The organism is Acidiphilium iwatense, from assembly GCF_021556475.1.
In the GTDB taxonomy this organism is placed as follows: domain Bacteria; phylum Pseudomonadota; class Alphaproteobacteria; order Acetobacterales; family Acetobacteraceae; genus Acidiphilium; species Acidiphilium iwatense.
This window is the reverse complement of sequence record NZ_JAKGBZ010000004.1, coordinates 57,672-143,328: the sequence shown is the minus strand read 5'-3', so window position 1 is coordinate 143,328 and position 85,657 is coordinate 57,672. Positions and strand designations below refer to the sequence as shown.

Annotated in this window: 76 protein-coding genes, 1 tRNA gene and 1 pseudogene (1 of these 78 running past the window's edge); 29 read left to right on the top strand and 49 right to left on the bottom strand. The window is 63.0% G+C overall.

Annotation, left to right across the window (positions count from 1 at the left end):
* Nucleotides 1-217 precede the first annotated feature (217 nt).
* Nucleotides 218-664, bottom strand: a complete 447-nt coding sequence (locus L2A60_RS03835; protein ID WP_235703047.1) for a DUF29 domain-containing protein — start codon at nucleotides 662-664, stop codon at nucleotides 218-220.
* Nucleotides 665-886: 222 nt separating this feature from the next.
* Between L2A60_RS03835 and rho the strand changes: the two genes are divergently transcribed.
* The 3 genes from rho (at nucleotide 887) to L2A60_RS03820 (ending at nucleotide 4,035) form a co-directional block, all read left to right on the top strand.
* Nucleotides 887-2,161, top strand: coding sequence for a transcription termination factor Rho (gene rho, locus L2A60_RS03830; RefSeq protein ID WP_235703046.1), 1,275 nt, complete (start codon nucleotides 887-889; stop codon nucleotides 2,159-2,161).
* Nucleotides 2,162-2,302: 141 nt separating this feature from the next.
* Nucleotides 2,303-3,625: an adenosylhomocysteinase gene (gene ahcY / locus L2A60_RS03825; RefSeq protein ID WP_235703045.1), complete on the top strand. Its 1,323-nt coding sequence runs from the start codon at nucleotides 2,303-2,305 to the stop codon at nucleotides 3,623-3,625.
* 11 nt (nucleotides 3,626-3,636) lie between these two features.
* Nucleotides 3,637-4,035 (top strand): DUF4149 domain-containing protein, encoded by a 399-nt coding sequence (locus L2A60_RS03820; protein WP_235703044.1) that lies wholly within the window; start codon nucleotides 3,637-3,639, stop codon nucleotides 4,033-4,035.
* A gap of 1 nt (nucleotide 4,036) precedes the next feature.
* Here L2A60_RS03820 and L2A60_RS03815 read toward each other — a convergent pair whose 3' ends face one another.
* The 6 genes from L2A60_RS03815 to L2A60_RS03790 are packed head-to-tail and all read right to left on the bottom strand — an operon-like array spanning nucleotide 4,037 to nucleotide 11,579.
* Nucleotides 4,037-5,242: a molybdopterin molybdotransferase MoeA gene (locus tag L2A60_RS03815; RefSeq protein WP_235703043.1), complete on the bottom strand. Its 1,206-nt coding sequence runs from the start codon at nucleotides 5,240-5,242 to the stop codon at nucleotides 4,037-4,039.
* 12 nt (nucleotides 5,243-5,254) lie between these two features.
* Nucleotides 5,255-5,728: a cyclic pyranopterin monophosphate synthase MoaC gene (moaC, locus tag L2A60_RS03810; RefSeq protein ID WP_235703042.1), complete on the bottom strand. Its 474-nt coding sequence runs from the start codon at nucleotides 5,726-5,728 to the stop codon at nucleotides 5,255-5,257.
* A complete protein-coding gene (gene trpC, locus L2A60_RS03805) occupies nucleotides 5,725-6,540 on the bottom strand; it encodes an indole-3-glycerol phosphate synthase TrpC (RefSeq protein ID WP_235703041.1) in 816 nt (271 codons plus the stop codon). The genes moaC and trpC overlap by 4 nt, the downstream gene beginning before the upstream one ends.
* Nucleotides 6,540-8,165 (bottom strand): bifunctional anthranilate synthase component II/anthranilate phosphoribosyltransferase, encoded by a 1,626-nt coding sequence (locus L2A60_RS03800; protein ID WP_235703040.1) that lies wholly within the window; start codon nucleotides 8,163-8,165, stop codon nucleotides 6,540-6,542. The genes trpC and L2A60_RS03800 overlap by 1 nt, the downstream gene beginning before the upstream one ends.
* Nucleotides 8,162-9,682, bottom strand: a complete 1,521-nt coding sequence (gene trpE / locus L2A60_RS03795; protein ID WP_235703039.1) for an anthranilate synthase component I — start codon at nucleotides 9,680-9,682, stop codon at nucleotides 8,162-8,164. Before trpE ends, L2A60_RS03800 begins: the two co-directional genes overlap by 4 nt.
* A gap of 10 nt (nucleotides 9,683-9,692) precedes the next feature.
* On the bottom strand, nucleotides 9,693-11,579 hold the full coding sequence (locus tag L2A60_RS03790) for a peptidylprolyl isomerase (protein ID WP_235703038.1): 1,887 nt from the start codon (nucleotides 11,577-11,579) through the stop codon (nucleotides 9,693-9,695).
* A 105-nt stretch (nucleotides 11,580-11,684) separates the two neighbouring features.
* On the opposite strand from L2A60_RS03790, the gene tpiA reads away from it, so the two are divergent.
* The 6 genes from tpiA (at nucleotide 11,685) to L2A60_RS03760 (ending at nucleotide 16,661) form a co-directional block, all read left to right on the top strand.
* Nucleotides 11,685-12,416 carry a triose-phosphate isomerase gene (tpiA, locus tag L2A60_RS03785; RefSeq protein ID WP_235703037.1) on the top strand — a complete coding sequence of 244 codons (732 nt, stop codon included), beginning with the start codon at nucleotides 11,685-11,687 and terminating at the stop codon, nucleotides 12,414-12,416.
* 27 nt (nucleotides 12,417-12,443) lie between these two features.
* Nucleotides 12,444-12,872, top strand: a complete 429-nt coding sequence (gene secG, locus L2A60_RS03780) for a preprotein translocase subunit SecG (RefSeq protein WP_235703036.1) — start codon at nucleotides 12,444-12,446, stop codon at nucleotides 12,870-12,872.
* Between the two features lie 67 nt (nucleotides 12,873-12,939).
* On the top strand, nucleotides 12,940-14,571 hold the full coding sequence (locus L2A60_RS03775; RefSeq protein WP_235703035.1) for a CTP synthase: 1,632 nt from the start codon (nucleotides 12,940-12,942) through the stop codon (nucleotides 14,569-14,571).
* A 78-nt stretch (nucleotides 14,572-14,649) separates the two neighbouring features.
* Entirely contained in the window at nucleotides 14,650-15,144 is a 495-nt protein-coding gene (locus L2A60_RS03770) for a hypothetical protein (RefSeq protein WP_235703034.1), read from the top strand.
* A 41-nt stretch (nucleotides 15,145-15,185) separates the two neighbouring features.
* Nucleotides 15,186-16,013: a 3-deoxy-8-phosphooctulonate synthase gene (gene kdsA, locus L2A60_RS03765; RefSeq protein ID WP_235703033.1), complete on the top strand. Its 828-nt coding sequence runs from the start codon at nucleotides 15,186-15,188 to the stop codon at nucleotides 16,011-16,013.
* A 246-nt stretch (nucleotides 16,014-16,259) separates the two neighbouring features.
* Entirely contained in the window at nucleotides 16,260-16,661 is a 402-nt protein-coding gene (locus L2A60_RS03760) for an OmpA family protein (protein WP_235703032.1), read from the top strand.
* On the opposite strand, the gene ilvN is transcribed toward L2A60_RS03760, so the two are convergent.
* From ilvN to miaA, 3 genes are read right to left on the bottom strand one after another with little or no spacing between them, the layout of a single operon-like run.
* Nucleotides 16,662-17,180, bottom strand: coding sequence for an acetolactate synthase small subunit (gene ilvN, locus L2A60_RS03755; protein ID WP_235703031.1), 519 nt, complete (start codon nucleotides 17,178-17,180; stop codon nucleotides 16,662-16,664).
* On the bottom strand, nucleotides 17,180-18,961 hold the full coding sequence (locus L2A60_RS03750; RefSeq protein ID WP_235703030.1) for an acetolactate synthase 3 large subunit: 1,782 nt from the start codon (nucleotides 18,959-18,961) through the stop codon (nucleotides 17,180-17,182). Before L2A60_RS03750 ends, ilvN begins: the two co-directional genes overlap by 1 nt.
* Nucleotides 18,962-19,014: 53 nt before the next feature.
* Nucleotides 19,015-19,992, bottom strand: a complete 978-nt coding sequence (gene miaA / locus L2A60_RS03745) for a tRNA (adenosine(37)-N6)-dimethylallyltransferase MiaA (RefSeq protein ID WP_235703029.1) — start codon at nucleotides 19,990-19,992, stop codon at nucleotides 19,015-19,017.
* Here miaA and serB point away from each other — a divergent pair.
* Entirely contained in the window at nucleotides 19,991-20,863 is an 873-nt protein-coding gene (gene serB, locus L2A60_RS03740) for a phosphoserine phosphatase SerB (protein ID WP_235703028.1), read from the top strand. The genes miaA and serB overlap by 2 nt on opposite strands.
* Here the strand turns inward: serB and L2A60_RS03735 are convergent, their stop codons facing one another.
* Both L2A60_RS03735 and L2A60_RS03730 read right to left on the bottom strand, forming a co-directional pair.
* Nucleotides 20,864-21,895, bottom strand: coding sequence for an SPFH domain-containing protein (locus L2A60_RS03735; RefSeq protein WP_235703027.1), 1,032 nt, complete (start codon nucleotides 21,893-21,895; stop codon nucleotides 20,864-20,866).
* Between the two features lie 76 nt (nucleotides 21,896-21,971).
* Complete coding sequence (locus L2A60_RS03730; RefSeq protein ID WP_235703026.1) at nucleotides 21,972-22,394, bottom strand: CoA-binding protein; 423 nt, start codon at nucleotides 22,392-22,394, stop codon at nucleotides 21,972-21,974.
* A gap of 47 nt (nucleotides 22,395-22,441) precedes the next feature.
* On the opposite strand from L2A60_RS03730, the gene L2A60_RS03725 reads away from it, so the two are divergent.
* Complete coding sequence (locus tag L2A60_RS03725) at nucleotides 22,442-24,085, top strand: glycoside hydrolase family 17 protein (protein WP_235703025.1); 1,644 nt, start codon at nucleotides 22,442-22,444, stop codon at nucleotides 24,083-24,085.
* Nucleotides 24,086-24,157: 72 nt separating this feature from the next.
* Nucleotides 24,158-24,550, top strand: coding sequence for a VOC family protein (locus tag L2A60_RS03720; protein ID WP_235703024.1), 393 nt, complete (start codon nucleotides 24,158-24,160; stop codon nucleotides 24,548-24,550).
* A 27-nt stretch (nucleotides 24,551-24,577) separates the two neighbouring features.
* Here L2A60_RS03720 and L2A60_RS03715 read toward each other — a convergent pair whose 3' ends face one another.
* Nucleotides 24,578-25,879 (bottom strand): D-alanyl-D-alanine carboxypeptidase family protein, encoded by a 1,302-nt coding sequence (locus L2A60_RS03715; protein ID WP_235703023.1) that lies wholly within the window; start codon nucleotides 25,877-25,879, stop codon nucleotides 24,578-24,580.
* A gap of 297 nt (nucleotides 25,880-26,176) precedes the next feature.
* Here L2A60_RS03715 and scpB point away from each other — a divergent pair, with 297 nt between their 5' ends.
* The 3 genes from scpB (at nucleotide 26,177) to L2A60_RS03700 (ending at nucleotide 28,705) form a co-directional block, all read left to right on the top strand.
* Nucleotides 26,177-26,776 (top strand): SMC-Scp complex subunit ScpB, encoded by a 600-nt coding sequence (gene scpB / locus L2A60_RS03710; protein ID WP_235703022.1) that lies wholly within the window; start codon nucleotides 26,177-26,179, stop codon nucleotides 26,774-26,776.
* 123 nt (nucleotides 26,777-26,899) lie between these two features.
* Entirely contained in the window at nucleotides 26,900-27,937 is a 1,038-nt protein-coding gene (locus tag L2A60_RS03705; protein ID WP_235703021.1) for a tyrosine-type recombinase/integrase, read from the top strand.
* Between the two features lie 3 nt (nucleotides 27,938-27,940).
* A complete protein-coding gene (locus L2A60_RS03700; protein ID WP_235703020.1) occupies nucleotides 27,941-28,705 on the top strand; it encodes a hypothetical protein in 765 nt (254 codons plus the stop codon).
* Here the strand turns inward: L2A60_RS03700 and L2A60_RS03695 are convergent.
* From L2A60_RS03695 to gspG, 7 genes are all read right to left on the bottom strand, one after another.
* Entirely contained in the window at nucleotides 28,668-29,984 is a 1,317-nt protein-coding gene (locus tag L2A60_RS03695; protein WP_235703019.1) for a TniQ family protein, read from the bottom strand. The genes L2A60_RS03700 and L2A60_RS03695 overlap by 38 nt on opposite strands.
* Nucleotides 29,908-30,810: a TniB family NTP-binding protein gene (locus tag L2A60_RS03690; protein ID WP_235703018.1), complete on the bottom strand. Its 903-nt coding sequence runs from the start codon at nucleotides 30,808-30,810 to the stop codon at nucleotides 29,908-29,910. Before L2A60_RS03690 ends, L2A60_RS03695 begins: the two co-directional genes overlap by 77 nt.
* A complete protein-coding gene (locus tag L2A60_RS03685) occupies nucleotides 30,811-32,667 on the bottom strand; it encodes a transposase family protein (protein ID WP_235703017.1) in 1,857 nt (618 codons plus the stop codon).
* Nucleotides 32,668-32,778: 111 nt separating this feature from the next.
* A complete protein-coding gene (locus L2A60_RS03680; RefSeq protein ID WP_235703016.1) occupies nucleotides 32,779-33,567 on the bottom strand; it encodes a segregation and condensation protein A in 789 nt (262 codons plus the stop codon).
* 41 nt (nucleotides 33,568-33,608) lie between these two features.
* Entirely contained in the window at nucleotides 33,609-33,980 is a 372-nt protein-coding gene (locus L2A60_RS03675) for a DUF3363 domain-containing protein (protein WP_329603550.1), read from the bottom strand.
* Entirely contained in the window at nucleotides 33,973-34,137 is a 165-nt protein-coding gene (locus L2A60_RS20855) for a DUF3363 domain-containing protein (protein ID WP_407932511.1), read from the bottom strand. Before L2A60_RS20855 ends, L2A60_RS03675 begins: the two co-directional genes overlap by 8 nt.
* Nucleotides 34,138-34,299: 162 nt before the next feature.
* Nucleotides 34,300-34,707 carry a type II secretion system major pseudopilin GspG gene (gene gspG, locus L2A60_RS03670; RefSeq protein ID WP_235703015.1) on the bottom strand — a complete coding sequence of 136 codons (408 nt, stop codon included), beginning with the start codon at nucleotides 34,705-34,707 and terminating at the stop codon, nucleotides 34,300-34,302.
* A 112-nt stretch (nucleotides 34,708-34,819) separates the two neighbouring features.
* Between gspG and L2A60_RS03665 the strand changes: the two genes are divergently transcribed.
* Nucleotides 34,820-35,587: a prepilin peptidase gene (locus tag L2A60_RS03665; RefSeq protein ID WP_268920116.1), complete on the top strand. Its 768-nt coding sequence runs from the start codon at nucleotides 34,820-34,822 to the stop codon at nucleotides 35,585-35,587.
* 20 nt (nucleotides 35,588-35,607) lie between these two features.
* Here L2A60_RS03665 and L2A60_RS03660 read toward each other — a convergent pair whose 3' ends face one another.
* The 10 genes from L2A60_RS03660 to L2A60_RS03615 all read right to left on the bottom strand — a co-directional run bounded on the left by L2A60_RS03660 (nucleotide 35,608) and on the right by L2A60_RS03615 (nucleotide 47,287).
* Nucleotides 35,608-36,444 carry a type II secretion system protein GspK gene (locus tag L2A60_RS03660; RefSeq protein ID WP_235703013.1) on the bottom strand — a complete coding sequence of 279 codons (837 nt, stop codon included), beginning with the start codon at nucleotides 36,442-36,444 and terminating at the stop codon, nucleotides 35,608-35,610.
* On the bottom strand, nucleotides 36,444-38,615 hold the full coding sequence (gene gspD, locus L2A60_RS03655) for a type II secretion system secretin GspD (protein WP_235703012.1): 2,172 nt from the start codon (nucleotides 38,613-38,615) through the stop codon (nucleotides 36,444-36,446). Before gspD ends, L2A60_RS03660 begins: the two co-directional genes overlap by 1 nt.
* On the bottom strand, nucleotides 38,612-39,172 hold the full coding sequence (locus tag L2A60_RS03650; RefSeq protein ID WP_235703011.1) for a hypothetical protein: 561 nt from the start codon (nucleotides 39,170-39,172) through the stop codon (nucleotides 38,612-38,614). Before L2A60_RS03650 ends, gspD begins: the two co-directional genes overlap by 4 nt.
* Nucleotides 39,169-39,717 carry a type II secretion system protein GspM gene (gene gspM / locus L2A60_RS03645; RefSeq protein WP_235703010.1) on the bottom strand — a complete coding sequence of 183 codons (549 nt, stop codon included), beginning with the start codon at nucleotides 39,715-39,717 and terminating at the stop codon, nucleotides 39,169-39,171. Before gspM ends, L2A60_RS03650 begins: the two co-directional genes overlap by 4 nt.
* A gap of 8 nt (nucleotides 39,718-39,725) precedes the next feature.
* Nucleotides 39,726-40,703, bottom strand: coding sequence for a PilN domain-containing protein (locus L2A60_RS03640; protein WP_235703009.1), 978 nt, complete (start codon nucleotides 40,701-40,703; stop codon nucleotides 39,726-39,728).
* 7 nt (nucleotides 40,704-40,710) lie between these two features.
* Nucleotides 40,711-41,370, bottom strand: a complete 660-nt coding sequence (locus L2A60_RS03635) for a prepilin-type N-terminal cleavage/methylation domain-containing protein (RefSeq protein ID WP_235703008.1) — start codon at nucleotides 41,368-41,370, stop codon at nucleotides 40,711-40,713.
* Nucleotides 41,367-41,735, bottom strand: coding sequence for a prepilin-type N-terminal cleavage/methylation domain-containing protein (locus tag L2A60_RS03630; protein ID WP_235703007.1), 369 nt, complete (start codon nucleotides 41,733-41,735; stop codon nucleotides 41,367-41,369). The genes L2A60_RS03635 and L2A60_RS03630 overlap by 4 nt, the downstream gene beginning before the upstream one ends.
* Nucleotides 41,736-42,467: 732 nt before the next feature.
* Entirely contained in the window at nucleotides 42,468-42,887 is a 420-nt protein-coding gene (locus L2A60_RS03625) for a hypothetical protein (protein WP_235703006.1), read from the bottom strand.
* A gap of 310 nt (nucleotides 42,888-43,197) precedes the next feature.
* Nucleotides 43,198-44,193: a site-specific tyrosine recombinase XerC gene (xerC, locus tag L2A60_RS03620; RefSeq protein ID WP_235703004.1), complete on the bottom strand. Its 996-nt coding sequence runs from the start codon at nucleotides 44,191-44,193 to the stop codon at nucleotides 43,198-43,200.
* A 4-nt stretch (nucleotides 44,194-44,197) separates the two neighbouring features.
* Nucleotides 44,198-47,287 carry a CHC2 zinc finger domain-containing protein gene (locus L2A60_RS03615; protein WP_235703003.1) on the bottom strand — a complete coding sequence of 1,030 codons (3,090 nt, stop codon included), beginning with the start codon at nucleotides 47,285-47,287 and terminating at the stop codon, nucleotides 44,198-44,200.
* A 100-nt stretch (nucleotides 47,288-47,387) separates the two neighbouring features.
* On the opposite strand from L2A60_RS03615, the gene L2A60_RS03610 reads away from it, so the two are divergent.
* Genes L2A60_RS03610 through L2A60_RS03600 form a run of 3 tightly spaced genes read left to right on the top strand, consistent with a single transcriptional unit; the run spans nucleotide 47,388 to nucleotide 48,323 of the window.
* On the top strand, nucleotides 47,388-47,774 hold the full coding sequence (locus L2A60_RS03610; RefSeq protein ID WP_235703002.1) for a helix-turn-helix domain-containing protein: 387 nt from the start codon (nucleotides 47,388-47,390) through the stop codon (nucleotides 47,772-47,774).
* A 26-nt stretch (nucleotides 47,775-47,800) separates the two neighbouring features.
* The gene (locus tag L2A60_RS03605; RefSeq protein ID WP_235703001.1) at nucleotides 47,801-47,998 is read left to right on the top strand and encodes a DUF2281 domain-containing protein; all 198 of its coding nucleotides are present in this window, start codon (nucleotides 47,801-47,803) and stop codon (nucleotides 47,996-47,998) included.
* On the top strand, nucleotides 47,988-48,323 hold the full coding sequence (locus L2A60_RS03600) for a type II toxin-antitoxin system PemK/MazF family toxin (RefSeq protein ID WP_235703000.1): 336 nt from the start codon (nucleotides 47,988-47,990) through the stop codon (nucleotides 48,321-48,323). The genes L2A60_RS03605 and L2A60_RS03600 overlap by 11 nt, the downstream gene beginning before the upstream one ends.
* Before the next feature lie 482 nt (nucleotides 48,324-48,805).
* Here the strand turns inward: L2A60_RS03600 and L2A60_RS03595 are convergent, their stop codons facing one another.
* From L2A60_RS03595 to L2A60_RS03580, 4 genes are all read right to left on the bottom strand, one after another.
* A complete protein-coding gene (locus tag L2A60_RS03595) occupies nucleotides 48,806-49,300 on the bottom strand; it encodes a hypothetical protein (RefSeq protein ID WP_235702999.1) in 495 nt (164 codons plus the stop codon).
* 351 nt (nucleotides 49,301-49,651) lie between these two features.
* Nucleotides 49,652-50,026: a hypothetical protein gene (locus L2A60_RS03590; protein WP_235703005.1), complete on the bottom strand. Its 375-nt coding sequence runs from the start codon at nucleotides 50,024-50,026 to the stop codon at nucleotides 49,652-49,654.
* A gap of 731 nt (nucleotides 50,027-50,757) precedes the next feature.
* Nucleotides 50,758-51,753, bottom strand: a complete 996-nt coding sequence (xerC, locus tag L2A60_RS03585; protein WP_235703004.1) for a site-specific tyrosine recombinase XerC — start codon at nucleotides 51,751-51,753, stop codon at nucleotides 50,758-50,760.
* Between the two features lie 4 nt (nucleotides 51,754-51,757).
* A complete protein-coding gene (locus L2A60_RS03580) occupies nucleotides 51,758-54,847 on the bottom strand; it encodes a CHC2 zinc finger domain-containing protein (RefSeq protein WP_235703003.1) in 3,090 nt (1,029 codons plus the stop codon).
* A gap of 100 nt (nucleotides 54,848-54,947) precedes the next feature.
* On the opposite strand from L2A60_RS03580, the gene L2A60_RS03575 reads away from it, so the two are divergent.
* Genes L2A60_RS03575 through L2A60_RS03565 form a run of 3 tightly spaced genes read left to right on the top strand, consistent with a single transcriptional unit; the run spans nucleotide 54,948 to nucleotide 55,883 of the window.
* Nucleotides 54,948-55,334: a helix-turn-helix domain-containing protein gene (locus L2A60_RS03575; protein WP_235703002.1), complete on the top strand. Its 387-nt coding sequence runs from the start codon at nucleotides 54,948-54,950 to the stop codon at nucleotides 55,332-55,334.
* 26 nt (nucleotides 55,335-55,360) lie between these two features.
* Nucleotides 55,361-55,558 carry a DUF2281 domain-containing protein gene (locus tag L2A60_RS03570; protein WP_235703001.1) on the top strand — a complete coding sequence of 66 codons (198 nt, stop codon included), beginning with the start codon at nucleotides 55,361-55,363 and terminating at the stop codon, nucleotides 55,556-55,558.
* Nucleotides 55,548-55,883 (top strand): type II toxin-antitoxin system PemK/MazF family toxin, encoded by a 336-nt coding sequence (locus tag L2A60_RS03565; RefSeq protein ID WP_235703000.1) that lies wholly within the window; start codon nucleotides 55,548-55,550, stop codon nucleotides 55,881-55,883. The genes L2A60_RS03570 and L2A60_RS03565 overlap by 11 nt, the downstream gene beginning before the upstream one ends.
* A gap of 482 nt (nucleotides 55,884-56,365) precedes the next feature.
* On the opposite strand, the gene L2A60_RS03560 is transcribed toward L2A60_RS03565, so the two are convergent.
* From L2A60_RS03560 to L2A60_RS03550, 3 genes are all read right to left on the bottom strand, one after another.
* Nucleotides 56,366-56,860, bottom strand: a complete 495-nt coding sequence (locus L2A60_RS03560) for a hypothetical protein (protein ID WP_235702999.1) — start codon at nucleotides 56,858-56,860, stop codon at nucleotides 56,366-56,368.
* Between the two features lie 574 nt (nucleotides 56,861-57,434).
* Nucleotides 57,435-61,112 (bottom strand): RHS repeat-associated core domain-containing protein, encoded by a 3,678-nt coding sequence (locus L2A60_RS03555; protein ID WP_235702998.1) that lies wholly within the window; start codon nucleotides 61,110-61,112, stop codon nucleotides 57,435-57,437.
* Nucleotides 61,109-64,009, bottom strand: coding sequence for an FG-GAP-like repeat-containing protein (locus tag L2A60_RS03550; RefSeq protein WP_235702997.1), 2,901 nt, complete (start codon nucleotides 64,007-64,009; stop codon nucleotides 61,109-61,111). Before L2A60_RS03550 ends, L2A60_RS03555 begins: the two co-directional genes overlap by 4 nt.
* 240 nt (nucleotides 64,010-64,249) lie before the next feature.
* Here L2A60_RS03550 and L2A60_RS03545 point away from each other — a divergent pair, with 240 nt between their 5' ends.
* Entirely contained in the window at nucleotides 64,250-64,657 is a 408-nt protein-coding gene (locus L2A60_RS03545; protein ID WP_235702996.1) for a lytic transglycosylase domain-containing protein, read from the top strand.
* A 13-nt stretch (nucleotides 64,658-64,670) separates the two neighbouring features.
* Here the strand turns inward: L2A60_RS03545 and L2A60_RS03540 are convergent, their stop codons facing one another.
* From L2A60_RS03540 to L2A60_RS03530, 3 genes are read right to left on the bottom strand one after another with little or no spacing between them, the layout of a single operon-like run.
* The gene (locus L2A60_RS03540) at nucleotides 64,671-65,048 is read right to left on the bottom strand and encodes a pilus assembly FimT family protein (RefSeq protein WP_235702995.1); all 378 of its coding nucleotides are present in this window, start codon (nucleotides 65,046-65,048) and stop codon (nucleotides 64,671-64,673) included.
* The gene (locus L2A60_RS03535) at nucleotides 65,045-66,250 is read right to left on the bottom strand and encodes a type II secretion system F family protein (RefSeq protein ID WP_235702994.1); all 1,206 of its coding nucleotides are present in this window, start codon (nucleotides 66,248-66,250) and stop codon (nucleotides 65,045-65,047) included. Before L2A60_RS03535 ends, L2A60_RS03540 begins: the two co-directional genes overlap by 4 nt.
* Before the next feature lie 4 nt (nucleotides 66,251-66,254).
* Nucleotides 66,255-67,856, bottom strand: a complete 1,602-nt coding sequence (locus L2A60_RS03530; RefSeq protein ID WP_235702993.1) for a GspE/PulE family protein — start codon at nucleotides 67,854-67,856, stop codon at nucleotides 66,255-66,257.
* Between the two features lie 293 nt (nucleotides 67,857-68,149).
* Between L2A60_RS03530 and L2A60_RS03525 the strand changes: the two are divergent.
* The 4 genes and pseudogenes from L2A60_RS03525 to L2A60_RS03510 form a co-directional block, all read left to right on the top strand.
* Nucleotides 68,150-68,323 (top strand): annotated as a pseudogene (locus tag L2A60_RS03525) (integrase core domain-containing protein); the annotation flags it as partial.
* A 446-nt stretch (nucleotides 68,324-68,769) separates the two neighbouring features.
* Complete coding sequence (locus L2A60_RS03520; protein WP_235702992.1) at nucleotides 68,770-69,303, top strand: phasin family protein; 534 nt, start codon at nucleotides 68,770-68,772, stop codon at nucleotides 69,301-69,303.
* Between the two features lie 116 nt (nucleotides 69,304-69,419).
* Nucleotides 69,420-69,902, top strand: a complete 483-nt coding sequence (locus L2A60_RS03515; protein WP_235702991.1) for a GNAT family N-acetyltransferase — start codon at nucleotides 69,420-69,422, stop codon at nucleotides 69,900-69,902.
* Nucleotides 69,903-70,060: 158 nt separating this feature from the next.
* On the top strand, nucleotides 70,061-70,267 hold the full coding sequence (locus L2A60_RS03510; protein WP_235702990.1) for a cold-shock protein: 207 nt from the start codon (nucleotides 70,061-70,063) through the stop codon (nucleotides 70,265-70,267).
* Nucleotides 70,268-70,344: 77 nt separating this feature from the next.
* Here the strand turns inward: L2A60_RS03510 and L2A60_RS03505 are convergent, their stop codons facing one another.
* The 4 genes from L2A60_RS03505 to L2A60_RS03490 all read right to left on the bottom strand — a co-directional run bounded on the left by L2A60_RS03505 (nucleotide 70,345) and on the right by L2A60_RS03490 (nucleotide 77,868).
* Nucleotides 70,345-73,494, bottom strand: a complete 3,150-nt coding sequence (locus L2A60_RS03505) for an efflux RND transporter permease subunit (RefSeq protein ID WP_235702989.1) — start codon at nucleotides 73,492-73,494, stop codon at nucleotides 70,345-70,347.
* A gap of 4 nt (nucleotides 73,495-73,498) precedes the next feature.
* Nucleotides 73,499-74,635, bottom strand: coding sequence for an efflux RND transporter periplasmic adaptor subunit (locus L2A60_RS03500; protein WP_235702988.1), 1,137 nt, complete (start codon nucleotides 74,633-74,635; stop codon nucleotides 73,499-73,501).
* A 449-nt stretch (nucleotides 74,636-75,084) separates the two neighbouring features.
* Nucleotides 75,085-76,671 (bottom strand): phosphoglycerate dehydrogenase, encoded by a 1,587-nt coding sequence (serA, locus tag L2A60_RS03495; RefSeq protein WP_235702987.1) that lies wholly within the window; start codon nucleotides 76,669-76,671, stop codon nucleotides 75,085-75,087.
* 6 nt (nucleotides 76,672-76,677) lie between these two features.
* A complete protein-coding gene (locus L2A60_RS03490; protein WP_235702986.1) occupies nucleotides 76,678-77,868 on the bottom strand; it encodes a phosphoserine transaminase in 1,191 nt (396 codons plus the stop codon).
* A 444-nt stretch (nucleotides 77,869-78,312) separates the two neighbouring features.
* Here L2A60_RS03490 and L2A60_RS03485 point away from each other — a divergent pair, with 444 nt between their 5' ends.
* Nucleotides 78,313-78,837: a LysM peptidoglycan-binding domain-containing protein gene (locus L2A60_RS03485; RefSeq protein ID WP_235702985.1), complete on the top strand. Its 525-nt coding sequence runs from the start codon at nucleotides 78,313-78,315 to the stop codon at nucleotides 78,835-78,837.
* Between the two features lie 583 nt (nucleotides 78,838-79,420).
* On the opposite strand, the gene L2A60_RS03480 is transcribed toward L2A60_RS03485, so the two are convergent.
* On the bottom strand, nucleotides 79,421-82,144 hold the full coding sequence (locus L2A60_RS03480; RefSeq protein WP_235702984.1) for a glycosyltransferase family 2 protein: 2,724 nt from the start codon (nucleotides 82,142-82,144) through the stop codon (nucleotides 79,421-79,423).
* Between the two features lie 208 nt (nucleotides 82,145-82,352).
* Between L2A60_RS03480 and L2A60_RS03475 the strand changes: the two genes are divergently transcribed.
* Entirely contained in the window at nucleotides 82,353-83,645 is a 1,293-nt protein-coding gene (locus tag L2A60_RS03475) for a hemolysin family protein (protein ID WP_235702983.1), read from the top strand.
* Nucleotides 83,646-83,678: 33 nt separating this feature from the next.
* Here L2A60_RS03475 and L2A60_RS03470 read toward each other — a convergent pair whose 3' ends face one another.
* From L2A60_RS03470 to shc, 4 genes are all read right to left on the bottom strand, one after another.
* Nucleotides 83,679-84,362: a TMEM175 family protein gene (locus tag L2A60_RS03470; RefSeq protein ID WP_235702982.1), complete on the bottom strand. Its 684-nt coding sequence runs from the start codon at nucleotides 84,360-84,362 to the stop codon at nucleotides 83,679-83,681.
* Between the two features lie 18 nt (nucleotides 84,363-84,380).
* Nucleotides 84,381-85,316: a DUF5996 family protein gene (locus tag L2A60_RS03465; RefSeq protein ID WP_235702981.1), complete on the bottom strand. Its 936-nt coding sequence runs from the start codon at nucleotides 85,314-85,316 to the stop codon at nucleotides 84,381-84,383.
* A 197-nt stretch (nucleotides 85,317-85,513) separates the two neighbouring features.
* Nucleotides 85,514-85,600: transfer RNA gene (locus L2A60_RS03460), tRNA-Leu, on the bottom strand.
* Between the two features lie 49 nt (nucleotides 85,601-85,649).
* Nucleotides 85,650-85,657, bottom strand: partial view of a squalene--hopene cyclase gene (gene shc, locus L2A60_RS03455; protein ID WP_235703049.1) — the end only. Its footprint extends 1,942 nt past the window's final position; 8 of the gene's 1,950 nt are visible here — the last part of the coding sequence; its start codon lies off the right edge, out of view; its stop codon occupies nucleotides 85,650-85,652.

Sequence of the window (85,657 nt, the reverse complement as noted above, 5' to 3'; positions counted from 1 at the left end):
CTGCTGAGGTTGGGATGGCAACCCAAACTTCTCAGACAGGAGACCGTCGCGTGAAGTGCGCCATCAACGGCGCCGCAAAATCAGCCGGAAATCACTACCGCAGAGCGGTTTTGTTCAATCCCCTTCGAGCCGCAAACCATCAAGCTTGGTATTCGAGCCGCAAACCATCAAGCTTGGTATAAGTCCACTACAAGCGAGTTGTGCAGGAGGGTTGCGGTCATGACGCCGCGCCGGGCCAGAAATCATCCGCCGTCATCTGATCGAACGACCACGGGCACGCGGTGGGGAAGGTCTCACGATCCAGTCCGGTCTCGCGCGTGGCTCCGATCCGCGCCAAACGGTACCCGGAAGCGATGGACTCGGTGAGAGTGGCCTTCAGGCTTGGATTGTCGGAGAGATGATCGCTCAGGCGTTCACGTTGCTCCTCGATGGAGAGGCGCCAACTATTGCCGCGTAATCCGGGCTGAAACTGCCATTTCAGCAGATGCGTGAGCAGAACCGCGAGACGGTTGACCAGCTCGCGCTTCTCGGATTTCCCCATGCTCTCGATCTCCTCGGCGATGTGCGCGATGTCAGCCTCGGAGAGCTTGCCGGCGCGGAGAAGCTCGGCCTGCTCGTTGGCCCAGGCGTAGAAATCCTGTTCGTAGAGAGTCGAATTGCTCATGGTCCGCTCCATCTGACGTATCATATAGGGCAGAACCATGCCCTGGAAGCGATTTCCCGCCTGCCATTGACCTTGCGGCGCCGATGCGCCATGTGAGGCAGGCGCGGGACACACACGCCCGCCGACCCGCCCGCATCGTTTCGCCGGGCGCAACTCCCCGATGTCCTGTCTCACACGCCCGGCCGCATTTCTCCACGCCGCGCCCCGAATCCCGGATTTTTCATGAATCTCGCCGAACTCAAGGCCAAAACCCCCACCGACCTGCTCAACCTCGCCGAGGAATTGCAGGTCGAGAACGCGTCCTCGCTGCGCAAGCAGGACATGATGTTTGCCATCCTCAAAGCCTATGCCGAGAACGATCAGGCGATCCATGGCGACGGCACGCTGGAAATGCTGCCCGACGGATTCGGCTTCCTGCGCAGCCCGGAGAGCAACTATCTTCCCGGCCCGGACGACATCTATGTCTCGCCCGCGCAGATGCGCCGTTTCGGCCTGCGCACCGGCGATACCGTGGCCGGCGAGATTCGCGCGCCGAAGGACGGCGAGCGCTATTTTTCGCTGCTCAAGGTGGAGACGATCAATTTCGAGGACCCGGAAGCGGTGCGCCATCGCATCAATTTCGACAACCTCACCCCGCTCTACCCGACAGACCGGCTGAAAATGGAGGTCGAGGTCGCCGAACTGCCCGTCAAAGGGGCGCAGAAAGACTATACGCCACGGGTGATCGACCTGATCGCGCCGATCGGCAAAGGTCAGCGCGCGCTGATCGTCGCACCGCCGCGCACCGGCAAGACCGTGATGCTGCAAAGCATCGCCACCTCGATTTCCAACAACCACCCGGAAGCCTTCCTGATCGTTCTGCTGATCGACGAACGGCCCGAGGAAGTGACCGACATGGCCCGCACCGTGAAGGGCGAGGTTGTCGCTTCCACCTTCGACGAACCGGCGACCCGCCATGTCCAGGTGACCGAAATGGTGCTGGAAAAGGCCAAGCGGCTGGTCGAGCACAAGCGCGACGTGGTTATTCTGCTCGACAGCATCACCCGCCTCGCGCGCGCCTACAACACCGTGGTGCCGTCGTCGGGCAAGGTGCTGACCGGCGGTGTCGATGCCAATGCGCTGCAGAAGCCCAAGCGCTTCTTTGGTGCGGCGCGCAACATCGAGGAGGGCGGTTCGCTCACCATCATCGCGACCGCGCTGATCGACACCGGATCGCGCATGGACGAAGTGATTTTCGAGGAGTTCAAGGGCACCGGCAACTCCGAGATCATTCTCGACCGCAAACTGTCCGACAAGCGCACCTTCCCCTCGATCGACATCACCAAATCGGGCACCCGCAAGGAGGAATTGCTGGTCGAGAAGGGCACCCTGTCGAAAATGTGGGTGCTGCGCCGCATTTTGAACCCGATGGGACCGTCCGAGGCAATGGACTTCCTGCTCGACAAGCTGAAATACAGCAAGACCAATAACGATTTCTTCGAGGCAATGAACACCTGAGCGGGTAAACTCTACTCCGGAGGCCATTCGACGCGGGTGTCTCCGCTTCCGGTGCTCACGCGTGGCGATTCGAGGGTTTGCGGTTTTGCAATCGCCTCGCCATCCCCTATACCGGCCCCGAATCAGACGGAGAGACATTCGATGCCCGACGCCAGCCATCCTGTCGATTACAAGGTGCGCGACATTGCGCTCGCCGAATGGGGCCGCAAGGAAATCGCGATGGCCGAGGACGAAATGCCCGGCCTGATGGCGCTGCGCATGGAATATGGCACCGCCCAGCCGCTGAAGGGTGCCCGCATCGCCGGCTGCCTGCACATGACGATCCAGACCGCCGTGCTGATCGAGACCCTGCTGGCGCTCGGCGCGTCGGTGCGCTGGTCTTCGTGCAACATCTTCTCGACCCAGGATCACGCGGCCGCCGGCGTGGCCGCCGCCGGCGTGGCCGCCGCCGGCGTTCCGGTGTTCGCCTGGAAGGGCATGACCGAGGACGAATTCTGGTGGTGTATCGAGCAGACGGTGCGCGGACCTGACGGCTGGACGCCCAATATGATCCTCGACGACGGCGGCGATCTGACCAAGCTGATGCACGACAAGTATCCCGACATGCTCGCCGATGTGCGCGGGATTTCCGAGGAAACCACCACCGGCGTGCATCGCCTGCGCGACATGGCCCGCGCCGGCACGCTGCTGACGCCCGCGATCAACGTGAACGACAGCGTGACCAAGTCGAAATTCGACAACCTCTATGGCTGCCGCGAATCGCTGGTCGATGGCATCCGTCGCGGCACCGACGTGATGATGGCCGGCAAGGTCGCCGTCGTCGCCGGCTTCGGCGATGTCGGCAAGGGCTCGGCGGCCAGCCTGCGCAATGCCGGCTGCCGGGTTCTGGTGACCGAGATCGACCCGATCTGCGCGCTGCAGGCGGCGATGGAAGGCTACGAGGTCGTCACCATGGATAACGCGGCACCGCGCGGCGACATTTTCGTCACCGCGACCGGCAATATCGATGTCATCACCGCCGACCATATGCGGGCGATGAAGCACCGTGCGATCGTCTGCAATATCGGTCATTTCGACAGCGAAATCCAGATCGAGGCGCTGCGCAACTATCGCTGGGAAAACGTCAAACCGCAGGTCGACGAGGTGGTGTTCCCGGACGGCAAGCGGCTGATCGTGCTGTCCGAAGGGCGGCTGGTCAATCTCGGCAATGCCACCGGCCATCCGAGCTTCGTGATGTCGGCAAGCTTCACCAATCAGGTGCTGGCCCAGATCGAGTTGTGGAAAGCCCCCGAAGGCAAATACGAAAACCAGGTCTATGTGCTGCCCAAGCATCTCGACGAAAAGGTCGCGGCGCTGCACTTGGCCAAGGTCGGCGCCGCGCTGACGGTGCTGACGCCCGAGCAGGCGGAGTATATCGGCGTCGGGCGCACCGGCCCGTTCAAGCACGACGACTACCGTTATTGAGAACGCCGCAGATGGGCAACATCCTCGCCGTCATGGGCCTCGCCGCCCTGGCCGGCGGGATGCTGTTCTTCGGCGCGGTGATGGCGCCGCTGATGTTCGGCAAGCTGACGCCGGATGTCGCCGGTCCGTTCATCCGCGCCGCGTTCCCGCGTTATTATCTCTATATGATCGTCACCTCCGTGGTCGCCGCGATCGGCCTCGGGCTGCGCGGCAAGCCGTGGTACGCGCTGGTCGCCTGCTTGATCGCGGCGGTGACCGTCTGGCTCTGGCTCGGCTGGATTCCGCATCTGAACGCGCTGCGCGAGGCCGGAAACAAGATTCAATTCAACCGAGATCACCGGCTTTCGGTATTCGTGAACGCCGCCCAGTTCATCGTGGCTGTGCTGCTTCTCGCGGGGCTTGCGGGTTAGCCTATAACCCGTTTTCCGCAAGGCGGATGACCTGGACCATCGCACCTTCTGCTTCGGCCGGCGCGTTCGGGGCACGAAGCAGAAGCGCATCGGCCAAGGCGAGGCGTTGCAGCATCGAGGAATCCTGAACCGGAAACGGGGTCACGTCCCAAACACCATCTGCGCTGCGCGCGAGGGTCGCGCGCAGATGATCGGCGCGATGATCGTTGGCGGGAAGTGCGGCGGTGCAGCGCGCCGGTTCGCTTGGCGGCGCGTCGCCCGGCAGGCCGGACAGGCGTTCGATCGCCGGTTTCAGGAACAACAGCCCGCACACCAGGGATGAGACCGGATTGCCGGGCACGCCCAAAACCGGCAGCGCGCCGAGATGGCCGAACATCAGGGGCTTGCCCGGCCGCATCGCGATTTTCCAGAAATCGACTTCAAGGCCGCGTTCGCCCAGCCCCGTCTGCACCAGATCATGCGTACCCACGCTCGCTCCGCCGGTGGTGACCAGCAGGTCGGCGCGCGACGCCGCCTCGGCGGTGGCGGCGATGACAGCCCGGTCATCGGCGGCGATCGGCAGAATGATCGGCACGCCGCCGCGGGCACGGATGAAGGCGGCGAGCGCGTGGGAATTGGAACTGACGATGCCGCCCGGCGGGATTGTTTCTCCGGGCATGGCGATTTCGTCACCGGTCGCCAGCACCGCAATCACCGGGCGACGATGCACCGCAAGCCAGGGATGGTTGGCGGCGGCTGCGAGGCCGATATCGCGGGCGGTGAGGCGCCGTCCGATTTCGAGCAGGGTTTCGCCTTCGTGAAAATCCTGGCCCTTGCGGCGAATATGCCGTCCCGCGCGCACTGCTTCGTGCAACGTGATCGATGTGTCGTCGGACACGGCATCTTCCTGTGCGGTCACCGCATCGGCGCCCTCGGGCATCACGCTGCCGGTGAAAACATGAACCGCCTCGCCGGGGCCGATTGCGCCGCCGAACGGATGTCCCGCCGGTGCCGCGCCGATCACGCGCAACCGTGCTCCCACCGCACCATCGGCGGCGCGAAGCGCAAACCCGTCCATCGCCGAAACGTCATGCGGCGGCTGGGCAAGCCGGGCGACGACAGGTGCGGCGAGAACCCGGCCCGAGGCTTCGGCCAGCGCGACGATTTCCGCACCGGTCGGTTGCAGGCTCCCGACGATCCGCGCACGGGCTTCGGCGACGCTGAGCATCAGGGTGTGTCCCTAATCCTGCTCGAAATCGCCGGATTTGCCGCCGGATTTGCGGATCACCCGGAGATTGTCGATCCGCATGGACCGGTCGGCGGCTTTCAGCATGTCGTAGATGGTCAGTGCCGCGACCGAGGCGGCGGTCAGCGCTTCCATCTCGACACCCGTTGGCCCGGTGGTCCGCACCGTCGCGACAATCCGAATACCGGGCAGCGCCGGGTCGGGCGCGAGATCGACCGCGACCGCCGAAATCGCCAGAGGATGGCAGAGCGGAATGAGATCAGCGGTGCGCTTCGCCGCCATGATGCCGGCGATCCGCGCCGTGGCCAGCACGTCGCCCTTCCTGGCGGTTCCCGCGACGACCAGCGCCAGGGTTTCCGCCCGCATCGCGACATGGCAGGCGGCTTTGGCCTCCCGCACGGTCGCGTCCTTGGCCGAAACATCGACCATGCGCGCAGCACCTGTCTCGTCGAGATGGGTCAGGCTCATGCGCCGAGGCCGAGCAGCGCGCGGGTCGCCGCGGTGATATCCGCCTGCCGCATCAGGCTTTCGCCGACCAGGATGCCCTGCACGCCGGCGGCTTTCAGCCGCTCGATATCGGCGAAATCGCGAATCCCGCTTTCGGCAACGACGAAACGCTCCGGCGGAATCTGCGGCGCCATGCGCTCGGAAACGCCGATATCGGTGACCATGGTTTTCAGGTTGCGATTGTTGATGCCGATGAGCCGCGCCCGCAGCCCGAGCGCGCGCTCGAGTTCGGCCTCGTCATGCACCTCGACCAGAACGTCCATGTCGAGCGCATTGGCCAATTCCTCGAAGGCGCGGGCTTTTTCGTCGCCGAGGGCTGCCATGATGAGCAGGATGCAATCGGCCCCCATCACCCGGCTTTCGTAAATCTGCCAGGAATCGAGAATGAAGTCCTTGCGCAGCACCGGCAGGTCCACCGCGTCCCGCGCGGCGGCGAGATGCGCGGACGAGCCCTGGAAATGCGGCGCGTCGGTCAGCACCGACAGGCACACCGCGCCGCCCTCGGCATAGGCGCGGGCGATCGTCGCCGGGTCGAAATCGGGCCGGATCAGCCCCGCCGAGGGCGATGCCTTCTTGATCTCGGCGATCAGCCCGGTCCGGCCCGAGGCTGCGGCATCCATCAGCGCGCGGGCGAAGCCGCGGGGCGGCGGGGCGTCGGCGGCGCGCGCGCGAATCTCCTCCAGGCTTTCCGCCGCTTTGCGGCGGCCGACCTCCCTGAGCGTGTCGGCGCAGATGCCCTGCAGGATATCGGAGCGGTTGGCGGTATCGTTCATCAGCATGCCATGGCTGGGGTTGTCTCGGCGCTCGCGCGCTTCAGCCGGTCGAGCGCGCCGCGCGCCGCGCCGGAATCGATGGATTTTGCCGCGAGGGCAGCGCCCGCGCGAAAATCCTCAGTCCGGCCGGCGACGATCAGGGCGGCGGCGGCATTGAGCAGCACGGCGTCCCGATAGGCCCCTGAAGCACCATCGAGCAGGGCACGCAAGGCAGCGGCGTTGTGGGATGCATCGCCGCCGATGATCGCCGACAGCGGTGCGCGCGCGAGCCCGGCGTCTTCCGGGGTGACGGTGAATTCCGTGATATTGCCGCGATCGAGCGAGACGATGCTGCTTTTGCCGGCGAGGGTGAGTTCGTCGAGCCCGCCGCCGTGAACGATCATCGCCCGCTCGGTGCCGAGTTGGGCGAGGGTTTCCGCCATCGGCCTTGCCCAAACCGGATCGAACACGCCGATCAGTTGCCGGCGCACGCGCGCCGGATTCGCCATCGGCCCGAGCAGATTGAACACCGTGCGGGTGCCGAGCGCGATCCGCGCGGCGGCGGCGTCGCGCAGTCCGGCATGATGGCGCGGCGCGTGGAGGAACACGCAGCCGGCCTCGCGCAAAATTTCCGGCAGGCGCTCGAATTCCGGTTCGACCCGCACGCCGAGCGCGGTCAGCACATCCGCCGCTCCCGCGCGCGACGACAAGGCCCGGTTGCCGTGCTTCGCCACCGGCACGCCGAGACCGGCGAGCACGAAGGTCACGGCGGTCGAAATGTTCAGCGTGCCGACGCCGTCGCCGCCGGTGCCGCAGACATCGATCGCGTCCGGCGGGGCTGCGATGGTGCGCATCCGCGCCCGCATCGCGCGCACCGCGCCGGTGAGTTCGGCAACGGTCTCGCGCCGGACCCGCATCGCCATCAGCATCCCGGCGATCTGCGCATCGTTCGAGCGCCCGTCGATGATCGCGCCGAACGCGGCCTCGGCCATCTCTACCGACAGGGTTTCGCCGCGCGCCAGCCGGTCAAGCACCGGCTTGAGGTCGGCGAGAATATCCGCCGGCCCTTCGTTATGGCCGCGCACCAGCCCGAGGAAATTGCGCAGCAGCGTGTGGCCATGCGCGGTCGCGATGCTTTCTGGGTGAAACTGCACGCCGTAGATCGGCAGATCGCGGTGGCGCAGCCCCATCACCAGCCCGTCATCGGTGAAGGCGGTGGGGATCAGTGTTTCCGGCAGGCTCTCGCGATCGACGATCAGCGAATGATAGCGTGTCGCCTCGAACGGGTCGGGCAATCCGGCGAAAACGTCGCTGCCCTTATGGCGGATCGGCGAAAGCTTGCCGTGCATCGGCATCGGCGCCCGCCCGACAATGCCGCCGAAGGCTTGGCCGATCGCCTGATGGCCGAGGCAGACGCCAAGGATCGGCACCTTGCCCGCCGCGTCGCGGATCAGGTCGAGGCAGATGCCGGCCTCGTTCGGTGTGCAGGGCCCAGGCGAGAGAACGATCGCCTCCGGCTTCATTGCAAGTGCTTCCGCCGGCGTCAGCGTGTCGTTCCGGCGCACCACGCAATCGGCGTCGAGATCGCCGAAGAAATGGACGAGATTGAAGGTGAAGCTGTCGTAATTGTCGATCAGAAGAATCATGACACGACCGCGCCCGCATTGGTGCTGACGTAATGCACCGCCTCCTCGGCGGCGCGGAACAGGGCACGGGCTTTCTGCAGGCTTTCGGCATATTCGGCATCGGGGTCGGAATCGGCAACGACGCCCACCCCGGCCTGGACGTAGAGGGTTTCGTCCTTGATCAGCGCGGTGCGCAGCGCGATGCAGGTATCCATCGTGCCGTTTGCCGCGAAATAGCCGATACAGCCGCCATAGAGTCCGCGTCTCGAAGGTTCGAATTCCTCGATGATTTCCATCGCGCGGACCTTCGGCGCGCCGGACAGCGTGCCGGCAGGGAACCCCGCGATCAGGGCGTCCAGCGCGTCGGCGGTCTTGCGGATCCGGCCTTCGACATTCGAGGAGATGTGCATCACGTGGGAGAATCGCTCGATCGCGAAGCTCTCGGTCACTTTCACCGACCCGATGGCCGCGACCCGGCCGACATCGTTGCGCGCGAGGTCGAGCAGCATCAGATGCTCGGCGCGCTCTTTCGGGTCTTCCAGCAATTCGGTCTCGAGCGCCAGGTCCTCGGCGCGGCTGGCGCCGCGCTTGCGCGTGCCGGCAAGCGGGCGAATGGTGACGGTACCGTCGCGCAGCCGGACCAGGATTTCCGGGCTCGATCCCACCGCCTGAAAGCCGCCGAAATCGAGAAAGAACAGAAAGGGCGCGGGATTGATCCGCCGCAGCGAACGATAGAACGCGAAAGGCGGCAAGGTGAATGGCTGGGCGAAGCGCTGGCTGGGCACCACCTGGAACACGTCGCCCGCCGCGATATACTCCTTGCCGCGCAGGACCATCGCCTTGAACTGCTGCTCGGTCATGTTCGACCGCGGCGCCCCGGCCGGCACCGCCGAACCGACCATTTGCGGGGTCGGCCGGTCGAGCGCCGCCTCGGCGGCTTCGATCCGGGCGATCGCCGCGCGATACGCGTCGTCGGCCGAAACATCCGCACGGGGATAGGAGGGGGCGGCGAGGGTGATTTCGTCATTCACCGAATCGAAGATCGCGAACATTCCGGGGCGCATCAGCACGGCGTCAGGGATATCGAGAACGTCGGGTTTCAGCGCGGGCAGGCGCTCCATCAGCCGGACCATGTCGTAGCCGAGATATCCGACCAGGCCGCCGGTCATCGGCGGCAGGTGCTCGGGCAGTTCGAGCCTGGTTTCCGCGATCAGCGCGCGCAGACTGTCGAAGGCGGCCTGGCCGTCGGGGGCGAAGGCGTCAACATCGGTCGCGGCGTCGCGGTTGATGCTCACCGCGCCGTCGTCGCAGCGCCAGAGCAGGTCCGGCGCGAACCCGATCACGGAATAGCGGCCGCGCGCCGCACCGCCTTCCACGCTTTCGAGCAAAAAGGAATGCGGCATGCCGTGGGCGAGCTTGAGGAACGCCGCGACCGGGGTGGTCAGATCCGCCGCCGCGACCCGCCAGACCAGCGCACCACGCCCGGCTTCATAGGCGGCGCGAAACGCGTCCTGCTGGTCCGTGGAGGCGGCGTTCATGGTTGCGTCCTCAATCGCTGATCTGGTGCAGCATCTTGGCGTTGATGCCGACATGGTAGCGGCTGCGCAGCACGGTCGCGTAGCTTTGCAGTACGTTGGTCTGCATCGCCTGGTCCAGCGCGGCCTGAATGCGGCTCTCGATCGCCGGATCGCCGCCCGGCTTGGGCTCGGTAATCGCCGTCACCGTGCCGACGATGAATTCCCGCGCGGTTTCCACCATGGTGGGTTCACCCGGCTTGAGCGTGAAAATGATCGGCAGCAGCTTGGCGGGCACCCCGGCGGCCGGTTTCGTGCGGGTCATCGGCGTGCTGGTGGTGACCGGCTGGCCGGCGGCATTGGCGGCGGCATCGAAGCTCTTGCCGCCCTTCACCGCCGCGAGCAGTTGCGCCGCCGCAACCTCCTCCTGGCGCTTCACCTGGGCGCCGGTCCAGTCGGCGAGAATTTCGGACTTGATCGTGTCGAAGGGCTTCAATGCCGGCGGAATGATCTTTTCGACCGAGACGGCGTAATAACTGTCGCCAGGGCCAGTCTTGGCCTGCGGCTGCGCACCCTGCGGCGCGGTGAAGGCGGCGGCGATGATCGCCTTGCGCAAAGCGGCCGGGCCGGGAATCGGCGCCGGCTTGCCTGTTTCGGCCATGCCCTGCGCATCGAGCGTGCCCTCGACGGCGACCAGATGCAGATCGCCGGGCAGCTTGTTCAGCGGCGTATCGCCGGCCAGCGCGTCCTGCAGCTTGGTGACCGACGCGTTCACCACGTGGCGCGCGCGGCGCAACTGGAGCTGCGCCTTGATCCGCGGTGCTACCTGGGACAGCGGTGCGGCACCGCCCGGATTGGCCTTGACCACCTTGAACACATAGGTTCCCAGCGCGCCGGTCACCGGCGCGGCAACTTCGCCTTGCTTGGCAGCGAACACCGCCTTGGCGAGCCGGCCGGACGGGAACTGGTCGGGTTGCGCGTCCTTGAAGGTCACGGCGGTCGCCGTCGCCGCTGCCGCCGCCTGCTTCATCGTGGTCCAGTCGGCGCCTTTTTTCCATTGACCGGCGAGAGAAGCGGCACTTGTCGCATCCTCGGCGGTGATGATCTCGACGGTCCTGGTCGCTGTGGTGCTGAACTTGAATTTCTCGGACGCATATTCGGCGGCGATTTCGGCCTTGGTCACGGGCTGATCGGCGGCGATCAGGGCGGGCGACAATATCACCGCCCGGATCGTGCGCATCGCCGGCGTCGAGAACCGGCCGGGATGGTTGCGCCAGTAGCGGCGCAGCACCGAATCGGCGGGCGGGGATGGCGTCGTTGCCGCGGCGAAGGGAAGCTGGACGTACTGGATCGTCCGCTCCTGGCCGACATAGTCGAAGACCTGCCGGACCATCGGCTTGGGCGCCACGACGCCGGCGGTGATCGCCTGCACGATCTGGTTCGCATTCAGGCTGCGCGCGATATCGGCCATGAACAGGCCGGGCGTGAGGCCGTGCGCGGCGAGCACCTGATTGAAGGTCGCCTTGTCGAACTTGCCGTTCGGCCCGTCGAACACGGTCATCGCGAAAATCTGCTGGCGCAAGGCCGAAGGCGGTGCCGTCACGCCGAGCCGCCTGGCTTCCAGCGCCATGGTCGCCCGGTCGATCGCCTGGCCGAGCGCGCTGCCCGCGAACAGGCGGCGAATCCCCTGGCTCGGCTCGTGGCCGCCGTGCCGCTCGGCATAGGCGGTGACCTGGCGCTGATAGTCGCGGCTGATGACGCTCGCCTCGATCGGATGGCCGGCGACGGTCGCGACCGCGCTGTTCGAGCCGATCATGGTGACGACGTTGGAAACGCCCCAGAAGATGAACACCAGGACCAGCACGATGAAGAACGCGCGGACCAGCCAGTTGTCCAGCAGTTTGCGGATCGACGAGAGCATCCGGTTCCAACCCCATTCAGCGAAAGCGGCGTCTTACCACGGGCGCCGCCGATTGCCACCCGGCCCGCCGTCATCTACCTGAGCGTCGTTTGCGGAGGAACAGGAATGCGCCAGATGATCGCCGGCAACTGGAAGATGAACGGCACCCTCGCGGGGCTTTCGGCCTATGCCTCGGCGCTGCGCCAGGGGGTCGAGGGTGTCGATCTGCTGGTCTGCCCGCCTTTTCCGCTGATCCGCCCGCTGATCGAGGCGCTGGGCGATGCATCGATCTGGGTTGGTGCGCAGGATTGCGACGCCAAGCGCTCCGGCCCGCATACCGGCGACGTCTCGGCCGATCTGCTCGCCGAACTCGGCGCGCGCCACGTCATTCTCGGCCATTCGGAGCGGCGCGCCGACCATGGCGAAAGCTCCACCCTGGTGCGCGACAAGGCGCGCGCCGCTTCGGCCGCCGGGCTGGTCCCGGTCATTTGCGTGGGCGAGACCGAGGCCGAGCGCGACGCGCACGAAACCGAGACGGTGGTGCGCGCGCAACTGGCCGGCAGCCTGCCGGACGGGTTTTCCGGCCTGATCGCCTATGAGCCGGTCTGGGCGATCGGCTCTGGTAAAACGCCGTCCGAGGATGAAGTCGAAGCGATGCACCGCGCCATCCGGGCATCGCTGAAAAAGCAGCTTGGCGAAGCGGGCGAGGCGATGCCGATCCTCTATGGCGGCTCGGTGAAGCCCGCCAATGCCGAAACGCTCATGCGCATCCCCGAAGTGGGCGGCGCGCTGGTCGGCGGCGCGAGCCTGAAGGCCGAGGATTTCCTGGCGATTGCCAGTGCCGCCGTGCGGGATTAGAACGCCGCGACTTCTCGAAAGGCTCCCATGATTACCGTTCTGCTCGTTCTGCAAGCATTCATCACTCTCGCGCTGATCGGCGTCGTGTTGATCCAGCGCAGCGAGGGCGGCGGACTTGGCCTCGGCTCCAGCCAGGGCATGGGCAGTTTCATGACCGGGCGCGGCACCGCGAACCTGCTGACGCGGACCACCGCGATTCTGGCCACGGCGTTCATGGTGCTCTCGCTGGTGCTGGCTCTGTTATACCGACACGGCGGCGGCGGAGCGGCCGAGTCGATCCTGAACGGACCCGCACCGGCCGCGACGACGGCACCGGCGACCAATCAGGCACCGCCCAAGCCGGCACCCGCGCTGCCGCCGATTCCGGGCGAGTCTTCGGGAAATTCCGGGGCATCGCCGACAATTCCGGGCGCTGCGCCGGCGGCCAATTCGACTCCCGCGACACCGCAGCACTGATGGCCGGGGTGGCATTCGAACGGTGCGGGCTTTTGCTCCGCGCCGCCCTCTGCTATTGCGGGATTCCATGACCCGGTATGTATTCATCACCGGCGGCGTGGTTTCCTCGCTCGGCAAGGGTATCGCTTCCGCTTCGCTCGGCGCGCTGTTGCAGGCGCGCGGCTATTCGGTCCGGCTGCGCAAGCTCGACCCCTATCTCAACGTCGATCCGGGCACAATGAGCCCGTATCAGCACGGCGAGGTGTTCGTCACCGACGACGGTGCGGAAACCGATCTCGATCTCGGCCATTACGAGCGCTTCACCGGCGTTCCCGCCACACGGTCGGACAATGCCACCACCGGGCGGATCTATTCCGAGGTGATCGCGCGCGAGCGCCGGGGCGATTATCTCGGCGCCACGGTTCAGGTGATTCCGCACATCACCGATGCGATCAAGAACGTCGTCCTTGCCGATACCGAGGGGCTCGATTTCGTGCTGGTCGAAATCGGCGGCACGGTGGGCGACATCGAAAGCCTGCCGTTCCTTGAGGCGATCCGCCAGCTCGGCAACGAACTGGGGCCGGACGCCGCGATGTTCGTGCATCTCACCCTGGTGCCCTATATCCCGAGCGCGGGTGAGCTGAAGACCAAGCCGACCCAGCATTCGGTCAAGGAATTGCTCAATGTCGGCATCCAGCCGCAGATGCTGATCTGCCGTTGCGACCGGCCGATCCCCGACGGCGAGCGGCGCAAGATCGCGCTGTTCTGCAATGTCCGGCCCGAAGCCGTGGTTCCGGCGCTCGATGTCTCGACCATCTACGAAGTGCCGATTTCCTATCATCAGGCCGGGCTGGACCGCGAGGTGCTGCGCCATTTTTCGCTCCCGCACGACGTGCCGCCCGATCTGTCACGCTGGCGGCGCATCGTCGAGACGGTGCGCGCCCCCGAAGGCATGGTGAAAATCGCCGTGGTCGGCAAATACATCAACCTGCTCGACAGCTATAAATCGCTCGCCGAGGCGCTGGCGCATGGCGGCATCGCCAACCGGGTGAAGGTGACGCTGGACTGGGTGGATTCCGAGGTGTTCGAGCAGCCCGGCACTGTCTCGCGGCTCGACGGTGTGCACGGCATCCTGGTGCCCGGCGGGTTCGGCGAGCGCGGCACCGAGGGCAAGATCGAGGCGGTGCGGTTCGCCCGCGAACGCGGCGTGCCGTTCCTCGGCATCTGTTTCGGGATGCAGATGGCGGTGATCGAGGCGGCGCGCAATCTCGCCGGCCTGGCATCGGCGTCCTCCACCGAATTCGGCCCGTGCGACACCCCGGTGGTGGGTCTGCTCACCGAATGGGCGCGCGGCAACGAAATCGAGCGCCGCGCGGCGGAGGGCGATCTCGGCGGCACCATGCGGCTCGGCGCGTTTCCGGCAACCCTGGCCCAGGACAGTCTGGTTCGCGAGATCTATGATGGTGCCGCGATGATCGAGGAGCGCCACCGGCATCGCTACGAGGTCAACATCCATTTCCGCGCCGCCCTCGAAGCGGTCGGGCTGCGCTTTTCCGGCCTGTCGCCGGACGGGATTCTGCCGGAAATCGTCGAATATCCCAACCATCCCTGGTTCATCGGCGTGCAATACCACCCCGAACTGAAATCCAAGCCGTTCGACCCGCATCCGCTGTTCGCCGGGTTCATCGGCGCGGCGGTGAAACAGGCGAGGCTGGTCTAGAGAAGGCAAGCGGTTCTTTTTTGGAAAAAAGAACCAAAAAACTTTTTGTTAGTTGAAGTATTCCGGAAGGCTTGAGTGATGCCCAATTTCTTGGAGCAACTTGTTGCCGAGTGGTACGAATTCAGGGGCTATTTCGTCAGACGAAACGTACATGTCGGAAAACTATCCAAAGGAGGATACGAGTGCGAACTTGATATCATTGCATTCAACCCAATCAATAGGCATCTCGTCCATATCGAACCCTCGATGGATAGTGATTCTTGGGATAAACGCGAACGGCGGTTCACCCGAAAATTCTCTGCCGGAAAGAAATATATTCCTGAAATATTTTCGGGTTTCGGCGACCTGCCCGAAATTTACCCAATTGCAGTTTTCGTATTCGCAAGCGATAAATCGCGTACTTCAGTTGGCGGTGGAAAAATATTGCATATTAAAGAACTGATGAATGAAATAAAGAATACAGTTAACAAGAAGAAGATTCAAAATGCTGCGATTCCAGAACAATTTGTTATTTTGAGAAGCCTACAATTCGCTGCAAATTTTTGGACCCACGACGATCAATATGATAATTGATTTGGGGCACAATTTCTGTTTTGACCTTCGTGGGTGACATTATGAATGTGAATATTGGCGACCTCCAGATCGGCAACGACCTGCCCTTCACCCTGATCGCCGGGCCGTGCCAGATCGAGAGCGCGGCGCAGGCGGGCGAGGTCGCCGAGGCGCTCGCCGGCATGACGCGCGCGCTCGGCATCGGGCTGATCTTCAAATCGAGCTTCGACAAGGCGAACCGGACCGCGCTCACCGCCGGGCGCGGCGTGGGGATGGCGCGCGGACTCGCGATCCTGGCCGATATCCGGGAAAAATTCGCCATTCCGGTGCTGACCGACGTGCATGATGCCGCGCAGTGCGCGCCGGTCGCCGAGGCGGTCGATGTGCTACAAATTCCCGCTTTTTTGTGCCGCCAGACCGATCTGCTGCTCGCCGCCGGTGCGACCGGCCGGGCGATCAACGTGAAAAAGGGCCAGTTCCTCGCGCCGTGGGACATGAAAAACGTGGCGGCGAAAATCGCGAGCACCGGCAATGACCGCATTCTGCTGACCGAGCGCGGCGCTTCGTTCGGCTACAACACGCTGGTTTCCGATTTCCGCGCGCTGCCGATCATGGCGGCGACCGGCTACCCGGTGGTGTTCGACGCCACGCACTCGGTGCAGCAGCCGGGCGGCCAGGGCGAGTCGTCGGGCGGCCAGCGCGAATTCGCCCCGGTGCTGGCGCGTGCAGCACTTGCGGTCGGCTGCGCCGCCCTGTTCATCGAATGCCACCCCGACCCCGACCATGCGCCATCCGACGGGCCGGCCATGATCCCGCTCGCGCAAATGCCCGCGCTGCTCGCCGATCTGCGGCGCTTCGACCGCGTTGCGAAGGACAAGGGGCAGGGCTGATCGGGACGGCCGCGCGACGCAGCAATCCATGCGCCGGCGCCCCTAGAGCAATATGGCTTTAAGTGGAATCGCGCAGCGATCCGCAAAGCCATGAAATTGCTCGCCCAAACAAAGAATAGAGCGTGATCGACTGAAAGTCATCACGCTCTAACTCATGTTCATCCTGGCATTGCGGCGCTACTTCAGCTAACCGGGCATGAGCCGGATCGCTCCCGATTCGGTTCCGTTGTCGAAGGGGTTGCGGTCATGCGTCGCTCGACCTGGCTTGCTGTTGCCGCCATTTCGCTTCTCGGGCTGTCCGGCTGCGCCGATCTGCCCTTCCTGCATGGCCCGCCGCGTTTCGTGGTGTTCTTCCAGCCGAACTCCGCCGCGCTGCGCGCGCCGGGCCGCGCGGTGATCGCCAATGCCGCGCGTGCCGCCGCCAATCATCCGTTAGCGCCGGTCACCGTGGTCGGGGCGGCGGACACCAAGGGCAGCACGCCGGACAATATCCGCCTGTCCAACGCCCGCGCTGCCGCCGTCGCGGCGCAACTGATCGCCGACGGCGTGGCCTCGACCCGGATCGCCGTTGAGGGCCTCGGCCCGGTCGGCAGCCCGCCCGCGAGCGAGCAGGCGAGCCGCACCGCGACCATCACGATCGGGCGGTGATCAAATCGTCCTGGTCCCCCGCGCGATCGCGGCGACGCCGGTGCGCGACACCTCGGCCAGTCCGAGCGGGCGCATCAGATCCAGGAACGCGTCGAGCTTGTCGGTGGCGCCGGTCAGTTCGAACACGAAACTCTCGGTCGTCGCGTCGATCACCCGCGCGCGGAACGCATCGGCAAGGCGCAGCGCTTCCAGGCGCTTGTCACCCGCGCCGATCACCTTGATCAGCGCGAGTTCGCGGGCCAGATGCGGCCCCTCGCGCGACAGGTCGGACACCCGATACACCGGCACCAGCCGGTCGAGCTGCGCCTTGATCTGCTCGATCACCAGATCGGTGCCGGAGGTGACGATGGTGATGCGGCTTTTGCGCCGATCATCCTCCACCGGCGCGACGGTGAGGCTGTCGATATTGTAGCCCCGGCCGGAAAACAGCCCGATCACCCGCGCGAGCACGCCGGATTCGTTCTCGACCAGGACGGAGATGGTGGCGGAACGCAAATGCTGCTCGACGATCGCGTTCATCAAACCAGTACCAGGCCTTCGTCGGTAATTCCAGCCGCCTCGGATTCATGCTCCGGCCCCAGGATCATTTCGTTATGCGCGGCACCGGAGGGGATCATCGGGAAGCAGTTTTCCTTCGGATCGACGTGGATATCGGCGATCACCGGCCGGTCGGACGCGATCATCGCGGCGATCACGCCGTCCAGCTCGTCGATCGTGCTGGCGCGCAGCCCGACCGCGTGGAAACTCTCGGCGAGTTTCACGAAATCCGGCAGCGCCGCCGAATAGCTTTCGGAATAGCGGCCGCCATGCAGCAATTCCTGCCACTGGCGCACCATGCCCATATACTCGTTATTCAGGATGAAAATCTTCACCGGCAGCCGGTATTGCGCCAGCGTGCCCATTTCCTGAATGTTCATCAGAATGCTGGCCTCACCGGCGATATCGATCACCAGCGCGTCCGGGTGGGCGATCTGCACGCCCATCGCCGCCGGCAATCCATAGCCCATCGTGCCCAGCCCGCCCGAGGTCATCCAGCGATTCGGCTTGTCGAACCGATAATGCTGCGCGGCCCACATCTGATGCTGGCCGACCTCGGTGGTGATGAAGGCCTCGCGCTCCCTGGTCATCTCCCACAGCCGCTTGATCGCGTGCTGCGGCTTGATCGTCGCACCCTTCTTGAAACTCTGGGTGAATTTCAGCGAATCCTTGGCCCGCCACACTTCGATCCGGCGCCACCAGTCGGCCAGGGCGGAACGGTCCTGACGGGCCGTGTCGCGTTTCCAGGCGTCGATCAGCGCGCGCAGCGCGAGCGCCGCGTCGCCGACGATCGGCACGTCGACGACGATGTTCTTGTTGATGTTGGAGGGGTCGATATCGACCTGGATTTTCTTCGATCCCGGTGCGAAGGCGTTGAGCCGCCCGGTTACCCGATCGTCGAACCGCGCGCCGAGATTGACCATCACGTCGCAGCCATGCATCGCGAGATTGGCCTCGTAGGTGCCGTGCATCCCGAGCATGCCGAGGAAAGCCGGATTCGAGGCCGGGAAGGCGCCGAGCCCCATCAGGGTCGAAGTGACCGGAGCACCGGTAAGCTGGGCGAATTCGATCAGCAGTTCGGCGGCCTGCGGCCCGGCATTGATGATGCCGCCGCCGGTATAGAAAACCGGCCGCTTCGCTGCCTTGATCATCCGCACCGCCTCGGCGATCCGCGCCGGATCGGGCTCGGTGCGCGGACGGTAGCTGCGATGGCCGCCGGTCGCGGGCTCGGTATAGAGCGCCGGATTGATCAGGATGTCCTTGGGCAGATCGACCAGAACCGGGCCGGGCCGGCCGGTGCGCGCGACCAGGAACGCCTCGTGCACGATGCGCGCGAGGTCTTCCGAGCGCTTGACCAGGTAATTATGCTTGGTCGCCTGGCGCGTGATGCCGGTGGTGTCGGCTTCCTGGAACGCATCGTTGCCGATCAGATGGGTCGGCACCTGGCCGGTCAGGCAGACGATGGGAATACTGTCCATCAGCGCATCGACCAGGCCGGTCACCGCATTGGTCGCGCCGGGACCGGAGGTGACCAGAACCACGCCGACCTTGCCGGTCGAGCGCGCATAGCCTTCCGCCGCGTGAACCGCCGCCTGCTCGTGGCGTACCAGAATGTGGCGGATCGCGTTCTGCTGGAACAGCGCGTCGTAAATCGGCAGCACGGCACCGCCCGGATAGCCGAAAATAACCTCGACCCCCTGCGCCTTCAGCGCACGGAGCAGGGTTTCGGCACCGGAAGTCGCGGTGGTGTTGACGGCGTTCATGGCAGTATCCTGTTTGGTCAAAAATCAGGCGTAACCCGGCCCCGCCCTATGCGTCAACCTGGGTTGTTAATAAACGAAATGATATAGTCGATAATTCTTTCCGAAAATTGCGCCATACTCTCGAACCGCGCATGGATCGTATGCGCGCAGTGCTCATCTGCCAATTTCTGATGGCGGAACCAGGTCGCCTGCCGCTTGGTGTAGGCGATGGTCGCGGCGATCGCGCGGCGCTCGGCCTCATCGAGCGTGAGGTGCCCGGCAAGATGCGCCATCAGTTCCGGTACGCCATGGGCGCGCAGTCCGGGCAGCGCGGGGTCGAGAACGCGCGCGGCTGCCGCGCGAACCTCGTCGAGCGCGCCCGCCTCCAGCATTCCGGCAAATCGCAAAGTAATCGCCGCGCGCAAATCGTCGCGCGGCGGGTCGAGAAGAATCAGCTTTATCCGCCAGCCGGCGAGCGCGTCGCGCGGCATCGCCTGCCAGGCGGCAAGCCCGCGCCCGGTGCCGAGCAGCACCTCGGCGGCGCGGGCGAGGCGCTGGGAATCGGTGGGGCGCAGTTTCGCCGCCGTTTCGGCGTCGTGCGCCGCAAGCCAGTCGTGCATCCACGCCGGGCCATGTCCGGCCAGCATTCCGCGCGCCTCGGCGCGGGCCGGCGCGCCCGGATCGGGAATCGCGGCGATGCCGTGGATCAGCGCGCTCAGATACATCCCGGTTCCGCCGCACAGGATCGGCAGGGGCGCACGGTCAAGCTCGGTCCTCGCCGCCTGCCGCCACCATGCGGCATCGACCGTCTGATCGAGCCCGCGCACGCCATACAGGCGATGCGGCGCGCGCGCCTCGTCTTCCGGCGAGGGCCGCGCGGTGATGATCCGCCAGTCGGCATAGCACTGCATCGCGTCGGCATTGATGATCGTCCCGGCCAGCCGCTCGGCCAGCGCCAATGCCAGCGCCGATTTGCCGGAAGCGGTCGGACCGGCGACGATGACCAGCGGCCTTGCCCGGTCATGCGGTGTTGCTTTAGGCGATGGATCCATGAAATTCGTTCTGATCCTGGTCGCCGCGCGCGACAAGATTGCGCTTACCGAGGCAATGGTGCGGCGCATCCGCGAACACGTCGCCGGGACCGAGCCGGTCTGGCTGTCGCCGGGCGAGGCGGCGGAAATCCCCTGCATGGTGGAACCGGAGCCCGAACTGGTCGCGGCGGCGCTCGATTACGCGCCGGTCGACGCGCTCTGCGTGAAGTCGCGCGGACGGCGCAAGGCGGTTCTGGTCGCCGATATGGACAGCACGATCGTCACCTCCGAAACCCTCGACGAAGTCGCCGGGGAGGCAGGGATCAAGGACCGGATCGCCGCGATCACCGCGCGGTCGATGGCGGGCGAGGTCGAGTTCGCCGCCGCCCTGCGCGAGCGCGTGGCGCTGCTCGAGGGGCTCGACATCGCGGCGCTGGAGCGCACCTGGCGGCGCACCGAAATCACGCCGGGCGCGCGCGAACTGGTGGCCACGATGCGCGCGCATGGTGCGACCACCGCGCTGGTTTCCGGCGGGTTCACCTGGTTCACCGCGCGGGTCGCCGCCGAACTCGGCTTCGATATCCATCGCGCCAATACCCTGCTCGATGACGGCTCCCGGCTGACTGGCAAGGTCGCCGAGCCGGTGCTCGACCGGGACGCGAAACGCGCTGCCCTCCACGAGATTGCCGAAAAGCGCGGTGCGAAGCTCGGCGCGGTCATGGCGGTGGGCGACGGCGCCAACGATCTCGCGATGCTCGCCGATGCCGGCATGGGCGTCGCCTATCACGCCAAGCCGATCGTCACCGCCCAGGCAAAACTGCGCGTCGATCACGCCGATCTGCGCGCGCTGCTGTTCGCCCAAGGTTACCCGGCGTCGGTATTTCGCTCCTGATTATTTCGCCGGTTTCGGCACCAAAGCACCGGCGGCGGGCAGCAGCACCCGGAACAGGCTGGAACCGGAGCCGGAACCCACCGTTGTCGTCGGCAATTTTCCATCCCATCGCGTTGCGACGGAATAGGGAATGATGCCTGGATAGGCGCCGGCCGCCTTGCCTACCTGCGCGATCGCGATGGCGCGCGCTTTGGCGACGATGCCGATGGATTGGGCATGGGCGGTCGCCCGCAAAATCGTCGCCTGCGCCGCGCCCTTGGCCTGGGCGATCCGCGCTTTGGCCGCACCCTCGGCGGTGGTGACGGTCTGCTCGGCCATATACTGCTTTTCGAGCACCAGGTTCTGCTCCTTGACCGCCTGGGCCTTGGCCTCGACTGCTTCCTCCACCGCCTGATCGAACGCGGTGGTATAGGCGATGCTGCGAATCTGGATATCGATCACGTCGATGCCGAACAGCCGTTTCAGCGCCTTGCTGATCGCGATATGCATCTGTTCGTCGATCACCGCGCGGCGCTCGCTGATATTGATGGTCTTGTGCTGAGCAAAGACCCGCAGCGCGCGGTCGGCGATGATCGGCTCGATGGTCCGGTCGATGTCGATATTGCCGGCCTTGCCGACATCGTAGAGCAGATGCAGCACCGCCGCGCGGGGCACCTGATAGGTCAAGGAGACGCCGAGGGTAAGAAGCTGATTATCGGCGGTATAGACCTGCACCGGAGGAAGGCTGAAGCGCGAAATCGAGGTCTGGATGGTGTTCACCGTCTCGATGAATGGCAGCTTGAAATGCACGCCCGGACCGACCGGCTCCTTGGTGACAACCACCCCGAGCCGCGTCACCCCGGCCATTTCGGTCGGCTGCACGACATAGAAACAACTGCCGAGCACGACGATCGCGATCACGACGAATGCAGCCGCACCCAGCCACCCGACGGGGAGTGGCCGTGCAGGGCGCGGCGAACCGCCGTTGGGGCCGCGCGGGCCCCCGCCCTGAGATATATTACCGAACAGGCGGGAAATCGGGCTTTCAGCCATCATACGCTCCGTGATCGGAATGATCGGTGTCGCAGGTTTAGCCTATCTTGCGTGTGCCTGATACGGTTAGACTGACTTACCGCAGCCCCAGCCGCGCCGTTTCGATCACAGGACAGCGATCCATCACCACAATCAGCCCGGCATCGCGCGCGATCGCCGCCGCCTCGCGGTTGATCACGCCGAGCTGCATCCAGATGATTTTCGCCCCCAGCCGGACCGTGTCGCGCACCGCCGGCATCACCTTATCCGAGGCGCGGAACAGATCGACCATCTCCAATGGCGCGGCCGCATCGAGGCTCGCGGCAATCGCGCGGCCATGCAGGGTCTGGCCGGCGAGACCGGGATTGACCGGGGTGACGTCATAGCCGCGCCGGAGCAGAAACCCCAGCACCTCGTTCGAGGGCCGGGCCGGGTTGGCCGAGGCGCCGACCAGCGCGATGCGCCGCGTGGTGATCAAGATGCGGCGGATGGATGCGTCGTCGAGTCCGTCGATCATCATTTCCAACCCCTGGCCGTTTACCGATTGCTCCTGTAAGCGGCAAGGCGATGCGCTCGGCAAGACCCTATTTCGTGTTCCTGTTCGGCCTGATCACGCTTGCCATCTGGTACTGGCCGAACCGGCCGGTCGCGGGCGATGTAACCATGCCGGATGCGCGGTTCCATTCGGTCTCCTACGCGCCGTTCCGCGACGGACAGTCGCCACTGACCAAGAGTTTCCCGAATGCTGCCGAGGTTGCGCAAGATCTCCGGCTGATCGCGAAACATGCGGACGGCATCCGCACCTATTCCTCCCTGGAGGGTGATTACGACATCGGCGCGCTGGCCAGGAAGGCGGGGCTGAAGGTCTGGATCGGCATCTGGCTTGGGCCGAACCGGCGCGACAATGCGCGCGAGATGGCGGCGGGCATCGCCGAGGCGAATGCGCATCCGCATACCGTCTCCCGCGTCGTGGTCGGCAACGAGGTGCTGCTGCGGCGCGATCTGTCGCCGGCGGCGCTGATCGCGGATATCGAGCATGTGAAGGCGCGGGTGAAACAGCCCATCGCGTATGCGGATGTCGCGACATTCTGGTTCGAATTTCCGCAGGTGGCGAAACACGTCGATATCGTGATGATCCATCTGCTGCCCTATTGGCAGAACCATCCGGTGAACGTCGATCGGGCGATCGCGCGGATCGGCCGGACCATCGCCGAGGCGGAGCGAAAATTTCCCGGCAAGCGGATTTCGGTAGGCGAGACCGGCTGGCCCAGCCGGGGCCGCTGGCGCGGCGACGCCGCGCCCTCCCGCGTCAACGAGGCGATTTTTCTTCGCAAATTCGTGACCCTGGCCGATCGCGATCATGTCGATTACAACCTGATCGAGGCGTTCAACCAGGGCTGGAAATATCACGACGAGGGAATCGCCGGCGCCAACTGGGGCATCTGGAACGCCGCAAGGCAGCCCAAATTTCCGCTCTCGGGTCCGGTGGTCGAGATGCCGCATTGGCCGCTCTATGCCGGGACGGCGATCGTGATCTCCATCGCCCTGATCGTGCTCGGTGGCGCGACGAACCTTGGCGCTGCCGCGCTTGCGTTCGGCCTCGGCAATGCGCTCGTCTATGCCGGGGCGATCACGTGGCACGTCCTGTACGATAATTCGCTGATCATCTGTGCCGCGGTGAACCTCCCCGCCCAAGCCTTGCTCGCCTGGCTTTGTCTCCGCCGCGCGGTGAAGGGTGCCGCGCATCCGCCGGCCTCGGGCGCGGAGACGGTTCTGCTGCTCCGCGCCAGCCTGTTCGGCTACGCGAGGTCGCGCGACTGGGTGCGGACATTCGACCATCTCTGGTTCTTGTTTCAGGTCGCGGCTGCGGTGATCCAGACGATGCTGGTGTTCGATCCGCGCTATCGCGACGCGCCGTTCGCCGTCTTCGCCGTGCCGGTGGTGGTCGCGATCTTCCGGCTGGCCGCGCGCGATTGTCCGGCGGCGGAAACCTGGCGGGACTGGCTGCCGAGCGCCGTCCTCGCGGCGGGCGCGATCGCGAGTGCGATCGTCTCCGGCCCGCTCAATACCGAGTTCCTGGTCTGGAACGCAATGGCGCTGATCCTCGCCGCGCCGGGGCTGATCGCGTGGCGTCGTGGCCGGCGTCCCGCCCGCGCTTGCCGCCGCGCCGACGCATTGGCGGCGGTGACTCGCGAGGAAACGACGTCATGAAACATTCAAGACAGGCGCCGAACCATCCTCTATGATCCGGGCTTCATCCATCAAGGGGAAACGATGATGGCCATGTCCAACCAAACGATCGCTACCGAGATCATCCCCTATATTTTCTATCGCGACGTTCCCGCCGCTCTCGACTGGCTCGCCCGCGCCTTCGGCTTCACCGAGGAAATGCGCCATGCGACGCCGAGCGGGATGCACGCGCAAATGATTTTCGGCGGCCAGCGCATCATGATGGGACAGGGCGGCAAGGATTGGCGGATGCAGAGCGCGCGGGAGATTGGATCGGCGTCTCAAGGCATCTTCGTCTATCTCGCCGATGTCGATGCGCATTACCGGCGGGCCAAGGAGGCCGGGGCGGAGATCGTCCATCCGCCGCGCGACGAATCCTACGGGCGCACCTACACCGTCCGCGATCTCGACGAACATCCCTGGTTCTTCACCACGCCCCCGAAATAAGCAATCGCGCCTAATCCAGGGGGCGCCTTATCGCATCGCCAGATCTTCGTTGTGCGGTGCGATGATGAAGCAGGATTGATGGTGCCGGGCGAGCAGTGCGCAGGTCGCTCGTGCGCCTGCCTCGTTCAGCCCGGCGAGCTGAGCCCGCCAGATGCGGCGATGGCGCAGCACCACGCTGCTGACCCGCGCGGTGCCGGCGCGCCGTTCGCCGCGCACCAGGATCGCCTGATGACGGGCGGCGGCATAGGTGTCATAGGCGCCGATCTGCGCGGTCCAGCCGGGAATCATGTCCTGGGTCACATGGCCGGAATGCAGAACGAGATGGCGGATCGCCGGGCGGCGCTGTTTCAGCGTGACCAGAACGCGGCGTGCTGCCGGCCGATGCACCGTCGCGGCATGGGCGACCGGCAGGATGTCGGGAATCGCCTTGCGCATCGCGATGATCGGGCCGGACTGCACGCCATCCGCCGCGAAACCCGCGTCGAGCAGTTTCGTCATGGTGCGATAGGATGTGCTCCAGGACCGCGAATGCAGTTCGACGCCGATCAGCAGATGCCCGTCGCGCACGGCGGCCGTCACCAGATTGAACCGGGCCAGATCGGTATAGCCGGTCTTCATCCCGATCGCGCCGGGGTAGAGTTTCAGCATTCCGTCGATGTTCGGGATCGGCCGGCCCTCGAAATCGAAGCTGGCGACCGAGAACATGTAGCGATATTGCGGGTAGGTCAGCAGGATGTGGCGGGCGAGGATCGCCATGTCGTAGGCGTCGGTCACCTGGCCGGGGTTCGGCAGGCCGGACGGGTTGTAGAACTGGGTATGCAGCATCCCGAGCGCATGGGCGCGCGCCGTCATCGCTTCGGCGAACCGCCCGATGCTGCCGCCGCCGAGGTATTGGCCGAGCGCGGTCGCCGCGTCGTTGGCGGACAAAGTGGTCATCCCCAGCATCGCCTGGCGCGTGGTGATGGTCTGCCCCGGCACGAGGTTGAGCTTGACCGGCTGAACATGGGCCGCCGCCGCGGTCACCGGAATGGCGGTGTCGAGCGTCAGCCTGCCGGCGCGCAAGGCATGGAACGCAAGATCGAGCGTCATCAGCTTGGTCAGGCTGGCCGGATACCGCTCGGTATAGGCGTTATGCTCGGACAGCACGCGCCCGGTGGTCGCATCCATCACGATCCAGTCGGTGCCGGGAGACACCGGCGCATAGGCGCCGTGCAACGCGGCATGCGCCGGCGCGATCGCACCGAGAGCGGCAATGCCAAGGGTCGCCATGAGCACCGAAACCCGCTTGCTCCGGGCAGCAACCCAAGCCTGCACCGCGCCAAACCGCATCCCAACCCCCAAACGTGAACGATCCCTAACCGATGGGATAGGGTAAACACCCCGGCCTGTCCAGCGAAAACGATCGGAATAAACAAAAAACCCAAAGGGTTAACGAATTATGTTCCGAATCCAGCCGGGCGAGCGCCGAGGTGGCATGCCGGAAGCCGGCGCGTGCACTGGGTGTCGATTTCCTTTGGTGAGTGCATTTTTTCCCTTACTGCTGCACTAAAGGCCAAAGAACGGCGCTTGTCGGCGGACTGACGGTCCGCCCTGGCATCGGGGCCCGATCCTTGGCAGAATGTCCCGATGGCGGCGTTCGAGGTCCCGATCGAGGTGCTGCGCCTGGCGGAGGCCTTGGTGTTTGCCAGCCCGGAGCCGGTCACCCCCAAGACGCTGGAGCCGCTGCTGCCGCGCGACCTCGATCCGCTTTTCGTCCTCGAAGCCCTGCAGCGTCATTGTGCCGACCGCGGCGTGATCCTGGTCCAGACCGGCGGCGGCTGGTCGTTTCGGACCGCGCCCGACCTCGCGGCGCCGTTGCGTGAGGTACTGACCGAGACGCGCCGTCTGCCGCGGGTGGCGATGGAAACCCTGGTGGTGATTGCCTTGCATCAGCCGATCACCCGCGCCAACATCGAAAATATCCGGGGTGCCAGCCTCGGCCAGGCGACGATGGACCTGTTGCTCGAAACCGGACTGATCCAGCCGTGGGGGCGCAAGGAGGCGTCGGGACGGCCGACCTTGTGGGTGACCACACCGCGGTTCCTGGCCCAGTTTGGACTGAATAGTCTGCGCGATCTGCCGGGCGCTGGACGCGCACCCCTGCAGGCCGAGGGCAGACCCAAAACCACGGCGGCGCCGAGCAACGACTCTTCCGCGGCAGATTCCGACGGCGCGGCGACGTCCTGAGCCGTCAGCCGGGCGATGGTGATACGATTTTGCGGATATTTAATACGCGATAACTGTCACTTATCGCGTGTCTTGCAATTTTGCCCTAATTGACGCTAAGTCGCGGGTATGACAGGCGATTCGGTGGATCACCCGGGCCAGATCCCAGCCACCCCGGACCGGATGCCGGCGGTGCCCGACGCCGGTTGGGCCTCCGGACCGGACGGGGTTCCCGCCGATCGCTCCGCCGCGGCCCGCGCCGCCCTGGCCGCCGCCATCGATTTCGCCGACCAGGCGCTCGCCCCCGCTACCTTGCGGGCCTACCGGAGTGACTGGCGGCATTTCTGCGCATGGTGCGCGGCCGCCCACTGGTCGCCGCTGCCGGCCGCTCCCGAAACCGTGGCAGCCTATCTCGCGGCACTGGCGGCGAGCCATCGCGCCAGCGCCCTGGTGCGCCGCCTCGCGGCGCTGGGGCGGGCCCATCGGCTCGCCGGGCAGAACTGGCCCGGCGCCCATCCGGCGATCCGCAACACTTTGCGCGGCATCCGCCGGCGCCACGGCCGGCCGCCGCAGCAAGCCGCGGCGCTGATGACCGACGAGGTGCGCCATCTGGTGGCGACCTGCGACCACTCCCTGGTGGGGTTGCGGGACCGAGCGCTGCTGCTGCTCGGCTATGCCGGCGCGCTGCGCCGCGCGGAACTGGTCGCGATCGATCACCCGCATCTCAGCTTCGACGCCGACGGGTTGCGGCTGCTGATCCCGCGCGCCAAAGGTGACCCGGCCGGCAAGGGCGCGACGCTCGGGATTCCGCGCGGCACCGCCCCCGAAACCTGCCCGGTGCGGGCGGTGGAGTCGTGGCTGCGGGCGTCGGCGTGCCGCCACGGGCCGGTGTTCCGGAGCATCGACAGGCGCGGCGTCATCGGCCTGGCGGCCCTGCACCCGGATACGGTGCGGCAGATTCTGCGCAAGCGGGCGGCGCGCGCCGGCTTGACGGTGCCGGCGGGCGAACGGCTCAGCCCGCACGGCCTGCGCGCTGGCTTCATCACCCAGGCCTATCTCAACGGCGCCCGCGACGAGCAGATCATGGACCATACCCGCCAGAAGGACCTGCGCACCATGCGCGGCTATGTGCGCCGGGCCAAGCTGGTGACCGAGAGCCCAGTCAAGCTGCTCGGGCTCTGACCGGTGGCGCGTCGGCGGTCCAGCAAGGGCGACTCTGCCGGCCGCACAACCCCGGCGCGCCGGGGCCGGCCGCCGCGCCTCGCCCATCTCGTTGCCGGCAGTCCAGCCAGCCAGCGCCGCGCGCGGTCCACCCTCGCGGAAGGTGCCGCGTCGGCGCCGGCCGAACCCGGCCCCTCGGTCAGCGATCCGGACATTCTGTGTCTGCCGAATCCCGAATGGCTGCCCCACCGTTTGACCGTCAGCGGCCCCGCTGGCGATATTGCCGGATTCCGGCCGGCCGCCAGCGGCCCCGGCCAGATCGCGTGGGCGAGCGACTATGAACGCTATCGCGACGACTGGACCAGCCGGCTGCTGGGTCTGTGCGCGGGCCGCCCGGATCTGTCCGCCGAGCATGCCCGGGCGCTGGCGCGGGAGGTCAGCGCGGTGGTCGAGATGCTCGATTTGGCGGCGGCCGATCAAATCGCGATGGCGCGCTGTCCGCTCGACCTCAACGCGCTGGTGCCGCTGCCGGAGTCGCTGCGTCGGCTTGGCCCCGAGGATCCGGTCGTGGTCGCTTGGCAATGGCGGCATTGGGGCACGACCTGGATGCTGCGCGGGGTCGAGGAAGAACCGGTCGACCGCGCCGAGATCCGGATTCCGTCCGAGCACGCGGCTGTGAGGTTTCGGTTCTGGGCGGCCGACTGGACGCCGTGGCGCGCCCTCGACGCGGTGCGTCGGCGCTGGCCGGCGCTCACCTTGGCTCTGCGCCTGCTGACAGTCGCCGAATGAGCGACGCCGTGGTTGCGACCTGACGAGACGAGCATTCCGAAGCATCGGACATCGTGGCTTGGAGGCGCGCCCTGCGGCGCTGGGCGGTGGCGACCGCGGCGAGTCGGCGATATTCGATCCCTTTGGCCAGAATACGCAGGTTCTCGACGTGACTGGAGTGCGCCGGCGTTCCGAACCAGACGGGCCAACTCGACGCCCGCAATCCGGCGAGTGCCCGCGCGCGAAATTCAACGGGCGCGGCACTGCCGCCGAGCGCGCGTGCCAGCGGATCGAGATGGCACCGGCGCTCGCAATCGGGAATATTCGTCGCGAGATAGAAGAGCAGGGTCGACAATGCCCGCTGGCGGGGGGACGCCGCCGTCGCGTTGGATATGGGAGCCTGCCCCAAAGCCGCATGGCATGTCGTGCATCTTACCTCCGGGTCTGCATTACGCTGATCCAAAATGGAAATTGCGCTGTCGCAATTCCAGCATCGCTCGTGCAGGCGGCAGGCATGTGTCACGCAGACTGCGGCATGAGCGAAACGCCAGGCGCGCGCGAATGACGGGATGCCGGGAGCCCGCAGGCACCGAGGACAATACTGCAGCACCGGACGCGATCTACCCAGCCGATCACGGCCCTTGCGCGTCAAAAGAAAACGGCCATCGCGGAGCAAGACCTCCTCGCCGATGGCCGCGGGCGTCTGGGCAACGGTGCCAGGGATCAGCAATCCTGCAGCCAGATGATCGGCGGTATGACCCGACAGAGTCGCAAGCCGCTGCAGCGTGGCGGGCGCGATGTCCCGGTCGATATCCTCAAGGGTTTCACCCACCGCGTCCCGGACAAACCGCCGTGGCGGGATGCCGGCGGCGATCGCTGTCCGCCACAACCAGCTGCTGAACAATTCGCCGCCGCGTAGCTTGGGTCGTTGCGGCCACATCGTCGGTCGCGGCGCCGGTGCCAGCGGCTCCAGTGCCAGCCGGTCTCCGCTTGCTTCGGTCAAAATGGCCGGAGCGCGCGGCAAGGCGCCTTCCGTGCGTGACCCGAACCACGAGGTCAGGTTGCGACGCAATTCGATGACCGGGTCGGCACCGGTGGTGGCGATTTGGCGCAGCAGGTCGACGATCCTGGCTTGAGCGGCGGGGTCGAACGTTGTGAACCACGTCTGCGCGACCGCTCTCAACGCGGCGTCGTCCTGAATCTGCACTTGCGGCGCCACGGCGTCATAAATCTGGCGCGAGAGCGACGGCTTCGATTCGCTCCGGCGAGGCAGGCTGGGCGCGGGCGAGCTTCGCGGCATCAATGCGCTCGTGACCGGTTCGGATCGCTTCGATCGCCGCCTGGCGGAGCAGATTGGCGATGCCGCCGATCAGCCCATCCGCGGCCAGCAAAAGGTTGTGTGCCAGAACGGGTTCTGTCAGTCCGGATCGGTGCCGCAGTGGGATCATCTGCTCGAAAGTCACCAGTAGCCTGGCATATTCGGCGTCCTCGAACTGCCAGCGTGGCAGGGTCAGCAGTTCGAACCGGTTGGCGAGTTGCTCGTCCTGCCGGAATACATAGGCAATCTCCTTGGTTGCGAAGCAGCCCAGCGAGATTCCGGTGACGGAGCCGAGATTACGGAGTTCGATCAGCAGGCTGCTCACCCCGGCGCCGCGAATATTGTGCAGGTCGTCGATCAGCAGCAGGCGCAAACCGACATCGGCCATGGCCCGATAGGTTTCGCTGCGGAGTTGGGCGATGCTGCATCGGAGCTTTGGTTCGCGGCCGAGCGCTTGCAGAATCGCGGACAGCAGCAGGGGAATCCGCGGCCCGTTGGGAGCCTGGATCAGCGCGACGGCAATCGCGGCCCGTTCAGCAGCCGGATCCTCCGCCATCGTGTGACGGGCCAGGAAGCGGCGGGCGATGGCAGTCTTGCCGTTGTTGCTTGCGCCGACGATCAGAAGATTATCCGGACGCATGCGCCGTTCCGATCGCAAGATTCGCTCCAGCCGGTTATGAGCGTCCCGCGCGCGTCCGTAGCCGATCCAAAGATCCCGGTCGATGCAAGTGATTCGTTGGGCGTCGGTCAACGCCAGTAACCGGCGGGTCGCGGCATCAAGATGCAGCGCCTCTGCCGTGGCGCTCACCTAAAGACGCTCCACGTCGTCGAAAGGCGCAACCGCAGATTCCGACCAATGCGGCGTCGACGCCACGGCGACGGGGGAGGTGGTGACGGTTTTCGCCTCTTTCGCGGACACGGGCGTACCCCACGCCGCGCGCGCCGCTTGAACAGTGCGCTCTGCCTTCCGGCGCGCCGTCGTCGATCTGGCGGTGGCTTCGATCGCCCGGATCTGGGCAAGGTTGTCGAACAATCGTCGCTCGGTCCGATCCCGCACGGCTGAGGTCTGAAACGCCCGGCGCGATGCGATGCTTTGAGCCAAGGTCATGTCCGGGTGGGGCACGCGATACGGAACGGCGAGATAGTCGTCGGCATTCTCATCGAGCAACCAGACGCGCGCCAAGCTGCGCGGGTCGTAGACGACGATCCGTTCGACCCGGCGCTGGTTGTCGCGCTGCCAGAGCGGCAGCAAATCGACCGAGCTGTAATCGACCCGGAACAGTCGGATGCCACCCCGCGACAGCGCCCGCTTTTCAAATGGCAGGAAGTCTAGCAGCAGACGCTCAGTGGGCAGAAGCGGTGGAATCCGAGCGGCGTCGGGCAACCCGGGCTGTCGGTAGTATGCGAGATAGCGATCCATTGGCCGCTCGCCGACCCCATTGTGGGTTGTGTGGTTGTAGCTGTCGATCGCGAGGGTCAAGATGCGCTCCAGTTCCGGCAGGCTGAGACAGGCGCGCTTGCCGGAATTGCACTCACCGCGCTCGCCGATGTTGCTGAACGTGGTGCCGGGCAATTCATGGACCATGCGCATCATCGTACCGATCAGCCGTTCGATCGAGCCATGCTGTTCGGGCCAGCCTTTGGCTCGGATCTTGGAAGCGATACCGTAGCGCTGCAGCCCGCGCTGAATGCCGCGCGCCTCATTCTCGGGGCCCTGGTCGTATTCCAGCGTTGCCGGCCGCCCATAAATCGGCCAGCGTACCCCCGCCAAACCGCGCCGGGCTAGCCAGTCCTCCTTGGGCAAGCACGCATGGACCAGACAGGCTGCGACGGTCAGGGTCGACGCCGCCTCGAGCAAGAGCGAGAAGCCGAGGACGGCACGGCTATAAACGTCGATCGCGAAGGTCGCGGTCGGCCGGCCGATGACGGTGCGATCGCCTTCGCGGACCAGCTGGATGTCGCACGGCGTGCTGTCGATCTGCACGCGTTCCCAAGGTGCCGAGGCGCCTGGATGGGCGCCTATCAGCAAGCGCATTGCCCTTGCTGCTTTCGGGCCTTGGCGCCGGCGCGCCAGCCAGATCTGGTCCTCGTCCCGGACCCTCGACTTTACGCTATTGTAAGCCGGCGTCGGCAGGTCGGCCGCCTTGCAGCGCGCGCCGATCTCCCGGTGCAGCCGGTTCAGGCTTGAGCGGCTCGGCTTGGCGTAATACTCGCGAACCGCCTGGGTGATGATGGCTTCGACGGTCTCGTTGAGGCGCCGGGCGCGCGGGCGCCCGGATTTCGGCAGAAACCGGCGCACGCTGTCGTCGCCGGCACCAATCTGCCGCAGCATCGCCCAGATCCTGCGGCGCTTGAGGCCCAGTTCCGCCGCGACGGCATCGACATCGCGGCCGGTCCGGTTTGGCTGGCGGGCAAGCCTCGTCATGAGATCTCGGCGGCGAGCCGCCTCGGCCCATTGCGCATCAGTGTATTGCCGCTCATCGACGACGCACGGCAGGGGTCTGCTCGGATCGACCAATGGAACCGAAATCCTGGTCGGGTCGACCGATACCGTCTCACCGCCGGAATTGCGCAGCAATACGGCGTCCGGCCCGAGCAACTGGAAGACACGCCAGCGCCTCCCAGCGTGTTCCACCTCCATTCCGATAACCAGAGGGCGTTCCATCGAGCGGCTTGCCTCACCTCGAAGCATCCTACACTGCGAGGAGCGCCCGGAGAAAGCGGTAAATGGGGGCTGCGAGGCATCGAGAAATCGGTGCGCGGCTTGCGCCGAATTTTAACCGGCGAGCTGCTCGCCGAATTCGGTCTTGGTGCCTGCGGCGACCATGATCCCGCCGAACGGTTCCGCTTGCCGAAGCTCGACCCGACCCTCGCGCGCCAGTTCCAGGCCCGCCGCCAGGGTGCTGGCGATGGCCCCACGGATTCGCAAGCTCCGCTTTGCCGCATCCGCAGGGATCGGCGGCAGGAAGACCAGCAGATCGCCGCCGTCCGGGAGCTTATCGAGCATCGTGAGCAGCCGCGTACGGGCTTGGATCAGAGTCCACAGCGCCGGACGTACCGGACGATAAACCTCCTCAGCGCGTCGAGCCGGCCGGCGCAGCCAATCGATGTAAGCCTGGAACAGGCTGGCGAGATCGGCGACCACGACAGAACCGACCGGGACGTGGTCGTCACCGCGCCCGAACATGTCGCGACCAAGCTGTGGCCGTGCGTCCAGCCAGGCGGCCACGGATTTCACGATATCGAGTTCGGCCAGGCGGTCGGTCAGAATCCGCCCGGCCAGCTCGCCTTGCCTGGCTTCCTCCAAGTCATGCGGCAGCAGCAACCGGGATTTGAGCCACGTCAACCACGCGGCCATGACCAGCCACTCGGTCCTGCGCGCGATGTCGGCACCTGGTCTCTCGGTCACCGTGGCCACGAACTGGTCGACCAGGGTCAGGATCGAGATGCGTGTGAGATCGACCCGTTGCCGCCGCGCAAGGTCGAGCAACAGATCGAGCGGGCCCTCGAAGCCATCGAGCCGAAGATGCACGCGATCCGATGGGCTGATCGAGTCCTCGTCCATCCCGCAATGCTACGCCCTTCGAACGGTTTTTGGCATCTCAATCAGCCGAGCGAAACCAACGAGTTGCCCCGCAGGCCATCGAGGACGACCCGGATCTTCTCTTCCGCAGCACCCGGCGGGTCGCCCGTCGGATCTCCCGGATCGCCTGCTCTCCTGCCGTCGGACTTAGAACGGATTTCTGGCTCAACTTCACTTGATATGCGGCGGTGGAAAAGTAGGCCACGGGGCGGCGGTTCCGCTCGGCCGATTTCCACAATGCTGCCGGTCCGGGTGCTGCGCGCAGCCGCCTCGCTCAGCTCGACGTAATGGGCGCGTCCGTCCGCGCCGTCGATGACCAGGTGCACGCGGTCGCCCCTCTCGTCGCTCGCTAGCCCCTTGCCGATGACCGGACGATTGGCCAAGTCGTCAAGCACGACAGTAATCTCCCGCCCCGTGGACGAGGCCGTGCTCGGTGATCACCTGGGGCATCGTCTTGATGATGTCGCCACACTCACCCAGCTCGCACCGCGTCTGCTCCATGCGATCCGACAATGACCAGCGCGCCGGCTCCTCCGCCTGCGCCAGCCCCATCCGTGTGATCGATCACAACGCGGAAATCAATCTTGCCCAGACCTACCGTTAACCCGAACAAGTTGACGACACCTCCGCCGCCTCACGGCGCCGGTCGATCCCGGCCGACCGGCTGTTCGGCATGCCCTGATCAGCTTCCTGCTTCTGCCGGAACGCCAACAATTATGACTTATTGCAAATTTCGGTTGCGGTAGAATCTTTCGGCCCCTTCGAGCATAAATCATAGCCGAACAAGGGCCGGATTGACGGTGAGCGATAGATATAGGGGTGACCCCATGGGTCTGTCGGAACTTTCCCCTTGAGATAGGGGCCGTTCCATTGGCTAACACCCACGGGCTCCGCAACCAAGGCCTTGAGTCCCTGAGCCGTGGTGGGGTAGGATCCAATGTCCAGCCTATACAAATCGAGAACGCTTTCGAAGCGAGCGATCGACTGCTTCGCCACCGATACGCGCGCCCTGCCGAGCTGATGAAAAATGGCGGGGGCGACAATCCCGATCAGAAGTCCCAAAATTACGATGACCACCAGCAGTTCGAGCAGCGTGAAGCCCTGCTCGCGCGCTCTTTCCAAATCCCTGCATCGCCGCCCCATTTGGCCTCCGGTCGCTTCCTGGTCGTCAAAGAGCTTTTATCCGCTTGCATAACGGGATAGCAATATTCCAGTCATCTATCGGTCTCCCATCATGGCAAATCCTGATCTCATCACGATCCTGTTTTTCGTAGGCGCATGCATCGGAAGTTTTGCTGGGGTCCTTGTCTATCGCCTACCACGCAGGCTGACAATTTTGAGCGGCCGGTCGATCTGCGAAACTTGTTCGGTACCGATCAAGGCTTTCGACCTGGTACCCATAGTGAGCTTCCTCCGACTGCGGGGCCGATGCGGGGCTTGCGGGGCGAGAATCCGACCGGAATTGCTCGCAATCGAACTGGTTTCGGCGCTCCTTGGTGCTGTTTCCGCGTGGCTTTATCCATCGCCATGGCCTGCATCGGCTGCCGCACTGCTCGGATGGGGATTACTGGCGCTCGCCTGGATCGACGCAAAATATTTCTTTCTCCCCGACGTGATCACCGTGCCTCTGCTCCTGCTTGGACTTGCCGCCACCTGGCAATTAGAGCCGGCGGATTTCACCGGACATCTGATCGGTGCCCTGTCCGGATACCTGGTCATTGCCGGCGTCAATTCGTTGTACAAGTCGGTACGACACCGGGACGGGATTGGCCACGGAGATGCGAAGCTTATGGCTCTCGCGGGCGCTTGGGTTGGATGGCAGCCTTTGCCCTGGATTGTCCTTTCGGGAGCGATTTTAGGAATCGCCTCGGCCATTACGGCACGATTTCTGAGACACCAGGATCTGACGCCGACAACCCGCCTGGCGTTCGGAGCGTGCCTGGCTCCAGCCGTATTCGCGGCGTATCTGCTGAAAAGCAGCGCCCTGGCCATTGGCCTATAAAACCAGCCGGGCCGCCAAGATCACTCCGGTGTATCGTCGCGCCACAGCACGAAATAAGGTCGAGCCGGGTCGCCGGTGATGCGAATGACGGCCTCGGTATGCTCATGCTGCCCATCGACGCTGAATCGCGCGTCGATCGAAAATGCCCAGCCGGTGATATTCGTGCCCGGAACCAGTCGGCCACGGACAATTTCTCCCGCCGTAACGCCGGCCTGACCGTTAAGCCGGTCACGGACGATCGATTCCGCGGTCAGACGATCGATACCGGCAATCGATTGCAGTGCAAGCAATGGCGCGGTGGTCCGATCGACCCGGCCGCGGGCGCTATAGACGGTGATCGACGACGCAATCCGCCGGTACAGGGTTCGGGTAATTCCCTTCACCCAGGTGATTTCCGCGATGCTCCGGAAAAAACGGTGAATGATCGCGCCTTTGCCGGCCGTCCGCCACACGATAATGCGTCTCGCCTCTTCACTCGCAGGGGCTGGGCCGAGGCCGGCCGCTTCAAAGAACCGCGTCAGCGTTGCCGAATCGGCGACATTCAGATCGACCTTGCCGAATTCACTCGTGACCTTGATCCAGATCTTGTGCCCGAGAATGCTGGTGACCTGCCCGATGCCGTCAACACGCGGTCGGGTCGGCTGCGCAGTGTCCAGCAAGGACACGGCGGTCAGCGTGATCACCGCATCGGCCAGTGCATGCATTTTGGAGGCTTCGAGCGCCGCGTGTGCCGCCCGCACGCCGGGCTTCGTGGCCAGCACCAGGCCCAGCGCCAGGACCGCCAAAATCGCCAGTCCCAGGATCACGACAAGCAGCACGAACCCGGATTCGCCGTCCCTTCGCGCGGCATCGCGCATCAGCGCCATTGCACGTCAGGGAGCTCGCGTCTCAGATCGTCGGTCATGGCCTGGATGGAACTGACCGACTGGACAACGTGGGGCGTGAGCATGATCAGCAATTCAGTGCGGGTGCCGGAGGTGTCGTGATTGGAAAACAGGAATCCGAGAACCGGAATATGGCGCAGGATCGGGATGCCGCTGTTATCGGTCGTGGTGTTGGACTGAATAATGCCTCCCAAGGCGACCGTCTGGCCATTAGGGACCGCCACGACGGTGCTGATCTTTCGCTCGGTGATGGTGGGCGAATCCAGGGTCGACGTCGTCGTCTTCGAGACGTCGCTGACTTCCTGCGAAATATCCAGGGTGACGAGCCCGCCTGCATTGATCCGCGGCGTTACATGCAGAATGACCCCGGTCTGCCGATATTCAATCGTATTCACCAAAGGCGCACCAGTTGTCACTGTGCTTTGTGCGGACTGCGTAACGATCGGCACGTCGTCACCGACCTGGAGTTCGGCGGGCTGATTGTTGAGGACCAGCAACTTCGGCGCCGATATGACGTTGACATGGGTGAGATCTGACAGTGCATTCAGGGCAAACTGAATGTTCTGACCAGGTGCCAATATCGCGGAAAATCCTGGAAACTGCTGCGCGATCGCTCCGGCGGTGCCGAGCGTATTGATGCTCTGCACCCGTCCCGACTGGAAAAAATATTGGATGCCGTACCGCAATTCGTTGGTTAACGTTACCTCGGCGACAACCGCCTCGATCATGACTTGTTGAGGTTGGGTATCCAGTTCGACGATCGCCCTTTGCAACGACCGGTATTGATCGGGTGTCGCATAAATCAACAAGGAGTTGTTCGCGTTGTCGGCGGTGATCCGTGGCGATTGACCGGAATCCGAATTATCGATGCCCCCCTGCGCGCTACTGGTCGGATCGCTCGGCATCGTTCCTTGGGCTCCTTGACCACCATACAAGGTCGGCGCCAGGAGAGCGCTGGCCGGTGACGATTGCGCCGATAGGCCGTTTGGCTGTGGTGCAAGAGGCGAAACCTGACTTGCCATACCGCTTCCAGGTTGCCCCGACGCGGGTGGTGCGGAACTCTCGGCGGCATTCGCGCTGCCCAGAAGCTTGTTCAATATCCCGGCGATATCCGCGGCACGGCCATTTTGCACGTGATAGACAAAGACCTGCCGTGCATCCGATGCCTGCTGCTGGTCCAGGCGTCTGATCCAGCCCTTGACCTGAGACAAGTAGCGATCCTGTGGCGTGATGACCAGAATCGCATTTAGCTGGCTGATGACGATCAGCCGGACAACACCGTTCAGCGGGCTGGCCTTGCCGCCAATAATCTGGTCGACCTCCGCCGCGACCGACGCGGCCGACGCATAGTGCATCGGCAGCAACGCATAGGACATTCCGGCCAGCCAATCGACATCAAGGAGCCTGACATTGTCCGCGATCGCGGCGCGCTCCTGGGTCGTGCCCGCCACGATGAGCAGATTGCGCGCGGCATCAACCTGGATCTGCACCCCTGGCTGAACCAGCGGTTGAATCAGTTTGTCCACCTCGGCCGCATTGGCATAGCGGAGCGGGATGACCTCGTAGCCATAACCCGGCGTCTGAGGTCCGCCAGCCACCGAGAGATTGCCGGCGCCGGCCTGAGCGGCGACCGCGAGCGGCACGATGTGATAGCCGTCAGCTTCGCGCGTCAACGCCAGCTTTGCCATCTGCAGGCTGGTTTCCAGGGCGGGAATCACTGCGCTGCGGGGCAATGGCCGGGTTGTTTGCAGGGTGATTTTGCCATGCACACCGCCATCGATCGTGTAATTCTCCTTGAGCACTTCGCCGAAAATCGTGTGGACAACGTCGGCAATGTTGGCGTTCACGAAATCGAAGGTGACCCCATGCCGGTTCCCCGGTGAGATCTTGGCTGCCTGCGTAGGTGGCACGATCATCTGACCGGTGCCATGCACTTCATACCCGATAGCAACTGGATTGGTCGGACGCGGCAGTGCGATGCCGGTGATCGGGGCCGGAATTCGATTGTAGGTCGCGGCAACTGGCGCCGCCGCTTGTGACACAGGCGTTATCGGCGCGGCCTGGCGCGTGCAGCCGCCTAGGGCGGCAACACCGCCAAATACGAGGCCAAGGCGCAGTGCCAAGGCAAGGTTGGCACGGATCACCGCCCGGCCTGAGATGGCTGTGGCAATGGCGGGACCTCGGACGCAAACCCAGGTGCCGGGGCCAAAGGTCCAGGCACCGACGCCGGCAGAACCAGCTCGGCCCTGGCATGGCCCGATCGGAGCAGCAGCCGATCCCTCAATATTTTCTTGACCACCCAATCCCCCAGAACCGCCCCCGGTGTGATCTGCCGCGGCTGTGCGCTACCGGGCAATATCACCAGGGCGGCAGATTTTGAACCTGAATGCAGAACACCGAGCAAAACCATACCGGAGGTCGAGGGTAGCGGTTTCGGTGTCTTGATCGCGGCCGCGGGTTTCTGATCGGACCGGGGTGGCGGACGTCGTGTCTTCACAAACAACGGCCGCGTCTCCAGCTGATGGATATTGGGGAGTGCCGTGCCGGTCTGAATCGTCGGCGAGGCAGGGATTGATCCCGATGGCTGGCTGGACCGGGAAAACCGGGGAATCGGCGCGAGCCAGATCAGGGCGGCAATGCCTGCCAGCGCGCCGGCGATGACAGCATCATGTCTGGGAAGCAGGGTCGGGAATCGTGTCATGACGCGTCCCGAAACCCCTCCACTTGCAGCTGAACATCGAGCGGCCCTGTATGGGTCCCCATATCGGTCGAGCGGAGGTCAAGCGCCCTGACCACCAGAAACGGCTTCTGGACTGCGAGCGCCGCAAGAAATCGCGGCAACCGCCGCGCCGCGAACCGGCATGCCAGCGACACGGTCAGAACCTGCAGATGATGGTCGGACCGCGCCGGGTCGATCGCGCTGCTCAGTATCTGCCCGCCATTCTCCGTTACCAAAGCTTGTACCGTGTTCTGAAGCCTGGCGCCGGCAAGTTCGGCCGAGCTGCCAGCGTACAGCATCCCTTGGCCGGTCAAGGTGGCACGCGCACGGGCAAGTGCAGCCCGATAAAGGGGACGTTCGGCGACCAATTTCTGATAGCGACGGGCGAGGTTTGCATTATTGGCTGCCTGCTCAAGCGATGCCGAGATCGGATCGGCAATCAGGATCACGATCACGGTCGCCGGCACCAGGACAAGGAGGCCGGCGACTCCGCGCAAGGCAAGCTTTCGGACAGCGCTCGTACTCATGCCACGTGCTATCGCAGATTCAACACGATATCAAACCGAACACCGCCGGTTCCAGGCGAAGGGATGAGCGGCGCCTCGAACCGCACGTCGCTGAACAACGGCGACACGGAAAATACCCTTAGCAGATCGCTGGCATCGCGCGCGGTGCCGACCAGCCGCACGGTTCGATCCTGGATGTCCAGTTCCTGGAGCCAGGCATCGTCGGGCAGCAGGCGTGCCACTTCCTCGGCAACCACGGCAGCAGAGGGCCGGTGACGTGCCGCCGCCAGAAAAGCGAGCTTACCATTCAGTACCGTGAGCTGTTTACGGAGCGGCTCGATCCCGGCCGCCTCCTTGCGGGCGGCAAGCATGGCGGCCTGCCGATCCCGCGCAAGTCGTTCAGCCCAGTGCTGGGCTCCCAGGACCGCGGTCAGGATCAACAGGCTCGCAACGAGAACCCTCAGATAGTGCCGCTGGCGCCGCCGGGTCAGCCAGATCTCCCGCCAATGCCTTGCGAGAAAGCGACGGGCGAACCAGGGACCGTATTCGGTCGCGAGATAGACCGCTTCGGGCTCGAGCCCGGCCTTCATTGTCTCGCTCCGGGCGGCTTCGATCGTTTCAACCCGGATGATCGCCAGTTCGACCAGCATCCGCGACGCGGCAAGGTCGCGCCGCGCCACCCGGAAATCGATCCGCACCTGGTCCGGCGGCAGCGGAATATGGCGCGGCGCCTCAAACCGCATCAGCCCGGCCAGGCGAAACCGCGAGACCAGCGGCAGCTCGATCCTGCGGACCAGAACATCCTGGGGCGGGACGGATATCGCAACCGGTGAAGTCTCGTGGCCGGTCCATCCAATAGCGGGAGCTTCGGGCTGAACGATCCGCCAGCCTTCCGCACCGAAGCGCTTCCGCCATTTCGGCGGCAGGGCCGCCAGAAGCTCGCGCAGCCAGGTCTCGCCCAGCACTTCGAGAGCGACCGCGGGGTTCTGCCTGGCGAGAGATGTCATGGCTCGGCTACCGGCCCGCACAGCGATGGGTGGCGACGTCGATCATGCAAGTCACGTCGGCGTCGATCCCCGGATGGATGACCAGTGCGGGCCAGGACCGCCGGTCGCCCTTCGGGAAAGCGACCCGGATGGCGACCAGGCTGGGCGGGGACAGGCGTGCGATCCAGCTATCCTGCCAGCGTGGCGTGCCTCCACTGCGGGGACGGCCGAAATAAGCGATTCTCAGAGACGCCAGTCCCCTCGCGAAACCGGCTGTGCGTGTCGGGCCGGGAGTCGGCGTCGCGAGGGCGGTCCGGATCAGGATCGCCGCCTTGCCCTGTCGCCGCGCGAACGCCAGGTGAAATCGGGCCATGCCCTGTCCCTGCGCATCGAGCGCGGGGGCCAGGAACGTCATTCTATCGGACGTGCCGGTGAAATCGACGCTGCCGGCGTGGCCGTGGACGACGAACGCCGGATAGGCGCGGCCGAGTTCGCGGGTTAGAATCCGCCGGAAATCGGCGAAATCCCGCTGGTTCGTCGTGACCGCCGTCACTCTTGCCCGAGCGGCGATACCCAGCGAGATCACCCCGGCAAGCACCGCGATCAACATGCCTGACAGAGCAAGGACGACCAGCATTTCGAGGAGGGTGAATCCATCGCTGCCTCGGTGTTCGGCAGATCGGATCATGATGCGGGTTGCCGGGGCGCGACCCGCAACGTGCGCCACTGGCCGATGACAGGACCGGATCGCGCCGCGATCGAGAGCACGACCCGGTCGAGTGGCGGGGCGGTGCGGGGACCGGGGTTCGGCGCGACCGAGAGGCGCCAGAACAAATTGTCCTTGTGGCCTCTGGTGACGCCGAGCCGTAATGGCGTATCGCGGCCAAGGCCGGCGAGCAGGGAATCGGCCAGGGCCACGGCATGGTCTTCGGTGGCGATCCGTTCGGCTCGGGCAAGGCTGTCGGCAATCGCCCCGGTCAGCAGCCCCAGCGCAAGGCCCAGAATGACCAAGGCAACCAAAACCTCAAGAAGGGTGAAGCCTTCAGTGGGCACTTGATCGGCTTGAATTATTCTGTCGCAAGTCATTATGGTCCAAAAATCGATGCATACCGTTTACAATGCCTGCCACAATGTAGTTTGCACTCAGCGAGCATTGCTACGTCAGATGAAGAACAGCCGGGGTATCGTCGCCAGATACAACCAAATCGCCAGCAGTTTTACGGCTTCGTCCTGCTTTCCTTCATCCGCCCCTGGGTCTGGTTTGTTCATTCCGTGTAGCATCGGGTTCACGCTTTTACCTGTCAAAGTCTATTTCGAGTCGGGTTAGCACGTGAGGTTCATCGCAGCAGGATGATATGAGATTTCCGACATTGCAAGAGAAGCGACGGTTCTGATCGACGCCCGTCGGGTCACTTCCATAGCGCAGGCCCGCTCGGCTATGCTGCGCGCGACTGGTCGGCGTCCACATGAATCTCTTCTCCAACTCAGTTTTGATAATAAAACGTTCAAAATATTACTTCAGTAGTACATCTATATAATGTAGGATTACGAAGAATAGTACAGCAAATAATATGAATATATTAAATAATTTATTTGATTTATTCCAATAATAAAACAAATTTCCCCTATTTTTGTCGTTAAAAAATCCCGTCGGTAGCCCCCTCGGCTTTATCCCACCGGTATTTTTTAATTTATCTTTTTCTTTATTAAATTTTATAGAAGAATATACCCCAAGCAATATGATTATTCCTAAGAAAAGTGGGCCTAAAATATCTGAAAAATTCCTCATGGTAAAATAGATGTTTGTGTTTTTGCTACACTAAATCCAATTTTCTCCGATGGACCCCCAGAAACTCCTTCAAAACTCCCCGATTTATCAAAATTTAATGAAACAGAAGCTTCACCTCCAGCGAATGTTACTGAAGTTCCTGCGCCTGCCAAATTGCCAATATTTATTCCATAAACTTGGGAAACTCCCGCAGCTAATCCTGCCGTGGGTCCAAACGAAACATAAGAGCCTACAACTTTTCCTCCTGGAGAATAATATACACCCATACCTTCTGACACTCCGGCACCTACCGTACTTTCAGCTTGTACACCGCCATAGACATATAGCTGATCAAGAGGCTGCTCGGCGGCCGCTTGGCCAGCCCCAAATACCGCGCCATATAACGCACGTCCTTCCGCCTCGGCATAGGAACTCACACCCCCAGTGATTCCGCCGAAGCACCCCCCGTTTGCGCATTGGTTATAGAGATATCTAAGTTTCTCCGGCGCCTGCGGCCCTACCGTTGGCGAGTTTTCCAAGGCAAACCAACGGGTTGGCGCGGCGGAATCGAAGAAGGCGGCATCCTCCCGGTGTAAAATTTCTCAGGTGCGTAGTTTTGCCCGGAGACGCGATAGTTGCAAGAGGCACGAGTATGCGGCCGGGGCCGTGGGTGTGGCGCGGCCGGGAGAGCGGCTAAGAGGGAGTTGGGGTTAGGGCCGGTGCCCAGCGTCCGGCCGGTGCGCGCTCTCAGATTTCGGCGGATTTCTGCCGGTTTAGTTTGGCGGGATGGGTGGCGTCGTGGATTTCCTTGAGCTTGGCGATGCTGACCTGGGCGTAGATCTGGGTGGTGGTCAGCTTTTCGTGGCCGAGCATGACCTGGATGAACCTGATATCGGCGCCGTTTTCCAGCATGTGGGTGGCGCAGGCATGGCGGAACAGGTGGCAAGCGCCTGGCTGGTGGATGCCGGCGGCTTGCAGATGCCGTTTCACGAGATCGCCCAGTCGGCCAGGCTCGAACGCCTTGCCATCATCATCGAGGAACAAGGTCTGATCGTCATGGCCGATGGCGAGCAACGGCCGCACCTCGTCACGGTATTTGTTCACCCAGGCACAGGCCCGCGCCCCGATCGGCAGCAGCCGGTCTTTGGCGCCCTTGCCCAGCCGGACCATCAGCGCCCCGCGCTCGGTATCGACCTCATGCAGTTTTAGCCCCACCACCTCCATGCGGCGGATACCGGTCGAGTACAGGGTTTCCAGAATCGCCCGCGCCCTGATGCCCTCATGCGTGGCCGGGTCGGCCTGGCCCAGCACCGATTCGATCTCGGCGATGGTCAGCAGCCCTTTGGGCAGGGTTTTTGGCTTGCGCGGCAGGTCCAGATCGGCCGCCGGATTGTAGAGCAGGTGGTTCTGCCGGGTGAGCCATTTGAACCAGGCTTGCAGCGGCAGCAGCATGTTGAGCTGCGAACTGGCGCCCAAAGGTTGGCCGTTACGCTTGCGATGGTGATAGATCGCGCGCTGGTAGCGTTCCAGAATTGGCCGCGTGATGTCCTGCGGCCGGGCCAGCCCACGCTCGCCGCACCACTGGATAAACCGGCCGATGGCAAAGCGTTGCTGTTCGATTGTCCGCGCCGAGTAGCCGGTCACCGCCTCCCATTCATGGAACGCAGCTTGATACGCGGTCAGCAGATTTTGCGCGGGCGGAGGTGGTGGCGGTTTGCGCCGGGCCACGCGAGGGCGGGGCATCGGCTCACGCCGAAGCGGCTAAGGGAAGGATGGCGGTTTGCGAGTATGACCCGGCATGGCCGTTCACCCGTAGGGGGTGCGATTCCGGCTCTGGCTCCGGGGATTCCTCAAAACCCTTTTCTGCGCCTGGCTTTGCGGGTGATTTGGCAACCCGCGAAGGGGCCGCGTTGGCCCCGCCATGCCCCCGCGATGGCCCCGCCAACTGTGGCGTTTCACCCCGCGAACTTGCCGTCATAGGCGCGGAACAAAGCGAGTCCACCTCGATCAACCCCGGCAGATGCGGCGCACCGGCCGCGATGTCGCCATCGAACAACAACTCATACTCAAAACTCTGGCCTCGGCTGCCGCGATGGGTCAGCAAAAATTCCAGCGCGGCCAGGCGGTCCAGATGCAGGCGGCATTGCGTGTCAGCCAGGCCCGCCCGCCTGCGAATGTCGGCCCGGCTGAACCGCACGTCATTTGGCCGGATCGCTTTGGCGTTCGCCGATTCCTGCACATGGGCAAAAACCACCGCCAGCATCCGGCGGGTCTGCGGCGGCAATTCGTCCAGGCTGCGGCCCAGCACCTCATGCGCCAGCCGATTGGCGATTTCGATATCGGCCAGCATCGTCTCGACATATTCCACCGGCTTGCTCTCGACCACGGCGCTGCGGATGGGGCGCTGGTGCTGGTGCAGCAGCGTGATGGCGTCGATCAGCGTCAGATATTTCTCATGGTCGCGCCGTGTGCGGGTGCGGTCGTCCAAAAAAGTGAGCCGGTCGGCGTAGGGATTCACCACGGCGAGCGGGCGCAACAGCCGCTGCGCGTTGCGGTGCAAATCCAGAATCGCCTGCTTCTCATGCCGGCGCACCAGCCCGGCCAAGGTGCGCTTTTGCCGTTGCAGCCGGTGGATGGCGCGGGTCTGTTCGCGGTCCTCATCCACCGCCAGCACCAGGCAGCGATTCATCAGCTCCTCGTCAATATCAATCGCCGTGGTCGTCATCATCAGCATCACCGGCCCCTCGACCCGGTATTCCTGCGTCACCAGGTTGCCGGTCTTAGGATCGCTGCCGGTGCTGGCAATGGTCAGCTCGCCCTCCGACTGCAAAAGTTTGAGCGCGTAGCTTGCCCGCGCCGCGCCCTCCTCCTCGGCAAGTGCGAGAATCCGATGCTTCAGGCTGATCTCGCCCATGTAGAACAGGCTTTGCCCCGTCATCGCGCTGTACTGCACACGCTCCTCCGGCGGCACGAAGGCCAGCACCGCCTCCATCAACGCCGATTTACCGGCCGCACTCGACGATTGAATCACCACAGCCAAGGGTGATGCCAATTTGCGCGAGACTGCCGCCAGATAGCCGACCAACTTGTTGGTGCCTTCGCCAGCGATGCCGCAGGCATCAAAATCCGCCAGAATTCTGGCCAGCAAATTCTCGCTTTTCAGCAGGGCAAGGGCGGCGTGCCGTGCTTCCTCGTCCATCGTCACGGCCTCGGCCAGTTTGGGCGCCAGGGCCTTCTTGATCGCCTCGTCCTGCAACTCCTCCAGTTTCAGCAGCACCCGGCCGAGATCGGCCTTCAGCACATCCTCCGGCACCTGCAACTCTATCGCCGCCTGGGTCAAAAAACTTGTACGCGCGCGGGCATTATACAGATCGAGCGCATCGACATGGAACGCGGCCCCGCAAGAGGCCAGCAGATTCACCTTCAGCACGTCATGCGCCAAATTGCGGGCCAAGCCACGCACCCGCCAGCGCCGATCACCAAAACTGAACACCGTTTCCGTCTCGCTCACCTCGGCCGGGATGTCCTCCGCCGGGGCCGGAACACGCGCCGCTGGCAAAGGCGCCAGGGGCAAAGCGGCAACCAGCTCGGGTGTGTCTTCTTCCTTAGCGGCTAAGGGAAGGACGGGGTTCGGTCGGAGGCTGATTGGCTCCGGCCCGGTTGTTTCCGGTGAGGACAATGGCGGTTCGGGGAGCAAAAGATCGCGCGGCGCGCTGGTGATGGCGGGCGCCTGGCCTTGCCCCAGCCACACCGCCTTGCGAATCAGTACACCCAGCGACTTGGCGGCGGGCGTCACCTTCAACGCATATTCCGCCGCATCCATCCCTTTCGGGAACTCCACCCGGTAGGAGCAAAAACCTTCTTTCCTTAGCCGCTCGCTCACCTCGCCCGCGCCCCGCTCTCCGGCCGGGTCACGGTCGAAGGCAATCAGTACGCGCAGAATCCCGGCGCCGCGGAACGCCGCCAGATGATCCTCGGTAAAACCGCTTGTGCCGTAGCAGGCCGTCACATTGCGGAACCCCGCGCACCAGAACGCCATCGCGTCGATCAGCGACTCGGTGAGGATGATTTCTTCGCCAGCCGCCGCGATGCCGTCCAGATTCCACACGCCCTTGTGCGGGCCGGGCAGATAAAGATGCTTCGGCGTACCGGGGCGCAGATCGTCGCGCAATTTGCGGCCATAAAGCTCGGTGACGTTGCCGCCCTCATCGAGAATCGGCACCACCAGGCTGCCGTTAAAATGCTCGTGCCCGCTCTCCCGGTAAATCCCGATCCGCTCCAACCGGGCGCGTAAATCGGCGCCCGCCTTGCGGGTCTTTTCCGGCAGGCGAAGCCCCAGGGTCCGGTTCGCGTAGCCCAGCCGGAATTTTTGCACCAGCTCGCCATGCACCAGGCCGCGCGCCTGCAAATAGGCCAGCGCCTCCGGGCTTTGCTTCAAAGTCTCGTGGTAATAATCCACCACCTGGTTCAGCAGCGCCTGGTCATCGGCATCGAACGACACCGGCGGCGGTAAGGCCCGCATTGGGGTCCGCTTCACCGTCGACTCCGTCACCGGAGCAAAACCCTCGCGCAAAAGTTCGATGGCATGACGGAAGCTGACCCCGTTGCGCTTCATCACCCAGTCAACCGGCCCGCCAGCCACCCCGCAACCAAAACAGTGGAACAGGTTTTTATCCGGCGTCACCACCAGCGAGGCGGTGTCCTCCGCATGGAATGGGCAACACGCGGTGTAGTCCTTGCCCCGGCGCGCCAGCTTGATCCCGGCCTCCTCAATCAGCCGGACCAGCGACACTTCCACCTTTAGCCGCTCTAATTCTGATGCCGGGATACGGGCCATGAGCGATATTTCCTCCAAAACACGTCAATAGACAATTAAGTCTATTTATGGTTATCCTTATAGGTGAAGATTCGCAAGCCGTTTTCAGAGGGGGTGTACGATGATTGCCATCCATAATGGAACGGCGAGGCTGGATATGACGATGTTTGCAGAGCGGTTGCAGAGCACCCGCAAGGAGCGCAAAATTACCCAAATACGGCTGGCTGACATGCTCAGTGTCAACCCAAGGGTCTATAATCGGTGGGAGCGTGGCACTGCGGTGCCGCAACTCGATACCATCGTCAAAATTGCCGATATTCTCGGCGTTTCCCTCGATGTCCTGGTCGGGCGGGAGAAGAGCACGCACCAGCCGGTCATCCATAACCTCAAGCTGCACGCCATGCTCAATGAGATCGACGCATTGCCCGATGAGGATCAAAAAGCTTTGGTGATCCTCATGGATAGCCTGATCAAGCGTTCAAAAATCGACCGGGTGCTCGCCGCTTAGCCGCCTTCATCATCTGAGGATCAATCATGCCGAACATCCAACCCTTGCTCGAAAAAATTCAGGCGCTGCCGGTCGAGCGGATCGCCGAGATCGAGGATTTTGTCGAGTTCATCGCCGCCCGCGAGCAGGAGCGTTCGCTCACCCGCGCCGCCGGTGCCGTGAGTGCGCCCGCCTTCGCCGCGATCTGGAACAACCCGGAAGATGACGCCTACGATGCCCTTTGAGTTTGGCGATGTCGTCCTCGTCCCGTTCCCCTTCACCAGCCAGACCGCATCAAAGCAGCGGCCCGCCGTCGTCGTCAGCAATCTGGCCTACAACCGCGTCAAGCCGGATATCGTGTTGATGGCGATCACCAGCCAGTTCCGCCCCAGCCCCACCCTCGGGGAAGTTTGGCTCCGCGACTGGCAGGCGGCCGGCCTGCTCAAACCCTCCGCCGTCAAGCCGGTTTTCGCCACGCTGGAACAAGCCCTCATCATCCGCCAGCTCGGCACGCTCGTCACCGCCGATCAGGCCGCTCTCAAAAGTTCAATCTCTCAGGTTTTGGCGTAACGGGGCCGCCAGCACATGAAGTCAGTGCTGCATCTTACGGGCCGGTTATGTTTTTTATCGAGGTACCAAAAGCACCAAGGGTGCATTGGTCCATATAGCTCACCTTGCTGTCTCTCTGCTGTCCCTCTTCTGTCTCTCTCGTGTCTCTCTTCTGTCCCGCTTCGCGGCAACAAAACCGCCCGTTCTTTGTTCGGACTGGCAAAAACTTGTTCTTCGCCCCGTCCCTGGGAGCAAAAACCCAGAAGGCGCATTTTTGAGGGTTTTGGCCGGGTTTTCGTTGCACGTTCAAAGTATCCGCTAGGATGCCTTGGTCTGTAGTAAACGCATAACATAATACCACAACAAAAAGCCGGGATTAGCCCGGAAGTGACCTCAGAAAGAACAACGGATTGATGCTCTGAATATAGCTCAGAATGTAGCTCAGACGAATCTTCAGAATGATCCACTGAATGATGGCGGGCGATCATTGAGCTGGAGATGGTTTAGGTCTCTCCAGGCCGCGCCTTACGATAACCCGATCTCGATAAAAACCGGGCAGCGGCCGTCCCGAATAATTCATCCGTCTGGCGCCACTGATCAAGCAGTTCGTCTTGCTCATCGCGGGGCATGGTTTCCCACGCGACAGCAAACGCCGCATCCTCCTGGGCCTTTACGGCATCCTGGTCGGCTCTCCAGGCCGCGAGTTCGGCTTTGCGCTCGGACGTCGGATTCGCGCGTCCACCGGGGCGGACCTCGCTGACTGCCTTGGCCAGGTTGGTCGCCGTCCAGGGGTTGCCCGTGCGGTACATAATCCCAACCTCGTTCAATGCCGACGCCACCGCCGCCCAGCTAAACCGCTCCTCGCGGTTCAGTTTTGTCAGCCGATCCGCATTGTCCCGTAGCCACGGCGTGATCTGGCTCCCCGGCCGCCAGACCTCACCGAGCCGGGAAGCCAATGCCGATATCTCAGCCGGTGTAAAAGTCGCGGGCTTGGGCATGACGGGAGGATAAGGCAAAAGCCAGGCGCCAGGAACTTAATTCAGTGGATCGTTCCGTGCATCGTTCGGCATCAGGGCGCCCGGCAGAAAATTCCGTTTCCGGGTTCGGTTAGGGGCCGTTTCCGCGCCCCGGCCAAATCCAGAATCCCGCAATGCGCGCAGGCCGTCAAAGGATGGCCGCACCAGCGGCCACCGCCGCAGGCGGCGCGGAGCCACGCACAGCCCAAAGGGCGAGCATGGCGAGCGTCCTTGATCGGACGAGCACATGAAGGGAGGATGGAAGCAAGGAGGGCGTCAGGTTAATCGCGTTTTTTATAGCGCCTGTCCCGAAAGCCCTCTGAATCAGCGTTACTAAAGAGGCAAAGGGTTTGAGGAATAATGGGTGCGGGCAAAAGCGAGCGCACGCTTTTCTGCATCAAGCAATTTAGCTGCTTCTGGCCCTTGCCCTGACCGATATCTTCTATCAAGCCCCAAAAAAACGTCATGGATTTCAGGCGGTAAAGGCTTGATCGAATCAATGCTACATAAGGCGCTCTTGTTACCCCACTTCGCAAAACCAGTTTGCCGGTCGAAATCAAGGCATATTTGACGGGTTATGTTTCTGGCTTGAATGTGTGTACTTGTGATTGCCGTGACTAAGCATATAATTTTAGCGCCACTTGCACTTGCGGCATGAAAAAAATCTCCGACGGACAAATCCAAAATGGTTTTGGCATGATCTGTCATTACTTTGACCTCAAATTCTCATCCAAGATTACGATCAGTCCCCATCCCCAATCTCGAAATGTTCCATTGTCTCAGATTGTACGGAGCGAGGTTCATCTTCGAGGCCAAGCATTCTAAGGGCGCAGTCATAGCAAAGTATCCTACCACTAACATTATACCCTCCCGTTGTGCCCCAAGAGCCACCGTTCTGACAGCCAGCTGAAAATCCTTCGCATGCGTAATCCCCAGCTGCGGCCATCATAAGTGGTGGGCCACCAAGCTGCTGGAGTGGCGGGCCACCAAGCTGGGTATTGTTAACGCTGGTAAGCTGGGTGTCATTGACCCCGAGTAAGCTATCGTAAAAATTCTGTGTTTCGCCGGTGACTGCGTCGAAGGCCGACTCAATCTGACCGCTAATGTATTCCAGTCCTTGGCCGATCTGATCTAACGGGTTCTGCCCATTCGCCTCTGCTTGAGCAGCGCGACTAAAGAGATATCTAAGTTTCTCCGGCGCCTGCGGCCCTACCGTTGGCGAGTTTTCCAAGGCAAACCAACGGGTTGGCGCGGCGGAATCGAAGAAGGCGGCATCCTCCCGGTGTAAAATTTCTCAGGTGCGTAGTTTTGCCCGGAGACGCGATAGTTGCAAGAGGCACGAGTATGCGGCCGGGGCCGTGGGTGTGGCGCGGCCGGGAGAGCGGCTAAGAGGGAGTTGGGGTTAGGGCCGGTGCCCAGCGTCCGGCCGGTGCGCGCTCTCAGATTTCGGCGGATTTCTGCCGGTTTAGTTTGGCGGGATGGGTGGCGTCGTGGATTTCCTTGAGCTTGGCGATGCTGACCTGGGCGTAGATCTGGGTGGTGGTCAGCTTTTCGTGGCCGAGCATGACCTGGATGAACCTGATATCGGCGCCGTTTTCCAGCATGTGGGTGGCGCAGGCATGGCGGAACAGGTGGCAAGCGCCTGGCTGGTGGATGCCGGCGGCTTGCAGATGCCGTTTCACGAGATCGCCCAGTCGGCCAGGCTCGAACGCCTTGCCATCATCATCGAGGAACAAGGTCTGATCGTCATGGCCGATGGCGAGCAACGGCCGCACCTCGTCACGGTATTTGTTCACCCAGGCACAGGCCCGCGCCCCGATCGGCAGCAGCCGGTCTTTGGCGCCCTTGCCCAGCCGGACCATCAGCGCCCCGCGCTCGGTATCGACCTCATGCAGTTTTAGCCCCACCACCTCCATGCGGCGGATACCGGTCGAGTACAGGGTTTCCAGAATCGCCCGCGCCCTGATGCCCTCATGCGTGGCCGGGTCGGCCTGGCCCAGCACCGATTCGATCTCGGCGATGGTCAGCAGCCCTTTGGGCAGGGTTTTTGGCTTGCGCGGCAGGTCCAGATCGGCCGCCGGATTGTAGAGCAGGTGGTTCTGCCGGGTGAGCCATTTGAACCAGGCTTGCAGCGGCAGCAGCATGTTGAGCTGCGAACTGGCGCCCAAAGGTTGGCCGTTACGCTTGCGATGGTGATAGATCGCGCGCTGGTAGCGTTCCAGAATTGGCCGCGTGATGTCCTGCGGCCGGGCCAGCCCACGCTCGCCGCACCACTGGATAAACCGGCCGATGGCAAAGCGTTGCTGTTCGATTGTCCGCGCCGAGTAGCCGGTCACCGCCTCCCATTCATGGAACGCAGCTTGATACGCGGTCAGCAGATTTTGCGCGGGCGGAGGTGGTGGCGGTTTGCGCCGGGCCACGCGAGGGCGGGGCATCGGCTCACGCCGAAGCGGCTAAGGGAAGGATGGCGGTTTGCGAGTATGACCCGGCATGGCCGTTCACCCGTAGGGGGTGCGATTCCGGCTCTGGCTCCGGGGATTCCTCAAAACCCTTTTCTGCGCCTGGCTTTGCGGGTGATTTGGCAACCCGCGAAGGGGCCGCGTTGGCCCCGCCATGCCCCCGCGATGGCCCCGCCAACTGTGGCGTTTCACCCCGCGAACTTGCCGTCATAGGCGCGGAACAAAGCGAGTCCACCTCGATCAACCCCGGCAGATGCGGCGCACCGGCCGCGATGTCGCCATCGAACAACAACTCATACTCAAAACTCTGGCCTCGGCTGCCGCGATGGGTCAGCAAAAATTCCAGCGCGGCCAGGCGGTCCAGATGCAGGCGGCATTGCGTGTCAGCCAGGCCCGCCCGCCTGCGAATGTCGGCCCGGCTGAACCGCACGTCATTTGGCCGGATCGCTTTGGCGTTCGCCGATTCCTGCACATGGGCAAAAACCACCGCCAGCATCCGGCGGGTCTGCGGCGGCAATTCGTCCAGGCTGCGGCCCAGCACCTCATGCGCCAGCCGATTGGCGATTTCGATATCGGCCAGCATCGTCTCGACATATTCCACCGGCTTGCTCTCGACCACGGCGCTGCGGATGGGGCGCTGGTGCTGGTGCAGCAGCGTGATGGCGTCGATCAGCGTCAGATATTTCTCATGGTCGCGCCGTGTGCGGGTGCGGTCGTCCAAAAAAGTGAGCCGGTCGGCGTAGGGATTCACCACGGCGAGCGGGCGCAACAGCCGCTGCGCGTTGCGGTGCAAATCCAGAATCGCCTGCTTCTCATGCCGGCGCACCAGCCCGGCCAAGGTGCGCTTTTGCCGTTGCAGCCGGTGGATGGCGCGGGTCTGTTCGCGGTCCTCATCCACCGCCAGCACCAGGCAGCGATTCATCAGCTCCTCGTCAATATCAATCGCCGTGGTCGTCATCATCAGCATCACCGGCCCCTCGACCCGGTATTCCTGCGTCACCAGGTTGCCGGTCTTAGGATCGCTGCCGGTGCTGGCAATGGTCAGCTCGCCCTCCGACTGCAAAAGTTTGAGCGCGTAGCTTGCCCGCGCCGCGCCCTCCTCCTCGGCAAGTGCGAGAATCCGATGCTTCAGGCTGATCTCGCCCATGTAGAACAGGCTTTGCCCCGTCATCGCGCTGTACTGCACACGCTCCTCCGGCGGCACGAAGGCCAGCACCGCCTCCATCAACGCCGATTTACCGGCCGCACTCGACGATTGAATCACCACAGCCAAGGGTGATGCCAATTTGCGCGAGACTGCCGCCAGATAGCCGACCAACTTGTTGGTGCCTTCGCCAGCGATGCCGCAGGCATCAAAATCCGCCAGAATTCTGGCCAGCAAATTCTCGCTTTTCAGCAGGGCAAGGGCGGCGTGCCGTGCTTCCTCGTCCATCGTCACGGCCTCGGCCAGTTTGGGCGCCAGGGCCTTCTTGATCGCCTCGTCCTGCAACTCCTCCAGTTTCAGCAGCACCCGGCCGAGATCGGCCTTCAGCACATCCTCCGGCACCTGCAACTCTATCGCCGCCTGGGTCAAAAAACTTGTACGCGCGCGGGCATTATACAGATCGAGCGCATCGACATGGAACGCGGCCCCGCAAGAGGCCAGCAGATTCACCTTCAGCACGTCATGCGCCAAATTGCGGGCCAAGCCACGCACCCGCCAGCGCCGATCACCAAAACTGAACACCGTTTCCGTCTCGCTCACCTCGGCCGGGATGTCCTCCGCCGGGGCCGGAACACGCGCCGCTGGCAAAGGCGCCAGGGGCAAAGCGGCAACCAGCTCGGGTGTGTCTTCTTCCTTAGCGGCTAAGGGAAGGACGGGGTTCGGTCGGAGGCTGATTGGCTCCGGCCCGGTTGTTTCCGGTGAGGACAATGGCGGTTCGGGGAGCAAAAGATCGCGCGGCGCGCTGGTGATGGCGGGCGCCTGGCCTTGCCCCAGCCACACCGCCTTGCGAATCAGTACACCCAGCGACTTGGCGGCGGGCGTCACCTTCAACGCATATTCCGCCGCATCCATCCCTTTCGGGAACTCCACCCGGTAGGAGCAAAAACCTTCTTTCCTTAGCCGCTCGCTCACCTCGCCCGCGCCCCGCTCTCCGGCCGGGTCACGGTCGAAGGCAATCAGTACGCGCAGAATCCCGGCGCCGCGGAACGCCGCCAGATGATCCTCGGTAAAACCGCTTGTGCCGTAGCAGGCCGTCACATTGCGGAACCCCGCGCACCAGAACGCCATCGCGTCGATCAGCGACTCGGTGAGGATGATTTCTTCGCCAGCCGCCGCGATGCCGTCCAGATTCCACACGCCCTTGTGCGGGCCGGGCAGATAAAGATGCTTCGGCGTACCGGGGCGCAGATCGTCGCGCAATTTGCGGCCATAAAGCTCGGTGACGTTGCCGCCCTCATCGAGAATCGGCACCACCAGGCTGCCGTTAAAATGCTCGTGCCCGCTCTCCCGGTAAATCCCGATCCGCTCCAACCGGGCGCGTAAATCGGCGCCCGCCTTGCGGGTCTTTTCCGGCAGGCGAAGCCCCAGGGTCCGGTTCGCGTAGCCCAGCCGGAATTTTTGCACCAGCTCGCCATGCACCAGGCCGCGCGCCTGCAAATAGGCCAGCGCCTCCGGGCTTTGCTTCAAAGTCTCGTGGTAATAATCCACCACCTGGTTCAGCAGCGCCTGGTCATCGGCATCGAACGACACCGGCGGCGGTAAGGCCCGCATTGGGGTCCGCTTCACCGTCGACTCCGTCACCGGAGCAAAACCCTCGCGCAAAAGTTCGATGGCATGACGGAAGCTGACCCCGTTGCGCTTCATCACCCAGTCAACCGGCCCGCCAGCCACCCCGCAACCAAAACAGTGGAACAGGTTTTTATCCGGCGTCACCACCAGCGAGGCGGTGTCCTCCGCATGGAATGGGCAACACGCGGTGTAGTCCTTGCCCCGGCGCGCCAGCTTGATCCCGGCCTCCTCAATCAGCCGGACCAGCGACACTTCCACCTTTAGCCGCTCTAATTCTGATGCCGGGATACGGGCCATGAGCGATATTTCCTCCAAAACACGTCAATAGACAATTAAGTCTATTTATGGTTATCCTTATAGGTGAAGATTCGCAAGCCGTTTTCAGAGGGGGTGTACGATGATTGCCATCCATAATGGAACGGCGAGGCTGGATATGACGATGTTTGCAGAGCGGTTGCAGAGCACCCGCAAGGAGCGCAAAATTACCCAAATACGGCTGGCTGACATGCTCAGTGTCAACCCAAGGGTCTATAATCGGTGGGAGCGTGGCACTGCGGTGCCGCAACTCGATACCATCGTCAAAATTGCCGATATTCTCGGCGTTTCCCTCGATGTCCTGGTCGGGCGGGAGAAGAGCACGCACCAGCCGGTCATCCATAACCTCAAGCTGCACGCCATGCTCAATGAGATCGACGCATTGCCCGATGAGGATCAAAAAGCTTTGGTGATCCTCATGGATAGCCTGATCAAGCGTTCAAAAATCGACCGGGTGCTCGCCGCTTAGCCGCCTTCATCATCTGAGGATCAATCATGCCGAACATCCAACCCTTGCTCGAAAAAATTCAGGCGCTGCCGGTCGAGCGGATCGCCGAGATCGAGGATTTTGTCGAGTTCATCGCCGCCCGCGAGCAGGAGCGTTCGCTCACCCGCGCCGCCGGTGCCGTGAGTGCGCCCGCCTTCGCCGCGATCTGGAACAACCCGGAAGATGACGCCTACGATGCCCTTTGAGTTTGGCGATGTCGTCCTCGTCCCGTTCCCCTTCACCAGCCAGACCGCATCAAAGCAGCGGCCCGCCGTCGTCGTCAGCAATCTGGCCTACAACCGCGTCAAGCCGGATATCGTGTTGATGGCGATCACCAGCCAGTTCCGCCCCAGCCCCACCCTCGGGGAAGTTTGGCTCCGCGACTGGCAGGCGGCCGGCCTGCTCAAACCCTCCGCCGTCAAGCCGGTTTTCGCCACGCTGGAACAAGCCCTCATCATCCGCCAGCTCGGCACGCTCGTCACCGCCGATCAGGCCGCTCTCAAAAGTTCAATCTCTCAGGTTTTGGCGTAACGGGGCCGCCAGCACATGAAGTCAGTGCTGCATCTTACGGGCCGGTTATGTTTTTTATCGAGGTACCAAAAGCACCAAGGGTGCATTGGTCCATATAGCTCACCTTGCTGTCTCTCTGCTGTCCCTCTTCTGTCTCTCTCGTGTCTCTCTTCTGTCCCGCTTCGCGGCAACAAAACCGCCCGTTCTTTGTTCGGACTGGCAAAAACTTGTTCTTCGCCCCGTCCCTGGGAGCAAAAACCCAGAAGGCGCATTTTTGAGGGTTTTGGCCGGGTTTTCGTTGCACGTTCAAAGTATCCGCTAGGATGCCTTGGTCTGTAGTAAACGCATAACATAATACCACAACAAAAAGCCGGGATTAGCCCGGAAGTGACCTCAGAAAGAACAACGGATTGATGCTCTGAATATAGCTCAGAATGTAGCTCAGACGAATCTTCAGAATGATCCACTGAATGATGGCGGGCGATCATTGAGCTGGAGATGGTTTAGGTCTCTCCAGGCCGCGCCTTACGATAACCCGATCTCGATAAAAACCGGGCAGCGGCCGTCCCGAATAATTCATCCGTCTGGCGCCACTGATCAAGCAGTTCGTCTTGCTCATCGCGGGGCATGGTTTCCCACGCGACAGCAAACGCCGCATCCTCCTGGGCCTTTACGGCATCCTGGTCGGCTCTCCAGGCCGCGAGTTCGGCTTTGCGCTCGGACGTCGGATTCGCGCGTCCACCGGGGCGGACCTCGCTGACTGCCTTGGCCAGGTTGGTCGCCGTCCAGGGGTTGCCCGTGCGGTACATAATCCCAACCTCGTTCAATGCCGACGCCACCGCCGCCCAGCTAAACCGCTCCTCGCGGTTCAGTTTTGTCAGCCGATCCGCATTGTCCCGTAGCCACGGCGTGATCTGGCTCCCCGGCCGCCAGACCTCACCGAGCCGGGAAGCCAATGCCGATATCTCAGCCGGTGTAAAAGTCGCGGGCTTGGGCATGACGGGAGGATAAGGCAAAAGCCAGGCGCCAGGAACTTAATTCAGTGGATCGTTCCGTGCATCGTTCGGCATCAGGGCGCCCGGCAGAAAATTCCGTTTCCGGGTTCGGTTAGGGGCCGTTTCCGCGCCCCGGCCAAATCCAGAATCCCGCAATGCGCGCAGGCCGTCAAAGGATGGCCGCACCAGCGGCCACCGCCGCAGGCGGCGCGGAGCCACGCACAGCCCAAAGGGCGAGCATGGCGAGCGTCCTCGATCGGACGAGCATATGAAGGGAAAATCATAGCGATGATGGAGGCAGCGCGCAATTTTGAGAACCAGCCGTTACCGAAGGAACATCCAATAAAAGAGGAAACTTCCCAGAGCGTACATAAAGAAACCTACCGTCCTAAGTTTGAAAATCGAAAATTGGCCTGAGTAATATTTTCCAACAAAATTTGTATAATTGCTCGAACGACTACTCATCTCAATTCGTCTCTGAAACCATCTTGGAAAAAAGACACAGAGTGATCCCATTGAGAACATCCCTATTATAAACAGGACGCCATTTATCGTGCCGTTTTGCATCTCGCCGCCCTCACCATTGACCTAATTGAGGTGTGGCTGCCGTAGAATTTAATGAGACACCCCCACCTACATATGCACCGACGCCGATACCAACTTTGGGGAGATTAATAGTCATTCCGCCAGGTCCATCCTGGCTTAAGCTATATCCGGGCGAAGATAAATCCGATCGACCGGTTACCGACAGACCACCACCAGGCCCGGCGCCCACGTCACCTTCTCCGTATAGGTTAACCTCATTGGTTATACCAGCAGAATAAAGGGAGGCATGGTCGGAGAAAGAAACACTCCCGCCTATGCCAGCATAGGCACCTACGCCTATCAGCGGGTCTTCCGAAACCTCTCCAAACAATTGAAGTTCACTAAGATGGCCATCATTAGGCCAATTTACGCCAACGGAAGCCGATAGTGAGTCGCCAAAGATATACGCCAGCGTGGCATTAATTGATGCTGAGATGCGCGTGAAACAGCCACTTGAGCACCGATTAAAGAGATACCCGAAGGCGCCTGTTTCGGCGCCGTTGGCGAATTTGCCGCCGCCGATGACGGAGCCGATGCCACCGGTGACGCTGGCGGTGAGTAAGTTATCGTTGCCTGTGATGGCAAGGGTTTGCCCAGCGGCACTGCTGAACCCGGCGGCGAGGAAGCCGGATTGAAATCCACCTCCCTGGGCGATGCTTGAAAGGCCACCGACCAGACCGTCGCCGGCGACTTGCGCTAGATAAGAGACATCCGCTGCGGCGGCCGCACCGAAGCTTGAGAAGTCTTGGCCAATGGTCGAGTTCGCCCCTCCGTCGGTCAACTGCCCGACTACCTGAAAACCTTCGGCGGTGGCCGTGGTTATGACCCCCGCCTTCAATGCCTGTCCAAGGCTGCCGGTCTCAAATCCGGTAATTTCCGCAGCTGCGGCACCCGCACACAAAGGACCACACACAAGGCCTTCGCCCGCAACAAACAAATCCCCGAGAATAGGCACTTGCTCGAACAGCGGCGCCAAGAGTTTCACGGGGAAGAGGATGTCGGTTATCACGGAAAAGAAGCATCCGAAGAACCCTCCGCACATCCCGGTCGGGTCGGTGATCGAAAGCGGATTGTTGTCGACGTAGGAGTAGGGGTTGAGGTTTTGGAGGTTGTAGATTTGCTGGATGACGGGGTCCGGCGACATGAAACGCCCGGTCAGCGGGTCGTAGACGCGGGCGTTCATGTTGATGAGGCCGATCGGATCGATATGCTCGTGGCCGGTGAAGCCGCGGGTGGTCTGGCTGGTGAGGCTGCCGGCGACGTCGTCGGTGCCGTTGGGGTTGCGCCGCTTGCCCCAGGCGTCGTAGCTGTCGCGCTCGACCACGTTGCCGGCATCATCGGTCAGCACCGCGATCGAGCCGAGCTGGTCGCGGATGAAGTAGCGGTCATAGGCGCTGCCGGTTGGTGGGGTGACGTGCATGCCGAGCAGTTCGCCGCCGGCGACGATATAGTCGTCCCAGGTGACGGTACCCGAGCCCCCTATGACCAAGTCTGAATGCAGGCCGCTGGCCGGATCTCTCAGGTAGGTCGTGGTATCCTGGATGACCCCGTTGCTGAAGATGGACTGCATGATCCGGTTGTGATCCGGACCATAGGCATAGGTGGCGGTCGCCGATCCCCTGGCGATCGAGGCGACCATGTTGAACCCGGTCCAGCTCACCGTCGCGCCGTCGCCGGCCAGCTGATTGCCGTCGGCGTCATAGGAATAGGTGGTGCTCAAATTGTAGGGGTTGTTCGTCCCGGAATTGGTGATCGCGGCCACGGCGTGCGGATGGGTTGCCGGGCCCGACCCCGAATAGGCGGCCGGATAGCTGTAGCTGCCGACATCGGATTTGTAGATGATGTCGCCGAGACCGTCATAGGCGATGGTGTTCGCGGTGGTGCCATCGGCATTGTTGAGCGTATAGCCGGTCAGCCGGTAGAGATTGTCGTAGGTGAAGCTCTCGGTCAGGCCCTCGTTGGCATCGGTCCGGCCGGTCAGATCGCCGAGATTGTCGTAGCTGTAGGTGAAGTTGGCGACGCTGGACGTGCCGTTGAGGCCGGCGGTGGTGCCGGTCAGGCGATAGCTGTTGGGATCATAGGTGTTATTGACGACGACACCGTTGCCCAGGGTTTCCTGGGTGACTTCCTCGGCGGCGTTGGTGGTATCGAGCGTCCAGAGCGCCTGGCCGGTGGCGACGTCGGTGAGCTTGGACAGCGTGCCGATCGCCGAATAGGAATATTGCACCTCGAAGCCGCTCGGGTAGGTGACCGTGCTGATCCGGCCGCCGGCATCGTAGGTCGTTACGTACGAATAGGACGATGACATCCCATTATTTGGCGCGATCGTCGTCTTGGTCAGTCTGCCAGCCGAATCATACGTATAGGCGGTAAGAGTAATATAGCTTCCCGGCTGATTGTTGACCACATTGACCGAATAGGCAGCTCCGAGTTTGCCGATACCGTCAGTCGCCGAGTCGTAGACCCAGGTATCGTCCTGATCGGGCTGGTCTCGCGTGAGCATGCGGCCGAGCTGATCGTAGGTGAAGGTGGTGAGGTTGCCATCGGCATCGGTCTGGCCGACCAGTTCGCCGAGCGCGTCGTAGCTGTAGCTCCACTGGCCGCGATCGGGATCGGCCATGGTGAGCTTGTGGCCCTCGGTATCGTAGGTGAATTCGGTGAAATTGTTGTTCGGGTCCTGGATCTGGAGCAGGTCGCCGACCGCGTCGTAGCTGTACCGCGTGGTCGAGCCCGCGGCATCGGTGACGGCGACCGGCAGCCCCATGTCGTTCTTGGTCGTTGTCGTGGTCCGGCCCTGGGCATCGGTGACCGACGTGGTCAGGCCGTTATAGGCGTAGGTGGTGGTGCCGCCATCCGGTCTCTGCGCCGAAACGACGCGGCCAAGCGCGTCGTAGGTGAAAGTGGTCCAGGCAGTGGAGCCCGAACCGATAATATAAGGAAGGCTCCTGCGGTAGACCTGGCCCAGGGCGTTATACTGTGTGGTGGCGATGATATCGGTAACAGTTGTTCCAGCATATGTGTCTTTCATATTCTGAATGACGCGGCCAAGCGTATCGTAGCCGGTTATGGTCGTGGGCGCGGCCTCGGGAACACCGGAGCTACCGACTTTTTTGTAGATCAGAATGGTTCCGAGCGCGTCGTTCGGTTGCTGATAGAAATAAACCCAGGATACCACTGTGCCGTTGGGCCGGAATTCGGCGTCCTTGCGGCCGAGACTGTCATAGACCCATGACGTGGTCAGGCCGTTCGGACCGGTATGGCTGTCTGGCACCCCGAAGCGCGGATCGTAGCTCCAGGTCTCGCTCTGGTTGAGCGCGTTGGTAACCTTGGTGACGAATTCGCCATTCGAGTCGTAGGTCGTGGTGGTCGTGCGGGACTGAACGCCGGGTGCGGAGACGGTCACCGCGGTTTTGTTGCCATAGGCGTCGTAGGTGTAGCTCGTGGTGACGGCGTCGGCCGATCCTGGCTCGATCGTCTGGCTGGTTACCAGCCCGGTATTCGGGTCATAGGTCCAGGACGAGGTGCGGGTAATGGTGGATGCCGCGCGGGCATCTGTTGGCCCCAGAATCATGGTCCCCAGCAGAACCGCGCCGAGCAGTGCCAGAGCGTGCCAGGGCCGGTGCCCGTGCCGTGGCGAACCATGTCCGCCCATCGCTTGATTCCTGTTCATGGCGTCGTGCTCACCACCACCGACTTCACCAGCCGTCCGAGAATCCAGGTGCTGGTGTTCGGGGCCTGATAGGTATTGGTCGTCGTCTGGCTGGATCCCTGGGTCGAACCCAGGCTTTTCGACGTCGCCACGGTCAGGGCGTCGCCGTAGGAATCGTAGCTGTAGGTCGTCGTGATCGTCGGCAGCGCGGCGCCGTTGAGATCGTTGCTGGCACTCACGCTTTGCGCGAGATAGGGGAACTGGGTTCCCGACCACGGCAGCGCCGGCGAGGACGAGCCGGTCAGCGTGGCGTAGCTATTGGTGGTGCTGTTCAGCACCGTGCTGCCGAGCGTTTTGGTCTCGGACGAAATCAGGCCGATATAGGGAAAATTCTGCAGGAAATTGCTGGTCTGCACGATCCCGGTCTGCGGGTCGGTCACGGTTTCCTGGGTGAAGCCGAGGAAGCCGCGGCCGGAGAGATCCATGCGGCCGCAGGCATAGCCGAAAGTCGAGTCGTAGGTTCCGCCGCTGGCCAGCCCGGTGCTGCTGGCCGTGCTGGTGACCACCGGGGTGGGGAAGGAAATATCGATGATCGGATAGCTGGCGGGATGGGCTGAACAGACGCTGTTGGTCCAGCCGGCATAATAGCTGCCCCAGCCAAGGGCGGGGGTGCCGTAGCTGATCGTGGTCGTGGCGCCGATGCCATTGCCGATCGAGGTGAGCAGATCGGGCGTCGAACCATTGGCAAGATAGGTGTTGATCGTGGTGCCGCTGACGAAGGCGAAGTCTCCCAGTCCGCTGCCAGTGAAATTGCCCATGACCGGCTGCCAGTTGTCGGTCGGCGGTGTCGAATAATTCCCGCCGATGGTCTGCTGCTGGCGAGTGAACGTGCCATCACCGTTGGAGATGAACATGTTGCTTGTATTGCCGAGGATAAAGGCGAAGTCAGTCTTGCCGTCGCCGTTGAAATCACCCTCGATCGGGGTCCAGTGATTGGCCGGCGGCGCGCCGAAATTGACCGCAGTCGTCTGTTCCGTGTTGGCGAACGTGCCGTCGCCCTTGGAGAGGAAGGTTTCGATCGTGCTGCCGCTGACCATCGCGAAATCCAGCAGGCCGTCGCCGTTGAAATCGCCCTCGATCGGGGTCCAGTTCGCGGTCGGCGGCGTGCCGAAATTGGGGCCGATGGTCTGGGTTTTGCTGGTGAAGGTGCCGTCGCCGTTGCTCAGCAGGGTGACGATCGTGTTGCCGCTGACCATCGCGAAATCGGTCTCGCCATTGCCGGTGAAATCCCCCGAGATTGGCGTCCAGTTGTCCGGCGGTGTGCCGAAGTTACTGCCGACCGTACTTGCCACCTGACTAAATGTTCCATCCCCATTGCTCAGATAGCTATCTATAGTGTTGCCATAGACATAGGCGAAATCGGTCCGGCCGTTGCCGGTGAAATCGCCGGAGATGAGCTTACTGCCCCCCGACGGAACGGTATTCAATCCTGACGTTCCCCAGCTTTGCGACTTCATCGTGAAGGTGCCGTCGCCGTTGCTGAGAAATGTAAATATATTGTGCGTGACGATGTAGATCGGGCCATTAATCGTATTGTGAATGAACACCGATGGGTAGGGGACGTAAATGAAATCGGTCCGGCCGTCGCCGTTGAAGTCGCCGGTGAAGACCCCGAATGGTCCCGGCCCCGGTGGCGCGCCTATATTAAAACCGATATTCTGCGTCTTGGTGGTGAACGTGCCATTGCCGTTGCTGAGCAGCACGTCGATCGTCGAGCCGCCGATAAATGCAAAATCGTCCCGGCCGTCGCCGTTGAAGTCGCCTTCCACCAGCGTCCAGTTTGTATCAGGGGGCGCGCCGAAATTCGGACCGGTGGTCGTGATCACATTGCCCAGCACGCCACCGCCTCCGGCCTGCCAACCGAACGTCCGCGCCGGCAGGCAGGTTCCGCTGGTGCCGCTGCCGTCGCAGAGCTGGATGCTCGACAGCAGGCTGCGCCCGGTCCCCGAGGTCTGGTAGGTCAGCTCGTAGTTGCTGACCGGAGTCGATCCCGCCCAAGTCTCGATGTCGGTCAGCCGCTGGGTCATCTCGCTCAGCGCCCCACCGGTGTAGAGCGGCGTGATGTCGGGACGCGTCGCGTAGCTGAACGTCACCTTGTTATAGGGCTGCAGCCCGGTGTTGCTGTTGCCGGTATAGAGAATCTGACTGGGCTCGACCTCGCTGTTGCCTGAGATCCCACCTGGATTCACGTTATAAGACACGGTGAGATAGTTGCCCGTAGTGTCGGCAATCCTGTCGACCAGCCAGGTCCGGACCGACGCGATCCCCGCCAGCATCACCCGCGAATCCGGCGTGTTGCCGAACTCCATGATCTGGCCGGACTTGGTGTGCACCTCGAACCAGGTCGGACTGTTGCCGGTCCGGCCGTGCGAGATGATCTCGGAAAATCCTTCGAGCTCGGTGCGGTACTGGGTGCCATCGGCGCCGTAGACCCCGCCATTGATCGCGATCAGCTGCTGGCCGTTCAGGCAGAACCGGTCGGTATCCGCCTGGCCGGCCCCGACATTAACGTCATAGGTGACGCTGCCATGAGTGCCGTTCTGCGCCACGGTCTGCGCACAGCGGGTGATCGCCAGCAGCCCGCCGAGGCTCCAGCCGACACCGAGAAGGCCATTGGCTCCGCCGCTAGAGTAGTCCAGCGACAGTGCCGGGACCATGCCGCCGGTTCCCGGCGGGACCGAGACCGGGATGCTGAACGACGCCGCCCCCGTGGGCAATACGTTGAACTTGCCGGGCAGAATCATCTCTTGCGCGAACGCCTTCGGCGATGTCCCAAGCCCGAGCGCCGACAGCAAAACCACAGCCCAGAGCAGGCCGGTCGCGCCAGAGATCCGCACTCCCAGAAATTGTTTTGGCATGAAATCTCCCCGAATGGGGCCCCAGATCGCGCAGACTATGCATTCAATACAGGCTATGTATTCGAAGGCGACTCAGCGACGACAACCTTGCAGAAGGCTAACTATCTCATTATGTAACTGGTAACCTTGTTAGCCTTCATACGCAAGCGTAAAGTTAATGACAAAGCAACAATTGCACCCGCATTGCCAGCCCAATCATCCGCCCCCGCCAACAAACAGAACCGCGCGGCGGCAATACCAATGATCGCGTATTTGAAATGCATGCTGGTTGCCTCGGCCGCTCTGGGCCTTCCGCCACGGATTCTGCCGACGATTCAAGCACTCGAAGGCGGACGGGTCGGCAGCGTCACGCTCGATCGGAACGGCACCGCCGATCTCGGCGTCATGCAGATCAACAGCATCTGGCTGCCCGCACTGGCCGAGCGGGCGCACCTTACAGTTTCAGCGACACGGGAACAATTGATCTACCATCCCTGCTTCAACATTGCCGCCGCTGCCGTTATCATCCGCACGTACGTAAATCAGTCGCGCGGCAATATTCTTGCTGCGGTTGGCGACTATCACTCACATACACAAAAATTAAATCACGAATATCTGGCCGCGGCCGAAAGAACTGCCGAAGCTTTATTTGACGGTGGAGTAAAATAATGGAAGATATATTTTATTTCTCTGACAATGCGACCTGTCCTGACACTTCGTTTATTTTGACCATTCTTCGATCGTTGTGAAATTTTAACTTGATCGGGCCTCCCGACACGCTGCCATCGGGAAAAAAGATTAGCTTCGAATCGGCACTCGGCAGCGACGCAACCAGACCATCCGATTGCAAATCGGCCGCGCCGAGAACGATTTCATGTCCGGATGCCACAGCCCGGTCATGGGCAGATTCCAGCCTGTACGCGACCGCCTGGATTTTACCGGCCCAAATCGCCGCATTGACGCCCGGCAGCGCCAGGCCGGGGATCGCGGCGAGCATCAGCGCCATAATCGCAAGAACGACCAGAAGCTCCAACAGAGTAAACCCGGCGTCGTGCCTCATGACGCAAGCTGATTGAGCTGCATCACGGCGAGCAGGATCGACGCCAGCACGCTTGCGACGGTCGCTCCGACCGCTATGGTCAGGGTGGGTACCAGGACCGCTACCAGATTCTCCAGACGCTTGGCGCCGCTGCGCTCGAACAGCTCCGCCTGGTGCAACAGCATTTCGTCGAGATGGCCGGTCTCCTCCCCCACCGAAATCAACTGGGACGACAGCGCCGGGAACAGCCCCGAGGCCAGGAGAGCCTCGGCAAGCGGGCGACCACCTCTGACGCCGAGCGTGGCAACTCGCAAAGCCTCGTCCAAGGCTCGATTGGTCAGCGTCTGACGGGCCAGGCCGAGAGCCGCCGGCAACGCCATTCCGGCCTTCAGCAGCGTGCCGGACGTCCGGGCAAACCGTGCGGTTTGCACCGCAAGAATTACCGGCCCTACCAGCGGTAGCTTCAGTTTGAACCTGTCCCATCGCAACCGCAGATCCGGTCTCTCGAGGCTTCGGCGAATCAACAGGACGGATGCGACTAATGCGATCGCGATCAGCCAGCCAAAGTTGCGCACGAAGGCGGTTCCACCGAGGGTCAGCCGGATCGATAATGGTATTTTTTGTCCGGCATCCACGAATATCGGAGCGAGCTGGGGCAGAACCACCGTCGCCAGCAGGATCAGTGCAGATATTCCGACAAAAACCAGAATGGCAGGGTAGATCAGTGCTGTCTGGATCTGCGACCGCAGCGCATTCTGCTGCCGCAAATGTTCCGCAAGCCGCAGCAGCGTGTCGTCCAGCGTGCCGCCGATTTCGCCGGCGCGGACCAGATTGACATGCAGGGCGGAAAACTGCGTTGGGTCAGCCTCCATGGCCTCGGCCAGCGTCGCTCCACGGCGCACGGCATCACGCAGATGAAGCAGCGAGACGCGTAAACCGAGGTCGGGTAGCAATGCGGCCACCACGGCGAGGCTGCGATCGACCGGTAAGCCTGCTTTGACTAGGCTGCCCAGCTCGTGCAGGGCCAAAATCAACGACGACTGTCCGGTCGTCAGCCGCAACCGGGCAAGCCAGGCACGCCAGGAGAGTTCCGGTGTCGCGTGCAGCAGATAGCCGTGCTCGCGCTGCACGCGCAGGGCGAGTGCCTGCGCGTCCTCGCTGTCCGCCGAAGCGTGTACGACAACCCCGTCGGACCGCACAAAACTGTAGCGGAATCGTGGCATCAGCTCAGCTTTCCATGCACGCGCGCATGACCTCATCCAGTGTTGTGATGCCCGCGGCCGCTATCGTCAGACCGTCGGCATACAGAGTGGTCATCCCTTGGTCGATCGCTTGTTTTCGAAGCTCGTCGGCACTGACCCGCCGCATCATCAGGCGGCGTAGATCATCGGACATGCCCAGTAATTCGGAGATCACCGTCCGTCCGGAAAAACCGGTTCCGTTACAGGCATCGCATCCCACTGCCTGGAAGAACCGCTTGCCGTCGTAGCCAGGGGGCGGCGTGGCGATCGCCGCGGGTTGCCGGCAATGGACGCACAGCTTGCGCACCAGGCGCTGCGCCAGAATTCCATGCACCGTCGAAGCCAGCAGATAGTCGTCGATTCCCATATCGACGAGGCGGGTGATCGCGCTCGCCGCATCGTTTGTATGCAGGGTGCTCAGGATAAGATGGCCGGTCAGCGCCGCTTGTACGGCCGTCTGCGCGGTCTCAAGATCGCGGATCTCGCCAACCAGGATGACGTCGGGATCATGTCGCAGAAAGGAACGCAGGGCTTGAGCAAAATCGAGCCCGATGGCCGGCTTTACCTGGACTTGATTCACCCCTTCGAGCTGTAATTCGATAGGGTCCTCGATGGAAAGAATTTTCCGGTCGGCGGTATTGATCTCGGCCAGGCCGGCATAGAGCGTCGTCGTCTTGCCGCTGCCCGTGGGTCCGGTCACCAGGACGATGCCATGCGGCAGGGCCAGCAGCTGGCGCCAGGCCACAAGGCGATCGGCCGGGAAGCCGAGAGAAGCCAGATCGAGTTTTACCTGGCCGCTATCCAGAATGCGCAGGACCACGGCCTCACCGTGCAGGGTCGGCGTCGTCGCGATCCGCAAATCGACATCGAGCCCCCGAAGAGCAATCCGGAACCGTCCATCCTGGGCGAGGCGCCGTTCGGCGATGTTGAGCCGGGCCATGATCTTGAGCCGGGAGACAATGGCGGCCCGGCTTCCATCCGGCGCATCGTCCATCTCACGCAAGCGCCCGTCGAGGCGAAACCGGACCCGCAGCCGGTTGCCGAAAGGTTCGAGGTGTATATCGGAGGCCCTCATCTCGACCGCCTGCGCAATCAATTGATTGACGAAGCGAATAACCGGCGCCTCGCTTGCCAGGTCGCGCAACCGTTCCACATCGTCGGTGAGATCGCCATTACCATTCAAAAGGCCGTTGTCCGCGGCGCTGCGGGGATTGTACAGCCTCTCCCACGCGCCCTCGATCTCGGTCGCCGTCGCAACCATGACAGTGACCGGCCGGCGCACAGCGAATTCGAGGGCTTCGATGGTACCATTATCAAGAGGGTTGGCCATGGCGACATGAACCGCCGTGTCGTCTTGAAACAAAGGCAGAACCCTGGCCTGACGCAAAAAGCCCGGATTGATCTGTCCGTCGAGGACCGGGTTGACGGGAAAGTGGCTTGCTTGTGCGATCGGCGCACCCGTCGTCCCGGCAAACGCCGCCAATAGCTCGACTTCAGAGCAAAAGCCTAGCCGCGTCGCGACCACATCGATCGGATCTCCGCTCTCGGCAGCGAGCCGCTGAACCCGCGCAAGATCGATGGCGGACAACAGAGTCTCGACAGGGTGGCGGTGCATCATCGGATACCTCAAACCGCACGACCAAGTTGCCGCCAAGAGCGCGCTTTCGAAACGGATTTATCACGGACAAACCTGTCTTGTGAACGGGGTGTCACCAACATCATGGCTCGTGCCGGCTTGATCGTCTCTTAACGAACCCGGTAGGTCAGCACCCGCCAGCCGACGTTGCCGCAGGTGTCCGGAACAGACCGCGCCCCGCCCACCGGCTCCAGTCTGCGAAAACCAACACCAAATGTCAGACTAAAACTGAGCTGCTGCACTTGAATGCTCGGCTGCGGGATGAACTTCTCAACCGTGAAATCTTCTATTCGCTGAAGGAAGCCAAGGTCCTGATTGAATCCTGGCGCCGCTACTACAATACGCTGCGGCCTCATTCCTCTCTCGGCTACCGCACGCCAGTGCCAGAGGCTTTGCTGTGGCCCGTCGCAGCCGCCTGATCCATGGTCACTTCAGCTACCCCCGATTTTCCACCACGTTGACGGGCGCGACCTTCGAAATAGCGGCAAGGGTGTTCATTACCGAAACGAAGAATGCAGCCATAAGATAAAAAAACGCTATCAGTGCTTCTCCAATCTGAGAGAGCCAGTGCAACGCCAAAGAGCTAAGATTTTGATTTTATTGAAACAATGAGTGCGGCTCCCAATTGAAGTCAACACTGGGAATTGTCCTTTTATCGTTATTGTGCAGCGCACAAAAAATGTTTGACTTTCCGTGTCTGTACACGTAAGTCACTCATGCTGCACTGCGGTATAAGCGATGCAGCCGGATACCGAGGCGGTCATGTTCGCAATCCCTTGCAACGGACGCGCCGACCGGCCGGGCTGTGGTGGGCCCGATCGGACCCGCAACCGAAGCAAAAGACCGAAGCAAAAGGATGACCGACATGACTGTAAAGACGAAATCGACCGAGACCGTTCAGCACGCTGCCGCCGTGGCGGTGCAGGAAGGCCAGGATTATATGACGACCGGGTTCGAGAAGACCCTGGCGTCGGTGAAGGAAGGCATGGAAAACGCGGCAAAGGGTTTCGAGGCCCAGCAGGCCAAAATGAAGGAAGGCATGGCGAAGGCGATGAAGACGACCGAGGAACTGGTGGCGTTCGGCCAGGGCAATGTCGAGGCTTTCGTGAAGGCCGGACAGATTTTCGCATCGGGCCTGCAGGGGCTTTCCAGGCACATCGCGGCGAGCGCCCAGGCATCGGTCGAGGAGACCGTCGCGACCGCGAAAGCGCTCTCCGGGGTAAAATCGGTGAAGGAAGCCGTCGATCTGCAGAGCAGCTTCGCCCGCACCATGATGGAAAAGGCGGTCGCCGAGACCGGCAAGCTGACCGACGCTTCGCTCAAGCTGACCGAGCAGACCATCGCGCCGATCACCGCGCGCGTGACCCTCGCGGTCGAGAAGTTCGGCGCCGCGCTCTGATCGCCTCCGGCGACGCCGCAGCAAACCGATACGCGGGCGGGCCCATCAAGGGCTCGCCCGTTTTCGTTTGCGCGGGCATATTCCGAAACCGGACGAATCTTGGTGGGTGATTTGCCATGGGTCGACGCAAACGGATCGAAACCGCCCGCCTGATCGTCGCTCCGCTCACCGAGGCCGACGCCGCCGATCTGGTCGCGATCACCGATCACCCCGCGATCATCGATCGGATCGATTTCCTCCCCGCGCCCTTCGGGATCGACCAGGCGCGGGCGCTGATCGCCGCCGATCCCGGCTTCAACGGCATCTGGCGAGCCGAAGATCGCCGTCTGGTGGGCGTCGCCGGGGCGCATGAGCGCGGCGACGCGATCGAGATCGGCTATTGGATCGGCCCGGCCTATCAGCGCAACGGCTATGCGCGCGAAGCGGTCGTCGCGCTGATCGCGAGCCGGAGCGACATGCCGATTTTCGCCGAATGCGATCCCGATAATGTGGTTTCCTGGCGGTTTCTGCTCTCGCTGGGATTTCGGCCGACCGGGAAGGCCGGGTGCCGGCCCCGGCGGCAGGTGCTGCGCCATGCTGGAATCCCTTGGCACGATTAGCGCTGGCCTTCCCCGCCCAACCGGCCTATAAAGCCGGCACGGCGCTTTTCGGTCCTGGTTGCTGCGTGCCTCTGTGCGAATTTCGCATTCGACACCTCCCCAAGTTGAAGAGTTTCCTGGCTCATACAGTGTGAGTCGCCGTTTGTTGGAGAGACGCTATGTCGACTGGTACGGTCAAGTGGTTCAACGCGACCAAGGGTTATGGGTTCATTCAGCCGGATGACGGTTCAAAGGACGTATTCGTGCATATTTCCGCGGTCGAGCGGTCCGGCCTCGGCCGTCTGAACGAGGGCCAGAAGGTCCAGTACGAGGTTCAGCGCGGCCAGCAGGGCAAGATGTCCGCTGAAAACCTGAAATCCGTCTGATCCGGGCTTCGATTATGAAAAGCGCCGCCTCGTGCGGCGCTTTTTTTATGCCCGAAATCTGGACGCGCGGTACAACCTCAATCGTCGCCCACATGTTCGGCGAGTTGTGATGCCTTGTGCCGCTTACGCCCCGCGCGTTCCCGCATGGTCTGGAACACCACATAGAGCAGCGGGATGATGAATATTCCCACCCCGCTCGCCGCGATCATGCCGGCAAACACCGGCGTGCCCAGCGAGCGCCGGCTGATCTGCGCAGCCCCGGTCGCGATCACCAGCGGGATCAGGCCGAACACGAAGGCGATCGAAGTCATCATCACCGCGCGGAACCGCATCCTGGCACCCATCGCCGCCGCCTCGCGGATGCTCATGCCTTCCTCGCGCCGTTCCTTGGCGAATTCGACGATCAGGATACCGTTCTTCGCCGACAGCGCGATCAGCACCACCAGCCCGATCTGCGCGTACAGGTTGAGCGTGAGCCCGGCGAGCACGATGCCGAGCATCGCGCCGAACACGCCGACCACGACCGAGAGCAGCACCGGAATCGGGATCACCCAGCTTTCGTAAAGCGCGACCAGGAACAGGAAGGCGAACAAAATCGACAGCGCGAAAATCACCCCGCTCTGTCCCGATGCCTGTTTTTCCAGATAGGCCGTGCTGGTCCATTCATAGGAAAATCCCGCCGGCAGCACCTTCGCCGAGAGTTTTTCCATCGCGGTCAGCGCGGCGCCCGAAGACACCCCCGGCGCCGGATTGCCAATGATCGGCGCCGCCTCGGTGTCGTTGTAGCGACTGACGATCTGCGGCCCGAGCACGGTATGCGCGGTGGCGAGCGAGCGCAGCGAGACCATCGCGCCCGAATTGCTGCGGACATAGATGCGCCAGATCGCGTTCCTGGTGTCGCGGTCGCGCCCCGCCGCCTGGATATTCACCTGCCAGACCCGGCCGAACACGTTGAACTGATTGACGTAATAGCCGCCGAGCGAGGCTTGCAGCGCGGTGAAGATCGAACTGATCGGCACGCCGAGCGCCTGGGCTTTCCGGCGATCGATATCGAGATAGACCGACGGGTTGTTCGCCGAATAGGTGGTGAACACGTGCGAGAGCTTCTTGTCGCCGTTGGCCGAGACGATCATCGCCTTCAGCACGCTGTCGAATTTCTGCTGGCTGGCGCCGGAATCGTTCTCGAGTTCGTACTGAAACCCGCCATTGGTGGAGAGCCCGATGATCGGCGGCAGATTGAACGCCACCACATTCGCGCTGCGAAGATTGGCGGTAGCGCTGAACACATGATTGATCACCGCCTGCACCGAATCGCGCACCGCGGTGCGGTCGGCGAAAGGTTTCAGATGGGCGACCATGAACAGCGCGTTGGGTTCGGTCGCCTGATCGAGGATCGAGAATCCGTTGATCGCGATGGCGTCCTGAACCTGCGGGAATCCGTTCAATATCTTGGTGAGCTTGTCGGCAACCGCCTCGGTGCGCGGCAGCGAGGCGCCCGGCGGCAGCGTCGCCTGGATGAAAAATGCACCCTGATCCTCGTCCGGCAGAAAGCCGCCGGGCGTGATCGTGGTCATGAACAGGACGGCGACGCCGAACACGCCGATCACCAGAAGTCCGAGCCACGAGCGGCGGATCAGCTTCGTCACCGTGTTGGAATAGCCGTCGCGCGCGCGGTCGATGCCGTTCAGCACCCGGCCGAGTATGCCACGCCGCTGATGCTGCGGGCGTAGGAAAATCGCGCACAAAGCCGGCGACAGGGTGAGCGCGTTGGTCGCGGAAATCAGCATCGCGATGCTGATCGTCACCGCGAACTGGGTGAACAGCAGCCCCGACAGTCCCGGAATGAACGCGACCGGCACGAACACCGAAAGCAGCACCAGCGAGATCGCGATGATCGGCGCCTGGATCTGCGCCATCGCCACCTTGGCGGCTTCGCGCGGCGACATCTCGGGGTTTTCCATCATCACCCGCTCGACGTTTTCCACGACGACGATCGCGTCGTCGACCACGACGCCGGTGGCGACCACCAGCGCCAGCAGCGTGATCGTGTTCGCCGAATAACCGAACGATAGAAGGAAGGCGAAGGTGCCGATCAGGGCGACCGGCACGACCACGGTGGGAATGATCGTCGCGCGCCACGAGCCAAGGAACAGAAACACCACCAGAACGACGAGAAGGAACGCTTCGCCGAGGGTCTTTTCCACCTCGTGTATGGTATCGAGGACGAAGCTGCTGGAATTATAGACTGTCGTGGTCGCGAGGCCCTTGGGGAAACGCTTGGAAAGTCGCGCGAGGGTTTTCTCCAGCGCGTGCGAGGTCGCGACCGCATTGGCGCCCGGTGTGAGGAAAATGCCAATGGCGACGCCGTTATTGCCGTTGATCTTGTCGATCTGGCTTTCGCTCTGCGCGCCGAGGGTGATTTTGGCGACATCCTTCAGCCGCAGCACCGAGCCGCTCTGGTTGCCGCGAATCACGATGTCGCCGAACTGCCTGACCGAACTCAGCCGTCCCTGGGTCTGCACCGAAAGCTGGTATTGCTGATTTTTGCCGATCGGCATGAGGCCGATCGTGCCGACCGGCGCCTGCACATTCTGATCCTCGATCGCGCCGATCAGGTCGGACGGCGTCAGGCCGAGCTCGGCCAGCCGGTTGGTGTTGAACACCACCCGCATCGAATAATTCTGTGCGCCGAACACGAAGGCCTGGCCGACGCCGGGCACGCGCGAGATCGTATCGAGCAGGTTGATGGTGACGTAGTTGGAAATCTGCAGCGGGGTGAGCTGGTTGCCGGGGCTGTAGAAGAACTGGAAGGCGAGCACCGAGGAGGAGCGCTTGCGGATGGTCAGCCCTTCCTTCTGCACCTCGCTCGGCAACTGGCTCAGCGCCTGCTGCACCGCATTGGTCACGTTCACCGTGTCGATATTCGGATCCGACCCCAGCGCGAAGCTGACGGTGAGGTTGTAGCTGCCGTCATTGGCGCTGGTCGAGGACATGTAAAGCTCGTGATCGAGCCCGTTGACCTGTTCCTCGATCGGCTCGGCGACGGTATCCTCCACGACCTTCGCGGAAGCGCCCGGATAGTTCGCGGTCACCTGCACCTGCGGCGGTACGATGCTCGGGAATTGAGCGACCGGGATATGGGTGAGCGCGAGCAGCCCGGCGATCACCAGGATCAGCGCGATGACGACGGCAAAGCGCGGCCGGTCGATGAAGAAGGCGGGAATCACCGGATCAGCCCTGGGCCAGCTTCGGCGCGACGGTCTCGGGCTTGACCGTAATACCGGGGTGAACCTTCTGAATGCCGTCGACGATCACCCGGTCGCCTTGTGCGATGCCGCTCGCGATCGTCGCGGTCGCGGGCGTTGTCTGCGTGAGAGTCACGGCCTGGCGCACAACGACATTCCTGGCGTTCAGAGCGAGAACGTAATCGCCGAGCTGGTCGGCGAGCACCGCATCGCGCGGCAGAACGATCTGCTGCCGCGGGTGCTTGCTGCGCACGACCACGGTGACGAATTCGCCGCTGGTCAGCTCACGGTTGCCGACCTTCGCATGGCCCAGCCCTGGTATCACCGGATTGGGAATCGTGCCCTGCAAAGCGAGGCTGTCGGTGCTCCGGCTGATCTGGTTGCTGGTGAAATCGAGCGTGCCCACCTGCTTGTCCATGCGCCCATCGGGCAGGCGCAGGCGCAGCTCCACGGCGTCGAGCCCGCCTTGGGTCACGAATTCGTGGCGCAGTTTCAGCGCCTCGCGTGCGGGCATCGAGAAGGTCACGTTGATCGGATTCTGGCTGACCACAGTGGCGAGGGTTCCCGTGGTCGGGCTGACCACGTTGCCGACATTGACGTTGGTTGGCCCGATTCGGCCGTCGATCGGCGAGCGGATCTGGGTGTAGCTCAGATTGATCGCCGCGGTTTCGCGCTGCGCCTTCGCCGAGGCAAGCTGTGCGGCGTCGCTTTCCTCGGTCGCGCGCGCATCGTCATAGGTCGATTGTTGCCCGGCCGGCGTATGCAGCAGGCTGCGGGCGCGCCCGAGCGCAATCTTCGCGTTGTCCAGCGTCGCCTGCGCCGAGGTGACCGCCGCATTGGCCTGATCGAACGCCGCCTGATACGGGCCGGGTTCGATAACGTAGAGCAACTGGCTCTTTTTCACCGTGCCGCCCTGATGGAACAGGCGCTGTTCGAGATAGCCGGTAATGCGCGGCACCAGTTTGACGATGCGGGTTGCCTGAATCCGGCCGATATAGCTCCGCTCCTGATAGACCGGGATTTTTTTCGCGACCATCACGCCGACGGACGGCGGCGGCGGAGCCGCCGCGACCGCATGCGCCCCCCCGAACGCCATCACCCCGAGCAGGAGGGCGGACGCCACGCGACTCCGGCTTTCGGCACGAGTTTTCGTCAGCAGACGCATCAACGACCTCTTTCAGGACAGGACCGGATGGCCCCAAAATCGGGAGTGTCCTGCCGCCCGGCAAGACCTGCGACCGATGGCCGATAGTTCAGAGGGCGATTTGCGGTCCGAAACCGGCGCGTTTTCGCGTCAGTTCAGGCCGGTCGCACCCTATGGGCACTATTCCTGTCGTAGAAATCGGTAATCGGGCGAGACGGCGCGGTCAATCGGACCGCGCTAGTGTGGTGGTTCTGAAGTTCCTACGCATATGCGGCGGCGATTTTAGGAACTTCAGAACCAAAAACCACACTAGACTCAAATGGTTGCTAGTGTCCTTTCGATTCGGACGTTCGTATGGTGCCGGGTTTGATGATAACGAACGTCCGAATCGGGACACTAGCCCCGACACATTTCGTAACAAGACGCGGTCAGAAGCTGAGTTGCGTCGCCTGCATGACCTGCGGCAGGTGGCGGATCGCGATCAGCGCCGCCTCCGGCAAGGGCTCGTCGATCGAGATCAGGCAGACCGCGTCGCCGGCCGGCGCCGAACGGCCGAGATGGAAGGTCGCGATATTGATCCCCTCATCGGCGAGAATCGCGCTGCATTTGGCGATGAAGCCCGGCTTGTCCTGGTTGGTGACGTAAAGCATGTGGCGGCCGAAATCCGCCTCGACCTTGATGCCCTTCACCTCGACGAGGCGCGGTTTCGAGCCGCCGAACAGCGTGCCCGATACGGTGCGGGTCTGGTCGTCGGTCGTAACCGAAACGCGGATCAGGGTCTGATATTCGCTGTCCCGGTCATGCACGGTTTCGGACAATTCAATGCCGTGGTCGCGCGCGAACACCGGCGCGTTGACCATGTTCACCCCCTCCATCACCGGCGCGAGCAATCCGGCGAACAGCGCCGCCGAAAGCGGGCGATGATTGAGATGCGCCGCCGCCCCCTCGTATTCGATGCCGACCTGCCGGATCACGCCCTGCCGCGCCTCGGTCAACTGGCCGGCAAACCCGCCGAGCAACTGGCAGAGTTCCATATAGGGTTTCAGGCGCGGCGCATCCTCGGCCGAAACCGAGGCCATGTTGACCGCGTTGGTCACCGCGCCGGTCAGCAGGAAGTCGCTGATCTGCTCGGCCACCTGCAGCGCCACGTTCTCCTGCGCCTCGTTGGTCGCGGCCCCGAGATGCGGCGTGCAGACGACGTTTTCCAGGGCAAACAACCGGTTATCCGTCGCGGGCTCGGTTTCGAATACGTCGAGCGCCGCGCCGGCGACATGCCCGGACCGCAAGGCCTCGTATAGCGCGGCTTCGTCAACCAACCCGCCGCGCGCGCAATTGACGATGCGCACACCTTTCTTGGTTTTCGCCAGCGCCTCGCGCGAGAGGATGTTACGGGTCTGCTCGGTGAGCGGCGTGTGCAGCGTGATGAAATCCGCCCGCGCCAGCAGCGCGTCGAGCTCGATTTTTTCCACCCCGAGCGCGGTCGCGCGGGTTTCGGTCAGATAAGGATCATAGGCGATGACGCGCATTTTCAAGCCAAGCGCGCGTTCGGCGACGATCGAGCCGATATTGCCGGCACCGATCAACCCCAGCGTCTTGTTGGTCAGCTCGACGCCCATGAAGCGGTTTTTCTCCCACTTCCCCGCCTTGGTGGAGACGGAGGCTTCGGGCAACTGGCGCGCGAGCGCGAACATCATGCCGATCGCGTGTTCGGCGGTGGTGATCGCATTGCCGTAGGGCGTGTTCATCACCACCACGCCGCGCGCGGTCGCCGATTTGACATCGACGTTATCGACGCCGATGCCGGCGCGGCCGATGACTTTCAGATTGCGCGCGACATCGAGCAATTCCCGCGTCACTTTGGTCGCGGAACGGATCGCCAGCCCGTCGAACTCGCCGATAATGGCGCGCAACTCGGCCGGCGTAAGGCCGGGCTTCGTCGTGACCTCGATACCGCGCTGCTTGAAAATCTCGATCGCGGCGGGCGACAGCTTGTCGCTGATCAGAACTTTCGGCATTTTTCTTCAGACTTTCGCAATGGTTTCGGCGGCCACGCTGTCGATCGCCCAATCGATCCAGGGCAGCAGGGCCGCGATGTCCGAGGTCTCCACGGTGGCGCCGCCCCAGATGCGCAGGCCGGGCGGCGCATCGCGATAGGCGCCGATGTCGAAGGCGACGGCTTCGGAGTCCAGAAGTGTGGTGATTCGCTTCGCCGCCTTTGCCTGCGCCGCGTCGTCGAGGCCGGCAAACCACGGCGCCGCGATGGTCAGGCAGATCGAGGTGCAGGAACGGATGGCCGGATCTGCGGCGAGAAACGCGACCCGGTCATTCGTCGCGACCCAGGCGGCGATCGCCGCGAGGTTCGCTTCGCTGCGGGCGATCAGTGCGGGCAATCCGCCGACGCTCTCGGCCCAGCGCAGCCCGTCCAGCGCGTCTTCCACCGCGAGCATCGACGGCGTGTTGATGGTTTCGCCGGTGAAGATACCCTCGATCAGTTTCCCTCCCGAAATCAGCCGGAAAATCTTCGGCAGCGGCCAGGCAGGCTTGTGGCTGTGCAGCCGCTCGACCGCGCGCGGCGACAAAGCCAGCATCCCGTGCCCGGCTTCGCCGCCGAGCACTTTCTGCCAGGACCAGGTGACGACATCGAGCCGGTCCCACGGCAGATCCATCGCAAAGGCGGCGGAGGTCGCGTCGGCGATCACCAATCCCTGACGGTCGGCGGCGATCCAGTCGCCGTTCGGGATGCGCGCGCCGGAGGTGGTGCCGTTCCACGCCAGCACCAGATCATGGCTGAAATCGACCGAAGCGAGATCGGGCAATTTGCCATAGGGCGCCGAAAGCACGCGCGCATCCGCGAGTTTCAGTTGCTTGACGATGTCGGTCGCCCAGGCTTCGGAAAAACTCTCGAACGCCAGCACGTCGACCGGGCGCGCGCCGAGCATCGACCACAGCGCCATTTCGACCGCCCCGGTGTCGGAGGCGGGAACGATGCCGAGCCGCCAGTCCGCCGGAAGGCCGAGGATCGCGCGCGAGCGGGCGATCACTTCGGCGAGCTTCGCCTTCGGCTCCTTCGCCCGGTGGCTGCGGCCGAGCAGCGCGCCTTCGAGGGCGGCGAGCGTGAAGCCCGGCCGTTTGGCGCAGGGGCCGGACGAGAAATTCGGATTGCGGGGGTGAAGATGCGGTTTCGCGGGCGTGGCCGCTGTGGCGTCTGCCATCGATGGTCTCCCTTGCAGAAGAATAGCGCCCCGGTGGGGGGGCGTGACCCACCGGTAAGTTTATCCGCCTTCCCGTCAGGCCGCAAGAGGTCGCCTTGCCGCTCCTGGGGGCTTGCCCGAGGAGCAAAGATCGTTGACATAACGAAAGTTAATATATATAACAAATTTTGCTTGTCATGGGAGGTTGGATTGCCGCAAATCGGTTCCGCATCATTGTCTGACTCGCCGCTGCCGCCGCGCCTCGACAAATGGGAGGCTGGCATCGATCAGGCGGCGTGCGGCCCGCGCTGGTAGCAATATGATCGAGACATCCTCTCAATCGTCGGTGACTATAATCGGCATCTTGCCGATACGCCCGGCTATGTGTCTCTCGACTGGGAGGTCGTGAAGGCAATGCTTTTCGTTGAGACAGGACCTATACAGCGCGATTGGAAAACGAAGCCAATGCAGATTGGCAATCAGGGTGATCCGGGTCTTCGTACCCTGATGACCGCAGGCAGCAAGTTGCCGACCATCGTACCGGCGAACCTCCTCGCGCATCTTTCTTCTGTGTCGGCGGTGAGCAATGGACAGATGAACATCGTGGCGGGCGTCGGCTACCTGTTGCTACGCGCCGCTCGCTGGGAACAAGGTATCAAAATCATCCACAAAACCCTGGGGCACGTCACGGTGAAGCCAGGCGATACCCTTTCCAGTATTGCTCGTGCGGTTGGTTCCACGGAAGCCTTGCTGCAAAAACTCAACCCATCGGCCAGTCCGCGCGATTTGAAAATCGGCACGGTATTGACCTACCAGAGAGCCACGAGCGACCACGTCATCATTGGCAGGCGTTCGATTAACGGCTCGTTTATAATGAGCAATTATAACGGTTTGGGTGATCGCGACTACGCCAGGAAATTCGACTATGCGTTTACTTTCTTGAAGAAACACCGAAAATTGCCGCCATGGCTGCCCCCGTCCCCAAGTTGACCCGTTGCGTTGCCCTAAGCGCCGCACTTCTGCTCGCGCCTATGATCGCGGGCGCCCATGGCTTCATCGGCGTGTTCCATGGTCAAGGCACGGGGTGCTGGGGCGGACTTTACGTGCGGACGAAGACGGTTCAATGGACTACGCCGTATTCGAGTTGCGGCCCCACAAAGTACAAGATTATCGACATGAAATTGAAAAAAAATTGAGTCTAGGAAGTTACATTGTTTTTTCTTTAAAAGAAAAAAGTAATCTTTGAAGATACAAGATAATTGGTCTATATTTTTATAGTCTAAGCCGGATTTACGGAGCAGATTGGGTGGCTGCAGGTTTTCAAAATCGGCAAGATTATAGAAAATTTACAGCTTCTGACATATTATCTAGTAAATCCGTGCCGTCTTCCATATTGTTGTGCGACATGCCGGACCAAAATATTTCATTTGGAAAAAATTCATCATAATGCCCTATTCAAATCGACTCGAAATTTTCTGCCATGGCCGCCATCACACCCTCCGCTGATTCAATGTTTCGCGATCTGCCGACATTGGAGCCTGACGGCCTCGCGGACCGTCAGGCCATCGCGTCATCAATCCCCCGCCGCGGTGCGTGCCGAGATCGGCATCCGCGAGGCGGGCAGCAGGGTTTGTGCCACCGGCAGCGCGCGCGGCGCCCTTTCCGGCAGGGCGGCAATCACCGACACCGCGACCGATGCCAGATAGGGCAGGGACTGGGTGAACAGTACCAGACACCAGAGCTTCGATTCCGGCGTCGCCCAGTGATGGCCGATGCCCACGCCGAGCAGCGCCGCCCAGGTCAGCACGAGGAGGACAAGCTCCTCCCGCGCCATCACCAGCCCCTGCACGAGGGCCGGCGCATCCTTCATTTTCGGGGTGCGCAGGAACGGCAGCCTGTTGGTGAACAAACCCTTCCACACCGCCTTGCCGATCGTGTGCGACAGCGCCAATCCGGCAACCGCCGCGCCGATCCGGTCGCGCCAGCCGCACGGCACACGGGCGGAATACAGCGCCAGAATCTGCACGATCTTGAAGGCGAACAACCCGATCGAGGGCAGCATGAACAGGAGGATCGGGAATTCGAACCGTACCGGATCGAGGATCAGCCCCGCCGACCACGCGAGCCCCAGCATCAGGAAGGCGAGACCCAGCGCATCGCCGATCCAGGGCAGCCAGCCGGTGACGAAATGCCAGCGCTGGCCGATGGTCAGCGAGCGGTCGAACGGCGAGAGCAGCGCCTTCCAGTGCCGGCGCGAAATCCGCATCGCGCCATAGGCCCAGCGGTAGCGCTGCTTGCGGAAGGCGTTGAAGTCGTCCGGCATCACGCCCCGGCCGAAGCTGCGCTTGGAATAGACCGCGTCATACCCGTCGCGGAACAGGCGCAGGCCGAGCTCGCTGTCCTCGGTGATGCACCACTCGGCCCAGCCCCCCGCTTGATCGGAAGAGCCTTTCACCAGCGCGTCGCGGCGGATCAGCGTCATCGTGCCGTGCTGGATGATCGCGTTGCGCTCGTTGCGATTGACCATGCCGACATGGAAGAACCCGGCATATTCCCAGAACATCATGCGCTTGAAGATCGAGCCGTCATTGTCGCGATAATCCTGCGGGCTCTGGGTGAAGCCCACGCGCGAATCGGCGAAGGCGGGCACCATGCAGCGCAGCCAGTCGGGATCGACGATGTAGTCGCTGTCCAGCACGCCGACGATTTCGGCATCCGGGCTGGTCTCGCGCAGCGCGAAATTCAAGGCACCCGCCTTGAACCCCGGATATTTGCCGAGGGTGAAGAAGCGGAATTTCGGCCCCAGCCGCGCGCAATGCTCGGCAACCGGCTCCCAGGCGCGCGCATCGGCGGTGTTGTTGTCGATCACCAGCACCTCGTAATCCTCGTAATCGAGGGCGGCGAGCGCGTTCAGCGTCTGCTTCACCATCTCCGCCGGCTCGTTGCAGATCGGCAGATGCAAGGAAACCTTCGCAAGCTTCGTTCCCTGCGGAGCAGGGACGGGTTCAAAGTGCCGCTTGTGCACTCGGCCGAACAGGGTTTCGGTCAGGTCGAAACTGTCGGCGATCAGCAGGAACAGCAAAAGCGCCTGGCCGGCGGCGAGCGTGGTCCAGACGGCGGCGGCCGACCAGGATAGATAGGTCTCGCCCATGGTCATCAGCAGCATCGCCAGCGCCGCGCCGAATCCCTGCACCAGGGCCGCGAAAATCAGCTTGCCTTGAACGCGCAGATCAGGTCGGCGCGACAGCAGCAGAAGCGTAATCAACATCGCCAGGGCGGCACTGCCGGCCGCCCAGGGCAGCCAGGCTCGGTTCGGCGTCACCGGGCCGGTCAACGACCATTTCGGCTGGCGCGACAGCGACCACATGCCCCAGTAGCCGGCGGCGCGGCCCTCGAAACTGGTTTTCCAGGGCTGGTCGAATGCCTCCATCACGAAATACTGGAGATGCTGCTTCTGCGCGACATTGAAGAAATCCCGCAGGAACGTCGCCTGCAGCACGCGTGAGGCACGGGCCGCGCCGATATCGATGCCGTCGGACGGCCAGCCGATCTCGCCGATCACCACGCGCTTGCCGGGGAACGCCCGCTGCACCTGATGCAGCCGGTGCAGGGCATAGGCGATCGCGTCCTTCTCCGGCACACCCTCCCAATACGGGAGCAGATGCACGGTGATGAAATCGACCGATTTGGCGAGCGCCGGGTGATGCAGCCAGACATGCCACGGCTCGGCGGTGGAAACCGGCACATGCACGCGCGATTTCACGTAGCGGATATCGGCGGCGAGCTGATCGACCGTCAGGTTGCGGCGCAGAATCACCTCGTTGCCGACCATCACCGCCTTCACGTCCCGGTTGGCGTTGGCGACTGCGACCACCTTGTGCAGCTCGCGCGCATTGGCGCGGAGATGCTGATCGAGCCACGCGCCGAGCGTGACGTTCAGATGATATTTCGCGGCCAGCGCGGGAATCCGCCCGAGATCGCCCTGCACCGTATAGGTGCGGATATCGCGGGTTTTCGTCGCGACCAGCGCGAGGTCCGATTTGATCTGCGCGATCGTGGGATAGACATTGCTCTGCGGGCTCTCGCCGGCATGAAACGGCGAGAAGGCGAAACCGCCGATCTCGCCGCGATAGGCCGGGATGTTGGCGACCGGACGGTTGAGCGCCGCCCAGATGCCGAATGTCGCTGCGGCGGCGCCGATCGCGGCGAACCAGGTGCCGGGGTTGCGCCAGCCGCCACGCGTGCGCGAGCGGCTGACGAGCGGAGCGAGCGGGCGAAGTTGGGCGTGATGCGTCATGAACGGTCATCCGGTTGGCAGCGCAGGGAGCCTCCTGCGTTGCCTCGCAGATGCGTGTGCAGTGAGGCATTGCCCCGGCTAGATTATGGCGGAAGCATGGCATTCGATACGGTTTCAACACGTCAGCCGTGCTATCCGTTCCGGCTTTCCCGAACGCCCTTGAAATGGTCTATGCTGGGCGGAAATCGCGCGGAATCTCAAGGTCGTCATGCAGATCGTTGTCGAAATTGGTTTTTTGTTCCTGTTGATTTTGCTGAACGCGGGTTTCGCGCTGGCTGAGATGGCGCTGGTCTCGTCGCGCCGTGCCGCCCTCGCGCTGCTCGCGCAAAAACACGTCCGCGGCGCCGTCCACGCACGGCTTCTGGCCGAGGCGCCAGACCGTTTCCTGCCCACCGTGCAGATCGGCATCACCGCGATCAGCATCATGACCGGCGTGGTCGGCGGCGCCAAGCTCGCCACCGCGCTCACCCCGCTGCTCCGCCGCGTCGCATTCATCGCGCCGGCGGCGGGCACGGTCGCGCTAATCATCACAATCGTCCTGGTGACGTTTCTCACCCTGGTCTGCGGCGAACTGGTGCCCAAGCAGCTCGCCCTGCGCAACGCCGAGCGGATCGCCTGCGCGGTCGCCTGGCCGATCGACATGTTCGCCCGCGTCGCCGCCCCGGCCGTCTGGCTGCTGGGCGCGACCTCCGATCTTCTGCTCCGCGCCTTCGGTCCCGCCGATCCGCACCGTCGGGCGATCAGCGAGGAGGAGCTGAAAGCCATCCTCGCCGAGGGCACCGCGTCCGGGATGCTGGAATCCGAGGAGCGCGACATGATGGAGCGGGTGATGCGGCTTGCCGACAAGCCGGTGCGCGCGATCATGACGCCGCGCCAGGACATCGCCTGGCTCGACCGTACCGCGCCGCGCGGCCAGGTGATCACCGCCCTCAAGGCCGCGCCCCATTCGCGCTTCGTGGTGTGCGACCGCAGCATCGACAACGTGGTCGGCATCGTCCAGGCCAAGGACATCCTGGACCGGATGCTGGACGGCAAGGACATCTCGATCGCCACGTCGCTGCGTCAGCCGCTCGCGGTGCCGGACGCGATCTCCGCGCTCGACGCGCTGGAACGGCTGAAAGCCGATCCGCTCGGCGTCGCCTTCGTGCTCGACGAATATGGCAGCTTTGAAGGCATGGTCACGGTCGGCGATCTTCTGGAAGCTATCGTCGGCGATGTCGAGGAGCCCACCCACGCCGAAGGGGGCGAAACCGTGCCCGAACGATTCGAGCTCGACGGGCTGGAGCCGATCGACGAGGTCGCGCATCGTCTCCGGCTGATCGAGCTTCCCGCGCACGGCTCCTACCACACGCTCGGTGGTTTCCTGCTCGCTCTGCTGAAACGGGTGCCACGCCAGGGCGACGCCATCGCCTTCGGCGGCTGGCGCTTCGAGGTGCTGGCGATGAACGGTCGCCGGGTCGAGCGCGTCCGCATCAGCCGCGACCCGACGGCAGTGACGTAGGATTTTGACGTACCCTCGGCACTGACTTGACTGTTATGGCGTCCGTTTCCCCCGCGCATAAGCGTAGCTGGCCGGCGGCAGAAGATAGAGCAGCGTCAGCCCCACGCAGACCCCGAGTCCGAGTCTGACATCCACAAGGCAGAGCAGTACGGCCCCGAGATAGATCGCGACCGTGCCGGCATATTGGATGGTCAGATGGTGCAGGAAGGCAGACTCCAGGCGCGGGTGAACCAGTCTGCGTCCCGTGGTGGCGTAGAGCCACATGAGCAGCCAGGTGCATGCCGGAAGCAGGAGGCCGACTGCGTAGAAGGTCGCCGCCGTCGTCCGGTTCGCCGCATCGAGCATGTAATTTCCCAAGGTCGCTGTCGGAAACGGCAGAAAGGAAATCGTCAGCAGGAACAGCAGGTTCAGAAGGTTGAGCGTGTGATTGGTCCGCGTGAACAACTTGAAAATGTAATGATGATTCGCCCAGTAGATGCCGATCATGGTGAAGCTGAGGAGATAGCTGAAATAGGACGGCCAAAGCCCGGTCAACGAGCCGAGAAGGCTGAACGGCCGCGACGATCCATGGGCGTGCGGCACCTTGATCTCCAGGATGAGCAGCGTGATCGCAATGGCGAAAACGCCATCGCTGAACGCCTCGACGCGCCCGGTGTCCCGCTCCGTGGCCGCCGGCGGTATGTCGTGCCCATCCTCGGATCGCGGCTTCGAGTTCATGGCGACACCGCCCCCGGCCTAGTTTTCCGCGCGTTCCAGCGCGGCGCGATCCCACCGCGCCAGCCCGGCGGCCGCGTCGTAACTGCTCCGCAGGAACGCCATCAGGTGGTCATCCGGCGACGCCGCCCGACGGACCGCATCGTAGGGCAGGATGAACTGTCTGAGGCTTTCGCTGTAGAACGCGTCATTCGGGCGAACCGGCGCTGCCGCAAATCCCGGCGGCTCAGGATAGGCATAGCTGTAGAACGCGGGCTGGCCGAATCCCCCATTGCCCGGCCAGAAGCCGCAACTGCTCACCTCATGCGAATATGCCTCCCGCATGACCCACGCCCCGAGGTTGGGAGAGTTGCTGGTCAGCGGCGGCGCGGAACGCCCGGAAAACCGGGTGACCGCCAGATCGAAACTCCCCCAGAAAAAATGCACCGGACTCGCCTTGCCGAGGAATGGCGATCGAAACCGGCTGCAGATCCGGTGCGCCTGGACCAGAATGCGCCAGAAGCGGTGGGCGTATTCCGGGTCGTAGAAGCCATGCTCCCGATCCTGCTCGAACGGGATGGCATCCGGTATCTCGACCGGCATGGTCCAAATCCGGGTCTCCAGCCCAAGCCCGCGCAGCCGGCCCATCACCTCGGCGTAAAAATCGGCGACGGTGCATGGACCAAGTCGGATCATTTCGGTCGCGCCGTCGCTCGTCCGAAGCGTCAGGCAATGGTCGATGAAATCGAAGTCGATCTGAAAGCCGCGGGAACCGTGGGCGATCGGCGAGGTGGTCAGCCCCCGGCTGGTCACATAGAGCGTCGCCTGCCACCAATGGTTGATCATCGGCGCATGGGCGAGGCGGATTTTCCCGACCACCTGGGTCCAGAGATGAAGCGTGGCGCAGGTATCCTCCCACGCCGAGAGCGGAAGCTCTGGCCACGCGTCCAGAGCGGAGCATTGGGGCGGATCATTCATCATGTCTTCCCTTCGACTCCGTCACAGACCTTTACCATATCACAAGCCGGGCGAAATTTTGCGGGAAAGCGGGCAGTGGAGCGAACCAGAGCCGGAATCGTCGGTGCTTGGCGCAAGAAGGCCGCCCGGAGCCAACGTCAAGAAATCATCGAGACCATGACCATCGGCTGCCCATTCTACGGCCAGCCCTAATTTACTGGTGCGGATGGCGGGACTTGAACCCGCACGCCCTGTCGGGCAACAGATTTTAAGTCTGCTGCGTCTACCGATTCCGCCACACCCGCCGCGCCGGTCTCCTGCCACGGGCGCGCCGTCCGTGGCAAATGTCCCGCTTCAGAACC

Bases quoted from the DNA above. Each gene is read 5' to 3' on its own strand.
- L2A60_RS03835 (WP_235703047.1), bottom strand. From the start codon at position 664: ATGAGCAATTCGACTCTCTACGAACAGGATTTCTACGCCTGGGCCAAC.
- rho (WP_235703046.1), top strand. From the start codon at position 887: ATGAATCTCGCCGAACTCAAGGCCAAAACCCCCACCGACCTGCTCAAC.
- ahcY (WP_235703045.1), top strand. From the start codon at position 2,303: ATGCCCGACGCCAGCCATCCTGTCGATTACAAGGTGCGCGACATTGCG.
- L2A60_RS03820 (WP_235703044.1), top strand. From the start codon at position 3,637: ATGGGCAACATCCTCGCCGTCATGGGCCTCGCCGCCCTGGCCGGCGGG.
- L2A60_RS03815 (WP_235703043.1), bottom strand. From the start codon at position 5,242: ATGCTCAGCGTCGCCGAAGCCCGTGCGCGGATCGTCGGGAGCCTGCAA.
- moaC (WP_235703042.1), bottom strand. From the start codon at position 5,728: ATGAGCCTGACCCATCTCGACGAGACAGGTGCTGCGCGCATGGTCGAT.
- trpC (WP_235703041.1), bottom strand. From the start codon at position 6,540: ATGAACGATACCGCCAACCGCTCCGATATCCTGCAGGGCATCTGCGCC.
- L2A60_RS03800 (WP_235703040.1), bottom strand. From the start codon at position 8,165: ATGATTCTTCTGATCGACAATTACGACAGCTTCACCTTCAATCTCGTC.
- trpE (WP_235703039.1), bottom strand. From the start codon at position 9,682: ATGAACGCCGCCTCCACGGACCAGCAGGACGCGTTTCGCGCCGCCTAT.
- L2A60_RS03790 (WP_235703038.1), bottom strand. From the start codon at position 11,579: ATGCTCTCGTCGATCCGCAAACTGCTGGACAACTGGCTGGTCCGCGCG.
- tpiA (WP_235703037.1), top strand. From the start codon at position 11,685: ATGCGCCAGATGATCGCCGGCAACTGGAAGATGAACGGCACCCTCGCG.
- secG (WP_235703036.1), top strand. From the start codon at position 12,444: ATGATTACCGTTCTGCTCGTTCTGCAAGCATTCATCACTCTCGCGCTG.
- L2A60_RS03775 (WP_235703035.1), top strand. From the start codon at position 12,940: ATGACCCGGTATGTATTCATCACCGGCGGCGTGGTTTCCTCGCTCGGC.
- L2A60_RS03770 (WP_235703034.1), top strand. From the start codon at position 14,650: ATGCCCAATTTCTTGGAGCAACTTGTTGCCGAGTGGTACGAATTCAGG.
- kdsA (WP_235703033.1), top strand. From the start codon at position 15,186: ATGAATGTGAATATTGGCGACCTCCAGATCGGCAACGACCTGCCCTTC.
- L2A60_RS03760 (WP_235703032.1), top strand. From the start codon at position 16,260: ATGCGTCGCTCGACCTGGCTTGCTGTTGCCGCCATTTCGCTTCTCGGG.
- ilvN (WP_235703031.1), bottom strand. From the start codon at position 17,180: ATGAACGCGATCGTCGAGCAGCATTTGCGTTCCGCCACCATCTCCGTC.
- L2A60_RS03750 (WP_235703030.1), bottom strand. From the start codon at position 18,961: ATGAACGCCGTCAACACCACCGCGACTTCCGGTGCCGAAACCCTGCTC.
- serB (WP_235703028.1), top strand. From the start codon at position 19,991: ATGAAATTCGTTCTGATCCTGGTCGCCGCGCGCGACAAGATTGCGCTT.
- miaA (WP_235703029.1), bottom strand. From the start codon at position 19,992: ATGGATCCATCGCCTAAAGCAACACCGCATGACCGGGCAAGGCCGCTG.
- L2A60_RS03735 (WP_235703027.1), bottom strand. From the start codon at position 21,895: ATGGCTGAAAGCCCGATTTCCCGCCTGTTCGGTAATATATCTCAGGGC.
- L2A60_RS03730 (WP_235703026.1), bottom strand. From the start codon at position 22,394: ATGATGATCGACGGACTCGACGACGCATCCATCCGCCGCATCTTGATC.
- L2A60_RS03725 (WP_235703025.1), top strand. From the start codon at position 22,442: ATGCGCTCGGCAAGACCCTATTTCGTGTTCCTGTTCGGCCTGATCACG.
- L2A60_RS03720 (WP_235703024.1), top strand. From the start codon at position 24,158: ATGTCCAACCAAACGATCGCTACCGAGATCATCCCCTATATTTTCTAT.
- L2A60_RS03715 (WP_235703023.1), bottom strand. From the start codon at position 25,879: ATGCGGTTTGGCGCGGTGCAGGCTTGGGTTGCTGCCCGGAGCAAGCGG.
- scpB (WP_235703022.1), top strand. From the start codon at position 26,177: ATGGCGGCGTTCGAGGTCCCGATCGAGGTGCTGCGCCTGGCGGAGGCC.
- L2A60_RS03695 (WP_235703019.1), bottom strand. From the start codon at position 29,984: ATGCCGCGAAGCTCGCCCGCGCCCAGCCTGCCTCGCCGGAGCGAATCG.
- L2A60_RS03685 (WP_235703017.1), bottom strand. From the start codon at position 32,667: ATGGAACGCCCTCTGGTTATCGGAATGGAGGTGGAACACGCTGGGAGG.
- L2A60_RS03680 (WP_235703016.1), bottom strand. From the start codon at position 33,567: ATGGACGAGGACTCGATCAGCCCATCGGATCGCGTGCATCTTCGGCTC.
- L2A60_RS20855 (WP_407932511.1), bottom strand. From the start codon at position 34,137: ATGGGGCTGGCGCAGGCGGAGGAGCCGGCGCGCTGGTCATTGTCGGAT.
- L2A60_RS03665 (WP_268920116.1), top strand. From the start codon at position 34,820: ATGGCAAATCCTGATCTCATCACGATCCTGTTTTTCGTAGGCGCATGC.
- L2A60_RS03660 (WP_235703013.1), bottom strand. From the start codon at position 36,444: ATGCGCGATGCCGCGCGAAGGGACGGCGAATCCGGGTTCGTGCTGCTT.
- L2A60_RS03650 (WP_235703011.1), bottom strand. From the start codon at position 39,172: ATGACACGATTCCCGACCCTGCTTCCCAGACATGATGCTGTCATCGCC.
- gspM (WP_235703010.1), bottom strand. From the start codon at position 39,717: ATGAGTACGAGCGCTGTCCGAAAGCTTGCCTTGCGCGGAGTCGCCGGC.
- L2A60_RS03640 (WP_235703009.1), bottom strand. From the start codon at position 40,703: ATGACATCTCTCGCCAGGCAGAACCCCGCGGTCGCTCTCGAAGTGCTG.
- L2A60_RS03635 (WP_235703008.1), bottom strand. From the start codon at position 41,370: ATGATCCGATCTGCCGAACACCGAGGCAGCGATGGATTCACCCTCCTC.
- xerC (WP_235703004.1), bottom strand. From the start codon at position 44,193: ATGCCCCGCCCTCGCGTGGCCCGGCGCAAACCGCCACCACCTCCGCCC.
- L2A60_RS03615 (WP_235703003.1), bottom strand. From the start codon at position 47,287: ATGGCCCGTATCCCGGCATCAGAATTAGAGCGGCTAAAGGTGGAAGTG.
- L2A60_RS03610 (WP_235703002.1), top strand. From the start codon at position 47,388: ATGATTGCCATCCATAATGGAACGGCGAGGCTGGATATGACGATGTTT.
- L2A60_RS03605 (WP_235703001.1), top strand. From the start codon at position 47,801: ATGCCGAACATCCAACCCTTGCTCGAAAAAATTCAGGCGCTGCCGGTC.
- L2A60_RS03600 (WP_235703000.1), top strand. From the start codon at position 47,988: ATGCCCTTTGAGTTTGGCGATGTCGTCCTCGTCCCGTTCCCCTTCACC.
- L2A60_RS03595 (WP_235702999.1), bottom strand. From the start codon at position 49,300: ATGCCCAAGCCCGCGACTTTTACACCGGCTGAGATATCGGCATTGGCT.
- L2A60_RS03590 (WP_235703005.1), bottom strand. From the start codon at position 50,026: ATGACAGATCATGCCAAAACCATTTTGGATTTGTCCGTCGGAGATTTT.
- xerC (WP_235703004.1), bottom strand. From the start codon at position 51,753: ATGCCCCGCCCTCGCGTGGCCCGGCGCAAACCGCCACCACCTCCGCCC.
- L2A60_RS03580 (WP_235703003.1), bottom strand. From the start codon at position 54,847: ATGGCCCGTATCCCGGCATCAGAATTAGAGCGGCTAAAGGTGGAAGTG.
- L2A60_RS03575 (WP_235703002.1), top strand. From the start codon at position 54,948: ATGATTGCCATCCATAATGGAACGGCGAGGCTGGATATGACGATGTTT.
- L2A60_RS03570 (WP_235703001.1), top strand. From the start codon at position 55,361: ATGCCGAACATCCAACCCTTGCTCGAAAAAATTCAGGCGCTGCCGGTC.
- L2A60_RS03565 (WP_235703000.1), top strand. From the start codon at position 55,548: ATGCCCTTTGAGTTTGGCGATGTCGTCCTCGTCCCGTTCCCCTTCACC.
- L2A60_RS03560 (WP_235702999.1), bottom strand. From the start codon at position 56,860: ATGCCCAAGCCCGCGACTTTTACACCGGCTGAGATATCGGCATTGGCT.
- L2A60_RS03555 (WP_235702998.1), bottom strand. From the start codon at position 61,112: ATGAACAGGAATCAAGCGATGGGCGGACATGGTTCGCCACGGCACGGG.
- L2A60_RS03550 (WP_235702997.1), bottom strand. From the start codon at position 64,009: ATGCCAAAACAATTTCTGGGAGTGCGGATCTCTGGCGCGACCGGCCTG.
- L2A60_RS03545 (WP_235702996.1), top strand. From the start codon at position 64,250: ATGATCGCGTATTTGAAATGCATGCTGGTTGCCTCGGCCGCTCTGGGC.
- L2A60_RS03540 (WP_235702995.1), bottom strand. From the start codon at position 65,048: ATGAGGCACGACGCCGGGTTTACTCTGTTGGAGCTTCTGGTCGTTCTT.
- L2A60_RS03535 (WP_235702994.1), bottom strand. From the start codon at position 66,250: ATGCCACGATTCCGCTACAGTTTTGTGCGGTCCGACGGGGTTGTCGTA.
- L2A60_RS03520 (WP_235702992.1), top strand. From the start codon at position 68,770: ATGACTGTAAAGACGAAATCGACCGAGACCGTTCAGCACGCTGCCGCC.
- L2A60_RS03515 (WP_235702991.1), top strand. From the start codon at position 69,420: ATGGGTCGACGCAAACGGATCGAAACCGCCCGCCTGATCGTCGCTCCG.
- L2A60_RS03510 (WP_235702990.1), top strand. From the start codon at position 70,061: ATGTCGACTGGTACGGTCAAGTGGTTCAACGCGACCAAGGGTTATGGG.
- serA (WP_235702987.1), bottom strand. From the start codon at position 76,671: ATGCCGAAAGTTCTGATCAGCGACAAGCTGTCGCCCGCCGCGATCGAG.
- L2A60_RS03490 (WP_235702986.1), bottom strand. From the start codon at position 77,868: ATGGCAGACGCCACAGCGGCCACGCCCGCGAAACCGCATCTTCACCCC.
- L2A60_RS03485 (WP_235702985.1), top strand. From the start codon at position 78,313: ATGCAGATTGGCAATCAGGGTGATCCGGGTCTTCGTACCCTGATGACC.
- L2A60_RS03480 (WP_235702984.1), bottom strand. From the start codon at position 82,144: ATGACGCATCACGCCCAACTTCGCCCGCTCGCTCCGCTCGTCAGCCGC.
- L2A60_RS03475 (WP_235702983.1), top strand. From the start codon at position 82,353: ATGCAGATCGTTGTCGAAATTGGTTTTTTGTTCCTGTTGATTTTGCTG.
- L2A60_RS03470 (WP_235702982.1), bottom strand. From the start codon at position 84,362: ATGAACTCGAAGCCGCGATCCGAGGATGGGCACGACATACCGCCGGCG.
- L2A60_RS03465 (WP_235702981.1), bottom strand. From the start codon at position 85,316: ATGAATGATCCGCCCCAATGCTCCGCTCTGGACGCGTGGCCAGAGCTT.